Source organism: Neptunomonas concharum (assembly GCF_008630635.1).
GTDB lineage: Bacteria > Pseudomonadota > Gammaproteobacteria > Pseudomonadales > Balneatricaceae > Neptunomonas > Neptunomonas concharum.
This window is the reverse complement of record NZ_CP043869.1, coordinates 2,966,879-3,082,221: the sequence shown is the minus strand read 5'-3', so window position 1 is coordinate 3,082,221 and position 115,343 is coordinate 2,966,879. Positions and strand designations below refer to the sequence as shown.

107 protein-coding genes and 6 tRNA genes (2 of these 113 running past the window's edge) are annotated in these 115,343 nt (G+C 46.5%); 56 read left to right on the top strand and 57 right to left on the bottom strand.

Annotated elements, in window-relative coordinates; genetic code table 11:
* Nucleotides 1–1,082, top strand: partial view of an AMP-binding protein gene (locus F0U83_RS14635; protein ID WP_138987969.1) — the 3' portion only. It extends 568 nt beyond the left edge of the window; 1,082 of the gene's 1,650 nt are visible here — the last part of the coding sequence; its start codon lies beyond the left edge, outside the window; it ends in the stop codon at nt 1,080–1,082.
* Between the two features lie 33 nt (nt 1,083–1,115).
* Here the strand turns inward: F0U83_RS14635 and F0U83_RS14630 are convergent, their stop codons facing one another.
* Nucleotides 1,116–2,066 (bottom strand): cupin-like domain-containing protein, encoded by a 951-nt coding sequence (locus F0U83_RS14630; RefSeq protein ID WP_150036816.1) that lies wholly within the window; start codon nt 2,064–2,066, stop codon nt 1,116–1,118.
* Between the two features lie 217 nt (nt 2,067–2,283).
* On the opposite strand from F0U83_RS14630, the gene F0U83_RS14625 reads away from it, so the two are divergent.
* Together F0U83_RS14625 and F0U83_RS14620 are read left to right on the top strand one after the other, a co-directional pair.
* Nucleotides 2,284–2,556 carry a hypothetical protein gene (locus tag F0U83_RS14625; protein ID WP_138987967.1) on the top strand — a complete coding sequence of 91 codons (273 nt, stop codon included), beginning with the start codon at nt 2,284–2,286 and terminating at the stop codon, nt 2,554–2,556.
* Between the two features lie 182 nt (nt 2,557–2,738).
* Nucleotides 2,739–3,971, top strand: a complete 1,233-nt coding sequence (locus tag F0U83_RS14620) for an EAL and HDOD domain-containing protein (protein ID WP_138987966.1) — start codon at nt 2,739–2,741, stop codon at nt 3,969–3,971.
* Here F0U83_RS14620 and F0U83_RS14615 read toward each other — a convergent pair.
* Together F0U83_RS14615 and F0U83_RS14610 are read right to left on the bottom strand one after the other, a co-directional pair.
* The gene (locus F0U83_RS14615) at nt 3,968–4,744 is read right to left on the bottom strand and encodes an EAL domain-containing protein (protein ID WP_138987965.1); all 777 of its coding nucleotides are present in this window, start codon (nt 4,742–4,744) and stop codon (nt 3,968–3,970) included. The genes F0U83_RS14620 and F0U83_RS14615 overlap by 4 nt on opposite strands.
* A gap of 240 nt (nt 4,745–4,984) precedes the next feature.
* Nucleotides 4,985–5,071 (bottom strand) — tRNA-Leu (locus F0U83_RS14610).
* A 126-nt stretch (nt 5,072–5,197) separates the two neighbouring features.
* Between F0U83_RS14610 and queA the strand changes: the two genes are divergently transcribed.
* From queA to serB, 7 genes are all read left to right on the top strand, one after another.
* Entirely contained in the window at nt 5,198–6,244 is a 1,047-nt protein-coding gene (gene queA / locus F0U83_RS14605; RefSeq protein ID WP_138987964.1) for a tRNA preQ1(34) S-adenosylmethionine ribosyltransferase-isomerase QueA, read from the top strand.
* 14 nt (nt 6,245–6,258) lie between these two features.
* Nucleotides 6,259–7,380 (top strand): tRNA guanosine(34) transglycosylase Tgt, encoded by a 1,122-nt coding sequence (gene tgt, locus F0U83_RS14600; protein WP_138987999.1) that lies wholly within the window; start codon nt 6,259–6,261, stop codon nt 7,378–7,380.
* 29 nt (nt 7,381–7,409) lie between these two features.
* A complete protein-coding gene (gene yajC, locus F0U83_RS14595) occupies nt 7,410–7,745 on the top strand; it encodes a preprotein translocase subunit YajC (RefSeq protein ID WP_138987963.1) in 336 nt (111 codons plus the stop codon).
* 65 nt (nt 7,746–7,810) lie between these two features.
* Nucleotides 7,811–9,664 carry a protein translocase subunit SecD gene (secD, locus tag F0U83_RS14590; RefSeq protein WP_138987962.1) on the top strand — a complete coding sequence of 618 codons (1,854 nt, stop codon included), beginning with the start codon at nt 7,811–7,813 and terminating at the stop codon, nt 9,662–9,664.
* Nucleotides 9,665–9,675: 11 nt separating this feature from the next.
* The gene (secF, locus tag F0U83_RS14585) at nt 9,676–10,602 is read left to right on the top strand and encodes a protein translocase subunit SecF (RefSeq protein WP_138987961.1); all 927 of its coding nucleotides are present in this window, start codon (nt 9,676–9,678) and stop codon (nt 10,600–10,602) included.
* A gap of 89 nt (nt 10,603–10,691) precedes the next feature.
* Complete coding sequence (rnr, locus tag F0U83_RS14580; RefSeq protein ID WP_138987960.1) at nt 10,692–13,208, top strand: ribonuclease R; 2,517 nt, start codon at nt 10,692–10,694, stop codon at nt 13,206–13,208.
* A 94-nt stretch (nt 13,209–13,302) separates the two neighbouring features.
* A complete protein-coding gene (serB, locus tag F0U83_RS14575) occupies nt 13,303–14,517 on the top strand; it encodes a phosphoserine phosphatase SerB (RefSeq protein WP_138987998.1) in 1,215 nt (404 codons plus the stop codon).
* Nucleotides 14,518–14,562: 45 nt separating this feature from the next.
* On the opposite strand, the gene F0U83_RS14570 is transcribed toward serB, so the two are convergent.
* The 12 genes from F0U83_RS14570 to F0U83_RS14515 all read right to left on the bottom strand — a co-directional run bounded on the left by F0U83_RS14570 (nt 14,563) and on the right by F0U83_RS14515 (nt 23,210).
* Complete coding sequence (locus F0U83_RS14570) at nt 14,563–16,692, bottom strand: EAL domain-containing response regulator (RefSeq protein WP_138987959.1); 2,130 nt, start codon at nt 16,690–16,692, stop codon at nt 14,563–14,565.
* A 99-nt stretch (nt 16,693–16,791) separates the two neighbouring features.
* Nucleotides 16,792–16,866: transfer RNA gene (locus F0U83_RS14565), tRNA-Gln, on the bottom strand.
* Nucleotides 16,867–16,885: 19 nt separating this feature from the next.
* Nucleotides 16,886–16,962, bottom strand: a tRNA-Met gene (locus tag F0U83_RS14560).
* A gap of 18 nt (nt 16,963–16,980) precedes the next feature.
* Nucleotides 16,981–17,055, bottom strand: a tRNA-Gln gene (locus tag F0U83_RS14555).
* A gap of 14 nt (nt 17,056–17,069) precedes the next feature.
* Nucleotides 17,070–17,146: transfer RNA gene (locus F0U83_RS14550), tRNA-Met, on the bottom strand.
* Between the two features lie 131 nt (nt 17,147–17,277).
* Entirely contained in the window at nt 17,278–18,369 is a 1,092-nt protein-coding gene (ychF, locus tag F0U83_RS14545; protein WP_138987958.1) for a redox-regulated ATPase YchF, read from the bottom strand.
* 19 nt (nt 18,370–18,388) lie between these two features.
* Nucleotides 18,389–18,976: an aminoacyl-tRNA hydrolase gene (gene pth, locus F0U83_RS14540; RefSeq protein WP_138987957.1), complete on the bottom strand. Its 588-nt coding sequence runs from the start codon at nt 18,974–18,976 to the stop codon at nt 18,389–18,391.
* A 24-nt stretch (nt 18,977–19,000) separates the two neighbouring features.
* Nucleotides 19,001–19,600, bottom strand: coding sequence for a 50S ribosomal protein L25/general stress protein Ctc (locus tag F0U83_RS14535; protein ID WP_138987956.1), 600 nt, complete (start codon nt 19,598–19,600; stop codon nt 19,001–19,003).
* A gap of 116 nt (nt 19,601–19,716) precedes the next feature.
* The gene (locus F0U83_RS14530; RefSeq protein WP_138987955.1) at nt 19,717–20,658 is read right to left on the bottom strand and encodes a ribose-phosphate pyrophosphokinase; all 942 of its coding nucleotides are present in this window, start codon (nt 20,656–20,658) and stop codon (nt 19,717–19,719) included.
* A 68-nt stretch (nt 20,659–20,726) separates the two neighbouring features.
* Nucleotides 20,727–20,801: transfer RNA gene (locus F0U83_RS14525), tRNA-Gln, on the bottom strand.
* Between the two features lie 94 nt (nt 20,802–20,895).
* Nucleotides 20,896–21,504 carry a lipoprotein insertase outer membrane protein LolB gene (gene lolB, locus F0U83_RS14520; RefSeq protein WP_138987954.1) on the bottom strand — a complete coding sequence of 203 codons (609 nt, stop codon included), beginning with the start codon at nt 21,502–21,504 and terminating at the stop codon, nt 20,896–20,898.
* Entirely contained in the window at nt 21,501–23,210 is a 1,710-nt protein-coding gene (locus F0U83_RS14515; RefSeq protein WP_138987953.1) for a tetratricopeptide repeat protein, read from the bottom strand. Before F0U83_RS14515 ends, lolB begins: the two co-directional genes overlap by 4 nt.
* Nucleotides 23,211–23,412: 202 nt before the next feature.
* On the opposite strand from F0U83_RS14515, the gene hemA reads away from it, so the two are divergent.
* Genes hemA through F0U83_RS14490 form a run of 5 tightly spaced genes read left to right on the top strand, consistent with a single transcriptional unit; the run spans nt 23,413 to nt 27,805 of the window.
* Nucleotides 23,413–24,678 (top strand): glutamyl-tRNA reductase, encoded by a 1,266-nt coding sequence (gene hemA, locus F0U83_RS14510; RefSeq protein ID WP_138987952.1) that lies wholly within the window; start codon nt 23,413–23,415, stop codon nt 24,676–24,678.
* 3 nt (nt 24,679–24,681) lie between these two features.
* The gene (gene prfA, locus F0U83_RS14505) at nt 24,682–25,764 is read left to right on the top strand and encodes a peptide chain release factor 1 (RefSeq protein WP_138987951.1); all 1,083 of its coding nucleotides are present in this window, start codon (nt 24,682–24,684) and stop codon (nt 25,762–25,764) included.
* A 28-nt stretch (nt 25,765–25,792) separates the two neighbouring features.
* Entirely contained in the window at nt 25,793–26,626 is an 834-nt protein-coding gene (prmC, locus tag F0U83_RS14500; RefSeq protein ID WP_138987950.1) for a peptide chain release factor N(5)-glutamine methyltransferase, read from the top strand.
* Nucleotides 26,627–26,629: 3 nt separating this feature from the next.
* Nucleotides 26,630–27,379, top strand: coding sequence for a HesA/MoeB/ThiF family protein (locus F0U83_RS14495; protein ID WP_138987949.1), 750 nt, complete (start codon nt 26,630–26,632; stop codon nt 27,377–27,379).
* 12 nt (nt 27,380–27,391) lie between these two features.
* Nucleotides 27,392–27,805, top strand: coding sequence for a CoA-binding protein (locus F0U83_RS14490; protein WP_138987948.1), 414 nt, complete (start codon nt 27,392–27,394; stop codon nt 27,803–27,805).
* 12 nt (nt 27,806–27,817) lie between these two features.
* Here the strand turns inward: F0U83_RS14490 and F0U83_RS14485 are convergent, their stop codons facing one another.
* The gene (locus F0U83_RS14485; protein WP_138987947.1) at nt 27,818–28,828 is read right to left on the bottom strand and encodes a type I asparaginase; all 1,011 of its coding nucleotides are present in this window, start codon (nt 28,826–28,828) and stop codon (nt 27,818–27,820) included.
* On the bottom strand, nt 28,825–30,228 hold the full coding sequence (locus tag F0U83_RS14480; RefSeq protein ID WP_138987946.1) for an aspartate ammonia-lyase: 1,404 nt from the start codon (nt 30,226–30,228) through the stop codon (nt 28,825–28,827). Before F0U83_RS14480 ends, F0U83_RS14485 begins: the two co-directional genes overlap by 4 nt.
* Before the next feature lie 143 nt (nt 30,229–30,371).
* Here F0U83_RS14480 and F0U83_RS14475 point away from each other — a divergent pair, with 143 nt between their 5' ends.
* Complete coding sequence (locus tag F0U83_RS14475) at nt 30,372–31,184, top strand: helix-turn-helix domain-containing protein (RefSeq protein WP_138987945.1); 813 nt, start codon at nt 30,372–30,374, stop codon at nt 31,182–31,184.
* A gap of 15 nt (nt 31,185–31,199) precedes the next feature.
* On the opposite strand, the gene F0U83_RS14470 is transcribed toward F0U83_RS14475, so the two are convergent.
* The 5 genes from F0U83_RS14470 to F0U83_RS14450 all read right to left on the bottom strand — a co-directional run bounded on the left by F0U83_RS14470 (nt 31,200) and on the right by F0U83_RS14450 (nt 36,672).
* Nucleotides 31,200–31,811, bottom strand: a complete 612-nt coding sequence (locus F0U83_RS14470; protein WP_138987944.1) for an ankyrin repeat domain-containing protein — start codon at nt 31,809–31,811, stop codon at nt 31,200–31,202.
* Between the two features lie 55 nt (nt 31,812–31,866).
* Entirely contained in the window at nt 31,867–32,823 is a 957-nt protein-coding gene (locus F0U83_RS14465) for an AEC family transporter (RefSeq protein WP_138987943.1), read from the bottom strand.
* 81 nt (nt 32,824–32,904) lie between these two features.
* Nucleotides 32,905–33,414, bottom strand: coding sequence for a SixA phosphatase family protein (locus tag F0U83_RS14460; protein WP_138987942.1), 510 nt, complete (start codon nt 33,412–33,414; stop codon nt 32,905–32,907).
* 78 nt (nt 33,415–33,492) lie between these two features.
* Entirely contained in the window at nt 33,493–35,124 is a 1,632-nt protein-coding gene (locus F0U83_RS14455; protein WP_138987941.1) for an acyl CoA:acetate/3-ketoacid CoA transferase, read from the bottom strand.
* 117 nt (nt 35,125–35,241) lie between these two features.
* The gene (locus tag F0U83_RS14450; protein WP_138987940.1) at nt 35,242–36,672 is read right to left on the bottom strand and encodes a sigma-54 interaction domain-containing protein; all 1,431 of its coding nucleotides are present in this window, start codon (nt 36,670–36,672) and stop codon (nt 35,242–35,244) included.
* Nucleotides 36,673–36,809: 137 nt separating this feature from the next.
* Between F0U83_RS14450 and F0U83_RS14445 the strand changes: the two genes are divergently transcribed.
* Nucleotides 36,810–37,712, top strand: coding sequence for a hypothetical protein (locus F0U83_RS14445; RefSeq protein ID WP_211343681.1), 903 nt, complete (start codon nt 36,810–36,812; stop codon nt 37,710–37,712).
* A 16-nt stretch (nt 37,713–37,728) separates the two neighbouring features.
* On the opposite strand, the gene F0U83_RS14440 is transcribed toward F0U83_RS14445, so the two are convergent.
* The 8 genes from F0U83_RS14440 to F0U83_RS14405 form a co-directional block, all read right to left on the bottom strand.
* Nucleotides 37,729–38,133: an SMI1/KNR4 family protein gene (locus tag F0U83_RS14440; protein ID WP_138987939.1), complete on the bottom strand. Its 405-nt coding sequence runs from the start codon at nt 38,131–38,133 to the stop codon at nt 37,729–37,731.
* A gap of 63 nt (nt 38,134–38,196) precedes the next feature.
* Nucleotides 38,197–39,363 carry a PilT/PilU family type 4a pilus ATPase gene (locus tag F0U83_RS14435; RefSeq protein ID WP_138987938.1) on the bottom strand — a complete coding sequence of 389 codons (1,167 nt, stop codon included), beginning with the start codon at nt 39,361–39,363 and terminating at the stop codon, nt 38,197–38,199.
* 13 nt (nt 39,364–39,376) lie between these two features.
* Nucleotides 39,377–40,309 carry an exopolyphosphatase gene (locus F0U83_RS14430; RefSeq protein WP_138987937.1) on the bottom strand — a complete coding sequence of 311 codons (933 nt, stop codon included), beginning with the start codon at nt 40,307–40,309 and terminating at the stop codon, nt 39,377–39,379.
* A 133-nt stretch (nt 40,310–40,442) separates the two neighbouring features.
* Nucleotides 40,443–41,144, bottom strand: coding sequence for an ABC transporter ATP-binding protein (locus tag F0U83_RS14425; RefSeq protein WP_138987936.1), 702 nt, complete (start codon nt 41,142–41,144; stop codon nt 40,443–40,445).
* A gap of 1 nt (nt 41,145) precedes the next feature.
* A complete protein-coding gene (livG, locus tag F0U83_RS14420; RefSeq protein WP_138987935.1) occupies nt 41,146–41,913 on the bottom strand; it encodes a high-affinity branched-chain amino acid ABC transporter ATP-binding protein LivG in 768 nt (255 codons plus the stop codon).
* On the bottom strand, nt 41,910–43,163 hold the full coding sequence (locus tag F0U83_RS14415) for a high-affinity branched-chain amino acid ABC transporter permease LivM (protein WP_138987934.1): 1,254 nt from the start codon (nt 43,161–43,163) through the stop codon (nt 41,910–41,912). Before F0U83_RS14415 ends, livG begins: the two co-directional genes overlap by 4 nt.
* Entirely contained in the window at nt 43,163–44,089 is a 927-nt protein-coding gene (livH, locus tag F0U83_RS14410) for a high-affinity branched-chain amino acid ABC transporter permease LivH (RefSeq protein ID WP_138987933.1), read from the bottom strand. The genes F0U83_RS14415 and livH overlap by 1 nt, the downstream gene beginning before the upstream one ends.
* A gap of 111 nt (nt 44,090–44,200) precedes the next feature.
* The gene (locus F0U83_RS14405; protein WP_138987932.1) at nt 44,201–45,313 is read right to left on the bottom strand and encodes a branched-chain amino acid ABC transporter substrate-binding protein; all 1,113 of its coding nucleotides are present in this window, start codon (nt 45,311–45,313) and stop codon (nt 44,201–44,203) included.
* A gap of 273 nt (nt 45,314–45,586) precedes the next feature.
* On the opposite strand from F0U83_RS14405, the gene bktB reads away from it, so the two are divergent.
* The 5 genes from bktB to F0U83_RS14380 all read left to right on the top strand — a co-directional run bounded on the left by bktB (nt 45,587) and on the right by F0U83_RS14380 (nt 51,775).
* A complete protein-coding gene (bktB, locus tag F0U83_RS14400) occupies nt 45,587–46,771 on the top strand; it encodes a beta-ketothiolase BktB (RefSeq protein WP_138987931.1) in 1,185 nt (394 codons plus the stop codon).
* 66 nt (nt 46,772–46,837) lie between these two features.
* The gene (locus F0U83_RS14395) at nt 46,838–47,938 is read left to right on the top strand and encodes a WD40/YVTN/BNR-like repeat-containing protein (RefSeq protein WP_138987930.1); all 1,101 of its coding nucleotides are present in this window, start codon (nt 46,838–46,840) and stop codon (nt 47,936–47,938) included.
* The gene (locus tag F0U83_RS14390) at nt 47,935–50,313 is read left to right on the top strand and encodes an efflux RND transporter permease subunit (protein WP_138987929.1); all 2,379 of its coding nucleotides are present in this window, start codon (nt 47,935–47,937) and stop codon (nt 50,311–50,313) included. Before F0U83_RS14395 ends, F0U83_RS14390 begins: the two co-directional genes overlap by 4 nt.
* Complete coding sequence (locus F0U83_RS14385) at nt 50,303–51,151, top strand: universal stress protein (protein WP_138987928.1); 849 nt, start codon at nt 50,303–50,305, stop codon at nt 51,149–51,151. Before F0U83_RS14390 ends, F0U83_RS14385 begins: the two co-directional genes overlap by 11 nt.
* A gap of 144 nt (nt 51,152–51,295) precedes the next feature.
* Nucleotides 51,296–51,775 carry an acyl-CoA thioesterase gene (locus tag F0U83_RS14380; protein WP_138987927.1) on the top strand — a complete coding sequence of 160 codons (480 nt, stop codon included), beginning with the start codon at nt 51,296–51,298 and terminating at the stop codon, nt 51,773–51,775.
* A gap of 34 nt (nt 51,776–51,809) precedes the next feature.
* Here the strand turns inward: F0U83_RS14380 and F0U83_RS14375 are convergent, their stop codons facing one another.
* Genes F0U83_RS14375 through F0U83_RS14360 form a run of 3 tightly spaced genes read right to left on the bottom strand, consistent with a single transcriptional unit; the run spans nt 51,810 to nt 54,641 of the window.
* Entirely contained in the window at nt 51,810–53,003 is a 1,194-nt protein-coding gene (locus F0U83_RS14375) for a HAMP domain-containing protein (RefSeq protein ID WP_170221840.1), read from the bottom strand.
* Nucleotides 53,000–53,665: a DUF8082 domain-containing protein gene (locus F0U83_RS14365; protein WP_138987924.1), complete on the bottom strand. Its 666-nt coding sequence runs from the start codon at nt 53,663–53,665 to the stop codon at nt 53,000–53,002. Before F0U83_RS14365 ends, F0U83_RS14375 begins: the two co-directional genes overlap by 4 nt.
* A gap of 4 nt (nt 53,666–53,669) precedes the next feature.
* A complete protein-coding gene (locus F0U83_RS14360) occupies nt 53,670–54,641 on the bottom strand; it encodes a GTP-binding protein (RefSeq protein WP_138987923.1) in 972 nt (323 codons plus the stop codon).
* 213 nt (nt 54,642–54,854) lie between these two features.
* Between F0U83_RS14360 and F0U83_RS14355 the strand changes: the two genes are divergently transcribed.
* Entirely contained in the window at nt 54,855–55,676 is an 822-nt protein-coding gene (locus tag F0U83_RS14355; RefSeq protein ID WP_138987922.1) for a mechanosensitive ion channel family protein, read from the top strand.
* A 51-nt stretch (nt 55,677–55,727) separates the two neighbouring features.
* Here F0U83_RS14355 and F0U83_RS14350 read toward each other — a convergent pair whose 3' ends face one another.
* The gene (locus F0U83_RS14350) at nt 55,728–56,087 is read right to left on the bottom strand and encodes a thiol-disulfide oxidoreductase DCC family protein (protein ID WP_138987921.1); all 360 of its coding nucleotides are present in this window, start codon (nt 56,085–56,087) and stop codon (nt 55,728–55,730) included.
* Nucleotides 56,088–56,204: 117 nt separating this feature from the next.
* Here F0U83_RS14350 and hemH point away from each other — a divergent pair, with 117 nt between their 5' ends.
* Complete coding sequence (gene hemH / locus F0U83_RS14345) at nt 56,205–57,227, top strand: ferrochelatase (protein WP_138987920.1); 1,023 nt, start codon at nt 56,205–56,207, stop codon at nt 57,225–57,227.
* Between the two features lie 60 nt (nt 57,228–57,287).
* Here hemH and fghA read toward each other — a convergent pair whose 3' ends face one another.
* Complete coding sequence (gene fghA, locus F0U83_RS14340) at nt 57,288–58,130, bottom strand: S-formylglutathione hydrolase (protein ID WP_138987919.1); 843 nt, start codon at nt 58,128–58,130, stop codon at nt 57,288–57,290.
* A gap of 50 nt (nt 58,131–58,180) precedes the next feature.
* Nucleotides 58,181–59,311 (bottom strand): S-(hydroxymethyl)glutathione dehydrogenase/class III alcohol dehydrogenase, encoded by a 1,131-nt coding sequence (locus tag F0U83_RS14335; protein WP_138987918.1) that lies wholly within the window; start codon nt 59,309–59,311, stop codon nt 58,181–58,183.
* 108 nt (nt 59,312–59,419) lie between these two features.
* Between F0U83_RS14335 and F0U83_RS14330 the strand changes: the two genes are divergently transcribed.
* Entirely contained in the window at nt 59,420–60,289 is an 870-nt protein-coding gene (locus F0U83_RS14330) for a LysR substrate-binding domain-containing protein (protein ID WP_138987917.1), read from the top strand.
* Here the strand turns inward: F0U83_RS14330 and F0U83_RS14325 are convergent.
* Both F0U83_RS14325 and F0U83_RS14320 read right to left on the bottom strand, forming a co-directional pair.
* Nucleotides 60,281–61,753 carry an HD domain-containing phosphohydrolase gene (locus F0U83_RS14325; protein ID WP_249042189.1) on the bottom strand — a complete coding sequence of 491 codons (1,473 nt, stop codon included), beginning with the start codon at nt 61,751–61,753 and terminating at the stop codon, nt 60,281–60,283. The genes F0U83_RS14330 and F0U83_RS14325 overlap by 9 nt on opposite strands.
* 83 nt (nt 61,754–61,836) lie before the next feature.
* Nucleotides 61,837–63,135, bottom strand: coding sequence for a glycosyltransferase (locus F0U83_RS14320; RefSeq protein WP_138987916.1), 1,299 nt, complete (start codon nt 63,133–63,135; stop codon nt 61,837–61,839).
* Between the two features lie 283 nt (nt 63,136–63,418).
* On the opposite strand from F0U83_RS14320, the gene F0U83_RS14315 reads away from it, so the two are divergent.
* The 12 genes from F0U83_RS14315 (at nt 63,419) to F0U83_RS14260 (ending at nt 77,464) form a co-directional block, all read left to right on the top strand.
* Complete coding sequence (locus F0U83_RS14315) at nt 63,419–65,212, top strand: acyl-CoA dehydrogenase C-terminal domain-containing protein (protein WP_138987915.1); 1,794 nt, start codon at nt 63,419–63,421, stop codon at nt 65,210–65,212.
* Nucleotides 65,213–65,330: 118 nt separating this feature from the next.
* On the top strand, nt 65,331–65,648 hold the full coding sequence (locus F0U83_RS14310; RefSeq protein WP_138987914.1) for an SCP2 sterol-binding domain-containing protein: 318 nt from the start codon (nt 65,331–65,333) through the stop codon (nt 65,646–65,648).
* A gap of 137 nt (nt 65,649–65,785) precedes the next feature.
* Nucleotides 65,786–67,447 carry an AMP-binding protein gene (locus F0U83_RS14305; protein WP_138987913.1) on the top strand — a complete coding sequence of 554 codons (1,662 nt, stop codon included), beginning with the start codon at nt 65,786–65,788 and terminating at the stop codon, nt 67,445–67,447.
* A gap of 9 nt (nt 67,448–67,456) precedes the next feature.
* Nucleotides 67,457–68,008 (top strand): DUF2889 domain-containing protein, encoded by a 552-nt coding sequence (locus tag F0U83_RS14300; RefSeq protein WP_138987912.1) that lies wholly within the window; start codon nt 67,457–67,459, stop codon nt 68,006–68,008.
* Nucleotides 68,009–68,030: 22 nt separating this feature from the next.
* Nucleotides 68,031–69,056, top strand: coding sequence for an NAD(P)H-dependent flavin oxidoreductase (locus F0U83_RS14295; RefSeq protein ID WP_138987911.1), 1,026 nt, complete (start codon nt 68,031–68,033; stop codon nt 69,054–69,056).
* Nucleotides 69,057–69,060: 4 nt separating this feature from the next.
* Nucleotides 69,061–69,822, top strand: a complete 762-nt coding sequence (locus tag F0U83_RS14290) for an enoyl-CoA hydratase (RefSeq protein WP_246077792.1) — start codon at nt 69,061–69,063, stop codon at nt 69,820–69,822.
* A 302-nt stretch (nt 69,823–70,124) separates the two neighbouring features.
* Nucleotides 70,125–70,877, top strand: a complete 753-nt coding sequence (locus F0U83_RS14285; RefSeq protein WP_138987909.1) for an electron transfer flavoprotein subunit beta/FixA family protein — start codon at nt 70,125–70,127, stop codon at nt 70,875–70,877.
* A complete protein-coding gene (locus F0U83_RS14280; RefSeq protein ID WP_138987908.1) occupies nt 70,874–71,803 on the top strand; it encodes an electron transfer flavoprotein subunit alpha/FixB family protein in 930 nt (309 codons plus the stop codon). The genes F0U83_RS14285 and F0U83_RS14280 overlap by 4 nt, the downstream gene beginning before the upstream one ends.
* A gap of 245 nt (nt 71,804–72,048) precedes the next feature.
* Nucleotides 72,049–72,912: a DMT family transporter gene (locus tag F0U83_RS14275; protein ID WP_211343680.1), complete on the top strand. Its 864-nt coding sequence runs from the start codon at nt 72,049–72,051 to the stop codon at nt 72,910–72,912.
* A 187-nt stretch (nt 72,913–73,099) separates the two neighbouring features.
* On the top strand, nt 73,100–75,256 hold the full coding sequence (gene fadB / locus F0U83_RS14270) for a fatty acid oxidation complex subunit alpha FadB (protein ID WP_138987907.1): 2,157 nt from the start codon (nt 73,100–73,102) through the stop codon (nt 75,254–75,256).
* 2 nt (nt 75,257–75,258) lie between these two features.
* Complete coding sequence (gene fadA, locus F0U83_RS14265) at nt 75,259–76,437, top strand: acetyl-CoA C-acyltransferase FadA (protein ID WP_138987906.1); 1,179 nt, start codon at nt 75,259–75,261, stop codon at nt 76,435–76,437.
* 169 nt (nt 76,438–76,606) lie between these two features.
* Nucleotides 76,607–77,464 carry a DMT family transporter gene (locus tag F0U83_RS14260; RefSeq protein WP_138987905.1) on the top strand — a complete coding sequence of 286 codons (858 nt, stop codon included), beginning with the start codon at nt 76,607–76,609 and terminating at the stop codon, nt 77,462–77,464.
* Between the two features lie 153 nt (nt 77,465–77,617).
* Here F0U83_RS14260 and ald read toward each other — a convergent pair whose 3' ends face one another.
* From ald to F0U83_RS14220, 8 genes are all read right to left on the bottom strand, one after another.
* Nucleotides 77,618–78,733 (bottom strand): alanine dehydrogenase, encoded by a 1,116-nt coding sequence (gene ald / locus F0U83_RS14255; RefSeq protein ID WP_138987904.1) that lies wholly within the window; start codon nt 78,731–78,733, stop codon nt 77,618–77,620.
* 185 nt (nt 78,734–78,918) lie between these two features.
* Nucleotides 78,919–79,239 (bottom strand): AzlD domain-containing protein, encoded by a 321-nt coding sequence (locus F0U83_RS14250; RefSeq protein ID WP_138987903.1) that lies wholly within the window; start codon nt 79,237–79,239, stop codon nt 78,919–78,921.
* Nucleotides 79,232–79,984: an AzlC family ABC transporter permease gene (locus F0U83_RS14245; RefSeq protein WP_138987902.1), complete on the bottom strand. Its 753-nt coding sequence runs from the start codon at nt 79,982–79,984 to the stop codon at nt 79,232–79,234. The genes F0U83_RS14250 and F0U83_RS14245 overlap by 8 nt, the downstream gene beginning before the upstream one ends.
* Nucleotides 79,977–80,966 carry a bifunctional helix-turn-helix transcriptional regulator/GNAT family N-acetyltransferase gene (locus F0U83_RS14240; protein WP_246077789.1) on the bottom strand — a complete coding sequence of 330 codons (990 nt, stop codon included), beginning with the start codon at nt 80,964–80,966 and terminating at the stop codon, nt 79,977–79,979. Before F0U83_RS14240 ends, F0U83_RS14245 begins: the two co-directional genes overlap by 8 nt.
* 75 nt (nt 80,967–81,041) lie before the next feature.
* A complete protein-coding gene (gene yddG / locus F0U83_RS14235; RefSeq protein WP_138987901.1) occupies nt 81,042–81,923 on the bottom strand; it encodes an aromatic amino acid exporter YddG in 882 nt (293 codons plus the stop codon).
* A 78-nt stretch (nt 81,924–82,001) separates the two neighbouring features.
* A complete protein-coding gene (locus tag F0U83_RS14230) occupies nt 82,002–82,736 on the bottom strand; it encodes an AraC family transcriptional regulator (RefSeq protein WP_138987900.1) in 735 nt (244 codons plus the stop codon).
* 11 nt (nt 82,737–82,747) lie between these two features.
* Nucleotides 82,748–83,581, bottom strand: a complete 834-nt coding sequence (locus F0U83_RS14225; protein ID WP_138987899.1) for an MOSC domain-containing protein — start codon at nt 83,579–83,581, stop codon at nt 82,748–82,750.
* A gap of 91 nt (nt 83,582–83,672) precedes the next feature.
* Nucleotides 83,673–84,539 (bottom strand): SMP-30/gluconolactonase/LRE family protein, encoded by an 867-nt coding sequence (locus F0U83_RS14220; protein WP_138987898.1) that lies wholly within the window; start codon nt 84,537–84,539, stop codon nt 83,673–83,675.
* Between the two features lie 114 nt (nt 84,540–84,653).
* Here F0U83_RS14220 and F0U83_RS14215 point away from each other — a divergent pair, with 114 nt between their 5' ends.
* The 4 genes from F0U83_RS14215 (at nt 84,654) to F0U83_RS14200 (ending at nt 87,768) form a co-directional block, all read left to right on the top strand.
* Nucleotides 84,654–85,421, top strand: a complete 768-nt coding sequence (locus F0U83_RS14215; protein ID WP_138987897.1) for a helix-turn-helix domain-containing protein — start codon at nt 84,654–84,656, stop codon at nt 85,419–85,421.
* Nucleotides 85,422–85,589: 168 nt separating this feature from the next.
* On the top strand, nt 85,590–86,261 hold the full coding sequence (locus F0U83_RS14210; protein WP_138987896.1) for a carbonic anhydrase: 672 nt from the start codon (nt 85,590–85,592) through the stop codon (nt 86,259–86,261).
* Nucleotides 86,262–86,348: 87 nt separating this feature from the next.
* Nucleotides 86,349–86,951: a LysE family translocator gene (locus F0U83_RS14205; protein WP_138987895.1), complete on the top strand. Its 603-nt coding sequence runs from the start codon at nt 86,349–86,351 to the stop codon at nt 86,949–86,951.
* Between the two features lie 10 nt (nt 86,952–86,961).
* Entirely contained in the window at nt 86,962–87,768 is an 807-nt protein-coding gene (locus F0U83_RS14200) for a helix-turn-helix transcriptional regulator (RefSeq protein WP_138987894.1), read from the top strand.
* A gap of 55 nt (nt 87,769–87,823) precedes the next feature.
* Here the strand turns inward: F0U83_RS14200 and F0U83_RS14195 are convergent, their stop codons facing one another.
* Together F0U83_RS14195 and F0U83_RS14190 are read right to left on the bottom strand one after the other, a co-directional pair.
* Entirely contained in the window at nt 87,824–89,080 is a 1,257-nt protein-coding gene (locus F0U83_RS14195; RefSeq protein WP_138987893.1) for a polyhydroxyalkanoate depolymerase, read from the bottom strand.
* Nucleotides 89,081–89,254: 174 nt separating this feature from the next.
* Entirely contained in the window at nt 89,255–89,818 is a 564-nt protein-coding gene (locus tag F0U83_RS14190) for a TetR/AcrR family transcriptional regulator (protein ID WP_138987892.1), read from the bottom strand.
* 111 nt (nt 89,819–89,929) lie between these two features.
* On the opposite strand from F0U83_RS14190, the gene F0U83_RS14185 reads away from it, so the two are divergent.
* Complete coding sequence (locus F0U83_RS14185; protein WP_138987891.1) at nt 89,930–90,586, top strand: glutathione S-transferase family protein; 657 nt, start codon at nt 89,930–89,932, stop codon at nt 90,584–90,586.
* Here F0U83_RS14185 and F0U83_RS14180 read toward each other — a convergent pair.
* Nucleotides 90,573–91,448 carry a DMT family transporter gene (locus F0U83_RS14180; RefSeq protein ID WP_138987890.1) on the bottom strand — a complete coding sequence of 292 codons (876 nt, stop codon included), beginning with the start codon at nt 91,446–91,448 and terminating at the stop codon, nt 90,573–90,575. The two genes, F0U83_RS14185 and F0U83_RS14180, sit on opposite strands and share 14 nt — an antisense overlap.
* Nucleotides 91,449–91,457: 9 nt before the next feature.
* Nucleotides 91,458–92,759, bottom strand: a complete 1,302-nt coding sequence (locus tag F0U83_RS14175; protein WP_138987889.1) for a DEAD/DEAH box helicase — start codon at nt 92,757–92,759, stop codon at nt 91,458–91,460.
* A gap of 340 nt (nt 92,760–93,099) precedes the next feature.
* Between F0U83_RS14175 and F0U83_RS14170 the strand changes: the two genes are divergently transcribed.
* The 5 genes from F0U83_RS14170 (at nt 93,100) to F0U83_RS14150 (ending at nt 95,640) form a co-directional block, all read left to right on the top strand.
* Complete coding sequence (locus F0U83_RS14170) at nt 93,100–93,360, top strand: hypothetical protein (protein ID WP_138987888.1); 261 nt, start codon at nt 93,100–93,102, stop codon at nt 93,358–93,360.
* A 187-nt stretch (nt 93,361–93,547) separates the two neighbouring features.
* A complete protein-coding gene (locus F0U83_RS14165; protein WP_138987887.1) occupies nt 93,548–94,000 on the top strand; it encodes an NfeD family protein in 453 nt (150 codons plus the stop codon).
* A gap of 21 nt (nt 94,001–94,021) precedes the next feature.
* Complete coding sequence (locus F0U83_RS14160; RefSeq protein WP_138987886.1) at nt 94,022–94,882, top strand: SPFH domain-containing protein; 861 nt, start codon at nt 94,022–94,024, stop codon at nt 94,880–94,882.
* 86 nt (nt 94,883–94,968) lie between these two features.
* On the top strand, nt 94,969–95,373 hold the full coding sequence (gene mscL, locus F0U83_RS14155) for a large-conductance mechanosensitive channel protein MscL (protein ID WP_338036389.1): 405 nt from the start codon (nt 94,969–94,971) through the stop codon (nt 95,371–95,373).
* Between the two features lie 78 nt (nt 95,374–95,451).
* A complete protein-coding gene (locus tag F0U83_RS14150) occupies nt 95,452–95,640 on the top strand; it encodes a DUF1289 domain-containing protein (RefSeq protein ID WP_138987884.1) in 189 nt (62 codons plus the stop codon).
* Here the strand turns inward: F0U83_RS14150 and F0U83_RS14145 are convergent, their stop codons facing one another.
* Nucleotides 95,641–96,171 carry a peroxiredoxin-like family protein gene (locus tag F0U83_RS14145; protein WP_138987883.1) on the bottom strand — a complete coding sequence of 177 codons (531 nt, stop codon included), beginning with the start codon at nt 96,169–96,171 and terminating at the stop codon, nt 95,641–95,643. It abuts the gene before it with no gap.
* 98 nt (nt 96,172–96,269) lie between these two features.
* Between F0U83_RS14145 and F0U83_RS14140 the strand changes: the two genes are divergently transcribed.
* The 4 genes from F0U83_RS14140 (at nt 96,270) to F0U83_RS14125 (ending at nt 101,753) form a co-directional block, all read left to right on the top strand.
* Entirely contained in the window at nt 96,270–97,097 is an 828-nt protein-coding gene (locus F0U83_RS14140; protein ID WP_138987882.1) for a helix-turn-helix domain-containing protein, read from the top strand.
* Between the two features lie 102 nt (nt 97,098–97,199).
* Nucleotides 97,200–97,940 (top strand): glutathione peroxidase, encoded by a 741-nt coding sequence (locus F0U83_RS14135; RefSeq protein ID WP_138987881.1) that lies wholly within the window; start codon nt 97,200–97,202, stop codon nt 97,938–97,940.
* Nucleotides 97,941–98,045: 105 nt separating this feature from the next.
* Nucleotides 98,046–99,416, top strand: a complete 1,371-nt coding sequence (locus tag F0U83_RS14130; protein ID WP_138987880.1) for an FAD-binding oxidoreductase — start codon at nt 98,046–98,048, stop codon at nt 99,414–99,416.
* 117 nt (nt 99,417–99,533) lie between these two features.
* Nucleotides 99,534–101,753: a bifunctional diguanylate cyclase/phosphodiesterase gene (locus tag F0U83_RS14125; protein ID WP_138987879.1), complete on the top strand. Its 2,220-nt coding sequence runs from the start codon at nt 99,534–99,536 to the stop codon at nt 101,751–101,753.
* Nucleotides 101,754–101,762: 9 nt separating this feature from the next.
* Here F0U83_RS14125 and F0U83_RS14120 read toward each other — a convergent pair whose 3' ends face one another.
* The 3 genes from F0U83_RS14120 to F0U83_RS14110 all read right to left on the bottom strand — a co-directional run bounded on the left by F0U83_RS14120 (nt 101,763) and on the right by F0U83_RS14110 (nt 104,399).
* The gene (locus F0U83_RS14120) at nt 101,763–103,079 is read right to left on the bottom strand and encodes a DEAD/DEAH box helicase (protein WP_138987878.1); all 1,317 of its coding nucleotides are present in this window, start codon (nt 103,077–103,079) and stop codon (nt 101,763–101,765) included.
* Nucleotides 103,080–103,196: 117 nt separating this feature from the next.
* A complete protein-coding gene (locus tag F0U83_RS14115) occupies nt 103,197–103,601 on the bottom strand; it encodes a DUF4332 domain-containing protein (protein WP_138987877.1) in 405 nt (134 codons plus the stop codon).
* 135 nt (nt 103,602–103,736) lie between these two features.
* The gene (locus F0U83_RS14110) at nt 103,737–104,399 is read right to left on the bottom strand and encodes a 2OG-Fe(II) oxygenase (protein ID WP_246077787.1); all 663 of its coding nucleotides are present in this window, start codon (nt 104,397–104,399) and stop codon (nt 103,737–103,739) included.
* A 104-nt stretch (nt 104,400–104,503) separates the two neighbouring features.
* On the opposite strand from F0U83_RS14110, the gene F0U83_RS14105 reads away from it, so the two are divergent.
* Nucleotides 104,504–104,983 carry an NlpC/P60 family protein gene (locus tag F0U83_RS14105; RefSeq protein ID WP_138987876.1) on the top strand — a complete coding sequence of 160 codons (480 nt, stop codon included), beginning with the start codon at nt 104,504–104,506 and terminating at the stop codon, nt 104,981–104,983.
* A 345-nt stretch (nt 104,984–105,328) separates the two neighbouring features.
* Here the strand turns inward: F0U83_RS14105 and F0U83_RS14100 are convergent, their stop codons facing one another.
* Nucleotides 105,329–105,763 (bottom strand): hypothetical protein, encoded by a 435-nt coding sequence (locus F0U83_RS14100; protein ID WP_138987875.1) that lies wholly within the window; start codon nt 105,761–105,763, stop codon nt 105,329–105,331.
* 167 nt (nt 105,764–105,930) lie between these two features.
* Between F0U83_RS14100 and F0U83_RS14095 the strand changes: the two genes are divergently transcribed.
* Nucleotides 105,931–106,881: an ABC transporter substrate-binding protein gene (locus F0U83_RS14095; RefSeq protein WP_170221834.1), complete on the top strand. Its 951-nt coding sequence runs from the start codon at nt 105,931–105,933 to the stop codon at nt 106,879–106,881.
* Complete coding sequence (locus F0U83_RS14090) at nt 106,878–109,676, top strand: bifunctional diguanylate cyclase/phosphodiesterase (protein ID WP_138987873.1); 2,799 nt, start codon at nt 106,878–106,880, stop codon at nt 109,674–109,676. The genes F0U83_RS14095 and F0U83_RS14090 overlap by 4 nt, the downstream gene beginning before the upstream one ends.
* 60 nt (nt 109,677–109,736) lie before the next feature.
* Here F0U83_RS14090 and F0U83_RS14085 read toward each other — a convergent pair whose 3' ends face one another.
* A complete protein-coding gene (locus F0U83_RS14085; protein ID WP_138987872.1) occupies nt 109,737–111,086 on the bottom strand; it encodes a DUF1329 domain-containing protein in 1,350 nt (449 codons plus the stop codon).
* Between the two features lie 27 nt (nt 111,087–111,113).
* Nucleotides 111,114–113,087: a DUF1302 domain-containing protein gene (locus tag F0U83_RS14080; protein WP_138987871.1), complete on the bottom strand. Its 1,974-nt coding sequence runs from the start codon at nt 113,085–113,087 to the stop codon at nt 111,114–111,116.
* A 315-nt stretch (nt 113,088–113,402) separates the two neighbouring features.
* On the opposite strand from F0U83_RS14080, the gene F0U83_RS14075 reads away from it, so the two are divergent.
* Both F0U83_RS14075 and F0U83_RS14070 read left to right on the top strand, forming a co-directional pair.
* Nucleotides 113,403–114,461, top strand: coding sequence for an AraC family transcriptional regulator (locus F0U83_RS14075; protein WP_138987870.1), 1,059 nt, complete (start codon nt 113,403–113,405; stop codon nt 114,459–114,461).
* 186 nt (nt 114,462–114,647) lie between these two features.
* Nucleotides 114,648–115,343 carry the 5' portion of an acyl-CoA dehydrogenase family protein gene (locus F0U83_RS14070; RefSeq protein ID WP_138987869.1) on the top strand. The gene runs 1,068 nt beyond the window's last position, so the window shows 696 of its 1,764 coding nt (coding positions 1–696); the start codon lies at nt 114,648–114,650; its stop codon lies beyond the right edge, outside the window.

Sequence of the window (115,343 nt, the reverse complement as noted above, 5' to 3'; positions counted from 1 at the left end):
AAGAAGAGCCTTTCTTGCAGATGTTTACCTCCGGCACAACGGGTAAATCTAAGGGTGTGGCCGTTCCTGTTAAAGCATTAATATCCTTCTGGAATTACATGACCTATGCCATTGAGGTTCGACCAGAGGATCACTACTGGAATGTAGCCGACCCCGGTTGGGCTTACGGGCTTTATTATGCCGTTGTTGGGCCTTTGTTGTTGGGTTGTACCACGCATTTTAATGAGCATGGTTTTACTGCAGATAATACGTTGGAATTTTTGCAAAACTACAAAATTACCAACCTTGCTGCCGCCCCAACGGCCTATCGTCTGTTAATGGCAAACACCGAGTTATGTGGCAAATATGATATCAACCTACGTGCTGCCAGCAGTGCGGGTGAGCCGCTCAATCCAGAGGTCGTAACATGGATGGATAAGGTCTTTAATTGTCCAGTTAAAGATCAATATGGCCAGACAGAAACGGGCATGACAGCCGCTAACTTCCACGCCTTGGATCATGAAGAACGCGTTGCTTGCATGGGCTACCCATTGCCAGGCTATCGATTAGTAGCATTAGATGCAGAACTCAATGAGGTTGGGCCGGGAGAGACGGGAGAGCTAGCGGTTGATGTTGAGCAATCCCCACAGTTCTTCTTCCAAGGCTATACATGGGATGAGAAAGACCCATTTAAGGGAAAATATTACCTGACCGGTGATATTGTTATCAGTAATGGCGACGGCTCTCACTCCTATACGGGGCGTGACGACGACATTATCGCATCAGCAGGCTATCGCATAGGCCCTGCCGATGTCGAGAGCACCTTACTGGAGCATCCTGCTGTTATCGAAAGTGCAGTTGTCGGCAAGCCTGACGAAAAGCGTGGCAGTATTGTTAAAGCTTACGTTGTAACAGCTTCCGATATCGAAGGGGATGATGCCTTAACGGAGGAGTTGCAGCAGTTTGTCAGAAAGCGCCTGTCGACTCACTCTTTCCCACGTGAAATCGAATATGTCGAAGAGTTGCCAAAGACGCCGAGTGGAAAGCTACAGCGTTTTCTCTTGCGTCAGAAAGCTCAAGAAGAGTTATTGGATAGTCTATAACACCCTTTGGGAGCCTTCGGGCTCCCTTTTTGTTCATGTGTTTTTTTTCAGGCGTTTTGGCGTAGAAAGTGTTTTGGTATAGGGTTTGATCTTATTAGCGTGAAGGATTGTTTTTCCCAGCCTGCCTAACTCTTTTGCAAACCGTGCTAACAGTCCCCACGTAGATATTTGATAAGGTGTCTCAATCGGTTTGTCATAACGCCAGATAATTCTCATGTAACCTGGAGCGTGGCGGTTAAATTGTTGAGCAAACTGTCTTACCCATCTAAAACGATGTTTAGTGAGATAATCGTTAATCATGTAACGCTCAACCTCACGCTTTAACGTAGCCGACGTGGCCGTCGTTGCTTTTTTGGTAAACAACCAGTTGAGGTTGATATTCTCTTCTTCGCACGAAATAACTTTATGAAACCAAACGGGAGGGATATACACCATATCACCCTCGTTCAAGAAAAAGCGGGTATGGATTTTATCTGCGAAGCGCTCGTCATCAGATTTTCCATCAATGATGCAAAAGTTCGTAAAGGGGTAGCAATCTAGGGGGGTATCGGGGGACACTAAGAACCACTCTTTACGGCCTTTAACTTGTACATTAAAAACATTCACAATCCCGCCATCATAATGCCAACTGGACATATCTTCCTTTTTATTAACCCAGATTCGATTATGTTGATTGCGAGGAAAGGTTGAAGATGCATCTAAGCATTGGCTGACAAACTCAGGCGTGGAATAATCTTCATTCAAGGTGTCCCTGTCCATCCAGTACCATAACGACGCTGCCGATGCTGAAGATTCTTGTGCTAAACGCTCACGCAAGTAACTTTCGGTCCAGCGTTGACGTGCCAGCCAATCATTCCCCACACCTTCAATAACGACGGGCTTCTCAGGGATCAGGTAGCTTTCAGAAAACGCCTCAAATGTGATGCTGGAAGGTTCACGGGCAATCTCAAAAAAACCTGAAGGCTGTTGTGACGTCACGGGCATATTAATCTCAAATTTTTTGGGTGCATATTTACTAAATAATATGCCTTATGCCGCCGGTTAATGCTAGTTGGCACCACAAGTAATCGTCTTTCTTTTCAATAGGGGCTTATAGGTTACTTCTATTTGAATATTGACTGTCTTAACGTCATACTATGCCTTGATTGCGATGATGTAGGTGGATTTTCCACTAGCTAAAATAAGGAAAAGGCATACGGATATGATCAAAGTACTTACCAAAGATGCGGCCTATCGTGCAGGCTGCCCCGTCTATAAAGCTGTAGATAAAAACGGTCACGTAATTAGTGTATTCCCAGCATTGGCTGGCATGCCTGTGACGTCCAAAGTGTTTGAAGAAAAAGGTCCTTTATTTTTAGAAGACCTTTTCAGCAATCCATATCAGCCGACTGAGCACGAGTTACTGCAAGTGCACAGAGTTTATGGTGTTGACCTAAATGGTATTGATCGAATCCTTCGTATGCCACAGCGGTAAATATGCAATGGCTGCATGAACTCTGATTGCATTTTCTACCAAGAGTCGTGGCTATTATTATGCTCTTATGACTTTCGTATTATCAAAAACCTACTAGACTAACTTGAATATGAATATTTTCGGTTGATGGCTTAAGCCATAAGTTGTACCCGTTTATCTTATTTGAGCGTGAAGGCAGGTTTATGAGTGAAAATAATAAAACCAACTCGATTGCCCCATTGTTTGCTCGGCAACCTATTTTTGATCAGAAGAACAAAGTCATAGGCTATGAACTCCTTTTTCGTCCAATCGAAAGCCTAGACACCATTGATGGCGACATGGCAACCGCCCAAGTTATCATGAACACCTTCGCAGAAAGTACGCTAGCGGTGGCGGTTAATGATACCTGCGCCTTTATCAATTTTACGGATACTTGGTTGTTAGAAACGCCCCCTTTTGGCCCTGAGAATGTGGTTATAGAGGTATTAGAAAGCGTTACGGCTACCTCTGAGCTGCTAACAACCGTTAAGCGATTGCATGGGCAGGGTTATCAAATAGCCTTGGATGACTACAATTGTGATCTAGGCCTATCAAGTCTAATTCCTTATGTTTCAATTATAAAAGTTGATGTTTTAGCGCATCCAAAAAAAGAAGACTTGGCTACATTGGTAGAGGAGCTTAGAAAGTATCCCGTTAAGCTGCTAGCTGAAAAAGTAGAAGATCACGCTATGTTTAGTTTCTGCCAGCAATTGGGCTTTGATCTCTTTCAGGGTTATTACTTCTGTAAACCCGAGCTGGTGGAAGGCAATGTTGTACAAACTAACCGTCTAGCGACACTCGATTTATTGGCAAAGCTGAGTGACCCAGACATTGAAGTTGACGAAATAGAGCATGCCCTAAAGAAAGACCCGATCCTGATGGTTAAGTTGTTGAAGCTGATTAACAGTGCGCGATATGCGCATAAGCAAAAAATCGACACCTTGAATAGAGCTATAGTGACATTAGGGTTAGACAGCTTAAAGCGGTGGGTTACGTTGGTTGTTTTAACGGGTATGGATGATAAACCCAGCGCCTTGCTTAGTAATACGTTGATTAGGGCAAAGATGATGGAAACTTTAGCGACAGGGATACCGAATGCCAATGCTGGTTTATTCTTTTTCGTAGGGTTGCTCTCGCAAATAGATGCTTTTTTCGATAGGCCGCTTCAGGAAGTGATTCAATCTTTACCCATAGATCAATGGATGGCTGCCGCAATACTTGAGCATAAAGGGGACGCTGGGGAGCTGCTTTCTCTACTTAAATTTGTTGAGGTCGGAAATTGGGAAGCGCTTAACGAAACGACATTGCCGTTATCTATCTCGGAGGTGAGTTACGCCTACATTGATAGCATCGAATGGTCGAATAGTTTGCTAAACGAATTCGCTGCATTGGGTTAGGTCGGCTGAAGAGATAGAAAATTAACTGATGGCAAGCTTTCAAACCCTGGTTTGGCGAATAGGTAACCTTGCATTAGGGTTACGCCGCCAATATCTCTGAGCCACATGTATTCGTCTATGGTTTCGACCCCCTCTGCTAATGGCGTAATATTGAGTTCCCTGAACATGCCAATGCAGTGGGATACAATAGACTGGCGAGATCGGCTCATGTGAATATTCCGGATTAAACCCATGTCCAGTTTTACAATGTTCGTATGGAAGTCTGCGAGCAAGTTGAGGCCTGAATAGCCTGAACCAAAGTCGTCAATGGCCGTTTGGAAGCCAAGAGACTGGTAATATTTGACGATACGCTCAACATGTGAACTATCTTCGATCTTCTCGACTTCAGTGAACTCGAACATGATGTTTTTGGTTGGAAAGTCGAACTGTTTTGCCGCTTTTAAGGTAGTCCGAATACAGCGCTCTGGCTGGTAAATAGCATTAGGTAAAAAGTTAATACTCAGCATGGAATTTATACCCAGCTTTGCCGCAAGAGAAATGGCTTTAATCCTACACTCTTGGTCGAAAACGTACCGATTATCATTATTCACTTTGGCGATAACCGAGTAAGCTGGTTCATTATTTAACCCACGTACTAGGGCTTCATAACCAAAAATACTTTGGGTGTGACAATCGATAATAGGCTGAAAGGCCATAGTAAAACCAAATCCTAATTCCCGATTATCAGAGCATGTACCGCAAAAAAAACGCTCACCCCCAGACTGTTCTTCCATTGCCTGTACCTTGTCGCACTTCCCTACAGCTAAGCCTAGTAGGCCACTCAGGGTAAAGCAAACATGAGAAGGAAGATTGTACGTGAGCAGCTAGAAGTAAAGCGATATTCTGTCTACTAAGTGAATACCAAAAGAATCTCGAATACACAGAAAGCAAAACGATTTGTAGTCTAGCGTAAGAGTTTGGGACAGGCTTAAGAAATGAAAAGTAGAATCTAGATGACTAATTAGTTTTGCGCATGGTACCAGTGGCCGGACTCGAACCGGCACGCTTTTAAGGGCGGGGGATTTTGAATCCCCTGTGTCTACCAATTTCACCACACTGGCGCAAAACGTGAGGCGTATTATAGAGGGGATTTATTCGCCGTCAATCCCTATATGTTTTGGGATGATAAAAAAAATGTTTTTCCTGTACAATCTGGCCTCTTTAATAGCCTCCCTTAGTGTTGTGGTATGCAGGTAAAAGATTTTCATTTTGAACTTCCTGAAGAATTAATTGCTAGTTTTCCGTTGGAGCAGCGTTCTGCTAGTCGTTTGTTGTGTCTTGATGGCGATAGCGGCGAGCTGTCACACCGTGGTTTTACGGATATATTGGATCTGCTAAACCCCGGCGATTTGATGGTGTTTAATAACACCCGTGTGATTCCTGCCCGTTTGTTTGGTGAGAAGGCGACGGGTGGCAAAATTGAAGCCTTGATTGAACGTGTATTGGATCAGCATCGTGTGTTGGCTCATGTGCGTTCTAGTCGCTCTCCTAAACCGGGTGCAGAGCTGCTTTTTGAAGGTGGTGCCAAAGCCGTCATGATTGGCCGTCATGAGAACCTTTTTGAGCTCGAGTTCTGTGGCGACACACCTGTTTTTGACTTATTAGAAGCGCATGGCCATATGCCGTTGCCTCCCTATATGAAGCGGAATGATCAATTAGAAGATAGAGAACGTTACCAAACGGTCTATAACGAAAAACCAGGTGCGGTTGCCGCGCCAACGGCGGGGTTGCATTTTGATGAAGCTTTGCTGGCAAAGTTAGATGAAAAAGGTATTGAAAAAGTCTTCGTAACCTTGCATGTCGGCGCTGGAACCTTTCAGCCCATGAAGGTTGAGCGTGTTGAAGACCACGTTATGCATGCAGAATATATTGAGGTTTCCCAAGAAGTCTGTGATGCCGTTAAAGCAACGCGTGCGCGAGGTGGAAGGGTGGTCGCTGTGGGTACAACCAGTGTCCGCTCTTTAGAAAGCGCTAGTCAAAATGGCGAGATTGAGCCTTTTTATGGGGATAGCTCCATTTTTATCTTCCCAGGATATCAGTTTAAAAGCGTTGATTTGCTAATAACTAACTTCCATCTGCCTGAATCTACGTTGTTGATGCTGGTCAGTGCATTTGCTGGTTACACCCATACGATGAATGCTTATAAAGTTGCCGTTGAGCAGCAGTATCGATTTTTTAGCTACGGTGATGCCATGTTTATCAGCCGTAAAACAGATAATACGGAGGCTTTGTGAGTCGTCAGTGCTTTATGAAATTTGAAAAAATCGCGACTCAAGGAAAAGCGCGTCGTGGTCGATTAACCTTTCCTCGCGGTGTGGTTGAGACCCCAGCTTTTATGCCGGTAGGTACGTACGGTACGGTGAAAGGGATGCTGCCTAAAGATATCGAAGCGATTGGTGCGCAGATTATTTTAGGTAATACCTTTCATTTAATGTTGCGCCCAGGTACAGAGATTGTACGTTTGCATGGTGATCTCCATGACTTTATGCAATGGCAGGGGCCGATCCTTACCGACTCTGGCGGCTTTCAGGTGTTCAGCTTGGGTAAGATGCGCAAAATTACTGAGCAGGGTGTGACTTTTCAATCACCGGTCAATGGCTCAAAAGTATTCATCGATCCTGAGCGTTCCATGGAAGTTCAGCGTGAGTTGGGCTCTGATATCGTGATGATTTTTGACGAGTGTACTCCTTACCCCGCGACGGAAACGGAGGCAGCAACCTCCATGCGTTTATCACTGCGTTGGGCAAAGCGCTCCAAAGAGGCTCATGGTGATAGCCCGTCGGCGCTCTTTGGGATTGTTCAGGGTGGCATGTACGAACATCTACGGGATGAGTCACTGGAAGGTTTAACTGAGATCGGTTTTGATGGTTATGCGATCGGCGGTTTATCCGTTGGTGAGCCAAAAGATGAGATGGTCAAGGTGTTGGACCATTTAGCTCATCGGATGCCAGAGGATAAGCCGCGTTATTTGATGGGGGTCGGTAAACCAGAAGACTTGGTTGAAGGCGTGCGCAGGGGTGTCGATATGTTTGATTGCGTTATGCCAACCCGAAATGCACGCAATGGACATTTGTTTACCGATACAGGGGTTGTAAAACTAAGAAATGCCTCCAATAAAACAGATACACGTCCTCTGGATGAAACCTGTGACTGTTATACCTGTCAGAACTTCAGCCGCGCTTACTTGCATCATTTAGATAAGTGTAAAGAAATTCTAGGGTCTCAGCTGAATACTATCCACAATCTTCGCTATTATCAGCGCTTGATGGCGGGTTTGCGTGAGGCGATTGAACAGGGTAAATTGGACGACTTTGTAACCGAATTTTACCGTAAGCGTGGGATGGATGTTCCGCCGCTTGCTGATAATTAATTTTTTCTTTCATAGAGTTAGGAGTAGCAATGAGCTTCTTTATTTCACCAGCTTACGCTGAGGCAGCAGGCGCTGCAGGAGAGATGAACCCAGGAGTGTTGAACGTTGTCTTTTTGGTGGGCTTTGGCCTGATCTTCTATTTCTTTATGTGGCGCCCTCAAGCAAAACGCGCCAAAGAGCATAAGGAGTTGCTTGCAAGCCTGTCGAAAGGAGACGAGGTATTAACTGCAGGTGGTATCTTAGGTAAAGTCGTTAAGTTGAATGATGATTATGTAGTACTTGAAGTGAGTGAAGGCACAGAGCTGACTTTCCAGAAAGCGCATGTCTCTGCTGTGCTTCCTAAAGGTACTCTGAAAAGCATTTAATCTGAATGTTTGTTTAAAACGCCACTCACCAGTGGCGTTTTCGTTTGTTTAAAGGACCGGGCACCATGCTCAACCGTTACCCTCTGTGGAAAAATCTACTGATTATTTTTGTGCTGCTGATAGGCGCACTTTATGCAGCTCCTAACCTCTACCCCGAAGATCATGCTGTCCAGATTTCTGGTACGCGTGATATCTATCAGGTGGATCAACCTCTGCTTGATAGCGTTACAGCGGCGCTTGATCGGGAAGGGATCGCTTATAAATCTACAGAGCTGGATAACAATAATGGCCTGATCCGGGTTTCTGATGGCGAAGCACAGCTTAAAGCGAAGAAAGTTATTAGCTCGGTATTGGGTGATAACTATGTGGTTGCTCTCAATCTTGCGCCAACCACACCGGATTGGCTGACATCCGTCGGTGCAGGCCCAATGAAATTAGGATTGGATTTGCGTGGTGGTGTTCACTTCCTTATGGAGGTGGATATGATTCAGGCGGTATCTCAGCGCTTAGATGTCTATGTCTCTGAAATTAAAACCAAGTTCCGTCAGGAAAAATTACGTTATCGCTCAGTGGACCATCGTGATGATGGCAGTCTGGCCGTGAAATTTGCTGATAGTGAATCCCGGGATAAAGCAGCGGTGTTGCTGCGTAAAGATTACGTTGAATTTTTGATTGATAGTATCGACGATGATTCGGGTAACTATCTAACGATCACGCTAACCGAGCAGACAATACGGTCTATCGAGGATTATGCAATCAAGCAAAACTTGACGACCTTGCGTAATCGTGTGAATGAGCTGGGTGTGGCAGAGCCTTTGGTTCAGCGTCAGGGACGTAACCGCATTGTGGTTCAGTTACCGGGTGTACAAGATGCTGTTGCAGCTAAGCGTATTATCGGTAAAACGGCCAATTTGGAGTTCCGTCTTGAAGCGAAGACGGATGCTAATCGGGCACTTACAGAGACCTATGAGTTCCGCAGTGAGCCGGGTAGAAGTGCGACTATAGAAAAAGACATCATCATTACCGGAGCCAGTGTCGCAAATGCACAAGCCTCGTTTGATGAGAATGGCCAGCCTCAGGTAAATATTACCTTAGATAGTAAAGGTGGTCAGTTGATGAGCCGTACGACGAGTAATGCCGTGAAGCGTCGTATGGCCGTTCTTTTTGTTGAGCACAAGTCGCGCACATTATTCGAGACAGTGGATGGTGTACAGGTCGAAAAACGTGTGCCTTACGTGGAGAAGAAGATTATCTCTTTGGCAACGATTCAGTCAGTACTGGGCTCCCAGTTCCGTATCACCGGCTTAGATGGTGCGGGTGAATCATCAGAGCTAGCTTTGTTATTGCGTGCGGGGGCATTGGCTGCGCCAATCTACTTTGTTGAAGAGCGTACGGTTGGGCCAAGCCTTGGTGCTGAAAACATCGAATTGGGCGTTACCTCAGTTCAGATAGGTTTTGCTTTAGTACTGATGTTTATGGCTGTGGTTTATCGCGTGTTTGGTTTGTTGGCGAATATTGCTTTGTGTGTCAATTTGGTCTTGCTGGTGGCGGTTATGTCGTTGTTGTCAGCGACGCTAACATTGCCCGGTATCGCTGGTATTGTTCTGACGGTTGGTATGGCAGTTGATGCCAATGTCTTGATTTTTGCTCGTATCAAAGAGGAGCTGAAGAATGGTTTGCCACCGCAATCGGCGATCAACTCGGGCTTTGAACGCGCATTTACCACCATTTTAGATGCCAATATCACCACCTTATTAGCTGCCGTCATCCTCTTTGCAATGGGTACGGGGCCAGTTAAGGGCTTTGCGATTACCTTGTCTGTAGGTATCTTGACGTCTATGTTTACTGCCATTTTGGTTACACGAGCGCTGGTCAATTTGACCTATGGTGGTCGTCAGCTTAAAACTCTGTCGATTTGAGGTATATGAAGATGTCTGAACAAAGCAAAACATACAACTTCATGGGCTTCAGAAAGCTAGCGACTTGGTTTTCGGCTATCTTACTGATTATCTCTATCGGCTCCATGGCTGTGCAGGGTATTAAGCTAGGTCTGGATTTCACCGGTGGTAGCTTGGTAGAAGTTGGTTATGAGCAAGATGCGGATTTGGGTAAGATTCGTACCCAACTACAAGCTGCTGGGTTTAACGATGCTGTCGTACAAACTTTTGGAGCACCGACCGATATTCTTATCCGCTTGGGGGCTGATCATGACCCTCAGTTGGGAGATAAAGTCTTAGCTGCACTGCAAGTGGATGAAGCGCAATCGATTGAGTTACGTCGTAATGAGTTTGTGGGTGCTCAGGTAGGTGAAGAGTTACGTGAGCAAGGCGGCTTAGGTCTGTTGCTCGCGCTCTTTATGATCATGGTCTATGTGGCTTTCCGCTTCCAGTTCAAATTTTCTGTTGGTGCGGTCGCGGCGCTGGCGCATGACGTGATCATCGTTGTTGGCTTCTTCTCTCTATTCCAGATCGAATTTGATTTAACCGTGTTGGCTGCTGTGCTAGCGGTCATTGGTTATTCACTTAATGATACGATCGTAGTTGCAGACCGTATTCGTGAAAACTTCCGTAAGATGCGTAAAGGCTCTGCGATTGAAATCATGGATACTTCATTGAGCCAGACACTAAGTCGTACCTTAATGACTTCATTCACAACATTGTTAGTGCTTGCTGCACTAGCGCTCTTTGGCGGAGAGATGATCCACGGTTTTGCTATAGCTTTGTTGGTGGGTGTGACCATTGGTACTTATTCATCAATCTATGTATCCGCAAATGCATTGATTATGATGGGTATTTGTAAAGAAGATTTGATACCTCCTCCTAAAGAGGATGAGGAAGGTGTTGACGAACTTCCTTAACGTTAATTTGAACACAGGCCGGCATCTTGCCGGCCTGTTTGTTTATACCCATACTGTAGGTGTGAACTTATATCAGTTGGAAAAATATTATGAGCGAAGAGTGGACCGAAAAGGATCCGGAAGCCCAGCGTGAAGCAGAAAAATACCAAAAGCCGGTTCCTAGTCGAGAATTTATTTTGGATTTTATGCACCGCTGGGGAGCACCCATTAGTCATAGCCGCCTTTGTTATGAACTGGAAATCTATGATGAAGAGTCGATCGAAGCGATCTCGCGACGCCTAAAAGCGATGTGCCGTGATGGGCAGCTAATGAGTAATCGCAAGAATGAATTTGGACTGATCCAGAAAATGGATCTGATATCGGCTAGAGTGATCGGCCATCGGGATGGGTTTGGTTTTGCAAAGCCGGACGGCAGTGGAGAGGACCTCTTTATCTCTCCCCGTCAAATGCGACAAGTGTTTGATGGTGATCGTGTTTTGGTGCAAGAGATTGGCGTAGATCATAAGGGACGCCGTGAAGGCAAAATTATCGAAGTGCTGGAGCATTGTACCCGTAAGTTGGTAGGGCGCTTTAAAGGGTCTAAGGGTTTTGGTCATATTCGCCCAGAGAATCAACGTATTACGCAGCAGGTGATGGTCATCGCTGATCCGGAAAGCGGTTTGGTTTATGAAGATGATCAGTTGGTGGTGGTAGAAATCACACAACAGCCGGGTAAGCGAAATATGCCCCAAGGGCGAGTTATCGAGGTGCTTGGCGATCATATGGCGCCTGGGATGGAGATTCAGGTTGCGATACATAATTACGGTATTCCTGATGAGTGGCCCGATGAGGTGCATCAACAGATAGGCGATTTGACGCCGGAGGTCGAAGAGTCGGCAAAACAAAATCGTATCGATTTACGCTCTCTACCCTTCGTCACTATCGATGGCGAGGATGCAAAAGATTTCGATGATGCTGTGTATGCTGAAGCTAAGCGTGGCGGGGGGTGGCGCTTGTGGGTGGCGATAGCCGACGTCTCTTGGTACGTAAGGCCCAATACGCCATTGGATCAGGAAGCCCATAAGCGCGGTAATTCGGTGTATTTCCCGGAGTTCGTCGTTCCGATGTTGCCAGAGCTGTTATCTAATGGTTTGTGTTCCCTCAATCCAAAAGTAGACCGGCTTGCAATGGTTTGCGAAATGACAATCAGTGAGGCAGGTAATTTATCGGGATTTCAGTTCTATGAAGCGGTGATCTGCTCTCAGGCGCGGTTAACGTATACCAAGGTGGGCGCTATGCTGATGGAGCCTGATTCTGAAGAGGGTCAAGCATGGCGCAAAGAGTACGCGAAGCAAGTGCCCCATTTAGAGTCTCTTTACAGCCTCTACTTTGCTTTGAGAGAAGCGCGGGAGAAACGCGGCGCAATCGACTTTGAAACCACCGAAAGCAGAATCATTTTTAGCGATCAACGCAAGATCGAGCAGATCGTCCCCGTTGTACGTAATGATGCCCACAAATTGATTGAAGAGTGTATGTTGTGTGCTAACGTGGCGACCGCAAGATTCTTAAGTACCGCCGAAATTCCTACGCTTTACCGTGTGCACGATGGGCCGAAAGTTGCCCGTCTAGAAAGCCTCAGGGCTTATTTGGGTGAGTTGGGATTAAACTTGCCAGGTGGTGAAGAGCCCGAACCCGCTGACTATCAACAACTGGCTGAGGTGATTGAGGAACGTCCTGACAGGCATGTTATTCAGACTATGATGCTGCGCTCCATGGCTCAGGCTGTTTATAGTCCAGAAAACCATGGTCATTTCGGACTGGCCTACGATGCCTATACCCATTTTACGTCGCCGATACGTCGTTATCCTGACTTGCTTGTACATAGAGCTATCCGCTCGCTTATTCATGATGGAAAGCAGCGTCGCACAACCCGTCAGCCTGATGATTTTGTTCAAAATTCGGACTTTAGCTACCGCTATACAACGGAACAGGTTTTACAGCTAGGTGAGCATTGCTCGATGACGGAGCGTCGCGCTGATGATGCTACGCGTGATGTCTTGGCGTGGCTTAAATGCGAGTTTATGCAGAGCGAAGTGGGTAAAGAGTATGAAGGGGTTGTTTCTGCCGTAACAGGATTTGGTCTCTTTATCGAGCTGGAGTCAGTATATGTAGAAGGTCTCGTGCACATTACTGGCTTACCGAGTGACTATTATCATTTCGACGCTGGTAAGCAACGCTTGGTGGGTGAACGAACGCGTAAAGTCTTTAAGTTGGGCGATCGCTTAAAAGTGCAGGTGGCTAGAGTTGATCTGGATGACCGCAAGATCGACTTTGAGTTGGTTGAGGTATTGCAACGGGCAAAAGCCCCCGCAACGGCGCGGGTGAGTAAACGCCAACTATTAGCTGAAGGTAAGCTGGCACCTTCGGGCGATAAGAAGAAAGCAGTGGGTGCAGGGCGAAGAGGTAAAGCGGCTTCTACTGGACATAAAGGATCGACCCACAAGAAAACACACCTGTCAGCGGCTGAGCGAGAATTGGCCAAGCTCTCAAAAGGGGGAGTGGGGAAAAGCAATAAAGCTAAAAAGCGTGTAGCAAAGAAAACTAAAGCTCGAACCGTTAAAAAATAACGAGCTGGTTGTTTAGGTTTACATATCGACAATTTGTTATAATCGGCCGCAAATTTAATTGTATGCTGTCGTGTGCAGCCAAGATTGGAAAATGATGAAAGAGATCATCCTGTTGACGATTTCCGGTGAAGACAAACCGGGAGTTACATCAAGTATTACGTCTATCCTCGCCGGCTTTCAGGTGAATATTTTGGATATCGGTCAGGCGGTGATTCACAATACTCTTTCGCTGGGGATTCTTATCGAAGTGCCTAAAGTGTCTGAGTCGTCACCGATTCTTCGTGATCTGCTGTTTAAAGCGCATGAGATGGATATGAAAGTGCGTTTTCAGCCGGTTGGGGAAGATGAATATGAAAACTGGGTGACAGGCCAAGGAAAGTCTCGGCACATTATTACGTTGTTGGCACGCAAAGTGACGGCTGCACACATCGCGACAGTTACCGATATTGCAGCACGACATGATCTAAACATCGATAAGATTACCCGCTTATCTGGACGCCTATCGCTCTCACATGAACAGGAGAATACAAAAGCGTGTGTAGAGTTTTCTGTGCGTGGGGCTTCTGATGACACCTCCCTCTTGCGAGAAGAGTTCTTGCGGGCGGCCAGCGAATTGGATGTAGACATCGCATTTCAGGAAGATAATGTGTTCCGCCGTAATCGTCGTTTGGTTGTCTTCGATATGGATTCCACGCTGATTGAAGCGGAGGTCATTGATGAGCTAGCGAAAGAGGCCGGTGTTGGAGATCAAGTGATCGCAATTACCGAAGCAGCTATGCGTGGTGAGATTGATTTTAACGAAAGTTTTCGACGCCGAGTTGCGCTTTTAAAGGGGTTGGATGCCGGTGTACTTGAGTCCATTTCCCAGCGCTTACCTTTAACAGAGGGCGCAGAAGAGTTGGTATCCAATCTTAAAGCTTTAGGCTTTAAAACAGCTATTCTTTCAGGTGGTTTCACCTATTTTGCTGAAGACCTACAAAGGCGCCTTGGCTTTGATTATGTCTATGCCAATCGTTTAGATATTAAAGATGGTGTCGTGACGGGGGAAGTTGTCGGTGAGATTGTGAATGGCGCTCGAAAGGCTGAACTTTTGAGGGAAATTGCTGCGCGTGAAGGTGTTTGCTTAGAGCAAACGATTGCAGTGGGAGATGGCGCTAATGACCTACCGATGCTGTCTATCGCTGGGTTGGGTATCGCCTTTAGAGCAAAACCGCTAGTCAGACAAAGTGCGAAGCAAGCCATATCCACTCTAGGGCTTGACGGTATCCTTTACTTAATCGGCTTTCGAGATCGTGACGCTATTCGTTAAGCTTAGAAAGATGGAAAAGCCAGCATAGAGCGCGCTGGCTTTTTTTTAGTTATCGAAAAAGTCATAATCCATTTTGTCGACCGGAGGCTGTAGATAGTAGCCTTGTATCAAACCAACGCCCGACTTCCATAGGCGACTCATCACTTTTGGGTTTTCTACTTGTGGAGCAATCGTGATTTTCCCTGCGGTTTTTAAGCCCTCAATCATCTCATTGAAGCTCTCATCGAGAGGGTCTGCATCGATCAATTCGTTGATAAATGAACCATCTAGCTTGACGTAATCGGCAGGAAGCTGACGTAAGACCTGCTTCGCATTGCTGGAGCAGCCATGATGTTTTATACAAATCAGGCAGTGCAATTTCTTTAGGCCGTCAGCAAAGCTTTGTGCGGCACTTAGATTGCTGGAGCACTCGTGCTCGCTGATCTGAAATACTAAATGATCCGCAGGCATACGCTGCTCTCTCAATAGATCGGCGAGCCATACCAGCATATCAGGATCGCGCCATGTTTGAGCAGTGACACTAATGAATAGGCGATGTTTATGCCCCTTATCTAGTTCGGATCTCAGTTGAAGAACACTTTGTTTGATAACCCAGCGATCCATACGAGTGCTCAGGTCTGCAAGAGCTATGGTATTTAGGAACAGTGACGGTGCCAGTTCGTTTTTTTTCTGATCGAGTAGGCGCAATAGAGCCTCGTAGTGGCTCATTTTGCTATTGTAGGAGAGTGGCACAATGGGTTGATAGAGTAGCTTAAACTGCTCGTTATCCACAGCTTTTTTCAGAGCTTCAATAGCTTTGGTGTTATCTTGCTCATCATGACCTCGGTCAGGAACATATAGCAGGGCTCCACTGCTTTTGTGTTTACCTGAGGCTACATGATCGGCGGCAGTTTTTGCTCTTGCTGTCAGCTCTTCTGCGTCGGGAGAGGTATCCGTAATGGTGGTTATCCCGATAGAGCAGATGAGTTTGATTTGTGTGCCCGCCATTGAGCAAGTGTGCTCTGTAATGCTCTTGCACAATCCCTCTGCTACCTGTACCGCTTTGTCTGGGTTCGGGTCTTGGAATATAACCGCATAGCTTGATTCGCCAATGCGTCCTTTTATATGCACAGGATTGAGTTGCTGTTTTAGTATGTCGGCGAGATCTCGTGCAGCATGGTCACATAAGTCTGCCCCAAACTGTGATTTCAGTGCTTGGTGGTTATTCAGTTCAATGTAAAAGAGATGGCAATCATGCCCACCTGTGAGCGCGGTTGTGATGGTTTCATCTAAGCGGCGGTTTAAAAATTGGCTGTTATACAGGCCGGTAATGGGGTCATGCTCACTAAATGATTTCTGTGTCTTTTGGATGTTCTCTGGTCGTACGGTTACCTGCACGCAAGGTTCATTATCCAAACGCGATTCTTGTAACTCTATATAAGCATTGAAATTAGAGTCGTCGGCCCGACAGCCTGTTAGTTGGAAAAGTAGTTCTTTGAGGTTCTCTTCAGCAAAAATTTTAACTTGTTGATGTAGTTCCTCTCTGTCTTCTGAAACGACGAACTGCTCGATTAATTTGCCTTCAAGCTTTTCTGGGCTTTCGTAGCCAAATAGCTTGGCAAAGGCACTGTTTGCTAATAACAGGCGCTCTGCATTAAAGTAGGCGATTGCCATAGTCGACCGTTCCATCAGGACTTTGCAGCGCTTTTCGGACTCTTTTAGTAGGGCTTCAGCCTGTCGCATGCGTCTTCGGTTTTCGAGATGCTCAAGCTCCCTTCGAATAGAGATAAGTAAGAGCTCTTTCTCTTCTAGCGGCACAACAGCTTGCATATTGGCTTTTAAGCCTTGTAGCAGGTAGCGGCTGTCGGCATGAGGAACCAGTTGAATAACGGGAATATCTTTGTCGAGGCGCTTTAAGTGGTGTAGGGCCTGCTTGACGGCCAAATCATCTCTCTCTGAGGTACAAATAATAAGATCCCAGGAACGCTCTGAAAGCGCTTCTAGAAGCTCGCTTTCATTGCTGATCTGTCTGCCTCTTGGAGCGAGGCGTGCGCCGCGCAGCAAAGAGATAATGGGGTCTGTCTCAGCAGGGCTGAGTCCAAGAAACAAAAGCTGAACATTTTTACGCAGTTTCTGGCGGCGCTGGTCTGACAAGCGTTGCAGAAGAGCATCCGATGTTGTGACGGCTTCTTTCATCCAAAGAGTTTCCAATCATCCAGTGACAAGTGACATTAGGTCATCAGCAAGTTTAGCTTTTTTATTGCTATATGTCAGGGGAAAGAAAATAAAGAAGTGTGGCAGGGGTAGGAGGATTCGAACCTCCGCATACTGGAATCAGAATCCAGTGCCTTACCGCTTGGCGATACCCCTACAGGAAAAATAGTAGCAATGGTGGCAATGGCGGGATTTGAACCTGCGACCCACGCATTATGAATGCGTTGCTCTAACCAACTGAGCTACATTGCCTGAGATGGCAGAAAGAGATGGCAGGGGTAGCAGGATTCGAACCTGCGCATGACGGGATCAAAACCCGTTGCCTTACCGCTTGGCTATACCCCTATCTCTTTTTTGAATGGTGGCAATGGCGGGACTCGAACCTGCGACCCACGCATTATGAATGCGTTGCTCTAACCAGCTGAGCTACATTGCCACATCGCATTCGAGGCGCGCATTATTCTCTGTTTTAGAAATTCTGTCAATACTAAGATGAGGAAAAATATAAGAATATTTTAAATTTTATAAAAAAATCGACCTGAGGCCGATTTTTTATCGAGTTGACTGTTACACGTTAAATCTAAAGTGGACAACATCCCCATCTTTTACAACGTATTCTTTGCCTTCCAGACGCCACTTTCCTGCATCTTTAGCACCTTGCTCGCCTTTGTAAGCGATAAAGTCGTCATAACTGATAACTTCTGCGCGAATAAAGCCCTTTTCAAAGTCTGTATGAATAACGCCTGCGGCTTTTGGGGCGGTTGCACCGACAGGAATAGTCCATGCTCGTACTTCTTTAACACCGGCAGTGAAGTAGGTTTGCAGCCCAAGTAGCTCGTAGCCTGCACGGATAACACGATCTAGGCCCGCCTCTTCCATACCTAAGTCGGCTAGGAACTCCTCTTTTTCCTCGTCGTCCAGCTCGGCAATTTCTGATTCCAGTTTGTTGCAGATAGCGACTACTTGAGCACCTTCTGATGCTGCAAACTGGCGGACTGCTTCAAGGTGTGGATTGTCTTCAAAGCCATCTTCATCAACATTGGCGATGTACATCGTTGGTTTGATGGTTAGCAAGTGGAAGGTTTTAACGATTTTCAGCTCGTCAGCATCAAAGCTCAAAGCGCGAGCGGCTAGGCCTTCGGCCAAATGAGGTTGTAAACGCTCAAGTAACGCTTTAGCTCTCACCGCGTCTTTATCGCCGCCTTTTGCGAGTTTCTGAACGCGTTGTAGCTGTTTTTCTATTGAATCTAGGTCAGCTAGGGCTAACTCAAAATTAATTGTTTCGATATCAGCTAGTGGGTCGATACAATTAGCTACGTGAATAACATTATCGTTTTCAAAACATCGAACAACATGGGCAATCGCATCGGTTTCACGGATATTGGCAAGAAATTTATTGCCAAGGCCTTCCCCTTTTGAAGCACCGGCTACAAGGCCGGCTATATCCACAAACTCCATCGTTGTTGGGAGAACGCGCTCAGGATTTACCAGCTCTGCTAATTTATCCAAGCGAGGGTCGGGCATAGGAACCATGCCTGAATTTGGTTCGATGGTGCAGAATGGGAAGTTCTCAGCATCAATGCCTGCTTTGGTCAGTGCGTTGAAAAGCGTTGATTTGCCTACATTTGGCAGGCCAACAATGCCACATTTAAAACCCATAGTTTATCTACCTTTTTAGTTAGCCTTTGATGCTGTGAAGCTTATTCATGGCTTTGTGCCAGTCGCCTTGAATGGCGTCTGGTAACTGAAAGAGTGCTTCGTCAATTGCGGTTTGTGTTTTGTCTCGTTCACTTATGGGGGCTTTAGTTAAAACAAAGCCTGCGACAGCGCTTGCATGCCCTGGGTGCCCAATACCTAACCTAAGTCGATAGAAGCCTTTGTTGTTCCCTAGTTTACTGATGATATCCCTAAGACCGTTGTGGCCGCCGTGACCGCCGCCAAGCTTAAATCGAGCTGTGCCGGGGGGAAGATCCAGTTCGTCATGAGCCACCAGAATATTTTCTGTTGGTATTTTATAAAAATTGGCAAGCGCTGATACAGCTTGTCCGCTCAGGTTCATGAAGGTGGTAGGGATAAGTAAATGAACGGTTTGCCCGTTAATGACGGTTTTTCCGTAGAGGCCGTGAAACTTTTTATCAGCCTGAAGCGAGATAATTTGCCGAGCAGCGAGCTGCTCGACAAATTCTGCCCCGGCATTGTGACGGGTATTTGCATATTGAGCTCCCGGATTTCCCAGGCCTACAATCAGCTGTATTTTGTCATTCATGCCGGAGCTAACGTCCTAAAACGCTTATTTAGCGGCGCGAGCACCACGTGGAGAGTATACGTAACCGATACCCTGGTCGTGATCTTCACCGCGACGTAGAGCTGCGATTTCAACACCTGCTGGCAAGTTGATGTCAGAAAGGTGAAGCATTTTGCCCGCTTCAGCATTGCTTAAGTCAACAACCAATGCTTCTGGCAGGTTCTCTGGCAAGCAAAGGATTTCAGCAACGTTTGCTTCAACAGCGAATTTAGCAGCAGCTTTAGAAGCAGCTGATTTATCAAAGTTCACAAACTGAATTGGAACCATGATTTTGATTTTGTTAGTTTTAGTGATGCGTTGGAAGTCAGCGTGCAGAATCATCGGCTTAGATGGGTGACGCTGTAGGTCCTTGATGATTACCTGTTCTTCTTTGTCACCTAATTTCAGTGTCAGGATAGAAGAGAAGAAAGATTGGTCATCTAGCAATTTCACTAGATCTTTGTTGACCATAGAGATGGCCTGTGGGTTTTTGCGCTTGTCACCACCGTAAACAACGCCGGGTACAAGGCCTTCGTGACGCAGGCGGCGGCTCGCACCTTTCCCCTGATCTTCACGAGTAACAGCTTCAACTACAAAATTAGACATTTTATTACCTATAAATAAATAAGCTGCAAAGCCCCGCGACCAGAGATTTGCAGCGATTTTAAAGCGCTTTTTTATGAACGCTTGTGCCCAACATGGGCGTCTTCTGTGCTTGTGCCTTAACGGAACATCGCACTGATAGATTCTTCGTTGCAGACACGGCGCACCGCTTCTGCCAACATCGGAGCGAGTGTCAACTGACGAATTTTGCTACAAGCTTGTGCTTCTTTCGTCAGAGGAATGGTATCTGTTACAACTAGCTCGTCGAGTGTTGAATTAGAGATATTATTGAGCGCTCCACCGGATAACACTGCATGAGTGGCATACGCTACAACACGTGCGGCCCCATTCTCTTTGAGTGCTTGTGCTGCTTTGCATAGAGTGCCTGCGGTATCGCACATATCGTCAACCAAGATGCAGGTACGGCCTTCAACATCACCAATGATATTCATAACTTGAGATTCGTTAGCGCGTTCGCGTCGTTTATCAATGATCGCCAAGTCGCAATCCAGTTGCTTAGCAACTGCGCGTGCACGAACTACACCGCCAACATCTGGAGAAACCACCATAGGGTTCTCGTATTGCTGGTCAATAATGTCGTCTAGTAATACGGGTGAGCCGTATACGTTATCAACAGGAACAGAAAAGAATCCCTGGATCTGGTCAGCATGGAGGTCGACGGTCAAAACGCGGTCAACACCAACCGCTGTCATCATGTCGGCGACGACTTTTGCGCTAATGGCAACACGAGCCGAACGGGGACGGCGGTCTTGGCGAGCATAGCCGAAGTAAGGAATAACGGCTGTTATTCGTGTGGCTGATGCGCGTCTCAAAGCGTCAGCTAAAACAATCAATTCCATTAGATTGTCATTAGTTGGCGCGCAGGTCGATTGAATAATAAAAACGTCTTTACCGCGGACGTTTTCCTGAATTTCGACACTGACCTCGCCATCGCTAAAACGGGCAACATGTGCTTTACCCATAGGAATATCGAGACGTTCGACGACTTTCATCGCCATCGCAGGGTTGGCGTTGCCAGTGAAGACCATCATTTTGGACATGCTGAGCACCTTTTCGGACTGTTCGGCTTTGGAGTTCATAGTTGGCTGGGAGTCCATCATTTCTCAATTGGCTGGGGTAGGAGGATTCGAACCTCCGCATACTGGAATCAGAATCCAGTGCCTTACCGCTTGGCGATACCCCAGTAATTTTCTGGGGTTTCACTCCCTAAAAAGAGGGCGCTATTCTCTTAAAAAGCGGCTTAAGGGTCAAGCCAAAATTGGAATATTGGTGGTTTTTTAATCAGTTTTTTGCCAGTTATTAATGATTAACGTAATCTTTAGGCCTTCCCGTGTCAGAATCAGTTTTTCAGGAAGGTTGATTGCGCCATTATTGGCGTAACGTGGGTAGGTGATCGTCCAACCAAGCTGGGTGAGTGTAAAGAGTCGATCGCCATCGAATGTTGCCTGATACTCATGTGCCGGTGAAGGGATTCCTTTTATCCAATAGTGTGCATCCCTAACGGGTAGGTCCCAGCCAAAGCGCAAGGCTAGCAATTCATCTGGACCGCCAGCAGAAATAGATTGTTCTCCGGGTACTTCCAATGATGCATAGTATTGGTCGCCTTGTAGGGAGGCACTTCCCTGACCTAAGGGACCTTGGATGTGCACGTTGAACTGATCAATATTTTGCTTCCAAGTGAAAGTTGCGGATAGTGACTCGGAAGGGGTACGCACACCGATTTTTCCGGTCGCCATCCAATGCTGAAAGCTGTTCAGATTGTCGCGTTGAGCTTGCCAAGCTTCGGGTTCAGAGGGTGTAGGTGTGGTTATTTTCGGTGCAAGACTACAACCACTAAATAACAGAGCTAATAAAGTAACGCTGAGAAGTTTGCTGGCAATGCTCATTTTGCATCCTTAAGCGATTGGATCATATCTTTCAAAAAGGGGTTGCCCGGGTATTTTTCTGAAAGTTCTTGAAAGATCTTACGTGCGCGCTCCACCTGATCTAGTTTTACTAAAACGGCGACTAAGTGACTGCCTACTTCTGGGTCAGGGTAGGCGGAATAAGCTTGTTCTAAATAAACCAGAGCTTCGTCAATGCGGTTCTGTTTATAGAGGTTCCAGCCCATTGAGTCGATAATGGCTGTTTCATCTGGCTTTAGTTGCAGTGCGCGGGTCAGTAGCTCGTGAGCTTCCATAATCCGATCGGTGTAGATCGTCAGGGTGTACCCCAGTGCATTTAGCGCCATGGCGTTATCAGGTTGCTGCTTAAGAATAAAACGAAACTCTTTTTCTGCCTGGGGCAGTTCGGCTTCAGGTCGTGACATAGCGCGTGCATAGAGTAGCGTAATGTCATCAGGGTAAAGTGTGAGTCCATTGTCCAGTTGTCCTATAGCCTCGTCCTTTAGGTCGGCACTGCGCAGCCAGTCGGCATAGAGGTTGATGAGACTAGGCCCTAATTCGGCATGTTTGTTTATGGCGGTTGTTAGTATTTGATCAATGCGTTGACGATGTTCCTCACCCTTGAGTAGCCCAGCTACGCGGGTGTACGCCTGAAGAATATTCGTACCATGTTCGACTTGAAGGTAATGGTCGATTGCTAACGCTTGGTTCTCTTGTTGCTCGGCAATGAGTCCGAGGTAGAAGTGAGCTGATGTATCGTCATCGCGATCTGCCAATGGCTCCAAAATGATGCGGCTATCTTCAAGGCGGTTATAATCTAAGGCCAGTAACGCTAGATAAAGGTGCAATTGCTGGTCATCAGGGAAATCCTGAATCAGTGCTTGGCTATTTCTGACGGCCGCCGAGTGTTTTCCGGCTTTGTATAGTACTTGCGTTTCAAGTACGGCTATCTGTTTATTGTCGGGTTGTTGTGCGGCTAGCTTGGATAGGATGGTTAGCGCTTCCTGATAACGTTTTAATTCTTTAAGCAAGTCTGCCTTTTGCAGCATCGCTGGAACGGCATCAGGAGCATACCGTAGTGATTGATCGAAGCTGTATAAGGCTTTGTCAGGATGAGACAGACGTCTTTCGATAACGCCTTTGGTTATCCACAATTCTGGCCGTTTAGGCGTGAGCTGTATCTGGCTATCCAGTGCATCATTTAGATCTTGTGCTTCGGGAATAGTTAGTTTTTCAGCGGCTGAGCTAATTAGCAGCAGTATTTGTCTGCTATCAGATACCAGTGCTCTTTCAATATAGGGTAAGGCTTGAGTGTATTTACCCTGATGAATAAACAAACCAGAGAGTAGTTCATAAGGCTCTAGGTCCTCTGGGTAATACTGGATCCAGATTTTTGCCGCTTGCTCAAGTCCTGCTTGATCTTTGGAGAACTGAGCGATGCGCGTTGCTCGTTGGATAATGCCACGATCGCCTGTGAGTTCGGCTTGTTTAAGGTAGTTCTTTAGCGATACATCATATTGACGTTGATGTCCCGCAAGTTCTGCCGCTAGCAGATCAAAGAGGGTCTCGCCGTTAAGTTCGCCGGGAGTATAGGTGGCAGCAGGATAGGTGATAGCGGTATTCGTTGGTGAGCTACCGGTGCGCAGGCTGCTGCATCCAGTAAGTAGGCCAGCGCTGATTAAAATAAAGCAGGTTAGTTTATTAAGCACGGTGTATTATCGATCCGAGGTTGATAAAGGGCACTATAGGACAATCAGACGTCCCTTGTCATTGCTATAAGCTATGTTTTCTTAGTCTAACCTTGGCTGAATAGGTTCCATTGTATGCTTATGTTGACAGTTGTTTTAAGTTTTTAGTGAAACCGGTGTATTATTACGCGCTTGTTATTTGTCGAGTGTAGTAAAACGATCCATGTCTCTTCTTGCTTTGGGCATCAATCACAAAACTGCTTCAGTCTCTATCAGGGAGAGGGTCGCCTTTAGCCCCGATAAACTGGCAGATGCGCTGAAACAGGCACATGGCTTTGCGCAGCTGAAAGAGATTGCTATTTTGTCCACCTGTAACAGGACGGAACTTTACTGCTCGACGGAGTTACCAGGTACACGAGCGGTATTGGAGTGGCTAGGTCACTATCATGATTTAGACTTGCAGGAGTTAGAGGCGTGCTCCTATCTGCACTGGGATGAGGCAGCTGCGAGACATATGATGCGTGTTGCGAGTGGGCTGGATTCTCTGGTGTTAGGTGAGCCTCAAATCCTCGGGCAGCTGAAGTCTGCTTATGCGGTATCTCAAGAGCAAGGGTTAGTGGGTGCAGAGCTGGGGCGTTTGTTTCAGCAAACTTTTTCTGTTGCTAAAAAAGTACGTACCGATACGGCCATCGGGGAGAACCCCGTCTCTGTTGCCTACGCGGCGGTAAATCTGGCACAGCATATATTCTCTGACTTGAAGACTAGTTCTGCGCTACTCATTGGGGCCGGAGAGACTATCGAACTTGTGGCACGACATCTTGTGAATGCGGGTGTCAGTCGTATTACCGTAGCCAATCGTACCTTAAATCGTGCTTTACAAGTGGCTGAGGCATTTGATGGCAAAGCGGTTATGTTAGGAGATATTCCGGATGTACTGCCTGATGCCGATATAGTGATTGCGTCGACCGCCAGCCAACTACCTATTTTGGGAAAAGGGGCGGTTGAGAATGCGCTGAAAAAGCGCCGCCATCGACCGATCTTTATGGTGGATATTGCCGTCCCCCGAGATATAGAGCCACAAGTAGCCGAGTTGGATGATGTGTATCTATATACGGTTGATGACCTCAGGGAAGTGATCGAGGAAAATCAACGTAGTCGTGAAAGTGCCGCCAGAGAGGCGGAAGCTATCATCGAGTCGGGCGCGTTAGATTTTATGAAGCAGCTCCGATCGTTGGATGTGGTTGATACAGTGACACAGCTTAGGCGCAATTATGAGCGCTTGAGAGATCAGGAAACTGAGTTCGCTTTGAAGCAATTGAGTAATGGTAAAGATCCCGACGTGGTGATGGCAGAAATGGCAAGGCGCTTGACCAATAAAATGCTCCACCACCCTACAATTCAACTAAGAAAGGCCAGTGCTGAAGGGCGTGACGATATTATTGACGCGAGCCGCACACTGTTCCAACTGTCAGATTCGGACGAAAACTGATACATGAAAGAGTCTATTCGCACCAAGCTAGACAAGCTGGCGGACCGCTTTGAAGAGTTATCTGCGCTGTTGAGTGATGCAGATGTTATCTCTAACCAAAATACCTTCCGGGAGTATTCGAAAGAATACGCAGAGTTGGAGCCGGTCGTTCAGTGCTTTGCAGCATATCAACAAGCGGAGTCCAATGTTGAAGAAGCGCAGTTAATGATGCAGGACAGTGATCCTGATATGCGTGAGATGGCAAAGGAGGAACTGGCCGAGGCTCAAGCGCAGATAGAAGCGTTAAATGACGCGCTACAGATACACCTGTTGCCTAAAGATCCAAATGATAAAAGCAACGTGTTTCTTGAGATACGTGCTGGAACCGGCGGTGACGAAGCTGCCATTTTCTCAGGTGATCTTTATCGTATGTACTCACGCTATGCCGAGCAACAAGGCTGGCGTATCGAGATCATTAGTGCCAACGAAGGCGAGCATGGTGGCTTTAAAGAGGTGATTACGCGTGTCGTAGGGCAAGACGTTTACTCACGATTAAAATTCGAATCTGGGGCGCATCGAGTGCAGCGTGTACCGGCGACTGAGTCGCAAGGGCGCATTCACACATCCGCTTGTACGGTAGCGGTAATGCCTGAGTTAGATGATGTCGAACAGATCGAAATTAATAAAGCGGATTTACGAGTCGATACCTTTCGGGCATCAGGCGCGGGTGGTCAGCATATTAACAAAACCGACTCGGCGATTCGTATCACACATATACCAACAGGCGTGGTTGTGGAGTGCCAGGAAGAGCGTTCACAGCATAAAAACCGTGCGAAAGCGATGGCTTTACTGGCTTCGCGCTTACAATCGGCCGAGATGGAAAAACATGCAGCTGAGCAAGCAAGTACTCGTAAAAGTTTGGTCGGTAGTGGTGATCGATCAGAGCGAATTCGTACCTACAATTATCCCCAAGGTCGCGTAACTGATCACCGAATTAATCTGACACTCTACAAGCTAGATGAAATCATGGAAGGTAAGCTTGAAGAAGTGATCAACCCGCTAATGCATGAGTATCAGGCAGAGCAGCTTGGCGCTTTGGCGGATTAACCGCGGCTATTGACCGGAGAGGGTAGCTTTGCAAATCTCAGATGCGCTGGCTTTATCAACGACACTGTTGGAGGTCAGCGACTCTCCCAAAAAGGATCTGGAACTGATCCTTTGTCATATCTTGGAAAAACCTCCCAGCTATCTGATGGCGTGGCCAGAGAAAGCACTCTCTTCTGATCAGTTGGAGCGCTTTCAGGCATGTTTGTCACGGCGAACAAAAGGCGAGCCTGTCGCCTATATTCTAGGTTATCGAGGGTTTTGGACACTGGATCTGGAGGTTACCCCTGATACGTTGATTCCTCGACCAGATACTGAAGTATTAGTAGAAGTTGCACTGGAGCGTTTTGACCAAAGCCCTCGAAGAGTGGCTGATCTAGGCACAGGTACAGGAGCCATTGCGCTAGCGTTAGCCAGTGAAAGACCTAGTTGGGATATTTGGGGGTGTGACCGTATTCCAGCCGCGGTGGCTTTAGCTAAGCGAAACCAAGCCCGCTACCAGCTGCGCAATGTCTCTTTTGTCGAAGGTGATTGGCTTTCGCCTCTTGATGGCCAGTTTGATCTTATTGTAAGTAACCCTCCCTATATTGACCCGCAAGATTGTCATCTTCAGCAGGGAGATGTTCGCTATGAACCGTTGAGTGCGCTCGTGGCTGATGAGCATGGCCTAGCGGATATTAAACTGATTGCAATACAGGCCTTGGATTTTTTAAAACCAGAAGGCTGTTTGATGTTTGAGCATGGATACAATCAAGGAGAGGCGGTTAGGCAGTTGTTAGCTATGCTAGGGTATCATCAGATTGAGACGCATCAGGACTACGGCGGGAATGACCGTATTACCTTAGGGTGCAAACAAGGGGCTTAGATAATGTTGAGTGATGAGCAGTTACTGCGATATAGCCGCCAAATTATGCTGCAAGATGTGGATATTGAAGGTCAGACTCACTGGCTACAATCCACAGTTTTGATTTTGGGTGTGGGTGGGTTAGGCAGCCCCGCAGCACTGTATTTAGCAGCCGCCGGTGTAGGCACCCTGATACTGGTGGATGATGATCAGGTGGAGTTAACTAACCTACAGCGCCAGATCGCCCATACAACCGACCGTATTGGGTTGATGAAGGTTGCTTCCGCTGCCGATGCCATTCAGCAGATTAACCCTGATACTAAGGTTATCCAGCGTACAGAACGTCTTGATGAAGCAGCGCTAACCACGTTAGTAGGCGAGGTGGATGTGGTGCTCGATTGTACCGATAACTTCACCACGCGCTTTGCAGTCAACCGTGCGTGTGTTGTTCATCAAAAGCCCTTGGTGTCAGGTGCGGCTATTCGTATGGAAGGGCAGATCGCGGTGTTTCAGCCGGGGCTAGAGGGTAGTCCATGTTATCAATGCCTCTATAAAGAGGGAGAAGATGAGCACTTAACTTGTTCTGAATCGGGTGTATTATCGCCTTTGGTGGGTATTATAGGTTCAATGCAAGCGTTAGAAGCCTTAAAAATATTGGCGGATATTGGTACAACGCTGACGGGGCGTTTATTGTTGTTGGATGCAAAGCATATGGACTGGCGTTCATTGCGTTTGAAGCCTGATCCTAAGTGCCCAGTATGTTCTAAAAAATAGAGGGAGTAGGCAATGACTGAATTAGACTTGATTCGTGACCTGTTAACGCATAGCAAAGTGATTGCCTTAGTTGGTGCAAGCCCTAAGCCTGAACGTGCCAGTTATCGAGTGATGGGTTTTTTACTCGATCATGGCTATGACGTGATACCGGTAAATCCATTAAAAGTTGGGCAACAAATACATGGAAAAACGGTTTTAGGCTCCTTGAGCGAGATTGAGCAACCAATCGATATGGTCGATATTTTCCGTAATTCAGAAGCGGCTGCTGAGGTGGTGGATGAAGCCATTACCGTAGGTGCGAAATCTATCTGGATGCAGCTAGGCGTGATTAATCATGATGCGGCACATAAAGCTCAGGCTGCAGGCTTAAAGGTAGTAATGGATCGCTGCCCTAAAATAGAACTACCTAAGCTAAAATCGTCTTAATGTTATCGGATTCTAACAACTTAGTTCGCCGCACAGGTTTTCTGCCATTTTTTGTCTAACTTGGGTGGCGTCGGCTTCGGTGGCGAGTAGAAAGTGCAGCTTGGTAAAAGCTGCTTCTACGGTCATGTCTCCTCCTGGAACGACTCCCAGTTGGTTTAGTTTGGCTCCGGTAGCGTAGGCTCCCTGAATCACACTACCCGATGCGCATAGCGTTAAGTTAACAATAGTAACGCCTCGTTGACGCGCTTCCTGTAATCGCTTCATAAGGTGCTGATTGTTATCAGGAGGGTTGCCAGCCCCATAGCTTAACATTACGACGCCTTTTACCTGGTGATCAGTTAATATCGCATCCAGTTGAGTATCAGTAATCCCCGGATAAAGGTGTAGTTGTGCTACCTGCTGTGAAAAAGCCGGTATGCGAAAGTTTGATTGCCGAATAGGGGGGAGAGTTTGATGCAAATTCACCTTGATCCCAGCAATCCCCAGCGGCTGAAAATTAGGGGACTCGAAGGCCCTGAGAGACGAACTGTGGACTTTTTTAGCGCGGTTACCTCGCAGTAGCAGGCTATCAAAGCAGATGGAAACTTCTCGATTGTCCGGCAGGCGGGCGAATTCGATTGCATTGAGAAGGTTGTTAGTCGCGTCAGTTCTCGGTTGTGCTAGCGGAATCTGCGAGCCTGTAAAAACTACCGCTTTGTCTAAGCCTTGTAACATAAAAGAGAGTGCAGAAGCGGAATAGGCCATAGTATCGGTGCCGTGCAGAATCACGAAGCCATCATACTTTTCATAATTCTCTTGGATAATGGAAGCCAGTTTTGCCCAGTCTTCAAGCTGGATATTTGAGCTGTCGATCAGAGTATCCAGCTCTAACACATCAAAGGGCATCAATGCCGAGATGGATACCTCGTTGAGACGTTGTCTCATCAGCTGCCTAAAACCGCCCTTGGGCTCGTATCCTTGGACTGAAGGCCACATGCCAATGGTACCACCGGTGTAAACGATCAAAATATTGGGCTTGGTCATAGTGCAGCTTCCATTGGTCCTGTCATATTAGCAGGGGACATCAGGTGATTCAGTGTCGCTTCATCCAGAAGCTTTTCTTTCAGGATGATCTCGCCAACGGTTGAGCGACTGACTAAGGCATGCTTGGCAATGCGTGAGGCGTTGTCATACCCAATATAGGGTACAAGTGCGGTAATCATTCCGATGCTATCTTTCACTTGATTGTGGCAGTGGGCTTTATTGGCGGTGATACCACGAATACAACGATGATCCAGCATGTAAATAGCGGAGCTTAGCATTTTCATTGAATTAAGAATGTTATAAACAATGACAGGCTCCATTGCGTTTAACTGCAATTGGCCTGCTTCTGCGGCCATGGTAACAGTTAGATCATGGCCTATGACCTGAAAGGCGGTTTGGTTAACGGCCTCAGGAATGACTGGATTAATCTTACCCGGCATGATGGAAGAGCCTGGTTGCATGGCTGGCAAATTAATCTCGTTAAGCCCAGCCCGCGGCCCACTACTGAGCAAGCGTAGATCATTGCATATTTTTGAAAGCTTAATAGCCAAGCGCTTTTGTATAGAAGATATGGTCACAAAAGCTCCCATATCTGAGGTAGCTTCAATCAGGTGAGTAGCTGATTTTACTGGTAGACCAGAAAGCCTGGAGAGGTGTTCAATGGCGATAGCAGCGTAAGAGCGTTGTGTATTAAGCCCGGTACCGATGGCGGTGCCACCTAGGTTGACTTCGCAAAGTAGTGTACAGGCTTCTTTGATTCGCTCGATATCTTCGCCTAGGGTAACGGAGAAGGCTTTAAATTCCTGCCCTAAGGTCATAGGCACGGCATCTTGTAGTTGTGTGCGCCCCATTTTTAAGATATCTGCAAATTCATCAGCTTTTTGATCCAAACTTTTCTGGATTGAGTTAAGCGAATGAACCAGCGCTTGTGTGCTTAACACGATGGCTAAACGCGCTGCCGTTGGGTAGGCATCATTGGTTGATTGTGATTTATTAATATCATTGTTTGGGTGCAAGTACTGATATTCACCTTTTTGATGTCCCATGGTGATTAGTGCCAGATTAGCAATGACCTCATTGGCATTCATATTAGTTGAGGTGCCAGCGCCGCCTTGAATTAAATCAACGACAAACTGGTCATGTAGCTCACCATCTCGAATACGCTGGCAAGCTTGTCGGATAGCTTTGATTTTTTTGCAATCAAGTAAACCAAGCTCGTAATTTGCCTCCGCTGCTGCTTCCTTCACCATGGTCAGTGTATTTATAAGATCTGAAAAATGGTGAATGGGAACGCCGGTAATATTGAAGTTTCTCAAGGCCCTAAGGGTTTGTATGCCGTACCAAGCAGATTCCGGTAGTGTTTCATCGCCGAGCAGATCGTGTTCAATACGGGCAGTCATGGCTAATACTCTTCTAAGGTATAGGGTTAGTCATTATTGAAACATACAAAAGTCGTATATTCGATTTGGCACTGATGTAGTTTTTGATGCATTATGGTGTATAAAGTGCATCATAATGCATCACTTTTAAAAGTAGGGTCAGTATGTATCAAGATCTTTCTAGTAATCTGAAGTTGCTATGTAGCTATTACCCGTCGATTGCTGAGATGTGCCGCCGCTTGGGTGTGAATCGTTCACAGTTTAATCGCTACTTAAACGGCCGCTATAAGCCCTCACCTGCAATCATGCGTAAGTTATGTGATTTTTTTGGTGTGGAAGAGTACGAATTGATGCTGCCGGCATCTCAGTTTTCCCGGTTAATTCAAGTTAAACCATCTCCTGTAGCTCTAGATATGCCGGCTCAGGTGGAGAGCAAGCATATGCAAATACTTAATCAAGCAAGCTCCCACCAGTTGGAGAGGTATTTGGGCTATTACTTTGAATACTATATGTCGATGGCGGTACCGGGGAAAATTCTTCGTAACCTGATTTGCATTGAGCATCAGGGAGATGGTATCTACTACCAGCGCACAGAGCGCTTAAAGGAGACGGGGGAGGAGCCAGCGTTTAACAGTAAGTATTTGGGTGTTGCACTATTTTTGACGGATCGCATCTTTCTAACCGACTACGAAGCGTTAGCGACTAATGAGGTGACAGAAACGATTCTCACCCCCAGCTATAAAAATCGAATCAGTCGATTACATGGGTTAAGAATAGGTGTGCCAGCCAGTGGCTTACGTACCCCTAGTTGTGCCCGGGTTGTTATGGAGTATCTGGGAGGGAAGGTGAATGTACGAAAAGCTCTGAGAATGTGTGGCTTGTATGACCTGGATGATGAGTCGCTAGATGAAGCCATTAAGCAAGCTGTACGAAACGATATGCAGCCAGAGGATTGGCATTTTAAAGCGAGAACGTGAACCTTAGTAATTTATTTATGCCCCCAAAAACATCTGTCGTATTTGAAGATCCGCTACGCTGCGGGTCAGGTAAGCTTTTAGCTCTTCACTCAGAGAGTCTGGCCATTCCTCAGGCGTGTTTACGCCTGAATTGATTAAAAAGCTCAGAAGCTCTTTATCTTGATGACGTAGCGCATGATCCAACGCGGTGTTGCCGGCCTGATCCGGCTGATTGATATCGAGCCCATACTGACTGAAGCGATTAAGATGTAGCATCCATTGCGAAGGGGCTACATGAGTGAAACACATATTGATAAGCTCTCCTGAATAACCTCTAACCTCCGCGCCTTGTTCAAGTAAGGGGGTTATCAAAGCCAGACTGTTGGATTGCTTTAATGCCAGGTGTAGTAATGAGGTACCTGTTCCAAGGGTTGGATTCGACAGAGCGCCAGCATTGAGCAGCAACGTAAGCGATTTGGCTTGTTCAGCTTGAATGGCGATTTCGGTCGGTAGCAAGTTATTGATAAGCGGCTGATTAAGGGTTTCAGGGGGGAGGGCCTTCAGAAGCCGCACAAGCTGGTCTTCATGGCCGCTGGTGATGGCTTGGTTGAATTGAGTGAGCTTTCTTTTAGAGAAAAAGTGAAGCATGGTTGGCGTTACCTATGAAACATAAATTTACAGTGGCAGTGGTGTCAGTGACTCGCTAGATCAAGTTAATAATCCTGAGAATATAGAGACCGCCGCTTAGGGTCAAAACAGAACCCAAAGTGGTTGTTAGGATAATATTGGCCGCTAGCTGCGCATTGCCGCCCATCGCTTTCGCCATCACAAAGCTTGCCGCAGCGGTAGGGCAACCAAAAAGAATAAACATTAATGCGATCTCCTGTGATGAAAAGCCTGACAGCCACGCTCCCCATGTCAGCACAAGAGGTAATAAAATCAGCTTTATCGCGGTAGCCCAAAACGCTTGTCCGGATGTGTGTTTCAGGCTGTTGAGATTTAGGGTTGCACCAATAGTCAGCAGTGCTAAAGGCAACGTTAAATTCGCAAAGTAGCGGCCGGTCTTGTCAATGACTTCGGGTAGTGTCAATCCAAAATAGGAGAAAGGTAGCGCCAGCAACACGGCAATGATCAAAGGGTTTTTCAAGATCTCTGTGAACATACCAGCAACGGATAGGGCATTCTGACGCTTCATAGGAAGTGTTAGCGCAAAAATGGCTAATACATTGTATAGGGGGATGATTAGTGCAAGCAGCAAAGAAGCCTGAGCAAGCCCCGTTTGCCCATATAAATTAAAGCTGACGGCTAAGCCAATAATGCCGTAATTGCTGCGAAATGCTCCTTGAATAAACACACCTTGATCTTCAGGTGCTGTTATCCAGCGGGTTGCAACAAACCAGATCAGCACAAAAGTAATCAGCGTAGCACCGGTTACATAGATGAGTTGTGAGGGGTTAAAGACCGCCTGAAAATCCATGCGTGCAATGCTCATAAACACTAGCACGGGTAACGTCACCATAAAAACAAGTCTGGAGGCGGTACTAATGAAAGCCTCGTCGATCAGACGGGCACGCCTTAGCAAGTGGCCCATAAATACAATAAAAAATATCGGGGCAACGATATTAGCGGTGAAGGCGAGCGTGTCTAAATACAGATCCAATGAGGCATCCCCTAAGGGTAAAGAGCAGCATAGTAATCCTGCTTTTCCGATGTGTCACGCAACAGAGTGTTGTTGTATCGGTTACGGTGCACCCAGATAGGGAAGATGCAGTTTGGGGTAATCCAGCCAATTTAAAGTGCCGCAACCGGCTGCTAGTTCCGACCAGCAGGTGATGCTGAGGTGGATATGCATCACAGCGCAGGTAGGAAATTTTTCAAAGCGCTCTCCTGTGATGTATTCCCCTAGCTGCTGTAAGCCAGGGTTGTGGCCAAACATCATAATATAATGGTATTGGTCTGATTGTTGTTGCAGCACGTTTAATAATGTTTCTTTACAGGACTCATAAAGCTCTGGAATCTCTGCTAAGGGAGGCTGGTTTTCTAAATGAGCACAGGTATATTGTGCGGTGGTAAGAGCGCGGTTTGCTGCACTAGTCAGACAAAGGTCGGGCTGAAGCCCTGCTGTAACTAAACGCTCTACCATAAGTGGTAAATCTCGCTTGCCTCGTTTGTTCAGTGGGCGTAGAAAGTCATCGAGCTCTGGATCCTTCCAGCTGGATTTTGCATGCCGAATCAATGTTAAGGTGCGCATGAGTGACTCCCACTAATGGAATAGGATTGCACGATAGCACGATTATGGCGCCATCCCTACCTGCTTGTTAGCTAATCCTTAGGCTGCGAACTCATCTTGAGGGGATGGGTGATCCAGCATGCGTTTCCAAATTTGTCGCATATGGCGCATGGGCATACTGCCAACATGTTGAAGATTCATGGGGCCTTCATTGAATAGTCGAGGATCCATCACCAGATAGTCATCCTCAACGATAGGGGTAAAATCCATCAGGTTAAGGATATCCCTTTGCAGATCTATGCCTGGGGCAATCTCAACCAACTTGAGACCTGCGGGTGTTAATCGGAATATCGCTCGTTCTGTTATAAACATCACATTCTGCTGCTTTTCTAAAGCGTATTGGCCGTTAAATGTAATCTGCTCAACTGCTTTTAAAAACTTACGAATCGGCCCGTTTTGCTTGATGTGCAGCTGGTGGTCTTTAACCTCTAGCGCTTGTTCTCCAGAGGTGAAGGTACCTAAAAAATAGAGGTCTTTTGTGTTTTGTGTAATGTTGATAAACCCTCCGCACCCTGCGAGCCTTGGGCCAAAACGACTGACGTTAATATGGCCGTTAGGGCAGGTTTCAGCTAAGCCTAAAAAGGCTTGATCTAGGCCGCCTCCATCGTAAAAATCAAATTGAGCAGGTTGGTCGATAATAGCGTCGGCATTTGCAACTGCGCCAAAACTCAGCCCGCTGGCAGGCTCACCTCCAATACCGCCGGGTTCCACTGTCAGTGTAAACTCGTCCAGTCGTCCTTCTTCGGCTGCGACTTGCGCAATCATCTCGGGCATGCCAATACCCAAATTTACAACGGAGCCTTTACGTAGCTCCATTAGGGCACGGCGTCCGATAATCTTACGGGCGCACAACGGTGTTTGAGTGAGACTTCTACCGGTGCGAATTTCACCGCAATAGGCAGGGTTGTACTGCTCAGAGAAGGTCTGTGGATGATCTTCGGCTTCTGAAAGCACGATATGATCCACTAAAATGCCTGGGATTTTTACACGATCAGGGGAGAGTTGGTGACGATCAGTAATGCGCTCTACTTGTACAAAAACTTTTCCTCCCGAATTCTTAACCGCTTGCGCAATGGCGAGAGCCTCTAGTGGCAGAGCTTCTTTCTCCATCGTGATATTGCCATGTTGGTCGGCGGTTGTTCCTCGTAGTAAGGCAACATCAATGGGGAAGGCTTTGTAAAACAGATAAGGCTTTCCGGCTAACTCCAGTCGTTCAACAATCTCTTCCTGGGTTATCGTATTTACCTTGCCCCCGGATTGAAGAGGGTCAACAAAGGTGTTCAGTCCCACATGGGTGAGTGTGCCCGGCTTACCTGCGGCAATATCACGAAATAGGTGGCAGATAACCCCTTGAGGAAGATTATAGGCTTCGATTTTGTTATCCAGTGCCAGTTTGCCCAACGTTGGGGCGAGCCCCCAATGTCCGCCGATAACACGTTTAACCATACCTTCATGTCCAAAGTGGTTTAGGCCACGTGTTTTGCCATCCCCCTGTCCTGCTGCATATACCAGCTTGAGTTGGGCTGGGTGGCCTGAGGTCAGAAAGCGCTGCTCGATAGCTTTGGCTAACGTTTCTGCAAACCCAATCCCAATAAAGCCAGCTGTCGCTAGGGTTGCGTTATTAGGTATCAGCGCTGCGGCGTGCTCTGCTGAAAGAATGCGCTCTGACATGAATATCACCTACATTAATTTTTATAGTATTCATTGTTGAGCAAAAGCTAGGCCATATTGTTTTTTTAATATAAAACAAAGGGTTAATTATTTTTTGATTATTTAAGTGTATGGTTTTCAATACATCTTTGTATGGTTATTGTCTGCTGAGATGATCTCCTGACACTTTTTCAAGCGCTCATATAAGGTCGCTCGAGATATGCCTAATAATTTGGCTGCTTTGCTTTTATTACCGCCTGTCTTCTCAAGTGCCATTGCGATGCTATGCCGGTCCGCATCCCGGCGGGCGTTGATGAGTTCGGTTGGGGCGTTTGGAAGGGGGATAATTGAGGGCAGATCGTCATAGGCGCCTAAATCTCCCGGCTCAATGGCGCTGCCTTCGGCCATAACACAAGCTCTTTCCAGGCGGTTGTGCAGCTCTCTGACATTACCTGGCCATGGGTAGTTTATCAGCCAGTTGGAAGCTGTTTCTGAAAGCTCTGGTGCCGGAATTTGAGCCTGTTGCTGAATAATATTGAGAATATGGGAGCATAATAGAGGGATGTCTTCGTTGCGCTCTCGTAGTGGCGCAAGTTTGATAGGTAGGACATTGAGTCGATAGTAGAGATCTGCCCTGAACTTGCCATCATCCACCAGCGTTTTTAAGTCTTGAGAGGTGGCTGCAATCACTCGGACATCGACTTGCTCAAGGCGATTGGAGCCTAATGCCTCGACTTCTCGCTCTTGCAGCACCCGTAATAGCTTAGCTTGCATAGAGAGGGGCATCTCTGCGATTTCATCAAGAAAGAGGGTACCGCCACTGGCCAGCTGCACTTTGCCTTTTCGGCCACATTTGTCGAGGCCTGTATAAGCGCCGGGTGCGGCGCCGAAGAGTTCAGCCTCTACTAACGATTCCGGTAGTGCTGCCATGTTGATGCCAACAAAAGGCCCGCCACTGCGAGGTGATGCTTGATGAATCCCTTGGGCTAACAACTCCTTTCCAGTTCCGGTTTCGCCTAGTAGAAGAACCGTAGTGTCCAGTTGTGCCGCGCGCCGTGCTTGTCTCTTGAGCTGTTGAATAATGTCTGATTGCCCAACAATATCATCTAAACCATAGCGGGAGGGGCGAATCAGTTTTTGTTGCTCCAGTTGGCGTTTTAAACGTGCGAATTTATCAAACAGCGGGCCTAGACTCTCTAAGTCGGTATAAAAAATGAAACCGATAGCACCGATCACTTTGCCGTTAGGGTCTTTTAATGGCATGCGGGTTACCACGCACCAGCGCCCATGGATCTGCATTAAATCGACAAATGTGGGTTTGCCGCTTTTGACAACACGGGGAATTTGGGTGGTCGGTAGTACTTTGTCGATAGGGGTACCAATAAGATCTTGGTCTTTGGGAATATTGATCAGTTCTCGGTATTGTGGGCTGATCCAGATGATACGACAGTTGGCATCTACAGCGATTGCACCTTCACACAATCCTGAGAGTAGCTCAAACGGATGTTGATCAATCGGTTGTCCGCTTAGAAGGTCTTCTAAACTGACGGATTGTCCAAACGCATTCATTTTTCGGCATCCTTTGCTTTTTGTATTTATTTTTTGGATCAGTACTCTATAGTTTTGTACTCAGATATGATGCAGAACGCAAGGGGCTACCTTGTTTGTCTGCTTTCTTTGTGACGAAAATTCAGGAAATGGATTTTATGAGTGATAGCGATAAAGTTTCAACCACCGCACTTTCAAAAATCATGGGGGTGACGGGTAAAGAACTGTTTAGTCGGTTTGAACAAGCAGGTTGGATTATCAGGCATCAGGATGCTTGGGAGCTTACAGACGCTGGTCGAAAGCAAGGAGGAGAGGCGAAAAAAAGTGATAAGTTTGGCCTGTATATTGTCTGGCCTAAAACGTTACGTATGCCTGATGATATGCCCGCTGTTGTGGTCAGTAGTGATCAAACGAGGGTGACAGCCAGCCAAATTGGTAAAGAAGTTGAACTTTCTGCGCGTCAGATTAATGCTCTTTTGTCTGAGCTTGGGTGGATTAATCGACACCTTAAAGGGTGGCAAGTAACCCCTCAGGGGCAAGCACTAGGAGGTGTGCAGAAAGAGAGTCATCGCACCGGTATTCCCTATGCTTTATGGCCACAAACGCTGTTAAGTAACCGTGCATTTGAACTCTCATTAAAAGCACTAAAGGGAGACCTAGGGCAAGCCTTGGGTCTAAATGAGGCCACAGATAATGAAACGTTGTCTTTTCGGCAAAAGTTTCCTGCGAACTTTCGGACCGCTGATGGTCATCAGGTTCGCTCTAAAGCTGAAATGTTAATCGATAACTGGCTCTACATGGCGGAAATCGTTCATGCTTACGAGCGAAAGTTGCCGGTCGAAGAGGATGTCTACTGTGATTTTTATATCCCGGGTGGAAAGGTGTACCTTGAGTATTGGGGGTATGAAAATGATCCGAAATACCTCAAACGTAAGCATGAGAAGTTACAGATATATGCCAAATACGGATTAAACCTTATTGAGCTGAAAGAGTCTGACGTGCAAAACCTTGATGACATTTTGCCACGAATGTTATTAAAGTTTGGGGTTGAGACCTATTAGCAAGTGAAGGAGAGCGTTAGCTCTCCATCCATACATCGGTGATCCACTCCCAAAGGGTTTCCCACTGATCTTCTGTGATATCGTCTTCGGCTGACCAAAAGCCAACACTACCCTCCTGGGAAATGAAATAGTAGCCCTCGTTGGCTTCACAGATGGGTATCAGTTCTCTGGGAAGCCCCAACGACCACGCTGTTGCCGTTACTTCGGGAAGGTGGGTGTGGGCATGGGGGTCGGACGCTGTTACCGGAGAGAGCGAGCCAACAACGACATCACTACCGTATAGCAGGTACTCCTTCAGGTCTGCCGGTATGGAGATAAGGATCTCCTCCTCGAGCTCAACGAGCAAGTCGTCGTCGGGCAGTTCCATGGAGCCAAAACGATCCTGATTTTTTTCTCTAAGCTCTGCAATAATATCATTCATCTATTAAGTCCGATGTGGATGGCTTTGGCGTGAATGTACCTTAAGCGTGAAGGGCTGCATAGTTTAGAAGACCGTTTGTCCTTTGTGTTCATCTTCCTCCTCATCTTTTTTCTTTGCTTCTTTCTTATCTTCTTCTAGGCTGAAACTCATCCCCCCGCTGCTTGCATTACCATCGGCGCGTAGTTTTAGTTTTAAGCGAACATTATTAGGGGAGTCTGCGTTTTTGATCGCTTCCTCTTCGCTGATGGTACCGGCAATGGCTAGTTTGAAAAGCGCTGAATCGAAGGTTTGCATACCTAGCGCCTCGGATTTTTCCATTATCTCTTTGATACCATCAATATCGCCTTTAAGGATTAGTTCTTTGATGGTAGAGGTGCCAAGTAAAATCTCGATAGCGGCTGCACGTTTACCATCCACGGTTCTGACTAATCGCTGTGAAATAATCGCCTGAACATTGAGAGAAAGGTCGGTGAGTAGCTGATTGCGCTTCTCGTCAGGGAAAAAGTTGATAATGCGGTCAAAGGCTTGATTTGCGTTGTTCGCATGAAGCGTTGAAATAGCTAAGTGGCCGGTTTCAGCAAAGGAGAGGCAGTGTTCCATGGTTTCTTTATCACGGACCTCTCCAATCAGAATAACATCAGGGGCTTGTCGCAATGTATTAACCAAGGCGTTGTGAAAACTGCGGGTGTCTACCCCCACCTCTCGCTGGTTTACAATCGATTTCTTGTGGTGGTGGACGAACTCAATAGGGTCTTCGATCGTGATGATGTGACCACCGCTGTTACTATTGCGATGATCAATGAGCGCAGCCAGTGACGTAGATTTACCTGAGCCTGTGCCACCAACGAATAGCACCAGTCCTCGTTTTGCCATGATCACTTCTTTCAGTACATCCGGAAGCCCCAAGTCCGCCATCCGCGGAATATCTGTTTTGATATTACGCGCTACCATCGACACATCATTGCGCTGTTTGAAAATATTAAGCCGGAAGCGGCCAACCTTATCAATAGAGATTGCAAGGTTCATCTCCAACTCATGCTGGAACGTATTGCGTTGTTCCTCATCCATTACCGACATAGCGATCTTTTCTATATCACCTGCCTGATAGGGTACTTTGCTGAGAGGTTTTAATACCCCCTGAAATTTGGCGCACGGCGGTGCGCCTGTTGAAAGATAAAGGTCAGATCCGTCCTTGGCAGCCAACAGGCGCAGGCAATCGTAAAAGTCCATGTTGGGTGCTCTCTTAGCCGTCTTTATTGATTTGTGTGATCAGCGCTTGAAGGGTTTCTTCTGCTTTATCGTTATCCACCTGGCAGGTGCCTGCCGCTTGGTGACCGCCGCCGCCATAGGCCAGCATCAATTCGCCGACATTGGTTTGGGCGCTCCGGTCGAAGATGGATTTACCGGTAGCAAACACCGTGTTCTGTTGCTTTAAACCCCAGAGGACATGGATAGAGATATTACATTGAGGAAAGAGCGCGTAAATAACAAAGCGGTTACCAGCATAGATAGTTTCTTCGTTGCGCAGATCCAAAACCACCAGATTTTCATGAACGGTGGCACAACGCTGTATTTGATCTTTAAATTTGGCTTCATGTTCGAAATACAGCTCAACACGTTCTTTTACATCGGGCAGCTCAAAGATTTGCTCAATACTGTGGTTTTTACAATAGTCGATCAGATCCATCATCAGGTTGTAGTTGGAGATACGGAACTCCCTGAATCGGCCTAAGCCTGTGCGAGCATCCATCAAGAAGTTTAATAGTTCCCACTTTTTAGGATTTAGAACCTCTTCTTGGTTGTATTGTGCGGAGTCGCCTTTGTCGACGGCTTCCATCATCTCATCCCAACTGGCGGGGAAAACGCTATGGCCGCCATAGTGCTTCCAGACAACACGTGCGGCAGACGGGGCTTCTGGGTCAATAATGTGATTGTTACGGGTACCCGTGTTACGTAGTGTTTCAGATAAATGATGATCAAATACCAAATTGGCGGTAGCTACGTAAGGCAGGTTGGTGGTGATATCTTGCGGTGTTATCTCGATGCTTCCATCCTGCATATCTTTGGGATGTACAAACTTGATATCGTTGATCAGATTCAGGTGTTTGAGTAGAACGGCGCAGACTAGGCCATCAAAGTCGCTACGGGTGACAAGGCGGAATTGTTGTTGAGACATTTCGAAATTTCCTGATTCATCTTTCCAGATCTTAGTAAAGATCAGTATAGACAAAGATTTTTTATCTGCAGGAGATTCTTCCTTAAACAAAAAAACCACCCTCGGGTGGTTTTAGAAAAAGGCAAATCTTTGCTTAGCCGCCGAGGTAGGCTTTACGCACATCCTCATTCACAAGCAGAGCAGCGCCTGTATCGCTGAGGGTGACACGGCCGTTTTCCATGACATAACCTCGGTCTGCAATACGTAGAGCCTGGTTCGCATTCTGCTCGACAAGGAAGATCGTCACGCCGTCATCACGAAGCTTTTCGATAATATCGAAAATTTGTTGAATGATAATGGGAGCAAGACCTAGTGAGGGCTCGTCTAGCAAGATCATGCGAGGGCGGCTCATCATAGCGCGACCGATAGCTAGCATCTGTTGTTCACCGCCTGACATGGTGCCTGCGCGTTGATCAATACGCTCCTGCAAACGTGGGAAAAGAGCCAGTACCTGCTCAAGAGTTTCTTCATATTCCGCTTTGGAGCGAAAATAAGCTCCCATGTGTAGGTTTTCTTGCACAGTCAGTCGTGAAAATACACGGCGACCTTCTGGCACCACAGCCAGACCTTTGCGCATGATTTCAGGGGTGTTGACTGAGGATATCTCTTCGTTATCAAAGAAGATTTTTCCTGATGATGCGCGAGGGTCGCCACAGATGGTCATCATCAATGTGGTTTTGCCCGCACCGTTAGCGCCAATCAGGGTAACAATCTCACCTTGCTTTACTTCTAGAGAGATATCGTGCAACGCCTGAATCTGGCCGTAATGGGTGTTTACATTTTCCAGCTTCAGCATCTTACGCCTCCCCAAGATATGCTTTGATAACATCAGGGTTGTTTTTGATCTGATCAGCATCGCCATCAGCCAACGGTGTACCCTGTGCAATCACATAGATATGATCAGAGATGCCCATTACTAGCCCCATATCATGCTCGATAAGCAGAATAGAGATTTCATGTTCATCCCTTAGCTTGATAATCAGCTCATCAAGCTCCTTGGTCTCATTTGGGTTAAGGCCTGCTGCCGGCTCATCCAGCATAAGTAACTCAGGCTGAGTCACCATGCAGCGTGCAATTTCAAGGCGGCGCTGCTGTCCGTAGGATAGATTGCCCGATTCACGGTTAGCGAATTGCAGCAGATCTACCTCTTTAAGCCAATGAACAGCACGATCCATCGCTTCCTGTTCCAATCGACGATAGGAGGGCGTTTTAAATAAACCGGCCATTAAGCTGGTATTTAAGTGGCGATGTTGGGCAACCAACATGTTCTCTATCACGGTCATGGATGAGAAAAGCCGAACATGCTGAAAGGTTCTTACCAGACCTTTACGGGATATCTGGAAGTCTTTAAGCCCTGCGATCTCCTGGCCTTTGAACATGACACTGCCAGCCGTAGGAATGTAAAAACCTGACAGGCAGTTAAACACGGTTGTTTTACCCGCGCCATTGGGGCCGATAACAGAAACGATCTGGCGATCCTTAACTTTTAGGTTGACCTTATTTACGGCAACTAGGCCGCCAAACTGCATGGTCAGCCCATTAACATCTAGTAATAACTGACTCATTGTTTAAGCTCCAGGTGAGGACGTTTCATCGGAACCAGACCCTGTGGACGCCAGCGCATCATCAGAACCATCAATAATCCGAACAACAGCATACGATACTCAGAAAATTCTCGTGCCAGCTCTGGCAAAATGGTCATGACAACCGCTGCCAGAATAACACCTATCTGAGAACCCATTCCGCCTAGAACCACAATCGCCAGAATGATGGCAGACTCGATAAATATAAAGGACTCGGGGCTGATAAATCCCTGACGAGCCGCGAAGAAAGAACCTGCAAAGCCCGCTGTTGAAGCCCCGATGGTAAACGCGGACAGCTTAATTGCTGTGCGGTTTAATCCTAGCGAACGGCAAGCGATTTCATCTTCGCGCAGTGCTTCCCAGGCGCGTCCAATTGGCATGCGCATGAGTCGATTAATCACGTAGATAACAAAAGCCACTAATACAACCGCAATCAGATAAAGGAAGATTACTTTGTATGAGCTTGAGTAATCGATACCGAAAAACTCATGGAAGGTTGTCGCGCCTTCCTCTTTAGCTCTACGGGAGAACTCTAAGCCGAAAAGTGTAGGCTTATCGATACCCGAGATACCATTAGGCCCGCCTGTAACGGCTGTCCAGTTGTTTAGCAGGATACGGATAATCTCACCAAAGCCTAAGGTTACGATAGCGAGATAGTCGCCTCTTAGTCTCAGTACAGGGAAACCCAATAGAAAGCCGAACAGTGCCGCAAGCCCTGCTGCTATGGGTAAACAAGCCCAAAAAGAAAGTCCGAAATACTGTGACAGCAGGGCATAGGTGTAAGCGCCTACGGCATAGAATGCTACATAGCCAAGATCCAATAAGCCTGCCAAGCCGACCACAATGTTCAGGCCTAAGCCAAGCATGATATAGATCAGAGCTAAGGTCGCTAAATCAACGGAGCCACGTGAAACCATAAATGGCCAAATGATCATCCCAACGAACAGTGCTGCTAGCAACCAAGGTTTGAGGGTGGCCATCTTCTTTTCTTCTGGCAAAAGGCTGCTTAACTTAGGCAGAGGCATTTTGCCAAACAGCGCATCAATTTGCCCTGAGAAAAGTTGAGAGAAAAATACTAAGGCAATACCGCTAAAAATCCATATCCACTGCTCGGTAGATGCACCTGAGACAGTGAGTGTGGTGCCTTCGGTATTGAGTTTGACGCCGATCATCAGGCAAGCGAGCACAAAAGCGATACCCGCTGCAAAAATTGCATTAGATAACTTACTCATTAGACTTTCTCCACCTCCGGCTTACCTAGCAAACCACTAGGACGGAATAGAAGAATCAGTACTAAGAGGCTGAACGATACAACATCTTTGTATTCTGATGGGAAGAATGCAGAGGTCATCGCTTCGGTTACACCTAAGATGAGACCGCCTAATACTGCGCCCGGTATGGAGCCGATTCCGCCTAAAACTGCAGCTGTAAACGCTTTAAGACCTGCGATGAAACCAACAAAGGGGTTGACCACGCCGTAGTAAAGTCCTAACAGTAATCCCGCGATAGCAGCGAGTGCGGCACCTATAATGAAGGTTAATGCGATAATACGGTTGGTATCGATGCCTAGCAGGTTTGTCATGCCTAAGTCTTCTGAACAGGCACGGCAAGCTCGTCCCATACGGGAGCGTGATATAAACAGAGTAAGGCCAACCATGGTGACAAAGGTCACTACCCATATCATCAACTGCATGTATGAGAAGGAGACTTCAAAGATAGAAGGATCACCGAATGTCCAGCCTCCAGATATTTGTGGAGGTAGAGCGATATCACGAGAACCTTGGGACAGAACAACATAATTCTGTAGAAATATTGACATACCGATAGCAGAGATTAGTGGAATCAATCGGTTTGATCCACGAAGCGGGCGGTATGCGACACGCTCTACTGTCCAGCCGTATGTACTGGCCATTACGACAGCAACAATCAGCGCTACAATAAGAATGATTGGGAGGCTGACCAGTCCCATGCCTAGTAAGCCAGCAATAACGATAAACGTAATGTAAGAGCCGATCATATAGATTTCGCCATGAGCGAAATTAATCATGCCGATGATGCCGTAGACCATGGTATAGCCGATAGCGATCAGGGCATAGGTCGACCCGATTGTCAGCCCATTAATGAGCTGTTGGAACAGGTATAAAAAAAATTCTGACATATGCGGGAACCATATAGTGAAACACCCCGACCCCGGATCACGGGATAAGGGTGTTCAATTGAGTCAATTCAGAGCAAAATCCGTTTTTGACTCTATTATTCTTATAATCAATTACTTAGCTGGCGTTTTAGTGCCATCAGCGTGCCAATCGTAAACTACGAACGAGAATTGAGTCAGATCACCTTTCTCGTCAAAGTCGAGCTTACCTGTTGTTGTATCAAAGGTGTTGTTACGGATGTAGTCAGCCAGTTTTGCTGAATCCGTTGAGCCTGTTGCCGCCATCGCTGCCGTCATAACCTGAACCGCAGAGTAAGCTGGGAAAACGAATGGGCCTGAAGGGTCTTCACCTTTGTCTTTAATAGCTTGAACCAGCGCTTGGTTAGCTGGGTCCTGATCAAAGCTCTGTGGCAGTGTTACCAGCAAACCTTCAGATGCTTCGCCAGCAATTTTAGAGATATCCGGGTTGCCCACACCTTCTGGACCCATGAATTTAGCATCTAAGCCTTTCTCTTTGGACTGACGCAGAATTAGGCCCAGCTCTGGGTGGTAGCCACCGTAGTAGACGAAATCTACGTTGTTTTTCTTCAGTTTAGCGATAAGAGCAGAGAAGTCTTTGTCGCCTGCTGTTACACCTTCGAACATAACGGGTTTAATGCCAGCGGCCTCAACTGTGTTCTTCACCGCTGTTGCCAGACCTTCGCCGTATTGCTGCTTATCGTGGATGATAGCCATATTTTGAGGCTTCACTTTATCGATAACATACTGTGCTGCGAAAGGTCCCTGCAGGCTGTCTAGGCCAATGGTACGGAAGATCATTTGGTGACCTTTTTCCGTAATGGTCGGAGAGGTAGACGCTGCAGTAATCATCAGAACACCTTCTTCTTCATAGATATCAGAAGCAGGTTCAGTTGAAGATGAACACAGATGGCCTACGACATGCTGAACACCATCGTTAACGATTTTGTTAGCAACAGCAACGGCCTGTTTAGGGTCGCAAGCGTCATCATAAATAACACCTTCGAGTTTCATGCCGTTAACGCCGCCGGCTTTATTGATCTGTTCAATAGCCGCCATAACGCCGACCTTTTGCATGTCGCCATATTGCGCAACAGGGCCGGTTGCTGGTCCTGCCAAGCCGATTTTGATTGTGTCAGCGTGAGCTGTAGCGCCATATAGGCAAATTGCTGTACCAACTGAAAGCAGCGTACGAGTAAACTTTTTCATGGGAAATATACCCTCTCCGTCCTCTAAATTGCGTTGTATCGAATTTGGGACAATATAGTTATTTTGTTTGACAGGTAGAATTAACTATAAAGCCAGCAAAAAATCAATGTTTACTATAGGAAACTATTTTCCAGATTTTACCAATGAACGATAATGTCATTCATATTGAGATGTTCTGTTATTGAGCTAAAACCCTAGACAGTCGATGCTGTTGAGCAATCATCAGCCCTCTGTATCTTCATGTTTGGGGCACTCAATAAATAGGAAGGACAAATGCAGGCAAAGCAGATTGTGGTGACCGGTGCCGTTAGAACCGCTATTGGCACGTTTGGCGGGGCGTTAAAAGCGGAAGCGCCAGTCGAGATGGCAGGAAAAGTCGTTCAAGAAGCGGTTGCTCGATCGGGTATTCCGGCGGAACAGATAGGTCACTGTGTATTTGGTCAGGTGCTACCGACTGAGCGTCGAGATCTCTACATGGGGCGTGTTGCGGCATTGAAAGGCGGTTTGTTGCAGGAAACTCCCTCCCTGACTGTCAATCGCCTTTGTGGGAGCGGTTTGCAAGCCTTAGTTTCTGCCGCCCAACAGATACAGTTGGGCGTCTGCTCATCAGCGGTAGCGGGTGGCGCAGAGTCGATGAGTTTGACTAACTACTGGACACCAGCAGCCCGTTGGGGGCAGCGTATGGGTGATGCGGCCTTACTGGATTCGATGGTTGGAGCGCTGACATGTCCTTTTGAAAATGTTCACATGGGGATAACTGCTGAAAACATCGCCCAAGCATGGGGTATTACTCGTGAGCAACAGGACGAGTTGGCACTATTGAGTCATCAAAGAGCGCAAGCTGCCATTGAGTCCGGGCGTTTTACCGATCAGATCCTGCCCATAGAGGTCAGTTCTCGCGGTAAAACGCAAACCTTTGATAAAGATGAGCACGTTAGGTTGGGTGCTACCGCTGAGGACTTTTCATCGCTTCGCCCAGTGTTTAAGCGTGATGGTACAGTGACAGCAGGCAATGCATCTGGTTTAAATGATGCGGCCGCAGCATTGGTGCTGATGGATCAAGCGTTGGCAGAAAAACAAGGAATTGCTCCGCTGGCTCGATTAGTCGACTACACTTTTGCCGGGGTTGAACCGAAATATATGGGGATAGGTCCGGTACCTGCTGTTAAATCATTACTCGAAAAAAATGCATTAAAGGTTGATGATATCGACCTATGGGAAGTGAATGAAGCGTTTGCCTCGCAAGCGATTGCTGTAGTGCAGGACCTTAACTTGCCCATGGAGCGGGTTAACCCTAACGGCAGTGGTATTTCACTAGGCCACCCGATTGGTGCTACAGGTGCTGTCATTACGGTAAAGGCGCTATATGAATTGCAGCGCATACGGGGGCGCTTTGCGGTTGTTTCGATGTGTATTGGTGGTGGGCAGGGAATTGTTGCTCTGTTTGAACGGGTCTAAAGCAGGGTAGGTAATACGGCTTAGATCGGTTGATCCCCAAATAATGATAAAAAGTGGGGGCTATAAATGCTCAGATGTTTGGTGTCCCGTGCGATAAAGCGTGGGCTTGTTGTTATCTCGATAGGTATCAGTTTGCACGTAGGGGCGGCTGACAGGCTGCATGTGCCTGCCTTACAAAGTGGCAAAGCGGTAGATGGTTTGTTATTAGATGTTACCTATATCGGCTCTAGATTGGTCGTTGTGGGTGATCGTGGCGTTATTTTGCTCTCTGATGATCAAGGTCAAACCTGGCGGCAAGCCAACTCTCCTGTCAGCGTCATGTTGACGGGGCTGTGGTTTATCGATGACAAGATAGGCTGGGCTGTAGGGCATGATGGTGTCATTCTAAAAACCCTAGATGGCGGAGAAAACTGGACGCTGCAACTCGAAGGTAAGCAACTTAACAGTTTGCGTATTGCTCAGTTTCAAACGCTAGTCGATGCAGGGGGAGATAGTGCAGTACCAGACCTTCCCTTAGATGAGCTGGAACTTTATCTAGATGATGCGCTGATCGCTGAAGAGGAGGGGCCGACACAGCCGTTTCTTGATGTCTGGTTTAGCACGCCTCAAGAGGGCTGGGTCTTGGGTGCTTATGGTTTATTGTTGAAGACAACCGATGGCGGCGAACATTGGTCGATCTACTCCCACCGACTGCCTAATCCAGATCGTTTCCATCTGAATGCTATTTTAGCCACTCGTGACGGGTTATTCATCGCGGGTGAAGCGGGCATGTTATTCCGGTCCCTCGATCAAGGCGAGCAATGGGAAGCTTTGGATTCGCCTTATGATGGGTCTTTTTTTGCGCTGGCTGAATATCAGAATCATTTACTAGCTCTTGGGTTGAGAGGGCATCTATTCATTAGTTCAGATAATGGTGATAGTTGGGATCAGATTAGCCTTGCGACCGATGCATCCCTCACCTCCGGAGCGAGCGTTGAGAATAAACTGATGTTAGCCGGTTTGGGTGGTTTGGTCTTGTCGGGAGAAGGGCTGCAAGCGTTGAGTGTGAAAAGCAGTGCCGATCGTCGAGGCTGGAGTGCCGTTGCGGCAACGCTTGATAGTTGGGTGTTGGTAGGTGAAAAGGGAATTAAGCGGTTATCGATAGCAACAGGGGAGGTACAACCATGAGCGGCTCTTCCGTATCAAGCAAGTTGCTAGGCCCCATCAAACTATCAGAGCAAGTGATCGAACGGGTGCTGTTCCATAAGCGCTTACCGGTGCTGGTACTGTTTGTTTTAATGACACTATGGCTAGGATTTCAGGCTGTACAGATCCGCCCTGATGCCAGCTTCGTTAAAATGATCCCGACACAACACCCTTATGTCGAAAACTATCTGCGCTACCGCGACGATCTTTCTGGTTTAGGTAATAGTCTGCGCGTGGTGGTGGAGGCTAAACAAGGTGATATCTTCTCGGCCGAATATCAGAACACCTTAAAACAAGTAACGGATGAAGCCTTTTTTATCTCAGGTGTGGATCGCTCTGCATTAAAGTCAATCTGGACGCCGAACGTGCGCTGGACCGAGGTGACCGAAGAGGGCTTTGTGGGTGGGCCGGTTATCCCGCCTGAATATGATGGAAGCGCCGATAGTCTGGCTCAGATACGTACCAATATTCTGCGCTCAGGACAGGTAGGGATTCTGGTAGCCAACGACTTTAAGTCGGCCATTATCCAGATGCCTTTGTTTGATAAAGACCCTGAAACCGGCGAGAAGTTGAACTATCAAGCTTTCTCTGAAAAGGTGGAGAAACTGATCAGGCAAAAATATGAGTCGGATCAGATAGGTATACGTATCACCGGATTTGCCAAAATAGTGGGTGATCTAATCGAGGGTGCTAAGTCCGTCGCGCTCTTTTTTGCGATCGCCATTGGTGTGACACTGGTGCTGCTTTACCTCTATTCTGGCAGCATTACAGGGACATTAATCCCCTTAACCTGCTCACTGGTTGCCGTGATATGGCAGATGGGGATTCTAAAAGCGCTAGGGTATGGACTGGATCCCTACTCAATGTTGGTTCCCTTTTTAGTCTTTGCCATTGGTGTCAGCCACGGTGTTCAGGTTGTTAATACCGTTCGTCTTGAGCAAGCAGAAGGTGCGGATAGTTGGCTGGCTGCCCGAAGAGCCTTCCGTGCCATCTATATACCTGGATTGACCGCTCTGCTCTCAGATGGATTAGGTTTTGTCACCCTAATGGTGATTGAGATTCAAGTGATTCAGGATCTGGCTGTCGCGGCATCTATTGGTGTGGCGGTGATTATTCTGACGAACTTATTGTTACTACCCTTACTGATGTCATACGTAGGCGTTGGGCAAAAAGCTATTGTGAAAATGCGAGCGTCCCAAGACAAGCCTACCTCTTTATGGATGCCTTTGACCGTTTTTGCCCGTCCCTCAGGAGCGGTTATTGCTGTCGTGTTTGCGCTTGTAGCCCTTGGTCTCGGTCTCTATGGTAGCCAGAATCTGAAAATTGGTGATCTAGATAAGGGTGCTCCTGAACTAAGAGCAGATTCCCGTTATAACTTGGATAACGCGTTTGTAACCGCTAACTACTCTACCTCCAGCGATATTTTTGTGGTGATGGCAACGACTCCTGAGGAGCAGTGTACACGCTTCGAAACCCTATCCATGGTGGATCGTTTTCAGCACTACTTAACAAGTGTTCCCGGCGTTCAAAATAGCGTATCTCTTGTTGATGTATCTAAGCGAGTGACCTCTGGTCTCAATGAAGGAAATCTGAAATGGCGCAGTGTCAGTCGTAACCAGTTTGTGATCAATGCGTCACTCTCTTATGTGCCTTCAGGTTTTATGAACGGAAGTTGCTCTCTATTACCGGTGATTATCTTTTTGGATGATCATAAGGCTGAAACGCTGCAAGGTGTATCCTCTGCAGTTGCACGCTTCGCGGGTGAGCATAACAGTGAATCGCTGACCTTCGAAATGGCCGCAGGTAATAGTGGTTTTGAAGCCGCGACCAATGAAGTGATCGCTACCGCCCAATATGAAATGTTAGCGTGGGTATATGGCGTGGTGAGTATTCTCTGCTTATTAACGTTCCGCTCTATCAAAACGGTTATCTGCATTATTGCACCATTGGCGTTAACGTCTGTACTTTGTCAGGCTTTAATGGCTCATCTAGGCATTGGCGTTAAAGTCGCCACATTGCCAGTGATTGCATTGGGGGTTGGTATTGGTGTGGATTATGGTATCTATATTTATTCGCGGTTGAGTACCTATCTTGTACAAGGAAAATCCCTGCCTGATGCTTATTTAGCTACCCTAAAAACGACAGGCTCTTCGGTTGCTTTTACAGGTTTAACCTTGGCGATTGGTGTGGTTTTGTGGGTCATGTCTCCTATTAAATTCCAGGCAGATATGGGGATATTGCTAACCTTTATGTTCCTTTGGAATATGTTGGGCGCCTTAATTTTGCTACCTGCACTGGCTTGCCTGCTTCACAAAAGAGAAACGGTTCAGGCTCGGGAGAAGAGTGATGCTGTTTAATAAAAAAGTATTGGTAGCGCTTGATGCCAGCGAAGCGGCAGAAAAAGCATTCAAACGTGGTGTGTTGATTGCCGATCGTATGGGATGCCAGCTCGACTTGTTGTGGTTGTTTAATCCGTTACCCGATCATCCACTAATGCGCTTGGTTGCTGAATTGCAAGTATCGGGTATGGCGATCGAGTCTCACTATACAGAGGCGGGTAGGCTGCTCAACGTTGTACAAAAACGCTGGCAAGAGGATCATTTCTCTCTGCTGATTAAAAGCTGTGAGGATGATCATAAAGGGCTTCTTGCGCCTGTGGATTGGCAGTTATTACGGCAAGCGCCATGCCCTGTACTCTTGGTGAAGCGAGACAGCTTATGGGAGGGCGGAAAAGTCATGGCCGCTATTGATCCCTTAAGTCAAAAAGAGAATCGCCTCAATTTAAGCCGTGCTGTGCTAATGATGGCGGGTTTTATCAGTACAGAAGCTCAGGCTCAATTAAATGTGGTGGTGTCATATGCGCCGCCGATGTTAGCTGCTGAACCTGAAAATCAATCCGTTTCATTATTGGAAGCGCGTGCCCGACAGGCCGCAGAGCACTTATTGTCTGACATGAAGCTCGACTGTAAGCGTTACCTGATTGGTGAAGGTCCGCCAGAATACTGGATCCCCCATGTAGCCGAAGCTGAAGATGCTGCGTTGGTGGTCATCGGAACACGGGCAAGAGACGGTTTAACCGGTATGTTGCTGGGTAATACTGCAGAACGAATATTGGATAGGCTAACGTGTGATGTATTAGTACTGAGAGAAGGGTTAGCGGAGGATCTTCGGCAGCTGCTGAACAGTCACGCCTAATGCCGTATCAACGGTACTCTTTTAAGCGATATGGGGTAAATTGGGGCGTGTCATCAGGCCGGCTGTGAGAAACTGCTGCTATTCGTTGCTGCTTGGAATAGACTAAGGTTTTAAATCTATCCCAGCAACAAGAGTAGGTACTCCATGTCAGGTAAAGAACGTCAACTCACCCTGAGATTTCTTGCAGAGCCCGCAGATGTCAACTTTGGCGGTAAAGTACATGGCGGTGCCGTCATGAAATGGATCGATTTAGCAGCGTACGCCTGTGCTGCAGGGTGGAGTGGAAAGTACTGTATTACGGCTTATGCAGGGGGCATTCGCTTTGTGAAGCCTATTCATGTGGGCAGCATTGTGGAAGTCGCTGCAAAAGTGATCTACACCGGTCGCAGTTCCATGCACATCGCTTTGGATGTACGCGCAGGTGACCCTAAAAATACTAAACGCTATCTCACGACTCATTGCATCGTCATCATGGTAGCCGTAGATGATCAGGGCCAAACGACTGACGTTCCGGAATGGGTTCCTGAAACGCCAGAAGATATTGAGCTAAGAGATTCAGCTATTCGCCTGATGGATATGCGTAAAAAAATAGGCGAAGAGATGGAAGCTCATATACAAAGTTGATTACTACTGCGGGTATCCGCGAAGCTTTGATGACTCATCCGAGCTTCATCAACAACTTCACGGATTCTCGTAGCCGCTCAAATGCCTCAGCCAGTGACTGTATCTCATCTCCAGACTTTATCTGTATCTCAGTGTTCATATCGCCTTTGCTCAGGCGATCAGCGGCTTGAGTCAGATAGATAAGTGGCGCCGTCATGGTTGAGGACAGTACCCTGGCAACGATAACGGCGACGATGACAGAGAGTACAAAGAAGATGGCGAAGGCGATTAAGAAATGATCCAACAGTTTTAACACGGTTGATTTTTCAGCAAAGGCTACAAGATAGCCCATGGGTTGCTGCTGCCCAGCCGCTGCAAAGAGTGGCCGAGCGGTGATCAGCTTATCGTCTGATTCCAACGTGGTAAGATTTTGGCTCTCAGTTATTTGTTGGACAACATTGGCAGAGATAAGCTGCTTTAGGTTGCCCCCATGAGAAAGATTGAGAGAGCTTCCCCAATTGAGTACTGGATTCTGATTTTCCATTAAGTATCCATCGACATCACTTAAGGCGAAACTAAGACCCTGGGTATTATTGGCGTTGCGAACCATACTTAGAAATGCATCTGCATCCACATTCAGAATGATCTCACCGACAAAGCGTTCTCCCACGGCAAATATAGGCGTGGCGAAGCGAATGGTCGGACGTATCGGCTTTTCAATTTCGCCCGCTTCTCTATTTAAGTCGATAGGGGAGATGTAGTAGTCCCCGAAGTTGAGTTTGGCGGTATTATTAAAGTGGATAGATTGGCTTTTGTCTTGCAATAGTTCGCTTTGGAGAATGCGGCTGTTGCCCTCTTTTTCATTGTGCTCAACTCGAATTAACTCCTTGCCGTCGGCGCCTATAAAACGAATTTGGTTATAGATACGGCGGTTTTTGACAATACTTAGAAAATCCCTAGCAATACTGCGGCCATACTCTTCTTTTGCCTTTGCGTCATTGATCACCAAGGCTCGACCGTAATGATGCATTGAGTTGGAGTCTCTCAGGTAAAACAGATCGCCGGGAACGTGTGCGAGCGTGCCTTCGACACTGCTGGCCAATAACTCTACTTGGCGGTTACTGCTCTCAATACCGGAGTTGGTTAGCGTCTGATGAGTTGAGAGGTAGACGTATAGAGCGATGAGTGCGATGGGAATCAGAGCGGCAGCGATTAGGGTGCGCTCAATTCGGCTGCGAATGGATTTCATGCCGTTGTTTCTCCTGTGCTCTGATCTGAAATCAAGTCAGTGGTGCGTAATAAAAACTGTGTTCGCTTGTCGGTGTTCTCTATAAAAGCTGCCATTTTGGATGTTAGTTGAGGTAGGCGCTCATGACTGGGTTGGCCTTCTTGAGACCACAGAGTATAGGTGCGTTGAAACAGTACGGTTGCAGCAGGGCCGACATAATCTGCTAACACTAAAGCTATCTTTTTAAGAAGAGGCTTCAAAGACGCTTTATTGCTGGCCGTCCCTGGTTGCAAGGTAGGTGGTACGCTGGTTTGCGCTGCTGTTTTATCTTGAGAGCTACTCGCCTTGGTTGGTGACTCAAGCTTTAGCAGAGCAGGACGTGCTGAACGAATGGCTGTATTAATCAACGCGTGGTTGATCTCCCGGTCCGCCATCAACACAAACAGGGTATTGTCGGATAGTTGCACACCAATTAGCTGGCTATCATCCATCTCGATATGGACTTCATTGTGTTTTTCATTAAGCGATTGTATGCCCGCTAGCATTTGTAGCATCATACGAGCTGCGGCGGTTAGGTTGTCGTGTAGTAGTTCGGGGAAGGTTGAGCCTGTAATGCCCCCTTCTCTAATGACACACACATGACGAACACCGCCTAAAAATTGAAAGTCATTCAGTACGTTCATTGGATTATTCCCATTGCAGAATATCTTCAACCTGCTGTTTGAGGGTTCTTACTGATGTACGTTGCGCGGATAGCACCCCAAGTACCTGATCATCTTCTATAAAAATACTCAGGTTGTTGCCTGACGGGCTTTTGACCAGAATGGAGCGGGCGTTATCAAAAGCGGATGCGGCCTGAAAAGCAGGCACCATACCAGCCATGTAGCCGATGTATTCTTCTAGCTCGGGATTGTCTAATGATGAGGTGAGTATATCGCCCATTGCATTAGCTAGAACGGCTCCTTGTACGCCTCGAACATTTAGAATATCGGTGACGATGCTCTCTTTAATCACCAGATGATCTCCTTGAAAAGGGGTTGTGTCTTGGGTTTGAGGTGAACTTTCGCTCTCTGTAATGTCGATTGTTTCTCTGGTTGTTTGCCGATACTGCTCCCAAGCGGATTCAGGTATCTCAGAGGGCAGTGCGCATTTCAGGAGGGAGAGCATTGTTTCTTTTCGGCGAGCATCAATAAAAAAGATCTCTGCCTGGAGATTCAACTCTTCTACCCAATTGTGATAGTGGGATAGTGTGGGTTCATCACGAACATCAGAGCGAGTTACGCCAATCATAAGGCGCGACCGATGAATGAGTTGTGCAAACTCCTGAGTGTAAAATTTAAGATCCCGTAGCGGCTGGTTTCGTGTGTTATCCAACAGCAAAACTACACTATGGGAATCCGCCGCTAAGTCATTTGCGAGCAGGTCCCACATAAAGCTAAACCTTACCTGTCCCGGCGTACCATACAAGCGCACTTTATGATCATCAGACAAACTGATCTGGCCATAATCCAACGCAACGGTGGTGGTTTGCTTGCGAATACCGGTTATATCTGAGGCTTTGGCGTCAGTACGTAGGCTTTCCTCATCACTCAGTGAGGAGATGGCGGTTGTTTTTCCTGAACCCACAGGGCCGACAAAAATCAACTTGTGCTCAGTCACGATATTACCCTGAAGTTCTGAATACTGCGTAGATATGTAGCGTAGAAAGTGTTGAGGCAACGGATTAAAGCATCTGTATGTTACTGAAATATTAAATGTTTATTTTGTGTTCATATTTCTCTTAAGCATTTGTTGAATCCGTTCATCTAGTCTTCATGACTGCTATCGATAATCTGCTGTTCATTCATAAATATGTGACCCTGGGGGTTCCCTATGGAACAGTTTGAATCTTATTTTGAAGAAGGTAAGGCGCTGGTACTGGAGTACGGTACTCAGTTTTTAATGGCGATTTTGGTGCTGATTATCGGCATCTGGGTGATTACCCGTTTTACACGCGTACTTGAGCGTTCGGTTTTTAACAAACTGCCAGATCAGACATTAGCGAGCTTTTTAGCCAGCGGTATTAATATCATTCTTAAGGTGCTTCTGGTCATCAGTGTCGCCTCCATGATGGGCATCGAAACGACCTCTTTTGTAGCTATTTTAGGTGCGGCGGGTCTGGCTGTGGGTTTGGCGTTGCAAGGGAGCTTGTCAAATTTCGCAGGCGGCGTGATGATCCTTATTTTCCGTCCTTTTAAGGTGGGTGATTACCTTGAAGCGCAATCATTACAGGGTGTGGTTAAAGATATAGGAATATTTGTAACGACGTTGGAAACGTTTGATAAGCGTGTTTTGGTGCTACCCAATGGTCCTTTGGCTAACGGTAATCTCATTAATCATACAGCCAGTGCCGTGAGGGCCGTTGAGTCGAGTATTGGCGTGTCCTACAGCGATGATTTGCAGAAAGCGAAAGCGGCTTTGGAAGCTGTTATCCAACAGGATGATCGGGTACTGCAAGATGAAGGTAATGTGGTTGCCGTAGTGAATCTCGGCGACAGCTCAATCGATTTTTTAGTACGCGCTTTTGTGAAGACTGAAGACTACTGGAGCTTCTATTTCGATATATTACCGCGACTAAAGAGCGCAGTTGAAGAAGCGGGCTGTACTATTCCATTCCCACAGCAGGATGTACATCTACATCAGAAAGCATCGTAATAACCTTCCTTTTGCCGGTACTTTCTAGTGGGGTGCCGGCCTTTTTCCTTTTTATGAGCATTGGCAACGCTTTTGATAGCGTCGCTTTGCAAAGATCATGTAGGCTTTCTGAAGCAAAGGCGTTAATCGTAGCGTTGATACTATATGACCCAGCCAGCGGTAATAGGGGAGTTGTTTCCACAGATGAACAAAGGCTTCTGCGCCTGTTTTCATGACACCGTCGTTAGAGAGTACATGGAATACCTGCATCGCTCTCTCATAAGTGACCCCATATTTTTTTAGCTCCAATGGCTCTGTGGTAATATCTTTCCATATAACGCTTTGTTGCTTATCAATGCCCTGATAATGTTTGATCTCTTTGGAACATAACGGACATCCTCCGTCATAAAAAACGATTGTTTTGCGCATCATATGCCTTGTATCACCGTTGATTTAGGTTTTTTACGTTGCGCCTTAAGGACTAGATCAACAATATCAGTGATCCGTTAAGTTGCTGGGCTCGTAGAAGTAGCTATTTTGGGGAAGGTTATGAAGTATAAGGGTCAGACTGACTATGACCATAAAGGTATAAGCCCGCGCAGAGGCGTGCTGCTATGTAATTTGGGCACGCCGGATGCGCCGGATAAGGCCTCTTTAAAGCGTTACCTGAAGGAGTTTTTGAGCGATCCACGTGTCGTCGAAGTACCTCGCCCTATCTGGTGGATGATTTTGCATGGTGTCATCTTAAACATCAGACCTGCGAAGTCAGCAAAGCTTTATCAATCCGTCTGGACCGAAGAGGGCTCTCCTTTAATGGTTCATAGTCTGCATCAGCAGAAAAAGCTGCAAACGTTGTTAGATAAAGAGCACGGTGAAAATTATATTCCTGTTGTTTTAGGGATGCGCTATGGTAACCCCTCCATCGCATCTGCGTTAGATCAGTTAGCTGCCCAAAATGTTAGAGAGATTATCGTACTCCCGCTGTACCCCCAATATTCGGGTGCTACAGGCGGTTCTACATTTGATGCACTTGCTGAGCATTTCAAAACGACTCGATGGGTGCCGGGGCTACATTTTATTAATGGTTACCATAATCATGGCGCGTATATAGAAGCGCTGTGTCGTAGTTTAGAGGCTGATCTGTCTGATCACGCGGCACCTGATCTGTATCTGTTTTCATACCACGGGACGCCCGAACGGTATCTCAAACAGGGCGACCCTTATCATTGTTTCTGCCACCAGACGACCCGACTGGTGCGAGAGCGCATGGGCTGGGATGAAGCAAAAGTGAAAACGACCTTCCAATCGCGCTTTGGTAGAGAACCTTGGCTACAACCCTATACGGATAAAACCCTTGAAGCGCTACCAGCTACAGGTGTGAAAAGTGTTGCTGTCATTTGCCCAGGTTTCTCGTCGGATTGTCTAGAAACTATCGAGGAGATCAATGCGGAGGCACGCGAAACCTTTTTGGAAAACGGTGGCGAGAGCTTCCGTTACATTCCAGCGCTCAATTCGGATGATGCCCATATTGAGATGATGGCACGATTGGTAGCGCCTTATCTGAATGCCTAGAGGTTGCCCCTCTCATTAAAACAGCGCCGTTTTTCGGCGCTGCGTTGAGCTGCTTAGTATTCAGTGCTCGCACAAGTGCTGAGCATGAAATCTCATATGTTCCTCAATAAAACTCGCAATAAAGTAATAGCTATGGTCATAGCCTTCCTGAATTCTTATTTCAAGAGGAAAGTTGATGTGACGGGCAGCGGACTCTAGCCTGTCTGGCATCAGTTGCTCTGTTAAGAAGTTATCTGCGCTGCCTTGGTCTACCAGTGCGGGTAACGGTTGAGTTGCTTGCTCCATCAACTCACAGGCATCATATTGTTTCCACGCCTCTCTATCTTTTCCTAAGTAAGCAGAAAATGCTTTTTCTCCCCAAGGGCAGTTGCTTGGATTGCAGATTGGGCTGAAGGCTGAGACAGAGCAGTAGCGGTCTGGGTTTTTGAGGGCAATGGTTAATGCACCATGGCCGCCCATCGAATGGCCTGCAATGGCCCGCTGTGTTGTGACAGGGAACAGGGATTCAATCAGGTCGGGTAGTTCCGTCACAATGTAGTCATACATCTGATAATGATCACGCCAAGGTGCTTCTGTCGCATTCACATAGAAACCTGCACCCATCCCTAAGTCATAGCCTGAATCATCGGCTACGCCTTCGCCTCTGGGGCTAGTGTCTGGGGCAACGATGGCAATACCTAGCTCGGCCGCGATTTTTTGTGCGCCAGCTTTTTGCATAAAGTTCTCATCGGTACATGTAAGGCCGGATAGCCAATACAGAACAGGTACTATATTGTCCGCGGTAGCTTGTGGTGGCAGATAAATGGCAAAGCGCATATCGCAGTTGAGACGTGATGAGTGATGACGATATTGCTTGTGCCAGCCGTCAAAGCTTTTATTCTGACTTAGGTTTTCAATATTCACGAAAGCTCCTCGCTAGCCTCCTCACGTGAAGGAGGCTTAGTCAGGTCAGTTTATTTATCGAAGTGAATAACACTGCGGATACTCTTACCTTCATGCATCAAATCAAAGGCAGTATTGATTGCATCAAGTCCCATGGTATGGGTGATAAAATCGCTGAGTTTAAACTCACCGTTGAGGTAGCGCTCAACATAAGTAGGAAGCTCAGAGCGGCCTTTCACGCCGCCAAAGGCAGTACCGCGCCACACGCGACCTGTCACCAACTGGAACGGACGGGTAGATATCTCTTGGCCTGCGCCAGCGACGCCAATAATAACTGACTCCCCCCAGCCCTTATGACAGCACTCCAGTGCGGAACGCATCACGTCGACATTGCCAATACACTCAAACGAGTAATCAACACCGCCATCGGTCAGTTCGACAATTACTTCCTGAATAGGCTTGTCGTAATCTTTTGGATTTATACAGTCGGTTGCGCCAAGTTGACGAGCCAGATCAAACTTACTGTCGTTAATATCGATAGCGATAATACGGCTGGCTTTTGCCATCGTGGCGCCAATAACCGCAGAAAGTCCAATGCCGCCAATACCAAAGATAGCAACGGTTGCGCCTTCTTCCACTTTGGCTGTATTCATCACCGCACCCATACCGGTGGTGACACCACAACCGAGCAAACAGACCTCTTCAAGTGGCGCTGTCTTATTCACTTTAGCCAGAGAGATTTCTGGCAGAACCGTGTACTCGGAAAAGGTTGAACATCCCATATAGTGATAAATGGGTTGGCCATCTTTGGAGAACCTCGTTGTACCGTCTGGCATTAACCCTTTGCCTTGGGTTTCGCGGATTTTTTGGCAGAGATTGGTTTTCCCCGACTTGCAGAATTTACATTCGCCACACTCTGGGGTGTACAGAGGGATCACATGATCACCCACGGCTACGCTAGTGACCCCCTCGCCGATGGATTCTACGATGCCGCCGCCTTCATGGCCTAAAATGGCGGGGAATATGCCTTCTGGATCTTCACCTGACAGGGTGAATGCGTCGGTATGGCATACGCCAGAAGCCACGATGCGAATGCGGACTTCCCCTTTTTGAGGTGGCATGACATCCACTTCTTCAATGGATAGTGGCTGGCCGGCAGCCCACGCTACTGCGGCTTTAGACTTGATTATTTTAGCGCTCATGATGCCATCCCTCTTATTCATCTTTAATCATTGGTGGGTTTATTGTAGTTGTTTCTAATGAGGTGATAATCTATCTAATATGTAAATTACTTTTGCAGGATAGTAATAATGTTGGGTTGGGAAGGTGTAACGGAGTTTGTGGCGGTTGTTGAGTCAGGTAGCTTCACAGGGGCCGCTCAACGGTTAGAAATATCGGTTGCGCAAGTAAGCCGCCAAGTCAGTGCCTTGGAGAAACGGCTTGCTTGCCAGCTATTGCACAGAACCACACGAAAAGTATCGGTGACAGAAGCCGGACAGCTTTATTATCAATATGGCCGGCAAGTATTAGATGGTCTGGCGGATGCAGAGCGAGCTGTCAGTAATTTGCAGAGTACACCGAGCGGCAAAATAAAAATGACTGCACCGAACACCTATGGTGAAACGAAGATAGCACCGATTCTGAATGATTTTGTAGCGCAATATCCAGAGATCGAACTCCATTGCGTTTTCACCAATCAAAAAATTGATCTGATTGACGGTGGTTTCGATGTTGCGATCCGTTTAGGACGGCTTGAGGACTCAACGCTGGTGGCGAAGCGGCTTGGCTCTCGTCGTCAATATGTTTGTGCATCGCCTGCTTATATCTCAGCAAATGGCGAGCCTCATCTGATATCAGAGCTAAATAGGCATAACTGTTTGCAAGGCTCCTTGGAATACTGGCGGTTTCAGGAGAAAGGGCAGGAGCGTAATATTAAAGTAAGCGGTAAAATCCATTTTAATAGTGGGGTTGCCCTGCTAGATGCTGCGCTTAAGGGATTGGGTGTTGTGCAGCTTCCGGATTATTACGTGCAGGAGTATATCAATAACGGGCAGTTAAGCGTTGTGTTGCAGAGCTTTCAGACAACGGATGAAGGTATTTGGGCGCTCTATCCTAAGAGTAAGCACCTCTCTTCAAAAATTCGCCGATTGGTGGATTTTCTCGGCGAGCGACTAAGTTGACTCCTGTGGATGCGCGTCTTGATAGGTTTCTGCAATATCAATAAACACACCCTCCAGAGATAAAAAAGCATCCACAATGGCAGGATCAAAATGACTACCTCGCCCTTCAAGGATAATCTCTTTAGCTTTTTCATGACTGAATGCGGGTTTATACACACGTTTAGATCTTAAGGCGTCATAAACATCGGCCAGTGCCATAAGGCGTCCGGAAAGTGGTATGTTCTCTGCTTTTAAGCCAACGGGGTAACCACTGCCATCCCACTTTTCATGATGAGTTAGGCTGATTTCACGTGCGATTCTAAGGAAAGAGTTGCTACCTAGCTGATCTTCAGCCACTTGCAGAGCATCGGCTCCAATCTGCGCATGGGATTTCATAACATTGAACTCTTCATCTGTTAGTTTACCCGGCTTGAGCAAAATACTATCAGGAATACCCACTTTACCTACGTCATGAAGTGGGGCTGATTTATAGAGTAGATCAATGGTTTCGGCGTTTAATTGGGGGCGGTATTTTTTCTGCAGGCTGAGGTGTTCAGCTAATACTCGTACATAGTTTTGGGTACGTAAAATATGTGCCCCAGTTTCATTGTCACGGGTTTCAGCTAGGCTGGCTAGGCCGAGAATGCTTGCATCCCGTGTTAGGCTCAACTCTTCAGTTTGTTTTGCTAACGCTTTTATCATCCCGTTGGTATGCATGGCCATTAGGCCAAACTCATCATTGCTGGTCACGGGAACTTGAGCACAAAGATTGCCTTGAGATACCAGAGCTAACGCATGATTTTCAGCACTAATAAACAGCTTTAGATTACGAGAGTAGCTGATAATAATGGCGAGTATATAAAACATCATCACGGCTACAACAAATACGATTTCCCCTAGAATGTACTTGCGTGCTGTTTCTAATGAAACGCTTTCACCTGTATGTATCAGCCACTCTAGATCTTTGCTGATGACTAAAAAAACTACCCCGACAACTGATACTGCGCAGGCGGTGGCAAACCAGACAAATTTTTGCGTTAAGGGGTAAGGGTTTTCATCGGGTTCTAAATGCTGCTTTGTTTGTCGTAGTTGTTCGGCGAGCCTGTACTCACGATACAGCGCTTGCTCACAGGATATAAAAAAGCCAAGTACGCTCATACCTATCAGGACTTTACTACTACTTTCCATTGGGAAGTTGTGAGCGAGGAAGTTGTATAAAGCAATCAAAACACCGAATGTTAAGAACAGAGAGAAGTCGGCAATAAACTGAGACTTAACTTGTCGTTTAGGAGATTGTTGCGCAAGAGCCTTCTCTATCTGCTTACGGAGAACCCACATAATGATGAAAGAAATAGCTATGGGGGTAATCAGTTGCCCGGTCGTTAGGGAATCAAGAAAAGGGCAGACTTGAACACCATAAAACGAGAAGAGAACAAGGGCTATGAAATAGTGAAAAGATGTTCTGAGCATTAGCGTCTGCATCATATGTCTCTTGGGCTGTAGGTGTTCATTTTTCGTTAGAAGGCTTAGGAGGTAACCAAGCGATGCAATGCAGTATAGACGTTTCCTTAGCTTTTATGAGGGCTGGATTTATTCTTTGCCTCAATCCATTGCGCCATATACTTCGTACTTTTTTGGTGGTGGTGGCGTAGCATCAGTCCGGTGAAATTGCGGCGTCGATGTACTTTGAGTTGCTCCGGCTCAAGTAAAGGAAGAATACGTTGAAGTAAGCGTGGCTGAATATCCTGTTTGTTATAGCGCTCTGTTAGCAGTGTGTATCCACTGGCTTGTGACGCCATCCAGAGCGGCTCTTGTGTATAGAGATTAATGGCTTCTGTCGCGAAGGTTTCAGCGTTATCTGTGCAGACTCCCCCCCAGTGTTGAGACTTCCCCCGCATCCCTTCAACACCAATAGAGGTTGTTATAGAAGGCGTTCCGTTGCGCATGGCATCCACTAACTTACCTTTGATACCGGCACCGAATCGAAGTGGCGCTAATAGCACTCGAGCATGTTGCATAACACTATGGGCATCGTCTGCCCAGCCTTCAACGATAAAACCTTCTCTGGCGTTATCCAACGCTGTAGCTTTGGGGGGTGGATAAGCGCCATAGACATGCAATTCGGCATCGGGCAATTGTTTGCGGATTAATGGCCAGATTTGTTGTTTGAGCCAGAGTACGGCATCCCAATTTGGTGCGTGACGAAAATTGCCAATACTAATGAAGTGTTGGCGCTCCGAGAACGCGGGCAGTCTTCCGGTTTGATTCGTGGATAAGCTCGGCAACATAAAGGGACAGTGGATAAGCAAGTTATCGGGTACTGTAAACGCTTGTGTCAGTAACTGTATTTCAAAGTCAGAGATCATCAAGGTTAGATCGCAACGATAAATAGATGCAATCTCTCGTTGGGATAAGTCGGTCTCGCTCATACGCTCATACAGATCTTTCTGTGAGGAGAGGGGAGTAAGGTCTAAAGTGCCATGTTTCAGCTGCTGTTTGACCCATTGGTGGCGTGCATCTCTTAGACTGTGAAGGTCTTCTGTATCTAAGATCCGAATCGCGCTGGGGCATTGTTGCTCTACACGCCAGCCAAACTGCTCCTCCATCATAAAACGATCAAATAAGACGATGTCAGGGTTCTGCTGCAAGATCCAATCATCAAACGAGGCGGAGTTCAGCTCGATTGATACCTCTTTAACACCCATCGCGGTTAAGTCTGCCCGGTGTTCGCTAAGCGCGGCAGGGCTTGCAAAAGTCACATGCCATTTCTGTTCAAGAAACAGTTCGATAAAGGATAGCATGTGATAACCCGCAGCAGATGAGCGAGGTTCAGGCCATACATATCCAATAATGACTAATGTTCGCATGTGATCCCCTTTTCGTTATTGCCGTGAATTTTAAACTATTCTGTATTACAGGCGTCATAAAATAAGGTTTTGATGAAGTTTTTTGTCAGATTTTTGGGTAACGGAACGACTTGTTATTGTGTTTGAATAAAAGGAATGACACTTTTTGCCAGTGATCTTGGCATCTTTTGTTATTGGTGAGGTGGGGCTTTTCGTCCATTCTAGCAGTCAGCCAATAACGGATGTGCGCCTGTAGTGATGATATGTGTCGGGCGGATAATGATAAGAATTGAGGAAGATAGCCATGCCAGATTATAAAGCGCCTCTACGTGATATTCAGTTCGTGATGAATGAAGTGTTGGAATCAGATAAACACTATGCATCACTCCCCGGTTGCGAAGATGCAACGCCAGATATGATCAGCGCTATCCTTGAAGAGGGCGCAAAGTTTTCTGAGCGTGTATTAGCCCCCCTAAATCAAGTAGGTGATCGTGAAGGCTGTCAGTTTAATGATGGCGAAGTGACTACGCCAACCGGCTTTAAAGAAGCTTATCAGCAGTATGTTGAAGGTGGATGGCCTTCACTGGCGCATGATCCTGCCCATGGTGGCCAAGGATTGCCTGAGTCCATTGGTACCGTCATCAGTGAGATGGTAGGTACGGCTAACTGGTCATGGGGTATGTATCCAGGCTTGAGTCACGGTGCGATGAATACACTGAGCGAACACGGCACTGATGAGCAAAAACACACCTACTTAACCAAATTGGTAAGCGGTGAGTGGACGGGCACCATGTGTTTGACAGAGCCTCACTGTGGTACGGATTTGGGGATGCTTCGCACTAAAGCCGAACCTCAAGCAGATGGTAGCTACAAAATTACTGGAACGAAGATCTTTATCTCAGCCGGTGAGCACGATATGGCAGATAATATAATCCATATTGTCTTGGCTCGATTGCCGGATGCGCCGGCTGGTACCAAAGGTATCTCTTTATTTATCGTGCCAAAGTTTATGCCCGAAGGTGATGGCATTGGTGCGCGAAATGGTGTGGCGTGTGGATCTCTTGAGCACAAGATGGGTATTCATGGTAACGCTACCTGTGTGATGAATTTTGATGCCGCTACCGGTTACTTAATTGGCCCGCCAAACAAAGGCCTGAACTGCATGTTCACCTTTATGAATACGGCTCGACTAGGTACAGCGCTACAAGGCTTGGCTCATGCTGAGTGGGGTTTTCAAAACTCACTAGTTTACGCCAAAGAGCGCTTGCAGATGCGTTCACTGACAGGCCCTAAAAACCCCGAAGGCGCTGCGGATCCGATCATTGTTCACCCCGCTGTGCGCAACATGCTATTAACTCAGAAAGCTTTTGCTGAAGGTGGTCGAGCACTGATCTACTTCTGTGCGCAATTGGTCGATAAAGTTAAACTGGCAAGTGATGAAGAAAAAGCTGAAGCGGATGCTTTATTGGCGTTCTTAACACCGATTGCTAAAGCATTTTTAACCGAAGTGGGTTTTGAATCAGCAAATCACGGTGTTCAAGTCTTTGGAGGACACGGTTTTATCGCCGAATGGGGAATGGAGCAGAATGTTCGCGATGCGCGTATCTCCATGCTCTATGAAGGCACAACCCAGATCCAAGCACTGGATTTGTTAGGTCGAAAAGTCCTGATGAGCCAAGGCGAGTCCTTGAAAGGCTTTACAAAAATTGTGCACAAATTCTGTAAAGCCCATGCTGAAGATGAACAGATGAAACCATTCATCGAACCGTTAGCTAAACTGAACCAAGAATGGGGTGAGCTGACGATGAAAATTGGCATGAAAGCCATGCAGGATCGTGAAGAGGTAGGTGCTGCTGCTGTCGATTATCTGATGTACTCAGGCTATGTGTCATTGGCCTACTTCTGGGCGCGTATGGCGGCTAAAGCGCAGAACGCTGTTGCCGCGGGTACAGATGAAGAAGCTTTCTACAAAGCAAAAGTCACAACGGCAAATTTCTATTTCCAACGAATTTTGCCCCGTACCCGTGGGCATGTAGAGATCATGCAATCAGGTGCAGCAAATCTGATGGATATGGATGTTGAGCATTTTGTATTCTAAGTGAGAGAGCAAAGTGCGCATCTTAAAATATAGGGCAGGCCGCTGGCTTGCCCAAAAATACCTGAACTATAAAGCTAAACGTTATCAACATATGAGCAACCCAACCGAGGTAAGTAACATGTCTGATCTGAGCAATGTTTTTGAAGAGATGAAAGGCCGTTTTAATAGCGAAGCGGCTGCGGGCCTGGATGCCGTGTTCCAGTATCAGCTTGATGATGGTGAGCCTTACTATGTGGCTATCAATGATGGGACATGTGATGTTGCTCAAGGTGAACATGATGAGCCGAGCGTTACCCTGTCTATGGATTCAGCTACGTTGCAAGAAGTGCTGTCTGGTGAAACGGATGGCATGCAAGCGTTTATGACGGGGCGAATTCGTGCTGACGGTGACATCATGCTAGCAACACGCCTGACTGCCTTGTTTCCTTTTGCGTAACAGGCTGAGCGCTTTAGGGACAATGCCCTTGGGTATCGTCCCGCATTTTCACAGTATAATGACAGCTTCGTAGGGAAGTTGTTGAGAACGGAATAATATCCGCCCACTCATAAAAATAATGATTTAGGGGGCAACCTATGGATCACCCGCGCGGGACTTGGATCCCAGATGAACTGAATCCTCATGGCTACCAGACCGTACTTGATGTTGTCGCAAGACATTGTCGGGTTTATGCAGACAAACCCGCATTTACCAGCTTTGGGAGGACGCTCTCCTATGGTGAACTGGACCAGTTAGCGGACGCGTTTGCAGTTTATCTACAAAAAGAAACGGATCTTAAACCCGGAGACCGTTTGGCGATTCAACTACCTAACCTGATCCAATATCCGGTTGTTCTGTTTGGCGCTTTGCGAGCGGGACTAGTGGTTGTGAACACCAACCCGCTTTATACCCCGCGGGAGCTAGAACACCAGTTTAAAGACTCCGGTGCCAAAGCGTTAGTGATACACGCAAGTATGGCGCACAATGCTGAGCGTATTATTGATAAAACTGACGTTAAACATATTTTTGTGACTCAGGTTGGAGACTTGCATGGGTTCTTAAAACGCACCCTGCTCAATACGGCCATTAAATACATCAAGAAGATGGAACCTGACTACAATCTCCCCATGGAGAAATCGCTACGCCAAGCGTTGATGGCATATATGGGAGAGAAACCAGCACCGGTAAGCGTACGTACAGAAGATACCGCAGTACTGCAATATACCGGAGGTACGACCGGCGTTTCTAAAGGTGCCGTATTGACGCACGGTAATTTGGTCTCCAACATGCTCCAAGGAAGCGAGCTTATCAGCCGCGCTGAAGCAGGCTGGGCAGAGACGGCCATTTCGCCGCTACCGCTTTATCATATCTATGCCTTCACCCTCTCGCTAATCATTATGGAAGAGGGCGGTCACAGTGTGTTGATCGCAAATCCACGGGATATTGCCGGTTTTATAAAAGAACTTAAGCGTTGGAATATGTCTGGATTCATGGGGCTTAATACGCTTTTTGTCGCACTGTGCAACCAAGAAAGTTTCCGTGCGCTCGATTTTAGCAACATGAAAATCACCATCTCTGGAGGCATGGCGCTAACCCATGCAGCCGCTAACCAATGGAAAGAGGTGACAGGTTGCGAAATTATGGAAGGTTACGGACTAACAGAGACCTCGCCGGCTGTGGCCATCAACCCGCCCGGCGAAGTATCCATAGGAACCATTGGTTGGCCACTCAAAGCAACGGATGTGCGTATTATTGATACCACAGGAGAGGAGGCGCCGATTGGCACACCAGGTGAGCTGTGCGTGAAAGGTCCGCAGGTCATGAAAGGCTACTGGCAGCGAGAGCGCGAAACGAACGCCTGTTTTACAGATGATGGTTATCTCATTACCGGGGATGTAGCTGTTCAGGAGGAAGATGGTCGGCTACGTATTGTTGATCGCGCTAAAGACTTGATCATTGTCTCCGGGTTCAACGTCTATCCGAACGAGATTGAAGACGTTGTGACCTCCCATCCAGGTGTGATGGAGTGTGCTGCGATTGGTATCAAAGATGAGCGCAGTGGTGAAGTGCCGAAGTTATTTGTTGTGCGAAAAGATGCTGAGCTTACCGAAAAAGAGATCATCAAGTGGTGTAAAGAACATTTGACCAATTACAAAGTGCCGAAGACCGTCACCTTTGTTGAAGATCTACCTAAATCCAATGTAGGCAAAGTGCTAAGACGTATGTTGAAAGATGATGATACGTCACATGCGGCATGAGGATAGCTTATGTCCCTAAGCAAACCTACCCGGCGACGGCACGCCCACCGTCGCACAATTATAGCCGACGGTTATGAACGTGAAGATGGCCTGTGGGATATTGAAGCGCGCATGACGGACGTAAAGTCTGAAACGGTAGATAATCCCGAAAGGGGTGGCTATGTTGCATCGGGCGAGGCATTTCATGATATGAAATTGCGTCTAACGCTGGACAGAACCTTATTAATCCATGAAGTTGAAGCGGTGATTGATGAGTCCCCCTTCACCATGTGTCCTGGTGCAGTTCATATTTTTAAAAGACTCGAAGGAACTCGCATAGGCCCGGGGTGGCAGCGAAAAGCTAAGGATCTGGTGGGAGGTGCGCAAGGGTGTACCCATCTCCATGAGTTATTACCTGTTTTGGCAACGACCACTGTACAAAGCTTATGGCCAAGTATGGAGGAAGATGTGATGACTGCAGGCTCTAAGATAATGCTGAATACCTGTCGTACATGGGCACAAGATAGTGATGTGATTCGCCGTTATGTGCCAGATTTATACAATCCAGAGCCAGCCGATTAACGCGTTTAAAAAGGAGATGACTATGAGTTTGCCTGAATCGTTTCGAGAAACACTCAACCTGCCTGTCATTGCCTCTCCCATGTTTTTAGTATCAGGCCCAGAGCTCGTCATCGAAGCCTGTAAAGCCGGGATTGTAGGTACGTTTCCTGCGTTAAATCAGCGTACCAGTGAAGGCTTTGAGTCTTGGCTGATTGAGATTCAGACAGCGCTACAGGCCTATGAAGAAGAAACAGGCCGTAAAGCAGCCCCTTTTGGCGTTAATCTGATTGTACACGCCAGTAATCCTCGTTTGGCAGCGGATTTAGAAATATGTAAGCGTCATAAAGTCCCCTTAATCATAACCTCACTTGGCGCAGTGCCTGATGTCGTTAAACAAGTCCATGCGTATGGTGGCTTGGTTTTTCACGATGTGGCAACGGTTCGCCATGCTCAAAAAGCTGCACAAGCTGATGTCGATGGTCTGATTGCCGTATGTGCGGGGGCGGGTGGTCATGCCGGTGTTCTCAACCCTTTTGCGTTTGTGAGTGAAATTCGTCAGTTTTTTAATGGCACATTAGTGCTGGCAGGGTGTTTATCTACGGGGCGTGATGTTGCAACCGCACAAGTGATGGGTGCGGATATGGCGTATATGGGCACGCGTTTTATTAGTACACAAGAGAGTCAGGCGGTCGCAGAGTATAAACAGATGATTGTGGATAGCTCTGCTGCTGATATTGCTTACACCTCTGAGATATCGGGCATTTCTGCGAATTTTCTTAAACCCAGTTTAAGTGCCGCAGGACTTGACCCCAATACCGGCAAGCCGCTCGATGCTGAGGTTGTCACGGCTAAAAAGGAATTAAATCTGGGGGAGGAACTGACCGCACCCAAAGAGGGAGCTTCGGCATGGAAGTCTATTTGGTCTGCAGGGCAAGGGGTTGGGGCTGTTCACTCGATTCCCTGTGTTTCAGAGTTGATAAGTCAACTGCATGAAGAGTATGTCGAAGCAACGGTCGAGTACGCTCAAATCAGCCGTGAATATATGTTTAAACCCGTTGGGAGAGCCTAATAAAGTGACATATGAATTGATTACGCAATCGAAAGATGCAGCTGTCCTGACGGTCAGCATCAATAGGCCTGACAAAAAGAATGCGCTCACCTTAGCGATGTATCAGGCATTAATTGATGCACTGATCTTAGCCGAAAAGGATGCGGAGATTAGAGCCGTTGTATTATCAGGAACCGGCCAGTGCTTCTCATCCGGTAACGATATTCTCGACTTTATGGCAGCGGCGGCAGACTCGGATAAAGCGGCGCTCCCATTAAAATTTCTACAAACGATTTCAACTTTTTCTAAGCCGGTTGTAGCCGCCGTATGTGGTGATGCCGTCGGGATAGGTACTTCGATGCTATTGCATTGTGACCTTGTTTTCGCAACGCAAGAAGCCCGTTTCCAACTACCATTTGCGCGACTAGGTTTAGTCCCTGAAGGAGGTACTAGTTTGTTGCTGCCTCAACAGCTTGGGCATCGCTTAGCGTTCGAGTTATTAGTCATGGGTAACCCTATTTCAGGTACGCGTGCTGCTGAACTGGGATTGATTAACCAAGTTGCAGAAAGCCCATTGCAAAGTGCGCTAACGGCAGCGCACCAACTGGGAAAAATGGCTCCTTTAGCGGTCGTAAAAAGCAAACAAATGATGAAGCAGCATCAGCAGGATCTGTTACAAAAAGTACTCGTGGATGAGGTGGATAACTTTAAAAAGCAGCTAGCCTCCGATGAAGCAAAAGAGGCGTTTACCGCCTTTATAGAAAAACGACCGCCAGTGTTTAACTGATCGTCACCCAAACGTCCCTTGGCGTAATCTCACCAACCCCTGGTGAAACTCCACTATTTAGCCGCTCGAACTTCTTGGGTAACCCTGGATGAGAGCGGCTTTTTTTATAATAGCGGGATGACTAAAAATGATATTTTATCTTTGCTTATAACATACTGTTATTTATAAGAATTATCTTTTTTGGTGCAAAACGTCAATTAATGCGATTTTTTTTGTTATTGTTGATCAGTGGTTTAGGGCTATGATTGAGCCTAATGAAAAGTCTGATGGGCAGACACAATAAGAATAGAAACGAGGGTGGTATGAAGATACTAGTCGCTGTAAAGCGCGTGATTGACTACAACGTTAAAGTCCGCGTGAAATCAGATAACACGGATGTGGATTTAGCCAACGTAAAAATGGCGTTAAACCCATTCTGTGAAATTGCTATTGAAGAAGCGGTTCGCCTAAAAGAAAAAGGCGTGGCTGATGAAGTTGTTGTTGTTTCCATGGGTAGCAAGGCCTGCCAAGAGCAGATTCGTACGGCGTTGGCTTTAGGTGCAGATCGTGGTATTCAGGTTGAAACGGCAGATGGCCCCGACTCGCTCACCGTTGCTAAGTTGCTGGCTAAAGTAGTAGAAGCTGAGCAACCGAGCTTGGTTATTTTAGGTAAACAAGCGATTGATTCAGATAACAACCAGACTGGCCAAATGCTGGCAGCGTTGTTAGATCGTCCACAGGCGACCTTTGCATCAGAAGTGGTTGTAGAAGGTAACTGCGTTAAAGTCACTCGTGAAATCGATGGTGGTTTGCAAACGTTGGAGTTAGACCTACCAGCGATTATTACAACCGACTTGCGTCTTAACGAGCCACGTTATGCCTCTTTGCCAAATATTATGAAGGCTAAGAAAAAGCCTTTAGATGTTAAAACACCAGAAGAGCTAGGGGTTGCTGTCGCTAATAATATTACTTTGGTCAAAGTAGAGCCGCCTGCTCAGCGTCAGGCTGGTATTAAAGTAGGTTCAGTTGCTGAGCTGGTTGATAAGTTGAAAAATGAAGCGAAGGTACTGTCATGAGCATTTTAGTTATCGCAGAACATGATAATCAGGTTTTAAAGCCCGCAACTTTAAACACCGTAGCGGCAGCAGCTCAGGTCGGTGGTGATATCGATATCCTCGTTGTGGGTAGTGATTGCCAGGCCGTTGCAGAACAAGCCTCAAAAGTGACGGGCGTACGTGCTGTCAAAGTAGCAGACAATGCCGTATATGAGCACCAGTTGGCTGAGAACACCAGTAAGCTCATCGTATCGCTTGCGCAAGGTTATACGCATATTTTTGCAGGCTCTACCTCTAATGGTAAGAACACCTTACCTCGCGTAGCTGCTTTGCTAGATGTTAATCAGTTATCTGACATCTCGGCAGTTATCAGCCCAGATACCTTTCAGCGTGCCATTTACGCAGGTAATGCTATTGCGACGGTACAGTCAGGTGATAGCGTTAAAGTTGCAACGGTTCGTGGTACCGCATTTGATGCAGTGGCTGCCGAGGGTGGTAGTGCCTCCATCGAAGCGGTAGGGGAAGTGATCGCTTCTGAAAACTCACGTTTTGTGAAAGAAGAGTTGGCTAAGTCTGATCGTCCAGAACTAACCGCAGCCTCTATTGTTGTATCAGGTGGCCGCGGAATGGGCAACGGAGATAACTTCGATATGCTCTATAAACTGGCTGATAAGCTCGGTGCTGCGGTAGGTGCTTCTCGTGCGGCTGTTGACGCAGGCTTCGTACCTAACGATATGCAGGTCGGCCAAACCGGTAAAATGGTAGCGCCTGAGCTTTACATTGCTGTGGGTATTTCTGGTGCGATTCAGCATCTGGCGGGTATGAAAGACTCAAAGGTGATTGTTGCTATCAATAAAGATGAAGAGGCACCTATCTTCCAGGTTGCTGATTATGGATTAGTTGCTGATCTTTTTGACGTGATTCCTGAATTGGATGCGGCTTTGTAAGCGGTTGATTCACATGTTATAAGGCCGCATTAGCGGCCTTTTTTGTGGCTTGAGCAAGGGCATGTCTCTGCTTGTGTGTTTCTTGTACTACTTTTGAAAAATCAGATAATTAGCGACTCTCTTGAGTTTACCCCATGCTTATAAAGTGAGTTATCCACAGCATTCGGGGATAACTTGCTATCGAAGCGTTGTTAGCAACACTGAGTTCATAATAGCGCTAAAGGTGATTTAAGGATTTATCGGCTATGGAAAGTAACAATAAAATACGCTTAATCGCTTTCATCTTAGTTGGTATGTCGTTGATACCTATAGGTGATTCGGCAGGGAAAATATTAACGCTCGAAGGAGCCTCACCTGCATTTGTTGCCTGGAGCCGATTGTTAGTGGGTTTTCTCTTTATTCTTCCTTTCAGTGGGTTACGCCCTGCTGAAATGAAGCAACTATTCCATTGGCAATTACTGATTCGTGCGGCGCTATTTACGGGTGCGATTTTTTGTATGATCAGTGCATTGCAAACAGAGCCGATTGCGAACGTTTTCGGAATCTTTTTCATTGGGCCGATCATCGCTTACTTTTTGGCGGTCGTCCTGCTTAAAGAGAAAATCAGCTATCTTCGCTCATTGTTGTTAATGATCGGCTTTGCGGGTGTCCTCATGGTGGTCAAGCCGGGTGTAGATTTAACAACAGGGTCATTACTAGCGGTAATAGCCGGTATTTGCTATGGCTGCTTGCTGGTTGCTAATCGTTGGTTGGCGGGTAAGTTTCGACCACGTTTAATTTTATTATCCACTTTACTGGTTGGAAGTTTGGCCTTAATGCCCAAGGGGCTGGAAAAACTACCGCTCGAACTGAGCGCTTGGACAGTTACGCTGCTACTTGTCAGTGCGCTTGCCTCAGCGGTTGGTAATCTTATCATTATCGAAGCTAATCGCAGGCTTGACGCTGCTACGGTTGCTCCTTTTGTTTATTCACAGCTGGTGGCAGCATCCGTGTTAGGTGTACTACTCTTTAATGAAATACCGGATGTGATGAGTCTGCTGGGTTTGCTGATCATTTTTGTAAGTGGGGTACTGTCTTTTGTTTATGCCACTGAGAAAAAACAGGTATGAATTAAATTGTTACTGATTGAAACATTATCAGGCGCTATAAAAAGAGGTACTGCGGCTTTTTTGAAGCGTAACGTTAGTGATGCTGATTGAAACTGTCATTGTATGAAAAGCGCTAGAAGATAGACTGAACTAACTAAGCGACATAAGTCTCAAAATAAAAGTATAACCTGACGTATGGAGTCATCCCATGTTAATGGAAGGTCAAGCGATCCGCGTACAGGCAGTTGAAGAGGGTATCCATGAGGTCGTATTCGACCTTAAAGGGGATGCTATTAATAAACTCAGCCAACTGACCCTGGAAGAACTGCGCGAAGCGGTTAACACGCTACAAACCACCAACGGTGTTACCGGCGTTATCTTTAGCAGTGCAAAAGAGTGTTTTATTGTTGGTGCTGATATTACCGAGTTCAATCAAATGTTTGATCATGATGAAGACACCATCGTCGAACATCTGATGGGGCTGCAAAAGCTCTTCAATGAGATTGAGGATCTTCCCTTCCCGACGGTTACCGCGATCAATGGTATTGCGCTAGGCGGCGGTTTTGAGTTGGCACTGGCGACGGACTATCGTGTGATGGGTGACAAAGCGAAGGTTGGCCTGCCAGAAGTCAAACTCGGTATCTATCCTGGTTGGGGTGGTACGGTGCGTTTACCACGACTGATTGGTATTGATAATGCCAATGAATGGATCTGCGGCGGTTCAGAGAAACGCCCAGATGCAGCCCTTAAAGATGGCGCAGTCGATGCGGTTGTAGCTACCCATCAAGTGCGCGATGCAGCCATTGCACTGGTGAAAAATTGCATCGCAGGTAAGTTTGATTATCAGGCTCGCCGTGATGAGAAAAAATCGCCGGTCAAGCTCAATACCATCGAACAGATGATGGCATTTGAAACGGCCAAAGGTGTGATCGGTGCTAAAGCTGGTCCGCATTATCCAGCGCCGATGCAGGTATTAAAGACGATCCAGAAAGCCTGCAACATGAAGCGTGATCAAGCGCTAGAAGTTGAGGCTAAAGGCTTTGCTAAGCTGGCGAAAAATGATGTGACCCGCTCTTTGGTGGGCTTGTTCTTGAAAGATCAGTACATCAAAAAAGTCAGTAAAAAGTATGAGTCCCAAGGTACGCCTGTGACGCAAGCAGCTGTGCTTGGCGCGGGGATCATGGGGGGTGGCGTTGCTTACCAGTCAGCGGTTAAAGGCACACCAATCCTGATGAAAGACATTAATATGGGGGCGTTGCAGCTAGGCCTAGATGAAGCGAACAAATTATTAGGCAAGCAACTGAAGCGCGGACGTTTGGATGCGACTAAGATGGCACAAACCATCAATCGTATTACGCCAACGCTAAGCTACGGTGATTTTAACCGTGTCGACTTAGTGGTTGAAGCGGTTGTTGAGAACGTCAATGTTAAAAAATCAGTACTTGCCGAAGTGGAAGGTCACCTCCCTGAAGATGCGATTCTGACTTCTAATACGTCAACCATCTCAATCAATGAGCTGGCTAAATCCTTAAAACGCCCAGAAAACTTCTGCGGTATGCATTTCTTTAATCCAGTGCATTTAATGCCGCTGGTAGAAGTCATTCGTGGTGAGAAAACCAGTGAGGCAGCCATTGCTCGTACGGTCTCTTATGCGAAGGCGATGGGTAAAACGCCAATCGTGGTGAATGACTGCCCGGGCTTCTTGGTGAATCGTATTTTGTTCCCGTACTTTGGTGGTTTTGCTGCTTTGTTGCGTGACGGTGCTGATTTCCGCCAGATCGATAAAGTGATGGAAGGCTTTGGTTGGCCGATGGGACCTGCTTACTTGCTGGATGTGGTGGGTGTCGATACGGCACATCATGCGGATCGAGTCATGGCAGAAGGTTTCCCCGATCGTATGGAGCATGAAGGCGAAAATGCCATTGATCGCATGTATAAGCTGGAACGCTTTGGTCAAAAGAACAGCAAAGGATTCTACAAATACGAAATTGACCGCAAAGGTAAGCCGAAGAAGATTGTCGATGAAGAGGTCTTTGGTTTGTTATCGGATGTGGTGGGCGAAGCGCGTGAATTCTCTGCAGAAGAGATCATCGCTCGCATGATGATCCCACTGTGTATTGAAACCGTTCGCTGTCTAGAAGATGGCATTGTAGATTCACCAGCAGAGGCGGACATGGGCTTGATTTACGGCATTGGTTTCCCTCCATTCCGCGGTGGCGCACTGCATTATCTGGACTCAATGGGGCTGGCTGCGTTCTGCGAACTGGCTGCACAGTATGAAGATCTTGGACCGCTGTATCAGCCGACCGAGAAAATGAAGCAAATGGCCGCCGCTGGCGAAACCTATTTCGGCGGGGAGGAATAATCATGAGCCTGAAACCAAACGACGTTGTCATCGTTGACGGTGTACGTACACCGATGGGTAAGTCCAAAGGCGGTTCCTTCCGTAATGTTCGCGCTGAAGCGTTATCAGCAGCGGTAATGAATGGACTTTTAGCACGTAATCCAAATGTTAACCCCGCAGAAATCGAAGATGTGGTGTGGGGCTGTGTGAACCAGACGAAAGAGCAGGGCTTTAATATTGCTCGTAATGCTGCTGTTCTGGCAGGCCTGCCACATACCGTAGCGGGCCAAACAATTAACCGTTTATGCGGCTCATCGATGTCTGCCTTGCACAACGCAGCGCAGTCGATCATGACCGGTAATGGCGATATCTTTATCGTGGGCGGCGTTGAGCACATGGGCCACCTAGATATATTGCACGGTATTGATGTGAACCCAGAAATGTCGAAACAGGTGGCTAAAGCGGCCATGATGATGGGTATTACGGCGGAAATGCTTGGCAAAATGAACGGTATCTCCCGTGAAATGCAGGATCAATTGGGTGCTCGTTCGCACCGTCTTGCGCACGAAGCGCGGGAAACCGGTCGTTTCGATAACGAGATCATCCCCGTTGAAGGTCATGACGAAAACGGCTTTAAAATCCTGCTTGAACAAGATGAAGTCATTCGTCCTGAAACAACATTTGAAGTACTGCAAGGGCTTAAGCCTGTGTTCGTCCCTAAAGTCGGCACGGTAACCGCAGGCACCTCGTCTGCATTCTCGGATGGCGCTTCTGGTATGCTGGTGATGTCTGCAGAGAAAGCGCAAGCGCTGGGCTTGAAACCTCGTGCAGTTATTCGTTCGATGGCGGTTGCCGGGTGCGATCCATCCATCATGGGTTACGGACCGGTACCGGCATCCCAAAAAGCACTAAAACGTGCTGGCCTTAAGATGGACGATATCGATTATATCGAGCTGAACGAAGCCTTCGCAGCGCAGGGTCTAGCGGTACTAAAAGGCCTTAAACTACTGGATCGAATGGAAGAACACGTTAACCTGAATGGTGGTGCGATCGCACTCGGCCACCCATTAGGCTGCTCAGGTACACGTATCTCCACAACCTTGCTGAATGTACTGGAGCAGAAAGAGGGTACCCTTGGACTTGCGACGATGTGTATCGGCATGGGGCAGGGGGTTGCCACAGTGTTTGAGCGTCTTAACTGATTTTTTTTCTTCGTACTTTTCCTTTCGTTGAGGCCCGCTATAGGGCCTCTTTTTTGTATGTTTCATGCGAAAGTATGAACGCTTCTGATACACTCGATACTACTTTTGATTAAGCCTCCTCAGGGAGGTTTTTCTTTTTCTATGAGTGATCACTCTGGAGTTTGTTTTTATGCTAATTCGCTACCCTCTGATTGCTGCATTAATGGCTGTTGCCATTTGGGGCGTGAATGTTGTAGCGATAAAGGTAGGTCTTGCAGAGATTCCTCCCTCTTTATTTAATGCACTACGTTTTGGGTTGTTGAGTTTATTGTTGATCCCATTTGCGTGTATCCCCAAAAGCCAGATAAAACCGGTTATCTGGATTGCTGTTGTGATGGGTATCGGACACTTTTACCTTCTAAGTGTTGGCATGCAATATGCCGACAGTAATACGTCCGTGATTTTGGTGATGTTGGGCGCACCGATCTCTTCAGTACTATCTTATGTGCTAGGTATGGAGCGCATTAGTCGATTGCAAGCACTAGGTGTAGCCATTGCATTTTCTGGTATATCCATCCCACTGTTTCTGAATGGAACGAGTGATCTCAAAATGGGTGCATTATTTATTTTGATATCAATGACCTGCTGGGCAGTAACGAATATCCTTGTGCGTCGTTTAGAGCAAGTACCGCTGTTAGCACTACAGTTCTGGATAGGTGTTATCAGTGCGCCGATTTGTTTTGTAGGTTACCAGTTGACTACGCCCGAGCTTACGGTTTTCGAGCAACTCAGCATCCCCGTCATAACCTCTGTAGTTTATACCGTACTCGGTTCCTCAATTCTGGCTTACAGCCTTTGGTACGCCACGGTCAACCAATACGGGATTAATCGAGTTGTCAGCATCACGTTTTTGCAGCCTTTGTTTACGATGATCTTTGCTTATCTGATTTTGGGAGAGGTAATATCAACACTTCAGTTGATTGGTGGGGCAATAACATTGATGGGGATATATCTGTATTACTTCAGTCGACGGGCGGTTACCCCTTAACGTAGAACTAGTCCGGTGCAGAGCAACACAACAGATTCAGGACGAACAGCTAATCACCGCGTTGAGCTAGTATTAGCTTGAGTGATTGCCTGCAGATAGAGCTCTAGCTTTGAAAAAGGGGAAAAGTAGAAAGGTTACTTTTCCCCTTTTTAGTTATTGGATAGCGTCGGAAGCGGGCTGATAGGGATAGCCTAAAACCTCAGCTACAGCTTTATATGTCACTTTGCCTCGATGAATGTTTAATCCATTTAATAGGTGAGTGTCATCTTGGAGGGCTTGTTTGTATCCTTTATTGGCTAGTGTAAGAATAAAGGGCAGAGTGGCATTCGTCAGTGCGAAGGTGGAGGTGCGGGCTACGCCGCCGGGCATGTTGGCAACGCAATAATGCACAACGCCTTCTTCTATGTATATCGGGTCTTGGTGCGTGGTTGCTCGGGATGTTTCAAAACAGCCGCCTTGGTCGATAGCGACATCGACTAAGACTGCACCATCCTTCATTTTTTTGAGATGTTCACGGGTGACGAGTTTAGGTGCGGCGGCTCCAGGTATGAGAACCGCGCCTATGACCAAATCTGCCGATGTGACCTCGCTCTCGATGGTTTCTGCATTGGAGTATAGGGTTTTAAGCTGAGGGCCATAAAGCTCATCCAGTTGCTTTAGGCGGGGCAGCGATTTGTCTAAAATCGTGACATCTGCGCCAAGCCCTAAAGCCATACGTGCGGCATTGATGCCGACAACGCCTCCGCCAATAACAACCACTTTGGCTGGCGAAACACCGGGTACACCGCCAAGTAAGGTGCCATTGCCGCCTTGAGCTTTCTCAAGTGAATGGGCACCTGCTTGAATTGCCATACGCCCCGCCACTTCGCTCATAGGGGCTAACAGTGGTAATCCACCATGTGCATCGGTGACCGTTTCATAAGCGATCGCAACAGCGTCTGATTCGATTAATAGCTTGGTTTGTTCGGGGTCTGGAGCAAGGTGCAGATAAGTGAATAGAAGCTGCCCAGAGCGTAGCATTTTGCACTCGTTCGGCTGAGGTTCCTTCACTTTAACAATCATATCGGCGCTGGAAAAAATCTCCTCGGGGGTGTCTATTAGAGTAGCGCCTGCTGCCATATAAGCTTCATTGGTGAGGCCGATAGCGGTACCGCCATCACGCTGAACGATCACTTGATGTCCAGCGGCAACAAGCTCGCGAACACCGGCAGGGGTCATACCAATACGGTATTCATGATTTTTTATCTCTTTTGGGACGCCGATAAGCATGTGAACCTCCAGTGGCTAAAATGCCAAAACAAGAATGGGCAGATCATCTACTTTTCAGACTAGCATCAGATAACTAGAAAATAGTGTCGATATCGAACAAAATTTAGACAAAAATCATGCACTAAGGTTCTTTTTTGTCGGTATAAACTGTGGCGACGCACAATAAAAGCCTGTTAGAGCGCTTTTTAAAGACCCAATCCGAAACGCAACAACATAAAAGCCAGCATGCCGATGACAATCGTTGTGAGCAGGTCTTTTCGAACCAGCGCCACAGTCGCTGCGAGGATGGACGCTAATAACCAAGGGTTGCTAAAGCTTATCCAGAGATCGCCTTGTGGCATTAGCACGGCCGGTACAATAATGGCGGTGAGAACCGCGGGGGGAACGAACCCCAACGCGGTACTCAGCCATTCCGGAAAGTGCACACGACCTGCAACCGCAAAGAGTAGGTAGCGAACACTAAAGGTCATGAGGAACATGCCGAAAATTAAGATCGCTTCATTCATGAGTTTTGCCTTGTGTGCTATGTTTCTTCGACTGCATCATATGTAAAGAAAGCCCCACAGCGATGCCCGAGATAGCTGCTATCATTAAACCGAGTTTGTGTGGGATTGCTGCTGTTGCGATAGCCATGGCACCTGCGACGATAACAGCAGCCCACATGGGTTTGCTTTTTAGATAGGGGATAACCATACCGATGAAGGTAACCGACATGGCAAAATCCAACCCCCATTGCGTCATATCAGGAAATAACTCTCCCAGCGCGACGCCTAGCGCAGTGCACAACACCCAATTGCTATACATAGCGAGAAAAGATCCTAAATAAAACCAGTGAGCATCACGAATATCTTCCTGTTGAAGATAGCGGTTGCTGACTGCTGCAAAGGTTTCATCAGTCAGGCCAAAGGCCATCAGCGCCCGCCAATGTTGTGGTAAGTGGCGTACTTTAGGCACCAAGTTAGCGGCGTAAAGTAAGTGGCGTAAATTAACCACAAAGGTGGTCGCAATGATGACTGGAACGGCTGCGCCTGCTGCTAATAAGCCCAGAGCGATAAACTGGCTGGCCCCGGCAAAGACGATCAGGGACATAGCTAACGCGCCAAGGACAGATAACCCGCTGGGCTCTGCGAGTGTCCCAAACAGAATACCAAAAGGAATCGCGCCGATGATCAAAGGAATGGTTGCTTTAGCGCCATTAACAAATTCGCTTGAACGTGAAACGCGTCTGGGCATAGTGACAGAGTTATTCATGGTGGATACCCGAGGTGAGTTTAAGCTGCATGTATATATCTGATCGTGGGTAGATAGAGCAGCCATCTGGATGGGGAATAGCCCGAAATCCTACATTCTTATAAAGCTGAATTGCTCGCTTAAGCAGGGTCGCGCTCTCTAAATAGACTTCGCTGGCAGATACCTCTCTTGCTTTATTGAGGGCAGCCAGTAGCAGCTGCCGACCTACCCCAGAACCCTGAACAGAAGGGTCTACCCCCATTTTAGAAACTTCATATAGATCGTTGCTGTGACGAGCGAGTGCCACGCAGCCCACAATTTTATTTTGATAACGAGCAAACCAGATATATCCCCCTTTGGCGAGATAGTATTGCTCAGGCTCAAAGAGTGCTTGGCGGTCGTGCTCTGTGAGCTCGCCATTAAAGTAGGTATTAAGCCAAGCTAAGTTGAGTTTGCAAAAATCATCTCTAAGATCGGGGTCCCAGCCGATGATCTCTATTTCGGCCGGTATTACACGGGCGTTTAAATTAGCAAGAACGGATGTCACAAATCCCTGTTGTTTCAGTTTTTGTTCGAAGTCATTAAGCGCACTCAGTAAGGGGTGCTCTTGAGCCGCCATCAGTCGATCCAAATGGCTTTTTATCTCATGCCATATCGGTGCGATGATGATGACAAGATCTTCGCTTTGTGGTGTTAATTTTAGTAGTTGGCGTCGCTCATCGTTTGCATCGGCAGTTTTCGTAATCCAACCTTCGCTCTGCATTTTTCGGGAAATCTTGCTGATGGCAGGGTGGGTAACATTTAATAATTCGGCTGCTTCTGTGACAGATAACGGTCCATGTAAATGGAGTAAGTTAAAGAGAGGAAAGAAGGCAGGGTTTAAATTAATCCCCTGCGCTTTGTAGATATCGGTGACGTCTTGCATCATTTGATCTGAAAGACGCTTGAGTCGGCTGCCAAGGGATAGGCTGCCGTAAGATTGCATATGATCTGAGTGGGTCATGTTTATATTCTTAATTACGTAACTGGTTACATAATAGTAAAGAACAGTAGAAAATAGAAGATGTAATGGTTGATTTTAGTTCTTTTGTCGTTGGCTGATACCGGCTAGTAGTGAGCCTCCCACAATGGCTAAACAGGCGAACAGTAAAGGCCAGCTAAAGGGTGCAAGTCCTGCTATGACTAACAGAATAACGGATATCAAGGGGGCGCTATAGGCGAGTACGCCAAGCAGCTGGATATTGCCGTGCTTTATGCCGTAATCCCATGTAAAAAAGGCAATACCGACAGGCCCTAACCCCAACCCTAAAATACCTATCCATTGCGCACTATGATCGGGCCAAACCGTCACCTCCAATAAGATGTGGCAAACGAACGCTAATAGGGCTGTTACACCGCAGAACCAGCCTGCTGCATCGGTGGGTACTGTGCTAACTAGGCGGCTGGCAACAGAGTAGCTGGACCAGATAAGTGCGCAGGCACACGCTAACAAGTAGCCTGAAATGTATTCTGATTGAAACCCGGTATGCCCTTTGCTGATAAGTAGCCAACAACCAAAAAGTGCGAGTAGTGCGCCAATCAAGTAGTGTGGTTTGAAGGATTCGCCGGGTAAAAGTGCTGCAAAAATCACAATAAGCAGTGGCCAGAGATAGGCGATTAAACTCACCTCTACAGCGGGGGCTTTCGCCATCGCCAAAAAGTAACAAAAGTGATAACCAAAGTATCCGCCAATACCGAGTACCCATGCCAGAGGTGGTTGACGTAGGTATTTCAATCCTAAGTGGCCTTGTGTCCACCAGCGGGCGCTCATCAATAAGAAGGCGATGCTAAAGGTTATGGCCATCATTTGAAACGGAGGGATCTTCGCTTCAGTTAAGCGTGTTAGTAGTGCGAGCGTACCCCAGAGTAAAATGGAAATGAAACCGATGAGTGTCGCTTTTTTGTTAAGAGTCATAGGCATTGCTGTAAGTCAGGTGGTCAGGAACATAAAGTCAGTATGTAACTGTGGAAGGTTGCTGTCTTTGGCGATAAGGCAAAATTATTTGCTGATCGAGCGGAAGTGGCGGGGGGAGTAGCCAAAGTATTTTTTGAAGCGATCACTAAAGGCTGAAAGGTTGTTATAACCTACCTGATCTGCGACCTCTTGGATGCTAAGTTGTTGGGCTTCGAGTAATTTCCAAGCCTGTTGCATACGCTTCTCGGTGAGGTATTGATGGGGTGTCATGCCTATCTCTTGCTTGAACAGCTCGCTAAGTTGGCGTCGGCTTAAGTGAGCTATGGTGGAAAGCAACGCTAGCGATACCGGTTGCTCAAAATGTTGATCTAAATAGATTCTAGCCGTTTCAATACGTTTATCGATTGCCAATGTTTCCCCATAACGCTCTTTGAGTAGTTGTATTAGCAAAAGCAGCATCTGGCGCTCACTACTTTGGGAGCGGTTTTTGTCTTGAGAGAGTTGGCTGTGCAAGAAGCTAACATAGTGGGCGATAACGGGGTCTAGCGTGATAAAGGCAGGTAGTTTTGCAAGCTCTGGTGCCAGTCTTTCTGAAATATCAGCGACAACAAAGGCATTGCTGCTGGAGGCGGCAAAACCATGATCCTCTCCAGCGGCAATAACTGCGGCTCTATTTTCATGAGCTACCCCTGCACTATTGCCAACACTCATCTCCAATGCGCCCGATACGGGTAATACCAACTGATGGTAATCATGTTGGTGGGTGTGAGCTTCGCTACCGTAGCTGCGAAGCTCTAGTATCAGGTTGATAGACGCCATCGATTACCAACTCAGGCTACTGGGCGCACAATATCAACTGGCGCTTCACTGATGATATTGACGGTACTGCCTGTTTCTATGATGCCGGTATTCAGTGCAATTAGATTCTGCCCAAATAGGGCTCCACCTTCATGTGCTCGACGGTGTTTAAGCAGGGTACGCAAAGGCTCCTGCTGAGGGTTAAAGTCTGTAGAGCGAGGCGGAAGTGTAGTTAGTTTGCAGCGCTCACAGGGGGAATGAACGCTAAAGCGAACATCACCAATCTGAATTTCCTGCCAATGATCCTCGGCAAAGGGTAACGTACCGGTAACGACTAAATTGGGGCGGAATTGCTCCATTTTGATAGGTGAAGGGCAGCGCTCTTGTAGCCACTCCAGCGAAGCGGTGCTGGTTAGCAGTAGCGGGTAACCATCTGCAAAACTGACCTGACGCTCAGCCATATCCTTGATGGGACGATCTGTTTTCTTACCAAAAAAAAGTAGTTGGCACGGTGTACCTAAAAACTCAGTAATCCACTCGCGTGCCAGTTCACCGCAAAATTGTGCTTGCATCGGTTGTTTCCATACCTGAGTAGCGAGGTACTCATCAGGAAAATCTGATTCTTTAAGGATCAGTGTAGGGTGCCTAGTCGCTGCTAGAACCATTCCACCGTTAAAGGGTGTTGCTAATAGTTGGGTGAGTTTTGGGTGTTTTCTGGCGGTCATAAACTCCCCATTACCATCCGCTACCATGAAACGGCGATCTCCACTGAGTCCTAGTTCGTCGATCCAGCCACGGCTTAATGAGATGGGTGCGCAGGATTTAATAGGGTGTTGGTGGATACTATGTAGGGTGATGGGGCTCATGGGCGACTTCCTGCCTATCTGAGATTGATTAATGAGAGAAGGTTAATCACAGATAAGCAGGGAGTACAGCACTTTAGAGTTAAGGGAGCTGCTATTTGTTTGTAATTGCCCAGGCAGTGACTTTGTTTTCCATCATGCGTGGGGTATACAGGGTGTCTTTAGCGACGGCTATGTCGGCTAACCCCTTGGGCAGTGTTAGCAAAAGCGTTCTCTCCTTGTTGTTGAGTTTAAATAGCTCTCCTGAGATCCAGTCGCTCACGTACAGGCTGCTACCTGCTACCGCAATGCCGTCTAAGTTGCCCAATTCAAATCCCGTAGGGATAACTGATAGCGACTTCTGATTCGGCTTAAATTGGTAAAGAGAGCCGGGTGTTTTAGTAGAGAAATCCGGATTAATCTCTGTCCCCCAGTTGCCAATCAGCAATCTATCTTCATCCCATAGCAGGCCGTTAGGGTAAGGGATCTGTTCGCTGTTAAACCAAGCGGTGAGTTGATCGTTATGCAGGCGATAAATCGTACCGCCTAGAAAATCTGAGACATACACTGTTCCATCAGGGGCGGCGGTAATGTCATTAAGCATTTTGGCGTTAGGTACTGAAAATTGCTTGACGATTTTGCCTTGTGGAATATCAATCATGTGTAGGGTTTGCATATCCGCTACGAATAAATGCTGTCCAACAATGGCCATCCCTTTGGGCGCGTCTAAGCCCTCTACCCAATATTGATCGAGTTGTTTGCCATCTTGTGAAACTCTGCTGATGTAGCCCTTGCCGTTAAGTTCAGCAGGGGCGCCATTGATGTTGGATACAAAGACAGAATTATCGGTTGCATCAATCACAACAGATTCAGGTTGATGAAGGTTATCTATCGTCCAGCGCTCTTGTACAGGGTCGTTGGCTAAGGCGTAGGTGCTTATTAGAAGTGTTGACAGTAGTGATGTTTTTAGCAAGTTATGCATGCTTATATCCTCGTGTTTGGTTTGATGTGAGGATATATATTTGATCTTTTTTGGCAATTTTATTTATTATTGGTATTATTTTTTGATTCTTTTTCTGCTTGTGATAATTATTTTATGGATGGTCAGCAACAACGTTCTGGTTTGTTTGATGTACTTAAGCGGGTGCTTAAAGCACAAGGGATTCATTACCGTGAACTCGCCGATATGATGAATGTATCAGAGCCCACCGTTAAGCGGATGTTTCAGGAGCAGGACTGTAAGATTAGTCGCCTAATTGAAATCTGCGATTTGATAGGGCTGAGTATTACAGAGCTGGTGGAGCTAGATACCAAGCGCACGACGGAGGCAACCCTCCTTAGTGTCGAAACAGAGCAAGCATTAGCCGATGATAAAGGATTAACCTCATTTTTCATGTTGCTCGTCAGCCAGTTTGATGTGGAGACGATTACTGAGCAAAATCAGCTATCAAAAGCCGATGCGTATCTTTACCTGCGTAAACTAGAGAAGCTTGGGCTTATTCGGTTAGGTCGCCAAGACCAAGTGCATCTTAGGGTTACCCGTCCAATTCGTTGGCGCTTGGGAGGGCCGCTCCATAAAACACTGGTCGAGGTTAACCAGAGATTTATCAAGCAAGCAATGGGGCCTAGACAGAATGAGGGGATTTTTTATTCTACGAGCCGCTTGTTTAGCCCACAAAGCATCGTGCGCTTAACTCAGGAGGTGGATGAGCTTTATCAGCGGTTTCAGAAGCAGGCGACATTAGACCAGCTGTACTACCCTGCTGGTGAGTTAAAGTCCTATAAGTTGGTTAGTACTATAATGCCATTTGAAATTAATCAATATTTTAGTGTTCCTGCTTTCGAAGGAATCCCTAAGTCTTAGGCGACGACTGCTTCTGTAAGCGTTCTTGCTGTATAGGACTCGAATTAGGCAAAAATCTAACAATAAAAAAGAACAACGAGAAAGCTAAAATTGATCGCTAGATATTTGTTATTATTAGCAAAGTATAGCTTGTTGTCATAGCTTCATTTAAAAGTAGAAGGTAGTGAAATGGATCAGATTATTCGTGGAGTTTTAGCATTTAAAGAGAATACGTATCCAGAGCGAAAAGACCTTTTTGCAAGCTTGGCAGATCAACAAAATCCCGATGTATTATTTATTACCTGTTCGGACTCACGTATCGATCCTAATTTGCTCACAGGGTCACACCCTGGTGATCTTTTTATCTGTCGTAACGCAGGTAACATTATTCCACCTCATAGCAATGAGACGGGAGGGATGACCGCATCCATTGAATATGCAGTAGCGGTATTGGGGGTTCGTCATATTATTGTCTGTGGTCATACCGATTGTGGTGCGATAAAGGGGGCTTTGGACCTAGATGCCCTCAAAGGGTTACCACATGTTAAAGAGTGGTTGGGGCATTGCCGTTCAGCGATGGAGATTGTCAGAGAGCGGAATAATTTAGCCGTAGATGAGCCCGTTGATGCTTGCTATATCAACGAGGCGATAGAGGAAAATGTGCTTCAGCAGGTTCAACATCTTCGCACTCATCCTGTTGTTGCTGCCAAGCTTGCGACTAATAAAGTCGAAATACATGGTTGGGTATACGACATAAAAACGGGTGTGATTCGTTGTTGTAGTGGCCAAAGTAGTGTTTTTGCTGACTTTAACGAACACTATGCTGATCGCATCGAAACGATTCTGGAAAGTGACAAGTAAATAACTTTTAAAGCGAAAGCGAGAGCAATTTTGTTCAATATTTAATGCTGAAGTAGGGCTATCTTTGCGTTTTGTGAGGTAGCTTTTATGTCATTAACTGTTTATTCCATGCTGGTCTTTGCGTTCGTGGGGGCCATCTCTCCTGGACCTGTTAATATTATCGCGGCCAGCATAGGTGCTAATTCTGGTGTACGTTGCGCACTGCCACATGTGTTAGGCGCAACGTTGTCTTATACGCTGATTGTTTGTCTGGTAGGTATTGGTTTGAATACCGTTCTCGCTGAGAATCCTATCATTGCCCAGACGCTTCAGTATTTTGGTGCGGCTTTTCTGCTATATATGTCCTTGAAGATTGCAACAGCTGAGCCTGCCTCCATACAAGTTGACTCCAGCTCCGCTACCTCCCCATTTGTAGGCGGGGTCTTGGCTCAGGCTCTTAATCCTAAAGCGTGGCTGGTCTCTATGTCGGGTGTTAGTTTATTTGTGACGCAGCAGGATCATCCGGTGTTTTTCTTAATGTTGTTTTGTGTGATCTCTTTTGCGATGTGCTTTGTCGGTGTGGGCACTTGGGCGCTACTGGGGAATGCGATAAGAGGCTACTTAGCGGAACAGCAGCATCAGATTATCTTTAATCGAGTCATGGGCGTATTATTAAGTAGCAGTATTATGACCTTATTTATTCCTATGTGATGGAGGAGCAGTGGAGCGCAGATCGCAATTTTTTAAGCGTAGTGACGTTTTGCCCTCGGTCGAGATACGCAAAGCTAAGCAGTCGACAGCGTGTTATGACACTCACAGTCATGATGAATTCTCGTTTGGGGTTATTGATCAAGGTATAGCAACCTATCGCTATCTAAAGGAAACCTATATCACCCGTGCAGGTGATACGGTGTTGATCAACCCTAACGATGCTCACGCGTGTAATCCTCGTGCAGGCCAGTGGTCTTATCGCATGTTGTTTGTGGATACTGCATGGGTAAAAGGGGTGCAACAAGAGATGACTGAACTGAGTGTTGGGGATTATTTGCCTTTCCAGATACGGCTTTCTCGCGATAAGGCTTTCTATGCCCGTTTCAATCGGCTTTATATGAGTTTACTAGGGGACAATCCGTTAGAAGCGGAGACTCTATTGATTGAATATTTATCCCATCTCTTTTCTGCAAATCATTTAGAAACAGTTGCGCAAGATCAGCCTGCACTTGAACAGGTAGAGGCGTTAATCAACGATCGCTTGGGTGACAACCTGACGCTGAGTGACTTTGCTGAGCAATCTGGTTTGAGCCGATATCATTTAGTTCGCAGTTTTAAGCAAAAGTATGGTTTGTCTCCCCATGCCTATCAGTTGGATACCCGTATAAGACGAGCAAGAAAAATGCTTCAACAAGGGGATAGCTTGGTAGAGGTGGCAGGTCGTTTGGGCTTCGCTGATCAAAGTCATTTTCAGCGCCATTTTAAAAAGCGATTGGCGGTTACACCCAAGCAATATCAATCGTTTTTTATCAATTAAAGCACACTATGAAAAAACCGGCCCTTGGCCGGTTTTATGTCTCAGTTGTAGCTGATTACGCTTTGTTTTCAGGCAGCGTAGTGGGTTTTTCTTGGCTCTGAGCTTGTATGAACGCTTTTATCTTTGGCCCTACTTCCTCACGAAAGCGTCGGCCATTAAAAATACCGTAATGGCCAACATTGGGCTGCTCATAGTGCTCTTTCATCGAAGCGGGAATATTGCTTAAGATATTGTGGGCCGCTTTAGTTTGACCTTTACCCGTAATATCGTCATTTTCACCTTCTACCGTTAGTAAGGCCGTCTGTTTGACGGCTTTGGTATCAATCAGCTTGTCTTCAAATAGCATTTCGCCTTTTGGTAGTCGGTGTTCAAGGAAAACCTTCCGAATGGTATCTAGGTAGAATTCCGCTGGAAGATCCATTACAGCCAAGTATTCGTTATAGAAATCACGGTGTGCTTCAGCACTATCGCCGTCACCTTTGATTAGATCTCCAAAGAATTTGAAATGTTTGTTTATGTGGCTATCCATATTCATGCTCATAAAGCCTGAAAGTTGGATAAAGCCAGGGTAGACTTTTTGCCCTGCACCGGGAAAATCACCTGGAACGGTGCTAATCACATTTTTTTGAAACCACTCCAAATCTTTGCCTGATGCATAATCGTTTACTTCGGTTGGATTAACGCGAGTGTCAATCGGCCCTCCCATCAGGATCAGGCTTTTGGGTTGGTTTGGACTGTTGCGTTCAGCCATGACGCTGGTGGCAACAATAGCCGGTACACTGGGTTGGCAGACAGCAATCATATGGGTGTCTGGTCCTAGGTGATCTAGGAATTCCATAAGATAACGAACGTAATCGTCAAAACTAAAACCGCCTTCACGAGTTGGCACATCCCTAGCATTTTGCCAGTCGGTAATATAGACCTCATGATCGGGAATGAAGTGTTCAACGGTGCCACGTAGTAACGTGGAAAAGTGGCCTGACATCGGCGCAACAAGTAGCACTTTAGGGTGGTTATAGTGGCCGCTACGACGAAAATGTAGTAGATCACAGAAGGGAAGTGAGTGAACGACTTCCTCTCTCACGCGTATCTCTTCGCCGTCAATTTGGGTGTACTGTAACCCAAATTCAGGTTTGTCATAATTGTCTGTGCAGCGCTCAATGAGTTCTAGCGTTGCCAGTATGGTTCGAGTAACTGAGTTGTAACGAAAAGGTAGCATCCATGGCAGTTTCAGTTGTTTTTTCCAAGCTTGTGCCCACAGGTGCAGAGGCTGCACAGATTGGTTCAGCGTGTGGTGGAGTTGGTACAGCATAGAATGATCCTTATCAGTTCATTAGTCTGATGGTTATAATGTTTTGCAGTGCAGCAATTATTCTATAGTTTATAAGTAAATATGCTTATTTAGCAATGTTATTTGTCTTTTAATGAATTGTTGCTTAGCAGCATTACTGCCTCTTTAGTATTCGCGATAGTTGTTAACAACAGGTTAATGATCCAGTAAGTTTTGATGGCAACTTATTAGTAGGTTTTTAGCCAGCTCTTCATCATTGACCGCCCTAGAAATGGCCAAACCGCCAATCATCATAACAGCTACTTGCATACTCCTTGTTCTATCCAAATCACCGTTTCTACGCTGTAAGTGAGCGGTTAAATGTTTTAAAAATCCTTTAAAGACGAGGGTGTAAGCATCTCTAACTTGCTCATCTCGCTGAGTGATATCGGTTGCTAAAAATGCCAAGGGGCAGCGGAAATGTTCTCCTTGTCGGTGCTCCATGCTGAGATAAAACTGAACAAGTTGATCGAGGCTTGGTGCTTCGGGGTTATCAGGGTTGAGCTTATCTCCGGTCTGAATGGCTGCTGCAATAATTGCTTCTGCATAAAGTTCTGACTTTGAATTGAAATGAGCGTAGAAAGCACCACGGGTTAACCCTGCGTCTTTCATGACATCGTTAATACCAACATGGTCAAAGCCTTGTTTTGTGAAGAGCTTAGCTGCGCTTCTCAGGATCTTCTGGCGGGTGTTATGTTTGTGTTGTTCTTTCCATGCCATGGGTGTGCACCTGTTTTTGAGTAGTGTGCCGTATAAACAAAATATGATCTTGAACATATTTTGTTTGTTTATAGAGTGTAGGCAAATTCACTCTGATTCAAGGAGAATCTCATGACGCCACAGATCGAAATAGTAGGCCCTCAGTTCAGTACTTTTGTTCGTTCCGTGATGCTATGTTGCGAGGAAAAAGGAATTGCATACCATGCTGGCATGCAGCTTGAGGGGCAAGACGTTGAGTTTAAAGGAGAGGCTCACTTAGCGATAAACCCACTAGGGAAAGTGCCGGTTATCCACCATAAAGGGCGCTTCCTTTATGAAACGGGGCCAATTTGTCGTTATCTAGATAGTGCTTTCGAAGGTCAAGCGTTACAGCCTCAAGACCTATACGCAAAATCAATCGTAGATCAATGGTGCCAAGTGATATCCACTCAGGTAGATCGCGTGATTGTGCGTGATTACCTGTTAGAGTTTGCTTTTCCAAAGGGAGAGAATGGTGCTATTCGAATGGATAAAGTGGCCGATGCGCAACCTAGCGTAATAGCGGTGTTGGGTATTTTAGAGCAACAAATTGGAGATCAAGCGTTTATATGCGGTGATCAATTCACGATTGCGGATGCCCTATTAATTCCTATGTTGGATTATTTAGTTGGCTTGCCCCATGGAGAACAGTTGCTAAGACCTGACATGCGATTGACATCCTACATTGGGAGAATGCAAAAGCGGGCATCGTGTCAAAACGTGCTGCCCAAACCTGCTAAGCCAAAATAACGCAGGCTGCACCAGCAACAATTAAGGCGAGCCCTAATAAATCTCTCCGGCTCAGACGCTCTTTAAACCATCGTGCAGAAATGAGTAGGGTGAAAAGGATTTCGACTTGCCCAAGCGTTTTTACCAGCGCAACCGTTTCTAAGCTCATGGCAGCAAACCAGCCTAGCGAGCCAAGGCAGCTGAACAGACTGATGGATAGGGTTAATTTAGGATGTTGCCATAGAGCAGAGAGTGTTGATGGTTCTTTTAATATTAACCACGTCAGTAGCATCAAGGTTTGCGTGCTGATTACGAACAAGAGCACCCATGCAGCATTATAAGGAAAATCAACCTCCAACATTAGGCTGGCTTCCCTTACCCACAGGGTGGTTAGTGCAAAAGCTAAGCCGCTGCCCACTCCCAAACCTACTGTGCTAAGTGAAATCTGTCTAAGCGAGCCGGTGTTACTCATCAGCCACACGGCCACTGCACCGATGATAACGCCTGCCCATGCTAGTGAGGAAAGTGGCGCACTGAATAATAAAGCGCCGAGGGTCGCTGCGATAACGGCTTCACTTTTAGCAAGCCCGACTCCGATTGCGTAATTTCTAAGGCGAAATAGCATGACCATCAGCGCGGTAGCTATAATCTGCGAGATGGACGCAAGTAAAACGGTATAAAGAAACGTATGACTGAAACTTGGGATTGGCGCCGATTTATATTGGTATAGCCCCCATAAATAGATACCTGCAATGGGGCTGGCGTAGATGAAGCGGGCAAACGTGACTCCAGCAGTAGAAACCTCCTTGCTTAGTTCGTTTTGAAATGCATTACGCCATGACTGCATGAACGCGGCAAACAATGTAAAAGGGATCCACAGCATAACCTTGCCTTACTTCTTAAAGAGCGAGCGGCGTAAGGCTGGGCGCGCAGGCATGTCTGGTTCTTCATGCACTGCAGGGGGGGCAGGCTTTTTGGGTTTGTTAGTTGTTTTTTTCTTACTGCGTTGAGTGGGTTTCGACTTTTGTTTATTGATGGACTTACTGTCTTGCAATTCACCATTAATAAATGTGGGAACGGCCTGAATGGGGATTTGTTTGTTGATTAACGCGACAATGGCGACAAGAAAGCGCTTTTCATCAGGGGCCACTAATGAGATGGCCATCCCTTTTTGTCCCGCACGCCCGGTGCGCCCAATGCGGTGAACATAGGCTTCCGCCTGATTAGGCAGGTCATAGTTGATGACTCTGGGTAACGATTCAATATCCAAGCCCCTTGCAGCGACATCGGTTGCGACCAATACTTGGATCTCATCATCCGTAAAAGCTTGCAGTGCAGCTATACGCTCCTTTTGATGCTTGTCTCCATGGATCGCCATAGCTGTGATCCCTTCTTGTTGTAGGTAGTCTGCTACTTGATCCGCTCTGCGTTTGGTGCGAGTGAATACCAGAGTACGAGACCAGTTGCCCTCTTTTATCATATAGCTAAGAATGTCGGCTTTATCCCCATTATCAACGCCATAGGCTCTTTGCTTTACTTGGCTGGTAGTTGAATTTCGAGGGGTTACACTGAGGCTAACCGGATCGTTAAGCAGGGTGTCGGAGAGTGCTTCAATACCCTCATTAAAGGTGGCAGAAAACAAAAGGGTCTGTTTTTTATCGGGGGTGTAGCTGAGGATTTTTTTAATATCGTGAATAAAACCTAAATCCAGCATACGGTCCGCTTCGTCGAAAACCAGTATCTCCAAGGCTTCCAAACTCAGTTTCTTCTGTGCCAGCATATCTAAAAGCCGACCTGGTGTTGCAACGAGAATATCCGCACCGCGCTTCATTTTTCGAATTTGATTGTCGAAACGAACGCCTCCGTAAATAGAGATAACACGCATACCTAACGTCGTACCATAAGCTAATGTGTTATCTGCGACCTGAATAGCCAACTCTCGGGTAGGCGTTAATATAAGCCCGCGAATAGGGTGGTATTCAGGTGGGGCGGGGTGTTTGCTGAGCCGCTCTATCATAGGTAAAGCAAAGCTGGCGGTTTTGCCTGTGCCGGTTTGCGCTTCGGCCATGACATCTTTTCCAGCCAACACTAGCGGAATGGCCTGCGTCTGTATCGGTGTAGGCTCTTGGTAACCTAGCTCTGACAATGTGTATTGCAGTTCGGGACACAGGTTGAAGTCAGCAAAAGAGGGCATGGATAACGTCCATCAGGATAAACAGGGTGCCAAGCTTACCTCAAAGTGAGAATTGGGGCGATATTGGCTTGACACGGAATAGAATTAGGTTTCAAATGGCTGTTCGTTTTTTGAACGAATTTTAAATAAACCATTATTAAGTCTGACTCTGATGATCACGATGTATACACAGCCGACATCTCGAATTATCGCCTCCAATAATCATTGGAAGCGTGCCTTCGCTTGTCCGTGTGCTCTGATCTGATTTTTCAACTGGCCGCGGATATCTTCGCGGCTGATGGTATTTCTCCCCTTTTTACCTCCCTCGAAGCTATCTCCGGTGTTTTTAACAAGGAGATATATGATGACTTTACTCAGCCTTTTGACTGCTGGATACCGTAAGCTGCAGCGTAAAATTGCTCAGCAGTATACTTATGACTCGATGGAGCACCTGGACGAGCATCTGCTAAAAGATATCGGCATGGTACGCAGGGGGAATCGAATTGTCGCTTTAGGCGTTGATGAATCCTTTCCTTCCATTACTTCAGAGACTGACCCAGTAAAAACCACGGCAAGCCCAGCGGTGCCAGTACGGCCTTGCTGTCAGGATAGCGGGGGGTAGCTTGGCCAAGGCGACAGGGTGTTGCTATGGCCATAATAGGGCTAAGGTATGCAGGAGCGTTCCTTAGCCTGACAGTAAAGCTTTTTTAGTTTTACTGGGAACTGTCATCTTCAGGTTATACTCTACTTAAGTGGGACTGATTTCGGCCCCAAAAAATTCATCAATAGAATTAAGGAGTCCTACTGCCATGGACGTTACTTTGCTTTATTGGCACTGGCTAGTGTTTGGGATGTTGCTAATGGCAGCAGAGATCTTTATACCCAGCTTTACGATTCTTTGGTTTGGTTTGGGGGGGATTGTCGTTGCTGGATTGTTGATGATCAGCCCTGATATAGCACTCAGTTGGCAATTGGCGACTTGGGCTGTAGCATCATCGATATTTGCTGTTATGTGGTTTCGTGTCGTTAAACCTAAAATGACAGATCGCACAAAAGCCGGTATTGCTCGCGAAGCCATTGCAGGTGAGAGCGGACAAGTCATCCGAAAGCCAACAGAGCATACCCGGGGTATTGTGCGCTTCACAACACCGGTATTAGGTGACGATGAGTGGGAATTCATTTGTAGCAGTGAGGTGGCATTGGGAGATCGAGTCTTCATTATCGAGCTATCCGGTAACACATTGCTAGTAGAAAAACGTTAATAGGATCTTAGGAGTAAATCGATGGAAGGTTTGGCAATTGCTGGTGTAGTTCTCTTTGTTGTGATGCTGACACTGGCTATGGGGGTCAAGATTGTGCCTCAAGGAAGTAAGTTTGTTATTCAACGTCTCGGTAAATACAGCTCAACCCTAGGGCCAGGGTTGAATATAATTGTGCCCTATATCGATCAGGTGGCTTATAAAGTGACCACGAAAGATATTGTGATGGATATCCCTTCTCAGGAAGTGATCACCAAGGATAACGCGGTGATCATCGCGAACGCCGTGGCTTATATTAACATTGTGGCACCTGAAAAAGCCGTTTACGGTGTTGAAGATTATATTTTGGCGATTCAGAATTTAGTACAGACCTCGCTACGTTCTATCGTCGGCGAGATGGGATTGGATGATGCGTTATCCTCCCGTGATCAAATTAAAGCCAAACTAAAAGCTGCAATTTCTGATGATATTTCAGATTGGGGTATTACGCTTAAAACTGTTGAAATTCAGGATATTACGCCATCTGATACGATGCAGCAGGCGATGGAAGAGCAAGCGGCTGCTGAGCGTCAACGTCGTGCAACGGTTACCCGTGCCGATGGTGAAAAATCAGCTGCTATCCTTGAAGCAGAAGGTCGTTTGGAAGCTTCTAAGCGTGATGCTGAAGCGCAAGTGGTATTAGCGAAAGCAAGTCAGGTGTCCATCGGGAAAGTAACTGAAGCCATTCAGGATAATGAATTGCCGGTGATGTATATTCTTGGTGAGAAGTATGTTGATGCCCTGCGTGATGTGGCTAACTCTTCAAATGCGAAAACCATTATTCTGCCTGCTGACGTACCTGGTGCCATCCGCGGCATGATGGGGGCGATGAAAGGCCGAATGTAGACTTTAGATTAATCCGCTGTTCATCACTATGTTAGAGAATACCTGCACTTATATTATTATAAACTGAGGGCTATGCTGTGAGCTTAATGAAGGAGTTTAAAGAGTTTGCTGTTAAAGGCAATGTGATGGATATGGCGGTTGGTATTATCGTAGGCGCTGCTTTCGGTAAAATCGTCTCCTCTTTTGTGGGTGATGTTGTGATGCCACCTATCGGTGTTATGCTGGGCGGCGTGAACTTCACGGATTTGGCTGTTATTTTAAAAGAAGCGGTAGGTGAGCAAGCGGCTGTTACCCTGAATTATGGGAAATTTCTGCAAACGATTATCGATTTTCTGATTGTGGCAGCCGCTGTTTTTGTTGCAGTGAAGACCATTAACTCTTTGAAAAAGAAAGAAGAGGAAGCGCCTGCAGAGCCGGAAGCTGAGCAGGAGCCTTCGAAAGAGGAACTGTTGCTGACTGAGATCCGTGACTTATTAAAATCTCGCAGCTAATATTTCACTCTGGTGTAAAAGGTGCGCTCTGACGCACCTTTTTTGTTTGTATGCCTATTGATTGATCTCGGAGTCTGTATGTACGAGCCTGAATCACCCTGTATCCGGCACTGCTGTCTAAACCAAGAAGATACCTGCATTGGTTGCTTTCGAACGTTGCAGGAGATAAAGGCATGGTCTGCAGCAACGCCAGAGGAAAAGCAATCGATCCTTGAGCGTGCGCACAACCGCAAATTGAACGCAGTGCGCACCTCAAATACTAAGTAATTAAATCAGCTCGCCTCTGGCGGGATAATTATTTTTCAGAACAAAATCAATTGCACCGAGTATCTCTTTGAAGTGAGGGCGTGCGAACGGCATAGTACTCACCTGACTCCAGTAGAGTGTTTTATCAGGCTGGATGAGAAAAAGCCCCGGTTCTGAGAAGTTCTCAGGCTCTTCAACGCCAATTGATGTAAGTCCTCGACCTGTCGATCGGAATAAGCCCCAGTATTGGGCTTGCTCTTTAGTAAGGCTGTGCCCGATCTCCAGTTGATCTATAGCCCATTCGGTTTGAGCTAAATGCGCTCGCTCCTTGGAGTCGCTACTGATTGCAATCACGCTAATACCTTTTTGCTCGAACTCTTTGAATACTCTATTGAGTTCCTGAATATAGCTCTTGCAGATCGGGCAGTGGTAACCCCTATAAAAAGCCAGCAGCGTAAAATGCGTCGGGTTTTGATCATGTAAAGACCAACTCCCGCTTAGGGTTTCGATAGTAAGGTCGGATACGGCTTGTCGTGGGATGAGTGGTTTCATAGGTTTGCTCCATCACTTGAAAAGGCCATCTTAATCTTTACTGATGTATTTTTGGTATGTAAAATTCTGTTAATTTATATCAGATCGTACGGTTTATTATGGATAGACTTTCTTCATTACTTTCTTTCTTTTCGCCTCGGGCAGAGTTTGTTCGCTGCTTTCACGGGGAGGGTTTGTCCTATGACCAGAGTGAGCCTTATCCCATGTCGGATATATTTCTACTCTATGAAGGGGAAGCTGAGTTTTTCTGTGAAAACCAGCGATATGCGTTACATTCTGGTGATTTGATATGGGTGGCGCTAGGGAAGCCTTTTAGCATAAAAGGTAAAGGTTCCGTCGCGTGGGTTCAGGCTAGGCTCGATTTTGGGCAAGTGAAAAACAACCCTTTGTATTATTCATTACCCGCTGTCGTGCAATTAGAGGGAGGAGGGCAAGATGCCGATCTTCAGCCTATTATTGCATTGATGTTAGAAGAGGCCAGAAAAGAACGATGCGGCCATCAAACAGCGGTGAATCGCTTAGCGGAGGTTTTGCTAATACATATCCTTCGTTTTGTTATAGGTTCGATGCAGATGGAGCAAGGTGTTCTGGCTGGCCTTAGTGATCTTCGATTGGCTCGGGTTTTGACTCAGATACATGAAAACCCAAGCCTGCCTTGGACTTTAGCACTCATGTCTAAGACAGCGGGCATGTCGAGGACCTCTTTTAGTCAGCGTTTCAAAGCAGTGGTTGGCATATCTCCAGGGGAGTATCTGAAACAGTGGCGCATGCAGCTTGGACACCAATGGTTGGGCGAAGGAGAGTATAGCGTAGGCCAAGTGGCAGATAAGTTAGGGTATCAGAGTGAGACTGCTTTTCGCCGGGTGTTTCGGCAAGTGATGGGGGAACCGCCGGGAAGCGTGCGACGGAAAGCAATTATTAGATAAAAATATACTATCATTTTGTTTGTTTTTATTAATTTTTAAAATTGAATGTTTCCTCCTAAACTAGTCCCATAAATAACAGTAAGCCAGTTTGGAGAATGAAACATGTTAGACAATAGAGAAGGACAATGCGTACCCGTCGTAAGCTTTCCAACGCGCCAAGGAAACGATTGGGTTACGGTGACAACCGATGAACTGTTTGCAGGTAAAACCGTTATAGTTTTTGCGTTACCAGGGGCCTTTACGCCTACCTGCTCAAGTACCCATTTACCCCGATACAATGAGTTAGCACCTGTTTTTGCTGAAAACGGTGTTGATGACATCATCTGCTTATCCGTGAATGACACGTTTGTGATGAATAGTTGGGCAGAAGATCAAAAGGCTGAAAACATCACGTTTATACCGGATGGCAATGGTGAATTTAGCGAAGGTATGGGAATGCTGGTAGATAAGGCAGAACTGGGCTTTGGAAAGCGTAGCTGGCGCTACTCTATGCTGGTAAAAGATGGCGTTATCGATAAGATGTTTATCGAGCCAGATGTACCAGGCGATCCATTCCAAGTGTCAGATGCAGACACTATGCTAGCGTATATCAATCCTAACGCGAAGCAGCCAAAACGAGTCACTTTGCTGACCAAGCCCAGCTGTTCGCACTGCACGCGTGCTAAAAAAGTACTCAAAGAACAAGGCTTTAAGTATGAAGAGATTGAACTGGGTAAAAACGGTGTCAGCTTTTCAAGCCTGAATGCACTCTCTGGTCAGGGCACTACGCCTCAGGTGTTTATTGACGGCCAGCATGTTGGCGGTGCTGATGAGTTGGAAGCTTGGTGTAAAGCGAACGTCTAATAGCTTCTCTTCTGAATGGCTCTGTTTTATCAGAGCCGTTCACTCCTTGGTTTAATCTTTTCGCTTCTCTGTTAAGCTGGCAAAAACGTCAGATGCGGAGGAAGGATGACCACAAATTATACCCTTGCTATGGAAGAGTTGAAGTCACTCTTACGTGACCGTTTAGATACGTCTACCAGTGTGCGTACTCATCACTCTCAGGATGAGTCTTTCCATCAAGCAGCCCTTCCTAATGCTGTTGCCTTCCCTAAAAGTACCTCAGAAGTCTCTGAGATTGTGCGTGTCTGTATGCGCCACCATATGCCGATTATTCCCTTTGGTACAGGTACGGCGATGGAAGGTGGGATAAACGCCTATTCAGGAGGGCTCTGCATCGATATGTCGCTCATGAATAAAGTACTGCGTGTTTCTGCAGAAGATATGGACTGCACGGTGCAAGCGGGTGTAACTCGCAAACAATTGAATGAATACCTTCGCGATCAGGGCATGTTTTTCCCTGTTGACCCTGGCGCAGATGCTTCAATAGGTGGAATGGCAGCTACTCGTGCATCAGGAACAAATGCGGTTAGATATGGCACGATGCGCGAGGCTGTTTTAGCGTTAACCGTTGTGATGCCGGATGGGAGAATTGTGAAAACCAGTAGTCGGGCTAGAAAATCGGCTGCTGGCTATGACTTAACGCGCCTATATGTTGGTTCGGAAGGGACGTTGGGGGTTATTTGTGAAATTACGTTGCGCCTGCACGCTATTCCCCAGGCGATATCCGCAGCGATATGCGACTTTGAGCTTTTAGCCGGTGCGGTTGATACGGTGATTCAAACGATACAGATGGGCGTTCCTATTGCACGGATTGAGCTACTTGATTCTGTGGCGATAGATGCTGTTAATCATTATAGTCAAACGCATTATCCACTGCGACCTCACCTCTTTATGGAGTTTCATGGAACAGAGGCAGGTGTTGCGGAACAGGCCGATATTGTACGTGAACTGGCTACTGAAAATGGTGGTAGCGATTTCAAGTGGGCTATTAATACAGAGGATCGTAATGCCCTGTGGCAAGCCCGCCATGACTTAGCCTATGCTGCCCGGGCTATGCGGCCCGATGCACGTATTTTTTCTACAGATGTGTGTGTCCCTATATCTCGTTTAACCGATTGCATCCTAGAAACCCATAAAGATATTTCAGGAGTGGGTATGGCGATGCCGCTTGTGGGTCATGTAGGTGATGGCAACTTTCATGTGGTGCCTGCTGTGAACCCAAATGATCCTATAGAGATGGCGCAGATAGAGGCGTTTCATCAGCGGCTTATTCGGCGAGCACTGAGCATGGGGGGAACCTGTACAGGAGAGCATGGCATTGGTGTAGGGAAGAAGCAATTCTTGGAGGAGGAGCTACCAGCAGGTGTTGAAGTGATGAAGTTGATCAAAACCGCTTTGGATCCAGATAACTTAATGAATCCGGGTAAGGTTCTGTGATCGCGAGTGTGTTGTCTTTTTCTCAGTCATTTTAAAAAGTTGTCTATAATGACTAAGATTCATTCACTCACATAAATTAGGTGGTATGAGAATCGCTATATTAGAGGCACTAGGAGAATGAGACTCCTTTCAGATGCTCGGCAATTACTATTGAGCAACCCTATTATTCCTGCGTTCATAGTGGTGGGTACAGTCTTGCTGATTGCTTTTCTTTTTATCCAGCTAGAAACTCATCGCTTAATCGGAGAGGAAAAGCTCAAGGCTTCAGGTGTGTTGAGCACCTTAAGAGCACGACTAGAGGGTGAAATTAATGGCAATATTTCTGTACTTCGCTCTCTGAAAGCCGAGATTGCAGCTAATCCTTACATGGGGCAGGTTACGTTAGAGCGTTTAGCGGTAGAGCTTTTACGGGATAACCAGCAAATCAAACATATTGCGTTGGCTCCTGGACTGGTCATTAAAAACATATACCCTCTTAAGGGGAATGAACGGGCTTTAGGACTGGATTACTCCGCTAATGAAAGCCAGTCAGGCTCGGTAATGAAAGCTGTCAGAGAAAAACAGATAGTGATTTCTGGGCCGCTGACGTTAGTTCAAGGCGGAGAAGCCTTGATAGCTCGTACCCCTATTTACCTAGAACATGAGGCTGAACCCAAACTGTGGGGAATTGTATCTGCTGTTATTAATTACGACACATTTCTAGAAAGTTCTGGCATTGTTTCAGAACAAGATGACTTTTCCCTGAGTATCAGAGGACGTGATGGTACAGGATCCGCCGGCGCTGTTTTCTTAGGCTCAGAATCATTATTTGAGCAAGATGCGTTGCTTACTACCATTAATCTACCTTCGGGTAGTTGGCAAATGGCGCTATTGCCCAAACAGGGATGGTCTGCGCCAACAGGGCAACTATGGTTGATGTGGGGAGGAGCCTTTACGGTTGCGCTCATCTTAGGTTTGGCAGCTTATCTGTTTATTATTGTATATCAGCAAAAAAATGAGGCGATGCAAACAGCCAACTACCGGGCTAATTATGATTTCCTGACAGGTTTGCCTAATCGTTACTTTTTCACGCAGCGGCTGTTTGTGCTGATTAAAGAGATGCGCAGAGAGCAGTTAGATTTTGCTGTATTCTTTATTGATATAGATCGCTTTAAGCAGATTAATGATAGTTTAGGCCACACGGCTGGCGATGCGTTATTAGTGGATTTTGCCAATCGTCTAGTCAAATCATCAAGAGATACGGATATTGTGGCGCGATTAGCAGGGGATGAATTTGTTATCGTGTTACGCAACGTTGGTGATGTCATTCAGGCTGATTTGCTGGCTGAAAAACTCCAAAAAGTGATTCAGCAGCCCTTCTTTCTTGATGGACGACAGCATCTTATGACAGCCAGTATCGGCATAGCGATGTATCCTGTAGATGGCGCTGATGTTACGGCTTTATTATTGCACTCAGATCAGGCGATGTATGCTGCTAAGAGAGCGGGGCGAAATACCCACTTCTTTTTCAACGAAGGAATGCGTGAAGCTGCAGAACATCACTTATTGATACATGCGGATATTCAGCGTGGAATGGCTGCTGAGGAGTTTGAACTCTACTATCAGCCAATACTAAACATTCGAACTCAGAAAATAGATAAATGCGAAGCGTTGATACGCTGGAATCATCCTGAAAAGGGCTTGGTTATGCCAGATCGCTTTATTTCTGTGGCGGAGAAGACAGGTATCATTCGTGAGTTAGGCAATTGGATTCTACGGCAGTCATGTAAAGACCTGCGTACCTTCTTAGAGGCGGATATTGATATAAAGCTATCCGTTAATCGTTCTGTTAGTGAGTTTTATTCCTCTAAAGCTTATGAAACATGGAAGGGTATTTTTAGTGAGAATAGCGTAGATAGTAACCGCTTTATTTTTGAGATCACTGAGTCACTATTCATGGATGGCCACTCTTCTCAAATGAATACTATCTCTGCTTTAAGGAAACTAGGCGTCCAGTTTTCAATTGATGATTTTGGAACAGGCTTTTCTGCAATCAATTATCTGAGAAATTATCCAGTCGATTACCTTAAAATTGATAAAAGCTTTGTTAACGACCTCTTAAATGATGACCAAGATAAAACCTTGGTTGAGGTTATTATCAAGATGGGGCGCGCATTAGGTATAGCTGTTGTAGCAGAAGGCGTTGAGCAGGATGAACAGTTAGCGGTTCTGGAAAGCTTAGAGTGCGACTATATGCAAGGCTACTTATTAGCGAAACCAATGCCGTTATCACAGGCTATCCCTTTTATTCATATGCATGAAGCAAAGCAGTGGGGAGTCGAGAGTTCCCCACTTTAAGAGAACCGCTCAAGGTTTGCGCTTAAAGGGTGCAAAACCATCATCAATGGTTTTGCTAGGCGCGGCTCGATTAGAAGGGCGCTTACCGGCTGGAGCTTTAGCAGGCTTTCGATTGGCGGCTGCTTTTTTATCGGTCTTTTTCTTTTTAGAGCCTGCTGCTTTACCGGAGGCTTTAAGCTTTTTGGGCCCTGTATAGCTACCCTCTAATCCCGGTATTACCCGCTTTTCAAAGCGTGTTTTCAGGTATCTTTCGATACTGGACATCAGATTCCATTCGGTTGGGCTGATCAAAGAGATGGCTAAGCCTGTTTCTCCTGCCCGACCTGTTCGGCCTACTCTGTGAGTATGATCATCGCCACTTCTTGCCATCTCTACGTTGATAACCAGATCAATCCCTTTGACATCGATGCCTCTGGCCGCAACATCGGTAGCGACTAGCACATCAATTTTCCCTAAATGCAGTAGCTGCATAACATGCTGCCTCTGCTCTTGGGTTAAATCCCCTTGAATTACGCCAGCTCGAATATCATGGTAGCGTAGATAGCCGTTTAGCCGGCTTGCATTGGTTTTGGTATTTGTAAAGACAATGGCCTTTTCGAACGACTCGTTTTTAAGTAGCCAAACCAATTGCTTGTCTTTGAGTGCGGTGTCATTTGCTAATATGATTTGTTGTTTTATATTTGCTTGCGTCTCTCGGTGACTATTCAGTCGAAGGGTCAGTGGTGAATGCAGCGATGCGGTGATGACAGAGTGCATGCCTGTGTGGCCAAGTGTAGCTGAGAAAAGCATGGTTTGGCGTGTCGTTGGGCAGCTTTTTGCTATTCGTTCTACATCTTCTTGGAAACCCATATCCAGCATGCGATCAGCCTCGTCCAGAATGAGGCATTCTACATCCGAGAAGTCTAAAGACTTTTTATCTAAATGTTCTATCAATCGTCCCGGAGTTCCTACAATAATTTCCGGGTTTTTGCGCAGCCTTGCAGCTTGTGGTTTGAATGTTTCTCCGCCGCAGACAGTATCGGCGTTAATAAAAGTGAACTGCCCAAGGGACTCAATATGTTTCATGACCTGTTGAGCAAGTTCCCGCGTAGGTGTCAGGATTAAAGCGCGGGTGCCACTATTCGGGGCGGAGTCTGAGAGTAGGCGGTTGAGTATAGGCAAAACAAAGGCTGCTGTTTTACCACTACCGGTTTCTGCGGTAACCAATAAATCTTTTCCCTCCATGGCGGGTGGGATTGTTTCCGCTTGAACGGGTGTTGGTTGGCTAAAAGAAAGTGCCTCCAGCGCTTTTAGCAGACGGGCATCTAAGGAAAAATCGGTAAACACTATGCACAACTCTCTGAAGATAAGATCCAGACAGTATGCTAACAGAAAGCAGCGTTTAGGGAGAGGTTAATAAAGAGTAAACGGCGACAGAATAGGGTGTCGCCGTTATTAGAGTGCTTAGTAATGAATAGCGCGAGGCAAGTCTTTAGCTTGAGCTACCCAGTCTTCTACTTGTGAGGTGCTTGGCATCTTCTCGGCAAGTTTTTTGTCGTCATTAATTTCGACCATTTTTGCATGTAAATTCGCACCGTTACGCTGTGCCAACTCGGGTACAGTGTCTACACCCGCAAGCTCAAGTAGGTCAGCATATACGGTGCTAACGCCTTTGATTCGGGCTAGATCAGCACGATTTAACCAACCTAAAATCTCTTTTTCGTCAATACCTGTGCTGCTTGCGACCTCTTTACGGCCTTTTTTATCACCACAGACTTCTAGAAAACTCTCTTGCGTCGTAGCACCGGCAGCTTTTAGTTTCTCGGCGTTTGCGTCGTTAATGCCCTTGATATCGGTCAGTTTGGCCATGCTTATATTCCTCGGATTTATACAAACAGTCTTGGTTGATTGTAACCCTGTTACCTGAATGGTAACGAAACAGCGACGTTATTTATTGTTGTGCCCAGTTATCCTAATAGTTAATCCGTTCATTTGCCAGTGGGGCTAGGTAGGTGGATCTACTTTGTCGGAGGTAGAGGTATTGATTCTGAACCAACCCGCAATGCTTAACCGCTCACGTGCGGTGGGAATAACTTCGTGAGGGAACTCTTCACTCAAAAATATGACGAGCGTTCCAGCATCTGGCAGCACCGATTTAATCAACGAGCCTTTTGAGTTATAAAGAAGAAGATGCCCTTGGTCTTCTTCGCGCCAGTGCTTGTTGAGATAAAGAACCGTAGTAAGTACTCTGTTTGACTGTCCCTTAAAAGCATCGACATGTTTTTTGTAAAAGCCGCCAATAGGATAATTGGCAAAATGAGCTTCATAATCAAATAACCCCAAATAAAGGCGCCTATTAATAGCTACACGTAAGAGCTCCATTTCATTCAGATAGATTGCTTGTGCTTGATCTGTGCCAGTTATCCAGTGGATAGTATCATTGCGGATGACTTGGTTAATTTGGTGGTCGTCACTTCTACCAATCCCTGCTGACTGAAACTGAGGCTTTGAGTCTTGGGCGGTGAGTGTTAGTTCATCGATGAGTCGTTCAGGTAGAGCATTTGTCTTAATATAATACCCGCAGTGGGCAAGGCTTTCGGTAATTTCATTGGACCAAGCATCTTCGATTAGAGATGCAAGCGGGGAAGATAAAGGCTGGCTGTCCAAATAGTTATTGCTCCCAAGGCAAAAAAGAGAGCTAAGAATAATTGAACTTGAAATGACTGTCGCTAAAAACTGTATTTCATCGCTTTTTAAATAGGATATTGCTTGTGAATAACCACCTAATTCCAGTACTTGTACTGAGCTTAGTTTTGGCGGGGTGTTCAAGCCAAGGTGAGCGCAGGGGAGTTAATGACAGTATACGGATTCAAGTGATTAACTCCCAACTCAACACTTATTTTGATGATTGGAGAGGGACGCCATATCAGTACGGAGGGCAAGGACGTTCGGGGTTGGATTGCTCTGCTTTTGTAGCCAATGCCTATCGAGAATTGTTTGGTGTGGTCCTCCCAAGAACAACTGAGCAGCAAGCCAGTGCTGGGCGCGCAGTCGCCGCGAGTAAGGTTCAACCGGGAGACTTAGTTTTGTTTAAAACGGGGTTCTTCGATCGCCATATAGGTATTTATAACGGAAATGGATCTTTCATACATGCATCCCAATCCAAAGGGGTGACCCGATCGCGTTTAGATAACCCTTATTGGCAAAGAGCGTTCTGGAAGGTGGTTCGCCCTGTTAACCTTGATAATTAACGGAAGGTGCGTTCAAGAATCGTCCAACTAGCCTGAAGTCGCGGCTGTATAGGAATGATGCGACTTACTAAGAGGTTATACACACCTTGTAAATAGGGTTACACAGAGCAGCTGGTGATAAAATCCAATAAAATATGCAAATGCTATTGATAATGATTCTCGTTTTTAATATTATGTCTTGGCTCGCAAGTTATACCGCACTAGTCAAAATCTATTGCGGTATGCTTCACTCAATCATCAGAAAGCCCTTATCTTTCAGGTGATTACACGGTTCTTGTCATTAGGGGCTGATTCAGCCCCCTTTTTTTAGCTCCAATAGCTATCTAGGTGCTTATTCTGGATAGACTATTGTTTAGTATTTTTCTGGTTTGTCTTGGTTTCTTTGTTTTTAACATCTTGATTAGTTTTAGACGACTTTTTGTCGGAAGTTGTTTTTTGCTTATCGGTCTTAGGTTTGTTTGTCTTTTTCACTTCAGGCGCTTTTGTTGTTTTCGCACCTTCGGCCTTTGACTGTGCCTTTTCATTAGGCCGCTCATTTTTTGCAGCTGCCTTTTTAGTTTCTGATTTCTTAATAGAAGCGCTTGGTTTAGCGCGGCAATGTCCCTTAACTGAGGCTCCGTCAGAGCGCTTATAAGCATCTACCCAGTAACAGCTGGTGCTATTACTGCAGGTTGTTTGCGATTCCCCTTTGCATGCGGCTGCAGATAAGGCAGGTGTGCTTAGAAGAATACCTGCAAAAAGTAAGCTAGCTGTAGTGATGCGGTGTACGGGCTTTAGCATAGTGGTCTCCAGTTATGATCATAAATCCTTTTTGAATCTGCTATTTAAAAAGATGCGAGATGAATGAGAGTTTAATTTGGGGGAATTTCGGTACTTCATATGAGTTGGAAGCAAGGATAAGAATTACTGCTAGACTGAAACCTATAGAGATAGCACGGAGCTTATGTGTGAAATTATTTGTATGTATTCTAAGTCTGATTGTTGGAGTGTCCTTGAGTGGTTGTAGCCAGCCTGATGAGGGCATCATTAATGTTGGTACCAATATATGGCCTGGTTATGAGCCTCTGTATTTAGCAAAAAACAGAGAGTTATTTGACACAAAAGGGGTTCGTTTTGTTGAGTTTACCGCCGCTTCAGAAGTGTTAAGGGCATACCGTAATAAGACCATTGATGTCGCTGCTTTAACGTTAGATGAAGCTCTCTTTCTCATTCAAGATCAGCCAGATACGAAAATTATCCTTGTTATGGACTTCTCTGCAGGCGCAGACGTCGTGATTGCTCAACAATATATAGGAGACTTAAGTGAGCTATCTGGTAAGCGTGTTGGGCTGGAATCTTCGGCTCTTGGTGCCTTTGTGTGGGCAAGGGCTATGGATATACATGCTCCAGAGCTTACTGACGTTAAAATAATCAATATGGAGTTCAATCGCCATGAACGCGCTTTTCTTAATCAGGAGGTCGATGTTGTAGTGACATTTGAGCCAGTGAAGTCCCAATTAATAGAAGCTGGTGGGAAGGTTTTGTTTTCCAGCAAAGAGATACCTGGTGAAATCGTGGATGTGTTAGTTGCGCGTGAGTCTCTTATAGATCGGCATCCGTCACAGTTATCTAATTTAGTAAATGGGTGGTTTGCTGGGCTAAAATTTTTGAACGATGAAAAAACACAGGCTCTTCAAGAGATGGGTGGGCGCCTTAAAATGGATCAAGAGGCGTTAGCTGCTGCTTATGATGGGATGATTTTATTGGGAAGGGAGGAGAATAAGCAGCTATTGAGTGGCGAGCCCCCCAATATTTTATCTACAGGTAGGAAAGTAGAAAATTTATTGTTGAAAAGTGGGTTGCTCTATAAAGAAGTACTCACTGAAAACGTAATTGATAGTCGGTTTTTATCGCAATGATCACACCTTTTCAGCTCTCACTAAGAAGCAGTTTCTTACTGTTAGTTATCTTCTTCTCGCTCTCATTGGTGAGCTTGAATTTATTTGTTTTAAAGCCTCATGTTAAGGAAGTCGTTGCTGAGCAATCCCGCCAAGATACTGTTTCAACTGTCAATCGCCTGCAAGGCACCGTTGAGTATTTGCTCTCTATCAATGATACCGAGGGATTAAAGCGAGAAATTTCTGCCAACAGTGCGAGCAGGGATGTACTGCATTTACTGGTATTAGATGAAGAGAAGAGAATACTCGCATCTTCGAAATTAAGTGAAGAGGGGTTGGTGTTTAATAGCGAACATTTACACATTTCAGAACAGATCAATGAGTTGATGCGGCAAACTTCGTTATCTATTCATGAAAGTAATAACATGGAAAATGCCTTATATGGTTTTGCTCCCATTAGACTGCTAGGCAAAGATGGAAGTCGAAGAGAACAACAGGGGCTTTTAATTCTTGAAATTGATTTAGAAAGAAGGCAAGCATCTTTGTTAAACCGCTTCGATTTTTTCTTCTGGGGAGTCTCTATTGTAATAGGTGTTATAGGGCTGTTGTTTTGGAAGGTCTTTAACCACTCGATTAGTACGCGTTTAGCAACGATTGTAGTAGCAGCACAAAAGATCGCAAAAGGGCAGTTTAATACCCGTCTTAATATGGCGGGTGATGATGAGTTAACAGAGATCGCGAACACAATCGATACCATGGCCTCCCAGTTGGAAGAAGACCATAGAGAATTGCTCAATCATCATCTGCAGCTAGAGAGCATACTAACAAATATCCCTTCGATGGTGTATATCAAAGATAGAGAAGGGCAGTACCTTATGATGAATGATCGTTTTAAAGAAGCATTCCCTAGTGTGGCTTCATCTCAAGGACACACTGCATTTGATATTCTTCCTAAAGACGAGGCTGAGAAATTTGCCCAATATGATGCCGAAGTTTTAGAGCTGGGGGAGCCTATCGCTAGGTACACGTCCTTCAGCTCCCAAAATACACTTCGTCAGCTACATATGGTGAAGTTTCCTCTATTTGATCGTAATGGGTGTGCTTATGCTATCTGCACCATTGCTTCCGATTTATCAGAGCAAGAGCAAACAGAGACGTTGCTTAGTATATCACGCAGCATTTTCCAGAATACCGTAGAGGCCATAATCATAACCGACGGGCGATGGCGGATATTGGATGTTAATAGCTCCTTTGAACGTATAACGGGGTATTCGAAAGAGGATGTGGTTGGTCATACACCTGCTTTTCTAAAGCCAGAAAAAAATCCTAAAGCGATGTTTAATAAGATATGGACCTCACTCAAGATGCAAGGCCATTGGACAGGGGAGCTTGTCAGCCGCAAGAAATCTGGAGAAGAGTTCTTTAAACGACTATCTGTCAATAAAATCATGGATAGAGACGGCCATATGACCGGTTATATAGGGATCTTTCAGGATGTATCCAAGGAAAAAGAGGCGACAGAAAATCTTGCGAAACTGGCATTTACCGACCCTTTAACCGGTTTGCATAACCGTGAGGCCTTCAAAAATAAATTAGTAGAAACGATAGAGTATGCAAAGCGTTATCAAAACTCTTTTGGTGTTTTATTCATCGATCTTGATCACTTTAAAGAGGTTAATGATTCACAGGGGCATGAAGCTGGAGACAAATTGTTGACTATGGTTGCTGAGCGGCTAAAGGAAAATACGCGCGTGGTCGATGTGGTTAGCCGACTGGGGGGAGATGAGTTTACAGTTTTGGTGCCAGGTAGTGTCACGGAGTCAGGTTTGGCCGTGATGGCGAGCCAAATCATCAAATCGCTTAGCGCTGCATACGAGATTGGGGTAAATGAATTTATTATTGGTTGTAGTATCGGGATTGCTATTTATCCAAGAGATGGCGGAAATACAGAACAGTTATTAAAACATGCGGATGCGGCTATGTATCATGCAAAAGAAGCAGGCCGCGGTTGCTTCTCCTTTTTCGATTTTACCATCAACGCGCGAAATCAAAAGTTAATAAGAGTCAAGCAAGCGATGCGAGGGGCAATAGAACGCAATGAATACCACTTAGTGTATCAGCCTAAAGTTGACCCTAAACGCTTAGTGATTACCGGTTATGAAGCCCTACTTAGATGGAATAGCCGGGATTTAGGCTATGTATCTCCTGCAGAGTTTATCCCTGTATCAGAGGAATCTGGAGAGATTGATCACATTACAGACTGGGTGATTCACCAAGTGGCTTTAGATAAGCAGCGATCACCGACACTTATTGATGCGAATATCGCCATTAACATCTCAGCCAAGCAGTTCCGCAGTACGAAGTGGCTAAACACGTTACGTCGATTGAATAACACGGGTAAGCTTGATGCCAAGCAAATAACGGTAGAGGTCACAGAAACGGCCTTGGTTGATTCCTTGGATCAAACACTTGATCAATTAAAGCAGGTTAGGCGTTTAGGTGCGTCAATCGCTATCGATGATTTCGGAACGGGGTATTCCTCTTTAAGCTACCTGAAAAAAATGCCGATTCAGTATCTTAAAATCGACAGGACCTTTGTGCAGGATATTGGTAGAGATGAAGATGACCAAACAATTGTGCAGACCGTTATTGCGATGTCTCATGCGATGGGCATTAAAGTGATTGCTGAAGGGGCAGAGTCGACTGAGCAGGTGAGCTTTCTGGAATCGAAGGGATGTGATGAGATACAAGGGTTTTACTATTCACGGCCTCTCACATTAGAGAACCTTGAAGCGTTTCATTTGGATGACGTATAAACACGTTTAAAAAAGCCCCGCAGTTTGTTGCGGGGCTTTTTAATGGGGATAAAAAGACGTTTACTTGCCCATACGACGGATAGCCTGAGGAGTGAAATCCTTATGTACAAAGCGCTTAGTAAAATCGAAACCGTTGCCTTCTTCGTTTGTTAAACCACCGGCAAGGTAGCGACCAGACTGCAAGTCATACAGCATCTCTGCTGCAATCCATGGCACATTGACATCGCGGTATTGGAACTTATGAGCTTCACCAACACGCCAGAGTTCGCCGCGGCCATCGTAATGGTCGACAACAGCAGCTTGCCATGTATCTTCATCAATATAAAAAGTACGTTTGGCGTAAACGTGTCGAGCCCCTTCTTTAAGAGTGGCTTCAACCTTCCAAACACGGTGTAACTCATAACGTGTTAATTCTGGGTTGAGATGCCCCGCCTGAAGTATATCATCATATTTCAATCCACGATCAGCCAGTTTGAAGCTGTTGTAGGGTATATACAGCTCTTGTTTGCCCACCAGTTTCCAGTCATAGCGATCAGGCGCACCATTAAACATATCTAAATTGTCAGTGGTGCGTTGGCCGTCAGTGGCGGTTCCTGGTGCATCATAAGCAATCTGCGGTGCCCGTCGGACCCGTCGCTGACCTGCATTGTAAGTCCAAGCCTGACGAGGTTGTGTAATCTGATTCATGGTTTCATGCACTAGTAGTACGTTACCCGTTAAGCGAGCTGGCGCTTCAACTTTTTGCACGAAATAGAACAGGATATTGTCATCGGTTTTCGCATCATATCCGTCTGATAAGTAGCTTGGCCATGACATCTTCTCGTTGATTTTAACAGCAGTGAAGGCACCATTGGCTTGAACCGGAACTTGCACAAAAGTTCGCTCCAGCGCACCGCCACGATAACGCGTCATGTGATTCCAGATCACCTCAAGGCCATTCGAAGGAATAGGAAAGGGGATGGCTTCTGCCATGCCTGAAATTCCGTTGCCCTCATCGGTAAGTTGCGCGCTGGTGGCATTTTTCGCTATTGAATCATAGATAGATTGCGGCATAGCAGCGGATCGGTGAGATGGGTACACTGGCATCTTAAAAGAGTCAGGGTATTTAGCTAGCATAGCCAGTTGCCCGGGTGTTAAATGCTGTTTATATTGCTCGGCATTTTGAGCAGTAATAGTGAACAGCGGCCTTTCATCTGCATAGGGGTTGGCATATCTATCAGAAGTGCTGGCTAGGCCGCCAGTCCAAGCTGGAATTGTGCCACTGGCGTTGCCGGCTTTTTCGGCACCAACTGGTGTCAATGATGCTCCAAGCTTGGCTGCTTCTTGAGGCGACACAGCAGCAGTCGCCATACCGCCAAATGCTAATGTAATTGCTGATGTCATCAGCAGTGCTTTTGGATTAAATTTCATTATTAAACTCCATCATTCCTGCCGGACTTAAAAAGACACAGATGCGCTTAGAGAAATAAAGTCACGATCTGCTAATTCGTTAAAATCTCCGCCAAAGAAATTTGTATAAGAAAGTTGGGCAGAGTAACGCTCTAGATAGTCTGCGGTCAGACTGAGGTTGATCGACTTTTGTCCCTCATTAAATGCGGCGCCAGGCTGTGGGCCATAACCACTAATACCATGCTTAAAGCTGATTTGAGGCGTCAAATTAACACCTGCAAAGGCGTTAGGGTAAGACAAAGCTGCACGCACGACATAGCCGAAAGAGTCCTGAGTGACGAAGCCATCATTGTCACCCGGTGTGTAGCCAAATACACCACTGCGACCGAATTTTAAGGCTTCGGCGCTTTCGTCAAAGTCGTGAATGTGAGTCCAACCTAGTTCCCCTATCAGCGCCAAGCGGCTAGCCCCCATGACGTTATTAAGCGTTTTGATGACTGTGCTCTGTGCTTGAGTGACGGAGAAGGTTTTATAGCCATGCACCTCATCACCTAGACCTGCTGAACCTACTGGTACAACGGCTCCATTAGCTGGGTTTCCTGGCTGCGTACCGAGTGTCAGCATAGAAGCAACCAACATAGGCCCGTTTAGCTGAATGGGTACATCTTGTTTGTGGCTGATTTCACCGGACCAAGCTAATTCGCCGATGTTGGTGTTCCAGCTGAAGCCTAGCATCTTGATATCTTCAGGGTATTCTGTGAAATAACGACTATTGAACGGAGCCGTCCCCTGAACGATTCGGGTGACAGTGCCCGATACAGTGGATGCAATGGCAGCCTGTACAGCTGGGTTAGTGACATCCTGACCTGCAGCAATAAATTGCTGAGTTACTTGTGCGGTGACGCCAGGTGTCAAGGCTGCACCAAGTGCCGCCATATTCGTATCTGTCTTGATGCCGCTGACGATAGGCAGGCGGCTATGGTATTTAGCAAAGTAGAAACCAAATTCCGTATCGTTGAGGTCCTCGGCGAGATAGCGTGCAGCTAGACCAAATTGGCCGCCGTCTTTTGCTTCACGTACGCCGTTGCTATCGCGAGCTACAACAGGGCTGGTGCCTGTGAGGTTCCAAGGCGATGTGCCAGCAACACCGTTAAAGTAGAGAGAGTCAGGAACGCCATTGAAAGCGCCAGAATCAACGCGAATACCGTTACATCCTTCAGCGGCAAAATCGTTTGCGGAGAAATAGGTACCACAACCATCTTCCACCGTAGGCTCCCAGCCTAATTGATAGAACGCTTCTACGCTTAGATTATCGGTTAACCCGAGTGAGGCAAAAGCCATATTGACAGGCAACAATCCCTCTTTAACTTCGGAGCCTGGTCGACGAAAAGCGCTAACATCAAAGGGGTTAATAACGTTAATACCGCCTTGGATAAAAGTACTTTCACCCCAGTTAACTACTTGGCGACCTAGGCGTAAATCTAACGGTTTGTCGCCTAATTCGAAGTTGCCATAGATGTAAGCATCTAAAAGTTCGGCCCCTGAAAATTTAGCAAAATCATTAAAGCCATCATCATTGAGTTCAGAGCCGGGAATGTAACCGTTGCCGGTGTGCCCATGCGCGCGGTCGCCGTCTTTTAACTCAAAATCTGCCCAATACTTCCCGCGAACAAAAGCCCCAAAGTTTTGATAGCTAAGGGAGAGTTCGTGGGTCCCTTTGAAAATCTTTGAAAAGGTTTCACCTTTTTTGAAGTTTTGGTTGCCATCATCAAAGCTACCGGAGCCTTTGCCCGTTCCACCATTGGGTTCGGAGAATAGATCAGAATCAGGGTCGTTAAGGCGCCAGCTGGCTCCGACTGATAATTGAGAATCAAAACGGCCATCAATTTCACCGAGTTGAAATTCAACGCCATGTGCCTGCCCGGCTAAGGTAGCCGCGAGCAGAGCGGGGAAAAACTTACGTTTGAGGACGCGGGTAGGCAGTAGAGCGCTGTTATTCACTCTGGTGTTTTTTATTGCCATTTCGTTCACCTTGCATTGTTATTTTTGTAGCAACGGCTATGTACCAAGAAATCAGGCATTAGATCTAACCATCTTCTTGGAAAACCTAGCACTGAAGCGCCAAATCCATACCCACTCTAACTACTTGAACGGGGATGTTATTTCTTCAGTGTAGCTTGCAAAACTATCATCTACACTGTTAATTAGTTCAACAATAACATTTCTCTCCATAATGACTGACAAAAGAGTTCGCTTGCCAGATTGCGTGGTCAAAAGGAGGGCTTAAAATAGTAACAAAAATAATAATGCACACTTGGAACTGAACTGGGGATGATTATGGAACGCAAGATTACAGTGCCGAATGGTTACGTCAAATACTTGCTTGGCCATGCTGAGAGTCAGGGCTTCGATGTTAATAGTTTGCTTGATCACGTGGGTATTAGCCCAGAAGATATAGAAAACCAGACAGAGTTTCCTGCGCAAAAATTTGGGCAGCTGTATCAACGAATTATCTGGATAACCCAAGATGAGTCCTTTGGCATGATCAGCGGAGGCAAAGTACCCAATGGCACCTTTCGCATGATGTGTCACGCTATCTTACATGCGAAAACGTTGGAGAAAGCGTTATGGCGCTGTAGTGATTTTTATGAAATATGCAGAGGCTCCAAAATTAAGCCGGTACTGGTCCGCCGTGGCCGCTATGCAAAGATATCTTTTGCACCAACCCAGGAATTTGATGCAGAAGGATTTAAAGACCTATTAGAAAAGGAATCATCTGATCGTATTCGAACGTCTCTGTCGGTATGGCAACACTTTACCAGTTGGCTAATAGGTACACGTTTGGAGATCAAAGCGGCTTACTTTACGTTTAGTGAGCCGGCGGATGCTGACTATTATGAGACCCTTTTTCGTTCAGAAATAAAATTTGATCAGCATGATAATGCATTGGTCTTTCCTGCCCGTTATTTGGATTACCCCATTGTCCAAACTGAAGAGACGATGCGAGGCTTTTTAAAGACCGCGCCTTTCCAGTTACATGTCATGGTGGACGATGATAAAAGTCTAAAGTCCCAAGTCATCGCGATGATAGGTAAGGATTTCAGCCGCGAATTACCCAGTGCAGATGAAGTGGCGAATGTGTTGCATATGTCAGTTTCGACATTGCGTCGCCGCCTGTTAGATGAGGGCACGTCGTATCAAAAAATCAAAGACGATTGCCGCAAATCAGCCGCCGTGAATTATATGAACTCTCCCCAGTTATCAATTAATGATGTGGCTGGATTAATGGGGTTTGATGAGCCCTCCGCATTTTTTAGATCGTTTAAAAAATGGACAGGGATGACACCTGGCGAATACCGCAAGAGTGAAGTTTACTGTCATCAGTTTGAACAATAGCAGAAATCTGACCCCGGGCTCTTTGTTTAGTATTTAGGGAATTAATAGGTGGCCTGATCGATGCTGAGCGTAATTGTCATAATATAAGGTTAATAATGTTATTGAGGGGCAGGCTTCTCTGCCGGATCATTCCTGTATCAATAAGAATGATAAATCCCGAGCTTATCGGGAGACAGGAGCGCCGTTATGAGCGAGTATTTTTTCCCCGATCAAGATGCCAAGTTTGTGTTGCAGCAGGTAGTTGGCTTTTCAGATTTGTGTAATCAACTAGACCAAAATGACCTGAACTCAGGGCTGACGGATGCGATTTTGGAAGAAGCTGCCAAGTTGGGTCACGAGGTTTTAGCTCCACTTAATCAGATCGGTGACAGGCAGGGTGCGCAGCTGGGTGCCAGTGGTGTACAAGAAACGGCAGGTTTTAGTGAGGCATACCAGCAGTTTATAGAGAGTGGTTGGCCGTCACTCGCAGGTGATCCTGAATATGGTGGACAAGGATTACCGCGAGCACTATCCACAGCGGTAATGGAAATTTGGCAATCAGCTAATATGGCATTTTCGTTGTGCCCTCTACTCACTCAGGGTGCTGTTGAAGCGGTTACTGAGCATGCCTCAGATGAGCTAAAAGCGATCTATTTAGAAAAAATGATCAGCGGCGAATGGACGGCTACGATGAATTTAACAGAGCCAGATGCAGGCTCTGATCTAGCTGCTATTAAAGCAAAAGCGATTCCGCAAGGTGATCACTACCGGATTACCGGCCAAAAGATCTTCATCACTTGGGGGGATCACCAGATGACGGACAATATTGTCCATCTTGTTTTGGCTCGCTTGCCGGATGCACCTGAGGGCGTCAAGGGTATCTCTCTGTTTATTGTACCTAAA

Excerpts from the sequence above, each read along its gene's own strand:
- F0U83_RS14630 (WP_150036816.1), bottom strand. The coding sequence starts at position 2,066 with ATGCCCGTGACGTCACAACAGCCTTCAGGTTTTTTTGAGATTGCCCGT.
- F0U83_RS14625 (WP_138987967.1), top strand. The coding sequence starts at position 2,284 with ATGATCAAAGTACTTACCAAAGATGCGGCCTATCGTGCAGGCTGCCCC.
- F0U83_RS14620 (WP_138987966.1), top strand. The coding sequence starts at position 2,739 with ATGAGTGAAAATAATAAAACCAACTCGATTGCCCCATTGTTTGCTCGG.
- F0U83_RS14615 (WP_138987965.1), bottom strand. The coding sequence starts at position 4,744 with ATGGAAGAACAGTCTGGGGGTGAGCGTTTTTTTTGCGGTACATGCTCT.
- queA (WP_138987964.1), top strand. The coding sequence starts at position 5,198 with ATGCAGGTAAAAGATTTTCATTTTGAACTTCCTGAAGAATTAATTGCT.
- tgt (WP_138987999.1), top strand. The coding sequence starts at position 6,259 with ATGAAATTTGAAAAAATCGCGACTCAAGGAAAAGCGCGTCGTGGTCGA.
- yajC (WP_138987963.1), top strand. The coding sequence starts at position 7,410 with ATGAGCTTCTTTATTTCACCAGCTTACGCTGAGGCAGCAGGCGCTGCA.
- secD (WP_138987962.1), top strand. The coding sequence starts at position 7,811 with ATGCTCAACCGTTACCCTCTGTGGAAAAATCTACTGATTATTTTTGTG.
- secF (WP_138987961.1), top strand. The coding sequence starts at position 9,676 with ATGTCTGAACAAAGCAAAACATACAACTTCATGGGCTTCAGAAAGCTA.
- rnr (WP_138987960.1), top strand. The coding sequence starts at position 10,692 with ATGAGCGAAGAGTGGACCGAAAAGGATCCGGAAGCCCAGCGTGAAGCA.
- serB (WP_138987998.1), top strand. The coding sequence starts at position 13,303 with ATGAAAGAGATCATCCTGTTGACGATTTCCGGTGAAGACAAACCGGGA.
- F0U83_RS14570 (WP_138987959.1), bottom strand. The coding sequence starts at position 16,692 with ATGAAAGAAGCCGTCACAACATCGGATGCTCTTCTGCAACGCTTGTCA.
- ychF (WP_138987958.1), bottom strand. The coding sequence starts at position 18,369 with ATGGGTTTTAAATGTGGCATTGTTGGCCTGCCAAATGTAGGCAAATCA.
- pth (WP_138987957.1), bottom strand. The coding sequence starts at position 18,976 with ATGAATGACAAAATACAGCTGATTGTAGGCCTGGGAAATCCGGGAGCT.
- F0U83_RS14535 (WP_138987956.1), bottom strand. The coding sequence starts at position 19,600 with ATGTCTAATTTTGTAGTTGAAGCTGTTACTCGTGAAGATCAGGGGAAA.
- F0U83_RS14530 (WP_138987955.1), bottom strand. The coding sequence starts at position 20,658 with ATGTCCAAAATGATGGTCTTCACTGGCAACGCCAACCCTGCGATGGCG.
- lolB (WP_138987954.1), bottom strand. The coding sequence starts at position 21,504 with ATGAGCATTGCCAGCAAACTTCTCAGCGTTACTTTATTAGCTCTGTTA.
- hemA (WP_138987952.1), top strand. The coding sequence starts at position 23,413 with ATGTCTCTTCTTGCTTTGGGCATCAATCACAAAACTGCTTCAGTCTCT.
- prfA (WP_138987951.1), top strand. The coding sequence starts at position 24,682 with ATGAAAGAGTCTATTCGCACCAAGCTAGACAAGCTGGCGGACCGCTTT.
- F0U83_RS14495 (WP_138987949.1), top strand. The coding sequence starts at position 26,630 with ATGTTGAGTGATGAGCAGTTACTGCGATATAGCCGCCAAATTATGCTG.
- F0U83_RS14490 (WP_138987948.1), top strand. The coding sequence starts at position 27,392 with ATGACTGAATTAGACTTGATTCGTGACCTGTTAACGCATAGCAAAGTG.
- F0U83_RS14485 (WP_138987947.1), bottom strand. The coding sequence starts at position 28,828 with ATGACCAAGCCCAATATTTTGATCGTTTACACCGGTGGTACCATTGGC.
- F0U83_RS14480 (WP_138987946.1), bottom strand. The coding sequence starts at position 30,228 with ATGACTGCCCGTATTGAACACGATCTGCTCGGCGATGAAACACTACCG.
- F0U83_RS14475 (WP_138987945.1), top strand. The coding sequence starts at position 30,372 with ATGTATCAAGATCTTTCTAGTAATCTGAAGTTGCTATGTAGCTATTAC.
- F0U83_RS14470 (WP_138987944.1), bottom strand. The coding sequence starts at position 31,811 with ATGCTTCACTTTTTCTCTAAAAGAAAGCTCACTCAATTCAACCAAGCC.
- F0U83_RS14460 (WP_138987942.1), bottom strand. The coding sequence starts at position 33,414 with ATGCGCACCTTAACATTGATTCGGCATGCAAAATCCAGCTGGAAGGAT.
- F0U83_RS14455 (WP_138987941.1), bottom strand. The coding sequence starts at position 35,124 with ATGTCAGAGCGCATTCTTTCAGCAGAGCACGCCGCAGCGCTGATACCT.
- F0U83_RS14450 (WP_138987940.1), bottom strand. The coding sequence starts at position 36,672 with ATGAATGCGTTTGGACAATCCGTCAGTTTAGAAGACCTTCTAAGCGGA.
- F0U83_RS14445 (WP_211343681.1), top strand. The coding sequence starts at position 36,810 with ATGAGTGATAGCGATAAAGTTTCAACCACCGCACTTTCAAAAATCATG.
- F0U83_RS14440 (WP_138987939.1), bottom strand. The coding sequence starts at position 38,133 with ATGAATGATATTATTGCAGAGCTTAGAGAAAAAAATCAGGATCGTTTT.
- F0U83_RS14435 (WP_138987938.1), bottom strand. The coding sequence starts at position 39,363 with ATGGACTTTTACGATTGCCTGCGCCTGTTGGCTGCCAAGGACGGATCT.
- F0U83_RS14430 (WP_138987937.1), bottom strand. The coding sequence starts at position 40,309 with ATGTCTCAACAACAATTCCGCCTTGTCACCCGTAGCGACTTTGATGGC.
- F0U83_RS14425 (WP_138987936.1), bottom strand. The coding sequence starts at position 41,144 with ATGCTGAAGCTGGAAAATGTAAACACCCATTACGGCCAGATTCAGGCG.
- livG (WP_138987935.1), bottom strand. The coding sequence starts at position 41,913 with ATGAGTCAGTTATTACTAGATGTTAATGGGCTGACCATGCAGTTTGGC.
- F0U83_RS14415 (WP_138987934.1), bottom strand. The coding sequence starts at position 43,163 with ATGAGTAAGTTATCTAATGCAATTTTTGCAGCGGGTATCGCTTTTGTG.
- livH (WP_138987933.1), bottom strand. The coding sequence starts at position 44,089 with ATGTCAGAATTTTTTTTATACCTGTTCCAACAGCTCATTAATGGGCTG.
- F0U83_RS14405 (WP_138987932.1), bottom strand. The coding sequence starts at position 45,313 with ATGAAAAAGTTTACTCGTACGCTGCTTTCAGTTGGTACAGCAATTTGC.
- bktB (WP_138987931.1), top strand. The coding sequence starts at position 45,587 with ATGCAGGCAAAGCAGATTGTGGTGACCGGTGCCGTTAGAACCGCTATT.
- F0U83_RS14395 (WP_138987930.1), top strand. The coding sequence starts at position 46,838 with ATGCTCAGATGTTTGGTGTCCCGTGCGATAAAGCGTGGGCTTGTTGTT.
- F0U83_RS14390 (WP_138987929.1), top strand. The coding sequence starts at position 47,935 with ATGAGCGGCTCTTCCGTATCAAGCAAGTTGCTAGGCCCCATCAAACTA.
- F0U83_RS14385 (WP_138987928.1), top strand. The coding sequence starts at position 50,303 with ATGCTGTTTAATAAAAAAGTATTGGTAGCGCTTGATGCCAGCGAAGCG.
- F0U83_RS14380 (WP_138987927.1), top strand. The coding sequence starts at position 51,296 with ATGTCAGGTAAAGAACGTCAACTCACCCTGAGATTTCTTGCAGAGCCC.
- F0U83_RS14375 (WP_170221840.1), bottom strand. The coding sequence starts at position 53,003 with ATGAAATCCATTCGCAGCCGAATTGAGCGCACCCTAATCGCTGCCGCT.
- F0U83_RS14365 (WP_138987924.1), bottom strand. The coding sequence starts at position 53,665 with ATGAACGTACTGAATGACTTTCAATTTTTAGGCGGTGTTCGTCATGTG.
- F0U83_RS14355 (WP_138987922.1), top strand. The coding sequence starts at position 54,855 with ATGGAACAGTTTGAATCTTATTTTGAAGAAGGTAAGGCGCTGGTACTG.
- F0U83_RS14350 (WP_138987921.1), bottom strand. The coding sequence starts at position 56,087 with ATGATGCGCAAAACAATCGTTTTTTATGACGGAGGATGTCCGTTATGT.
- hemH (WP_138987920.1), top strand. The coding sequence starts at position 56,205 with ATGAAGTATAAGGGTCAGACTGACTATGACCATAAAGGTATAAGCCCG.
- F0U83_RS14335 (WP_138987918.1), bottom strand. The coding sequence starts at position 59,311 with ATGAGCGCTAAAATAATCAAGTCTAAAGCCGCAGTAGCGTGGGCTGCC.
- F0U83_RS14330 (WP_138987917.1), top strand. The coding sequence starts at position 59,420 with ATGTTGGGTTGGGAAGGTGTAACGGAGTTTGTGGCGGTTGTTGAGTCA.
- F0U83_RS14325 (WP_249042189.1), bottom strand. The coding sequence starts at position 61,753 with ATGATGCAGACGCTAATGCTCAGAACATCTTTTCACTATTTCATAGCC.
- F0U83_RS14320 (WP_138987916.1), bottom strand. The coding sequence starts at position 63,135 with ATGCGAACATTAGTCATTATTGGATATGTATGGCCTGAACCTCGCTCA.
- F0U83_RS14315 (WP_138987915.1), top strand. The coding sequence starts at position 63,419 with ATGCCAGATTATAAAGCGCCTCTACGTGATATTCAGTTCGTGATGAAT.
- F0U83_RS14310 (WP_138987914.1), top strand. The coding sequence starts at position 65,331 with ATGTCTGATCTGAGCAATGTTTTTGAAGAGATGAAAGGCCGTTTTAAT.
- F0U83_RS14305 (WP_138987913.1), top strand. The coding sequence starts at position 65,786 with ATGGATCACCCGCGCGGGACTTGGATCCCAGATGAACTGAATCCTCAT.
- F0U83_RS14300 (WP_138987912.1), top strand. The coding sequence starts at position 67,457 with ATGTCCCTAAGCAAACCTACCCGGCGACGGCACGCCCACCGTCGCACA.
- F0U83_RS14295 (WP_138987911.1), top strand. The coding sequence starts at position 68,031 with ATGAGTTTGCCTGAATCGTTTCGAGAAACACTCAACCTGCCTGTCATT.
- F0U83_RS14285 (WP_138987909.1), top strand. The coding sequence starts at position 70,125 with ATGAAGATACTAGTCGCTGTAAAGCGCGTGATTGACTACAACGTTAAA.
- F0U83_RS14280 (WP_138987908.1), top strand. The coding sequence starts at position 70,874 with ATGAGCATTTTAGTTATCGCAGAACATGATAATCAGGTTTTAAAGCCC.
- F0U83_RS14275 (WP_211343680.1), top strand. The coding sequence starts at position 72,049 with ATGGAAAGTAACAATAAAATACGCTTAATCGCTTTCATCTTAGTTGGT.
- fadB (WP_138987907.1), top strand. The coding sequence starts at position 73,100 with ATGTTAATGGAAGGTCAAGCGATCCGCGTACAGGCAGTTGAAGAGGGT.
- fadA (WP_138987906.1), top strand. The coding sequence starts at position 75,259 with ATGAGCCTGAAACCAAACGACGTTGTCATCGTTGACGGTGTACGTACA.
- F0U83_RS14260 (WP_138987905.1), top strand. The coding sequence starts at position 76,607 with ATGCTAATTCGCTACCCTCTGATTGCTGCATTAATGGCTGTTGCCATT.
- ald (WP_138987904.1), bottom strand. The coding sequence starts at position 78,733 with ATGCTTATCGGCGTCCCAAAAGAGATAAAAAATCATGAATACCGTATT.
- F0U83_RS14250 (WP_138987903.1), bottom strand. The coding sequence starts at position 79,239 with ATGAATGAAGCGATCTTAATTTTCGGCATGTTCCTCATGACCTTTAGT.
- F0U83_RS14245 (WP_138987902.1), bottom strand. The coding sequence starts at position 79,984 with ATGAATAACTCTGTCACTATGCCCAGACGCGTTTCACGTTCAAGCGAA.
- F0U83_RS14240 (WP_246077789.1), bottom strand. The coding sequence starts at position 80,966 with ATGACCCACTCAGATCATATGCAATCTTACGGCAGCCTATCCCTTGGC.
- yddG (WP_138987901.1), bottom strand. The coding sequence starts at position 81,923 with ATGCCTATGACTCTTAACAAAAAAGCGACACTCATCGGTTTCATTTCC.
- F0U83_RS14230 (WP_138987900.1), bottom strand. The coding sequence starts at position 82,736 with ATGGCGTCTATCAACCTGATACTAGAGCTTCGCAGCTACGGTAGCGAA.
- F0U83_RS14225 (WP_138987899.1), bottom strand. The coding sequence starts at position 83,581 with ATGAGCCCCATCACCCTACATAGTATCCACCAACACCCTATTAAATCC.
- F0U83_RS14220 (WP_138987898.1), bottom strand. The coding sequence starts at position 84,539 with ATGCATAACTTGCTAAAAACATCACTACTGTCAACACTTCTAATAAGC.
- F0U83_RS14215 (WP_138987897.1), top strand. The coding sequence starts at position 84,654 with ATGGATGGTCAGCAACAACGTTCTGGTTTGTTTGATGTACTTAAGCGG.
- F0U83_RS14210 (WP_138987896.1), top strand. The coding sequence starts at position 85,590 with ATGGATCAGATTATTCGTGGAGTTTTAGCATTTAAAGAGAATACGTAT.
- F0U83_RS14205 (WP_138987895.1), top strand. The coding sequence starts at position 86,349 with ATGTCATTAACTGTTTATTCCATGCTGGTCTTTGCGTTCGTGGGGGCC.
- F0U83_RS14195 (WP_138987893.1), bottom strand. The coding sequence starts at position 89,080 with ATGCTGTACCAACTCCACCACACGCTGAACCAATCTGTGCAGCCTCTG.
- F0U83_RS14190 (WP_138987892.1), bottom strand. The coding sequence starts at position 89,818 with ATGGCATGGAAAGAACAACACAAACATAACACCCGCCAGAAGATCCTG.
- F0U83_RS14185 (WP_138987891.1), top strand. The coding sequence starts at position 89,930 with ATGACGCCACAGATCGAAATAGTAGGCCCTCAGTTCAGTACTTTTGTT.
- F0U83_RS14180 (WP_138987890.1), bottom strand. The coding sequence starts at position 91,448 with ATGCTGTGGATCCCTTTTACATTGTTTGCCGCGTTCATGCAGTCATGG.
- F0U83_RS14175 (WP_138987889.1), bottom strand. The coding sequence starts at position 92,759 with ATGCCCTCTTTTGCTGACTTCAACCTGTGTCCCGAACTGCAATACACA.
- F0U83_RS14170 (WP_138987888.1), top strand. The coding sequence starts at position 93,100 with ATGATGACTTTACTCAGCCTTTTGACTGCTGGATACCGTAAGCTGCAG.
- F0U83_RS14165 (WP_138987887.1), top strand. The coding sequence starts at position 93,548 with ATGGACGTTACTTTGCTTTATTGGCACTGGCTAGTGTTTGGGATGTTG.
- F0U83_RS14160 (WP_138987886.1), top strand. The coding sequence starts at position 94,022 with ATGGAAGGTTTGGCAATTGCTGGTGTAGTTCTCTTTGTTGTGATGCTG.
- mscL (WP_338036389.1), top strand. The coding sequence starts at position 94,969 with ATGAAGGAGTTTAAAGAGTTTGCTGTTAAAGGCAATGTGATGGATATG.
- F0U83_RS14150 (WP_138987884.1), top strand. The coding sequence starts at position 95,452 with ATGTACGAGCCTGAATCACCCTGTATCCGGCACTGCTGTCTAAACCAA.
- F0U83_RS14145 (WP_138987883.1), bottom strand. The coding sequence starts at position 96,171 with ATGAAACCACTCATCCCACGACAAGCCGTATCCGACCTTACTATCGAA.
- F0U83_RS14140 (WP_138987882.1), top strand. The coding sequence starts at position 96,270 with ATGGATAGACTTTCTTCATTACTTTCTTTCTTTTCGCCTCGGGCAGAG.
- F0U83_RS14135 (WP_138987881.1), top strand. The coding sequence starts at position 97,200 with ATGTTAGACAATAGAGAAGGACAATGCGTACCCGTCGTAAGCTTTCCA.
- F0U83_RS14130 (WP_138987880.1), top strand. The coding sequence starts at position 98,046 with ATGACCACAAATTATACCCTTGCTATGGAAGAGTTGAAGTCACTCTTA.
- F0U83_RS14125 (WP_138987879.1), top strand. The coding sequence starts at position 99,534 with ATGAGACTCCTTTCAGATGCTCGGCAATTACTATTGAGCAACCCTATT.
- F0U83_RS14115 (WP_138987877.1), bottom strand. The coding sequence starts at position 103,601 with ATGGCCAAACTGACCGATATCAAGGGCATTAACGACGCAAACGCCGAG.
- F0U83_RS14100 (WP_138987875.1), bottom strand. The coding sequence starts at position 105,763 with ATGCTAAAGCCCGTACACCGCATCACTACAGCTAGCTTACTTTTTGCA.
- F0U83_RS14090 (WP_138987873.1), top strand. The coding sequence starts at position 106,878 with ATGATCACACCTTTTCAGCTCTCACTAAGAAGCAGTTTCTTACTGTTA.
- F0U83_RS14085 (WP_138987872.1), bottom strand. The coding sequence starts at position 111,086 with ATGAAATTTAATCCAAAAGCACTGCTGATGACATCAGCAATTACATTA.
- F0U83_RS14080 (WP_138987871.1), bottom strand. The coding sequence starts at position 113,087 with ATGGCAATAAAAAACACCAGAGTGAATAACAGCGCTCTACTGCCTACC.
- F0U83_RS14075 (WP_138987870.1), top strand. The coding sequence starts at position 113,403 with ATGGAACGCAAGATTACAGTGCCGAATGGTTACGTCAAATACTTGCTT.